89 protein-coding genes and 8 pseudogenes (1 of these 97 running past the window's edge) are annotated in these 115,343 nt (G+C 61.3%); 27 read left to right on the top strand and 70 right to left on the bottom strand.

The features are described 5' to 3' along the window. Together AC629_RS13840 and AC629_RS13835 are read left to right on the top strand one after the other, a co-directional pair. A protein-coding gene (locus AC629_RS13840; protein WP_143199116.1) for a hypothetical protein crosses the window boundary here: on the top strand, positions 1–933 show its 3' portion. Its footprint begins 297 nt before the window's first position; 933 of the gene's 1,230 nt are visible here — the last part of the coding sequence; the start codon falls outside the window, past its left edge; its stop codon occupies positions 931–933. A 287-nt stretch (positions 934–1,220) separates the two neighbouring features. Next, positions 1,221–2,119: pseudogene (locus AC629_RS13835) on the top strand (transposase). A 142-nt stretch (positions 2,120–2,261) separates the two neighbouring features. Here AC629_RS13835 and AC629_RS46755 read toward each other — a convergent pair. The 14 genes and pseudogenes from AC629_RS46755 to AC629_RS13775 form a co-directional block, all read right to left on the bottom strand. Beyond that, positions 2,262–2,735 (bottom strand): hypothetical protein, encoded by a 474-nt coding sequence (locus tag AC629_RS46755; protein WP_168195475.1) that lies wholly within the window; start codon positions 2,733–2,735, stop codon positions 2,262–2,264. Continuing rightward, positions 2,708–3,370, bottom strand: coding sequence for a hypothetical protein (locus AC629_RS13820; RefSeq protein WP_084805291.1), 663 nt, complete (start codon positions 3,368–3,370; stop codon positions 2,708–2,710). The genes AC629_RS46755 and AC629_RS13820 overlap by 28 nt, the downstream gene beginning before the upstream one ends. Before the next feature lie 330 nt (positions 3,371–3,700). After that, entirely contained in the window at positions 3,701–4,609 is a 909-nt protein-coding gene (locus AC629_RS13815; protein ID WP_143199115.1) for a DUF2971 domain-containing protein, read from the bottom strand. A gap of 85 nt (positions 4,610–4,694) precedes the next feature. Next, complete coding sequence (locus AC629_RS13810; RefSeq protein WP_168195474.1) at positions 4,695–8,129, bottom strand: ATP-binding protein; 3,435 nt, start codon at positions 8,127–8,129, stop codon at positions 4,695–4,697. After that, complete coding sequence (locus AC629_RS13805; RefSeq protein ID WP_210419038.1) at positions 8,129–9,148, bottom strand: metallophosphoesterase family protein; 1,020 nt, start codon at positions 9,146–9,148, stop codon at positions 8,129–8,131. The genes AC629_RS13810 and AC629_RS13805 overlap by 1 nt, the downstream gene beginning before the upstream one ends. Continuing rightward, on the bottom strand, positions 9,076–9,381 hold the full coding sequence (locus tag AC629_RS47685) for a metallophosphoesterase family protein (RefSeq protein WP_210419037.1): 306 nt from the start codon (positions 9,379–9,381) through the stop codon (positions 9,076–9,078). Before AC629_RS47685 ends, AC629_RS13805 begins: the two co-directional genes overlap by 73 nt. A gap of 81 nt (positions 9,382–9,462) precedes the next feature. Next, the gene (locus AC629_RS13800) at positions 9,463–9,903 is read right to left on the bottom strand and encodes a ubiquitination-like system serine protease family protein (protein ID WP_084805288.1); all 441 of its coding nucleotides are present in this window, start codon (positions 9,901–9,903) and stop codon (positions 9,463–9,465) included. Beyond that, complete coding sequence (locus AC629_RS13795; RefSeq protein WP_084805287.1) at positions 9,900–11,081, bottom strand: ThiF family adenylyltransferase; 1,182 nt, start codon at positions 11,079–11,081, stop codon at positions 9,900–9,902. The genes AC629_RS13800 and AC629_RS13795 overlap by 4 nt, the downstream gene beginning before the upstream one ends. Beyond that, positions 11,056–11,811 carry a multiubiquitin domain-containing protein gene (locus AC629_RS13790; RefSeq protein WP_084805286.1) on the bottom strand — a complete coding sequence of 252 codons (756 nt, stop codon included), beginning with the start codon at positions 11,809–11,811 and terminating at the stop codon, positions 11,056–11,058. Before AC629_RS13790 ends, AC629_RS13795 begins: the two co-directional genes overlap by 26 nt. Positions 11,812–11,892: 81 nt before the next feature. Next, positions 11,893–12,507, bottom strand: a complete 615-nt coding sequence (locus tag AC629_RS50570; protein ID WP_502693012.1) for a PD-(D/E)XK nuclease family protein — start codon at positions 12,505–12,507, stop codon at positions 11,893–11,895. A 322-nt stretch (positions 12,508–12,829) separates the two neighbouring features. Then, positions 12,830–14,617, bottom strand: a pseudogene (locus AC629_RS50565) (ATP-dependent helicase); the annotation flags it as partial. Beyond that, the gene (locus AC629_RS50560; protein WP_502693011.1) at positions 14,617–15,291 is read right to left on the bottom strand and encodes an ImmA/IrrE family metallo-endopeptidase; all 675 of its coding nucleotides are present in this window, start codon (positions 15,289–15,291) and stop codon (positions 14,617–14,619) included. The pseudogene AC629_RS50565 and the gene AC629_RS50560, both read right to left, overlap by 1 nt. A gap of 1 nt (position 15,292) precedes the next feature. Next, positions 15,293–15,871, bottom strand: a complete 579-nt coding sequence (locus tag AC629_RS13780; protein WP_084805285.1) for a hypothetical protein — start codon at positions 15,869–15,871, stop codon at positions 15,293–15,295. Then, positions 15,868–16,725, bottom strand: a complete 858-nt coding sequence (locus tag AC629_RS13775) for an RNA polymerase sigma factor sigma-70 region 4 domain-containing protein (RefSeq protein ID WP_084805284.1) — start codon at positions 16,723–16,725, stop codon at positions 15,868–15,870. Before AC629_RS13775 ends, AC629_RS13780 begins: the two co-directional genes overlap by 4 nt. Before the next feature lie 434 nt (positions 16,726–17,159). Between AC629_RS13775 and AC629_RS13770 the strand changes: the two genes are divergently transcribed. The 4 genes from AC629_RS13770 to AC629_RS13755 all read left to right on the top strand — a co-directional run bounded on the left by AC629_RS13770 (position 17,160) and on the right by AC629_RS13755 (position 27,266). Then, the gene (locus AC629_RS13770) at positions 17,160–18,989 is read left to right on the top strand and encodes an AAA family ATPase (protein WP_084805283.1); all 1,830 of its coding nucleotides are present in this window, start codon (positions 17,160–17,162) and stop codon (positions 18,987–18,989) included. Next, entirely contained in the window at positions 18,986–19,654 is a 669-nt protein-coding gene (locus AC629_RS13765; protein WP_143199114.1) for a 4Fe-4S single cluster domain-containing protein, read from the top strand. The genes AC629_RS13770 and AC629_RS13765 overlap by 4 nt, the downstream gene beginning before the upstream one ends. Positions 19,655–19,953: 299 nt before the next feature. After that, positions 19,954–25,923 carry an AAA domain-containing protein gene (locus tag AC629_RS13760; protein WP_245331852.1) on the top strand — a complete coding sequence of 1,990 codons (5,970 nt, stop codon included), beginning with the start codon at positions 19,954–19,956 and terminating at the stop codon, positions 25,921–25,923. After that, positions 25,920–27,266 (top strand): hypothetical protein, encoded by a 1,347-nt coding sequence (locus AC629_RS13755; protein ID WP_084805281.1) that lies wholly within the window; start codon positions 25,920–25,922, stop codon positions 27,264–27,266. The genes AC629_RS13760 and AC629_RS13755 overlap by 4 nt, the downstream gene beginning before the upstream one ends. A gap of 164 nt (positions 27,267–27,430) precedes the next feature. On the opposite strand, the gene AC629_RS45255 is transcribed toward AC629_RS13755, so the two are convergent. Both AC629_RS45255 and AC629_RS13745 read right to left on the bottom strand, forming a co-directional pair. Beyond that, positions 27,431–28,123 (bottom strand): hypothetical protein, encoded by a 693-nt coding sequence (locus AC629_RS45255; protein ID WP_143199113.1) that lies wholly within the window; start codon positions 28,121–28,123, stop codon positions 27,431–27,433. Between the two features lie 198 nt (positions 28,124–28,321). After that, positions 28,322–28,546 (bottom strand): helix-turn-helix domain-containing protein, encoded by a 225-nt coding sequence (locus tag AC629_RS13745; RefSeq protein WP_210419036.1) that lies wholly within the window; start codon positions 28,544–28,546, stop codon positions 28,322–28,324. Between the two features lie 83 nt (positions 28,547–28,629). Here AC629_RS13745 and AC629_RS13740 point away from each other — a divergent pair, with 83 nt between their 5' ends. After that, positions 28,630–29,028, top strand: a complete 399-nt coding sequence (locus tag AC629_RS13740; protein ID WP_143199112.1) for a hypothetical protein — start codon at positions 28,630–28,632, stop codon at positions 29,026–29,028. A 10-nt stretch (positions 29,029–29,038) separates the two neighbouring features. Here AC629_RS13740 and AC629_RS13735 read toward each other — a convergent pair whose 3' ends face one another. The 12 genes and pseudogenes from AC629_RS13735 to AC629_RS13680 form a co-directional block, all read right to left on the bottom strand. Further along, a complete protein-coding gene (locus AC629_RS13735; protein ID WP_084805278.1) occupies positions 29,039–29,266 on the bottom strand; it encodes a DUF2274 domain-containing protein in 228 nt (75 codons plus the stop codon). Positions 29,267–29,270: 4 nt separating this feature from the next. After that, a complete protein-coding gene (locus tag AC629_RS48635) occupies positions 29,271–30,461 on the bottom strand; it encodes a TraB/TrbI/VirB10 family type IV secretion system protein (RefSeq protein WP_245331851.1) in 1,191 nt (396 codons plus the stop codon). Positions 30,462–30,541: 80 nt separating this feature from the next. Then, positions 30,542–31,567, bottom strand: a complete 1,026-nt coding sequence (trbG, locus tag AC629_RS13725; RefSeq protein WP_084805276.1) for a P-type conjugative transfer protein TrbG — start codon at positions 31,565–31,567, stop codon at positions 30,542–30,544. Then, positions 31,564–32,268: a conjugal transfer protein TrbF gene (gene trbF, locus AC629_RS13720; protein WP_084805275.1), complete on the bottom strand. Its 705-nt coding sequence runs from the start codon at positions 32,266–32,268 to the stop codon at positions 31,564–31,566. Before trbF ends, trbG begins: the two co-directional genes overlap by 4 nt. Before the next feature lie 3 nt (positions 32,269–32,271). Further along, positions 32,272–33,435: a P-type conjugative transfer protein TrbL gene (trbL, locus tag AC629_RS13715; RefSeq protein WP_084805274.1), complete on the bottom strand. Its 1,164-nt coding sequence runs from the start codon at positions 33,433–33,435 to the stop codon at positions 32,272–32,274. A gap of 11 nt (positions 33,436–33,446) precedes the next feature. After that, positions 33,447–34,199, bottom strand: coding sequence for a P-type conjugative transfer protein TrbJ (gene trbJ / locus AC629_RS13710; protein ID WP_084805273.1), 753 nt, complete (start codon positions 34,197–34,199; stop codon positions 33,447–33,449). A gap of 27 nt (positions 34,200–34,226) precedes the next feature. Further along, a pseudogene (gene trbE, locus AC629_RS13705) lies at positions 34,227–36,816 on the bottom strand (conjugal transfer protein TrbE). Beyond that, the gene (locus AC629_RS13700; RefSeq protein WP_084805272.1) at positions 36,810–37,067 is read right to left on the bottom strand and encodes a VirB3 family type IV secretion system protein; all 258 of its coding nucleotides are present in this window, start codon (positions 37,065–37,067) and stop codon (positions 36,810–36,812) included. Before AC629_RS13700 ends, trbE begins: the two are co-directional and overlap by 7 nt. Next, entirely contained in the window at positions 37,067–37,363 is a 297-nt protein-coding gene (locus AC629_RS13695) for a TrbC/VirB2 family type IV secretion system protein (protein WP_084805271.1), read from the bottom strand. The genes AC629_RS13700 and AC629_RS13695 overlap by 1 nt, the downstream gene beginning before the upstream one ends. A gap of 90 nt (positions 37,364–37,453) precedes the next feature. Then, a complete protein-coding gene (gene trbB, locus AC629_RS13690) occupies positions 37,454–38,437 on the bottom strand; it encodes a P-type conjugative transfer ATPase TrbB (RefSeq protein WP_084805270.1) in 984 nt (327 codons plus the stop codon). Next, positions 38,430–38,981: a hypothetical protein gene (locus tag AC629_RS13685; RefSeq protein WP_084805269.1), complete on the bottom strand. Its 552-nt coding sequence runs from the start codon at positions 38,979–38,981 to the stop codon at positions 38,430–38,432. The genes trbB and AC629_RS13685 overlap by 8 nt, the downstream gene beginning before the upstream one ends. Positions 38,982–38,994: 13 nt before the next feature. Continuing rightward, positions 38,995–41,022, bottom strand: a complete 2,028-nt coding sequence (locus tag AC629_RS13680) for a conjugal transfer protein TraG (RefSeq protein ID WP_084805268.1) — start codon at positions 41,020–41,022, stop codon at positions 38,995–38,997. 629 nt (positions 41,023–41,651) lie between these two features. On the opposite strand from AC629_RS13680, the gene AC629_RS13675 reads away from it, so the two are divergent. Then, the gene (locus AC629_RS13675; RefSeq protein ID WP_084805267.1) at positions 41,652–42,758 is read left to right on the top strand and encodes a Fic family protein; all 1,107 of its coding nucleotides are present in this window, start codon (positions 41,652–41,654) and stop codon (positions 42,756–42,758) included. Positions 42,759–42,939: 181 nt separating this feature from the next. On the opposite strand, the gene AC629_RS13670 is transcribed toward AC629_RS13675, so the two are convergent. Both AC629_RS13670 and AC629_RS13665 read right to left on the bottom strand, forming a co-directional pair. After that, positions 42,940–43,758 (bottom strand): IS3 family transposase, encoded by an 819-nt coding sequence (locus tag AC629_RS13670; protein ID WP_245331854.1) that lies wholly within the window; start codon positions 43,756–43,758, stop codon positions 42,940–42,942. Then, positions 43,737–44,087 (bottom strand): transposase, encoded by a 351-nt coding sequence (locus AC629_RS13665; RefSeq protein WP_084805265.1) that lies wholly within the window; start codon positions 44,085–44,087, stop codon positions 43,737–43,739. The genes AC629_RS13670 and AC629_RS13665 overlap by 22 nt, the downstream gene beginning before the upstream one ends. A 208-nt stretch (positions 44,088–44,295) precedes the next feature. Between AC629_RS13665 and AC629_RS13660 the strand changes: the two genes are divergently transcribed. Beyond that, positions 44,296–46,527, top strand: coding sequence for an adenylate/guanylate cyclase domain-containing protein (locus tag AC629_RS13660; RefSeq protein ID WP_084805264.1), 2,232 nt, complete (start codon positions 44,296–44,298; stop codon positions 46,525–46,527). Further along, positions 46,524–47,678 carry a hypothetical protein gene (locus tag AC629_RS13655; RefSeq protein ID WP_168195473.1) on the top strand — a complete coding sequence of 385 codons (1,155 nt, stop codon included), beginning with the start codon at positions 46,524–46,526 and terminating at the stop codon, positions 47,676–47,678. Before AC629_RS13660 ends, AC629_RS13655 begins: the two co-directional genes overlap by 4 nt. A gap of 171 nt (positions 47,679–47,849) precedes the next feature. Here AC629_RS13655 and rlxS read toward each other — a convergent pair whose 3' ends face one another. The 5 genes from rlxS to AC629_RS13630 all read right to left on the bottom strand — a co-directional run bounded on the left by rlxS (position 47,850) and on the right by AC629_RS13630 (position 52,653). Beyond that, positions 47,850–49,820: a relaxase/mobilization nuclease RlxS gene (rlxS, locus tag AC629_RS13650; RefSeq protein ID WP_084805262.1), complete on the bottom strand. Its 1,971-nt coding sequence runs from the start codon at positions 49,818–49,820 to the stop codon at positions 47,850–47,852. Positions 49,821–50,515: 695 nt separating this feature from the next. After that, complete coding sequence (locus tag AC629_RS13645) at positions 50,516–51,055, bottom strand: S26 family signal peptidase (protein WP_210419035.1); 540 nt, start codon at positions 51,053–51,055, stop codon at positions 50,516–50,518. Beyond that, positions 51,045–51,266, bottom strand: a complete 222-nt coding sequence (locus AC629_RS13640) for a helix-turn-helix domain-containing protein (RefSeq protein ID WP_084805261.1) — start codon at positions 51,264–51,266, stop codon at positions 51,045–51,047. The genes AC629_RS13645 and AC629_RS13640 overlap by 11 nt, the downstream gene beginning before the upstream one ends. A 150-nt stretch (positions 51,267–51,416) precedes the next feature. Further along, complete coding sequence (locus tag AC629_RS13635) at positions 51,417–52,178, bottom strand: DNA -binding domain-containing protein (RefSeq protein ID WP_143199110.1); 762 nt, start codon at positions 52,176–52,178, stop codon at positions 51,417–51,419. A 151-nt stretch (positions 52,179–52,329) separates the two neighbouring features. Next, positions 52,330–52,653, bottom strand: a complete 324-nt coding sequence (locus tag AC629_RS13630; protein ID WP_084805259.1) for a DUF736 domain-containing protein — start codon at positions 52,651–52,653, stop codon at positions 52,330–52,332. Positions 52,654–53,249: 596 nt separating this feature from the next. Between AC629_RS13630 and AC629_RS45250 the strand changes: the two genes are divergently transcribed. Continuing rightward, on the top strand, positions 53,250–53,549 hold the full coding sequence (locus tag AC629_RS45250; RefSeq protein WP_143199109.1) for a hypothetical protein: 300 nt from the start codon (positions 53,250–53,252) through the stop codon (positions 53,547–53,549). Between the two features lie 100 nt (positions 53,550–53,649). Then, a complete protein-coding gene (locus tag AC629_RS13625) occupies positions 53,650–53,865 on the top strand; it encodes a hypothetical protein (protein WP_084805258.1) in 216 nt (71 codons plus the stop codon). A gap of 236 nt (positions 53,866–54,101) precedes the next feature. Here the strand turns inward: AC629_RS13625 and AC629_RS13620 are convergent, their stop codons facing one another. The 12 genes from AC629_RS13620 to AC629_RS13565 all read right to left on the bottom strand — a co-directional run bounded on the left by AC629_RS13620 (position 54,102) and on the right by AC629_RS13565 (position 71,147). Further along, positions 54,102–55,853 (bottom strand): ParB/RepB/Spo0J family partition protein, encoded by a 1,752-nt coding sequence (locus tag AC629_RS13620; RefSeq protein ID WP_084805257.1) that lies wholly within the window; start codon positions 55,851–55,853, stop codon positions 54,102–54,104. Between the two features lie 171 nt (positions 55,854–56,024). After that, on the bottom strand, positions 56,025–57,035 hold the full coding sequence (locus AC629_RS13615; protein ID WP_084805256.1) for an ArdC family protein: 1,011 nt from the start codon (positions 57,033–57,035) through the stop codon (positions 56,025–56,027). A gap of 447 nt (positions 57,036–57,482) precedes the next feature. Next, positions 57,483–58,016, bottom strand: a complete 534-nt coding sequence (locus AC629_RS13610) for a cysteine hydrolase family protein (protein ID WP_084805255.1) — start codon at positions 58,014–58,016, stop codon at positions 57,483–57,485. Positions 58,017–58,049: 33 nt separating this feature from the next. Next, entirely contained in the window at positions 58,050–58,688 is a 639-nt protein-coding gene (locus tag AC629_RS13605; protein WP_210419034.1) for an acyl-homoserine-lactone synthase, read from the bottom strand. Between the two features lie 196 nt (positions 58,689–58,884). Continuing rightward, a complete protein-coding gene (locus AC629_RS13600) occupies positions 58,885–59,616 on the bottom strand; it encodes an autoinducer binding domain-containing protein (RefSeq protein ID WP_084805253.1) in 732 nt (243 codons plus the stop codon). Positions 59,617–60,038: 422 nt separating this feature from the next. Beyond that, complete coding sequence (locus tag AC629_RS13595) at positions 60,039–63,428, bottom strand: carboxyl transferase domain-containing protein (protein WP_084805252.1); 3,390 nt, start codon at positions 63,426–63,428, stop codon at positions 60,039–60,041. Between the two features lie 35 nt (positions 63,429–63,463). Further along, positions 63,464–65,767 carry a CaiB/BaiF CoA-transferase family protein gene (locus tag AC629_RS13590; protein ID WP_084805251.1) on the bottom strand — a complete coding sequence of 768 codons (2,304 nt, stop codon included), beginning with the start codon at positions 65,765–65,767 and terminating at the stop codon, positions 63,464–63,466. 20 nt (positions 65,768–65,787) lie between these two features. Next, positions 65,788–66,765, bottom strand: coding sequence for an ABC transporter ATP-binding protein (locus tag AC629_RS13585; RefSeq protein ID WP_084805250.1), 978 nt, complete (start codon positions 66,763–66,765; stop codon positions 65,788–65,790). Beyond that, on the bottom strand, positions 66,762–67,748 hold the full coding sequence (locus AC629_RS13580; RefSeq protein WP_245331850.1) for an ABC transporter ATP-binding protein: 987 nt from the start codon (positions 67,746–67,748) through the stop codon (positions 66,762–66,764). The genes AC629_RS13585 and AC629_RS13580 overlap by 4 nt, the downstream gene beginning before the upstream one ends. Continuing rightward, complete coding sequence (locus AC629_RS13575) at positions 67,745–68,641, bottom strand: ABC transporter permease (protein ID WP_084805248.1); 897 nt, start codon at positions 68,639–68,641, stop codon at positions 67,745–67,747. The genes AC629_RS13580 and AC629_RS13575 overlap by 4 nt, the downstream gene beginning before the upstream one ends. Next, entirely contained in the window at positions 68,638–69,552 is a 915-nt protein-coding gene (locus tag AC629_RS13570) for an ABC transporter permease (protein WP_084805247.1), read from the bottom strand. Before AC629_RS13570 ends, AC629_RS13575 begins: the two co-directional genes overlap by 4 nt. Positions 69,553–69,581: 29 nt before the next feature. Next, complete coding sequence (locus tag AC629_RS13565) at positions 69,582–71,147, bottom strand: ABC transporter substrate-binding protein (RefSeq protein ID WP_084805301.1); 1,566 nt, start codon at positions 71,145–71,147, stop codon at positions 69,582–69,584. 132 nt (positions 71,148–71,279) lie between these two features. Between AC629_RS13565 and AC629_RS13560 the strand changes: the two genes are divergently transcribed. Beyond that, positions 71,280–72,053, top strand: a complete 774-nt coding sequence (locus AC629_RS13560; protein WP_084805246.1) for a GntR family transcriptional regulator — start codon at positions 71,280–71,282, stop codon at positions 72,051–72,053. Positions 72,054–72,317: 264 nt separating this feature from the next. Here AC629_RS13560 and AC629_RS50555 read toward each other — a convergent pair whose 3' ends face one another. Beyond that, positions 72,318–72,638: a GMC oxidoreductase gene (locus AC629_RS50555; protein ID WP_084805245.1), complete on the bottom strand. Its 321-nt coding sequence runs from the start codon at positions 72,636–72,638 to the stop codon at positions 72,318–72,320. Between the two features lie 680 nt (positions 72,639–73,318). Further along, on the bottom strand, positions 73,319–74,857 hold the full coding sequence (locus AC629_RS13550) for a porin (protein ID WP_084805300.1): 1,539 nt from the start codon (positions 74,855–74,857) through the stop codon (positions 73,319–73,321). Positions 74,858–75,445: 588 nt separating this feature from the next. On the opposite strand from AC629_RS13550, the gene AC629_RS13545 reads away from it, so the two are divergent. Beyond that, entirely contained in the window at positions 75,446–75,817 is a 372-nt protein-coding gene (locus AC629_RS13545; RefSeq protein WP_168195472.1) for a MarR family transcriptional regulator, read from the top strand. 498 nt (positions 75,818–76,315) lie between these two features. On the opposite strand, the gene AC629_RS13540 is transcribed toward AC629_RS13545, so the two are convergent. The 3 genes from AC629_RS13540 to AC629_RS13530 form a co-directional block, all read right to left on the bottom strand. Then, positions 76,316–77,452: an alpha/beta hydrolase family protein gene (locus AC629_RS13540; RefSeq protein WP_245331848.1), complete on the bottom strand. Its 1,137-nt coding sequence runs from the start codon at positions 77,450–77,452 to the stop codon at positions 76,316–76,318. A 45-nt stretch (positions 77,453–77,497) separates the two neighbouring features. Then, positions 77,498–78,274, bottom strand: coding sequence for a cyclase family protein (locus tag AC629_RS13535; RefSeq protein ID WP_084805243.1), 777 nt, complete (start codon positions 78,272–78,274; stop codon positions 77,498–77,500). Between the two features lie 142 nt (positions 78,275–78,416). Continuing rightward, the gene (locus tag AC629_RS13530; protein ID WP_084805242.1) at positions 78,417–79,406 is read right to left on the bottom strand and encodes a fumarylacetoacetate hydrolase family protein; all 990 of its coding nucleotides are present in this window, start codon (positions 79,404–79,406) and stop codon (positions 78,417–78,419) included. A 96-nt stretch (positions 79,407–79,502) separates the two neighbouring features. Here AC629_RS13530 and AC629_RS13525 point away from each other — a divergent pair, with 96 nt between their 5' ends. From AC629_RS13525 to AC629_RS13505, 5 genes are all read left to right on the top strand, one after another. Then, the gene (locus AC629_RS13525; protein WP_084805241.1) at positions 79,503–80,429 is read left to right on the top strand and encodes an ABC transporter substrate-binding protein; all 927 of its coding nucleotides are present in this window, start codon (positions 79,503–79,505) and stop codon (positions 80,427–80,429) included. A gap of 10 nt (positions 80,430–80,439) precedes the next feature. Continuing rightward, positions 80,440–81,138 carry a GntR family transcriptional regulator gene (locus tag AC629_RS13520; RefSeq protein ID WP_084805240.1) on the top strand — a complete coding sequence of 233 codons (699 nt, stop codon included), beginning with the start codon at positions 80,440–80,442 and terminating at the stop codon, positions 81,136–81,138. A gap of 8 nt (positions 81,139–81,146) precedes the next feature. Beyond that, positions 81,147–81,944: an ABC transporter ATP-binding protein gene (locus AC629_RS13515; protein WP_084805239.1), complete on the top strand. Its 798-nt coding sequence runs from the start codon at positions 81,147–81,149 to the stop codon at positions 81,942–81,944. Positions 81,945–82,093: 149 nt separating this feature from the next. After that, positions 82,094–82,705: an ABC transporter permease gene (locus AC629_RS13510; RefSeq protein ID WP_245331847.1), complete on the top strand. Its 612-nt coding sequence runs from the start codon at positions 82,094–82,096 to the stop codon at positions 82,703–82,705. Then, positions 82,702–83,469, top strand: coding sequence for an ABC transporter permease (locus AC629_RS13505; RefSeq protein WP_084805237.1), 768 nt, complete (start codon positions 82,702–82,704; stop codon positions 83,467–83,469). Before AC629_RS13510 ends, AC629_RS13505 begins: the two co-directional genes overlap by 4 nt. A 59-nt stretch (positions 83,470–83,528) precedes the next feature. On the opposite strand, the gene AC629_RS13500 is transcribed toward AC629_RS13505, so the two are convergent. After that, positions 83,529–84,176: a hypothetical protein gene (locus AC629_RS13500; protein WP_084805236.1), complete on the bottom strand. Its 648-nt coding sequence runs from the start codon at positions 84,174–84,176 to the stop codon at positions 83,529–83,531. A gap of 172 nt (positions 84,177–84,348) precedes the next feature. On the opposite strand from AC629_RS13500, the gene AC629_RS46745 reads away from it, so the two are divergent. After that, positions 84,349–84,504: a hypothetical protein gene (locus AC629_RS46745; RefSeq protein ID WP_168195471.1), complete on the top strand. Its 156-nt coding sequence runs from the start codon at positions 84,349–84,351 to the stop codon at positions 84,502–84,504. 94 nt (positions 84,505–84,598) lie between these two features. On the opposite strand, the gene AC629_RS48625 is transcribed toward AC629_RS46745, so the two are convergent. The 13 genes and pseudogenes from AC629_RS48625 to AC629_RS13440 all read right to left on the bottom strand — a co-directional run bounded on the left by AC629_RS48625 (position 84,599) and on the right by AC629_RS13440 (position 97,217). Further along, entirely contained in the window at positions 84,599–85,129 is a 531-nt protein-coding gene (locus AC629_RS48625) for an SDR family NAD(P)-dependent oxidoreductase (protein WP_245331846.1), read from the bottom strand. Positions 85,130–85,175: 46 nt separating this feature from the next. Next, positions 85,176–85,406: pseudogene (locus AC629_RS50550) on the bottom strand (SDR family NAD(P)-dependent oxidoreductase); the annotation flags it as partial. Positions 85,407–85,508: 102 nt separating this feature from the next. Then, positions 85,509–86,393 (bottom strand): alpha/beta hydrolase, encoded by an 885-nt coding sequence (locus tag AC629_RS13490; RefSeq protein WP_084805234.1) that lies wholly within the window; start codon positions 86,391–86,393, stop codon positions 85,509–85,511. A gap of 99 nt (positions 86,394–86,492) precedes the next feature. After that, positions 86,493–87,794 carry a 3-hydroxyacyl-CoA dehydrogenase gene (locus tag AC629_RS13485; RefSeq protein WP_084805233.1) on the bottom strand — a complete coding sequence of 434 codons (1,302 nt, stop codon included), beginning with the start codon at positions 87,792–87,794 and terminating at the stop codon, positions 86,493–86,495. Positions 87,795–87,880: 86 nt separating this feature from the next. After that, the gene (locus AC629_RS13480) at positions 87,881–89,083 is read right to left on the bottom strand and encodes an acetyl-CoA C-acyltransferase (RefSeq protein ID WP_084805232.1); all 1,203 of its coding nucleotides are present in this window, start codon (positions 89,081–89,083) and stop codon (positions 87,881–87,883) included. 147 nt (positions 89,084–89,230) lie between these two features. After that, positions 89,231–89,374: pseudogene (locus AC629_RS13475) on the bottom strand (3-oxoacyl-ACP reductase); the annotation flags it as partial. Positions 89,375–89,471: 97 nt separating this feature from the next. Further along, on the bottom strand, positions 89,472–89,918 hold the full coding sequence (locus tag AC629_RS13470) for a PaaI family thioesterase (protein WP_084805230.1): 447 nt from the start codon (positions 89,916–89,918) through the stop codon (positions 89,472–89,474). An 11-nt stretch (positions 89,919–89,929) separates the two neighbouring features. Beyond that, positions 89,930–91,504, bottom strand: a complete 1,575-nt coding sequence (locus AC629_RS13465) for a class I adenylate-forming enzyme family protein (protein WP_084805229.1) — start codon at positions 91,502–91,504, stop codon at positions 89,930–89,932. Continuing rightward, positions 91,501–92,613: an ABC transporter ATP-binding protein gene (locus tag AC629_RS13460; RefSeq protein ID WP_084805228.1), complete on the bottom strand. Its 1,113-nt coding sequence runs from the start codon at positions 92,611–92,613 to the stop codon at positions 91,501–91,503. Before AC629_RS13460 ends, AC629_RS13465 begins: the two co-directional genes overlap by 4 nt. Continuing rightward, positions 92,606–93,634, bottom strand: coding sequence for an ABC transporter ATP-binding protein (locus AC629_RS13455; RefSeq protein WP_084805227.1), 1,029 nt, complete (start codon positions 93,632–93,634; stop codon positions 92,606–92,608). Before AC629_RS13455 ends, AC629_RS13460 begins: the two co-directional genes overlap by 8 nt. Next, complete coding sequence (locus AC629_RS13450; RefSeq protein WP_084805226.1) at positions 93,631–94,524, bottom strand: ABC transporter permease; 894 nt, start codon at positions 94,522–94,524, stop codon at positions 93,631–93,633. Before AC629_RS13450 ends, AC629_RS13455 begins: the two co-directional genes overlap by 4 nt. A 13-nt stretch (positions 94,525–94,537) precedes the next feature. Further along, on the bottom strand, positions 94,538–95,491 hold the full coding sequence (locus AC629_RS13445; RefSeq protein WP_084805225.1) for an ABC transporter permease: 954 nt from the start codon (positions 95,489–95,491) through the stop codon (positions 94,538–94,540). Positions 95,492–95,555: 64 nt separating this feature from the next. Beyond that, positions 95,556–97,217: an ABC transporter substrate-binding protein gene (locus AC629_RS13440; protein WP_168195469.1), complete on the bottom strand. Its 1,662-nt coding sequence runs from the start codon at positions 97,215–97,217 to the stop codon at positions 95,556–95,558. Positions 97,218–97,618: 401 nt separating this feature from the next. On the opposite strand from AC629_RS13440, the gene AC629_RS13435 reads away from it, so the two are divergent. Together AC629_RS13435 and AC629_RS45245 are read left to right on the top strand one after the other, a co-directional pair. Next, complete coding sequence (locus AC629_RS13435; RefSeq protein WP_168195468.1) at positions 97,619–98,851, top strand: TetR/AcrR family transcriptional regulator; 1,233 nt, start codon at positions 97,619–97,621, stop codon at positions 98,849–98,851. Between the two features lie 61 nt (positions 98,852–98,912). Then, positions 98,913–99,164: a hypothetical protein gene (locus AC629_RS45245; protein WP_143198538.1), complete on the top strand. Its 252-nt coding sequence runs from the start codon at positions 98,913–98,915 to the stop codon at positions 99,162–99,164. A gap of 326 nt (positions 99,165–99,490) precedes the next feature. Here AC629_RS45245 and istB read toward each other — a convergent pair whose 3' ends face one another. Then, positions 99,491–100,234, bottom strand: coding sequence for an IS21-like element helper ATPase IstB (istB, locus tag AC629_RS13430; RefSeq protein ID WP_084805222.1), 744 nt, complete (start codon positions 100,232–100,234; stop codon positions 99,491–99,493). Positions 100,235–100,245: 11 nt separating this feature from the next. Beyond that, positions 100,246–101,561: pseudogene (istA, locus tag AC629_RS13425) on the bottom strand (IS21 family transposase); the annotation flags it as partial. Here istA and tnpC point away from each other — a divergent pair. After that, a pseudogene (gene tnpC, locus AC629_RS13420) lies at positions 101,541–102,440 on the top strand (IS66 family transposase); the annotation flags it as partial. The pseudogenes istA and tnpC overlap by 21 nt on opposite strands. Before the next feature lie 417 nt (positions 102,441–102,857). On the opposite strand, the pseudogene AC629_RS13415 reads toward tnpC, so the two are convergent. Further along, positions 102,858–108,411, bottom strand: a pseudogene (locus AC629_RS13415) (AAA family ATPase). A 371-nt stretch (positions 108,412–108,782) separates the two neighbouring features. On the opposite strand from AC629_RS13415, the gene AC629_RS13410 reads away from it, so the two are divergent. The 4 genes from AC629_RS13410 to nolL all read left to right on the top strand — a co-directional run bounded on the left by AC629_RS13410 (position 108,783) and on the right by nolL (position 114,415). Next, positions 108,783–109,871: an IS630 family transposase gene (locus tag AC629_RS13410; protein ID WP_074122894.1), complete on the top strand. Its 1,089-nt coding sequence runs from the start codon at positions 108,783–108,785 to the stop codon at positions 109,869–109,871. 1,591 nt (positions 109,872–111,462) lie between these two features. Next, the gene (locus AC629_RS13405; RefSeq protein ID WP_245330608.1) at positions 111,463–112,101 is read left to right on the top strand and encodes a response regulator transcription factor; all 639 of its coding nucleotides are present in this window, start codon (positions 111,463–111,465) and stop codon (positions 112,099–112,101) included. A gap of 138 nt (positions 112,102–112,239) precedes the next feature. Next, a complete protein-coding gene (locus AC629_RS48620; protein ID WP_245330607.1) occupies positions 112,240–112,482 on the top strand; it encodes a response regulator in 243 nt (80 codons plus the stop codon). Between the two features lie 808 nt (positions 112,483–113,290). Further along, positions 113,291–114,415 (top strand): nodulation factor fucose acetyltransferase NolL, encoded by a 1,125-nt coding sequence (gene nolL, locus AC629_RS13395; protein WP_208867084.1) that lies wholly within the window; start codon positions 113,291–113,293, stop codon positions 114,413–114,415. Between the two features lie 509 nt (positions 114,416–114,924). On the opposite strand, the gene AC629_RS13390 is transcribed toward nolL, so the two are convergent. After that, a partial coding sequence (locus AC629_RS13390) for an integrase core domain-containing protein (protein WP_143199108.1) occupies positions 114,925–115,343 on the bottom strand: 419 nt, incomplete at its 5' end.

Here is a 115,343-nt window from a genome sequence, read left to right as displayed (position 1 = left end):
AGGCGCCTCTCCGAAGGCACGCAGACGAATTACGAAGTGCATATGCGCCGCTTCGAAGACCGAGAAGGATGGGGGCTGCTCGCCGTGCGAGGCCTCGAACCGATCGCCGTACAAACGCTGCGCGACGCCATGAAAGAGACGCCGGTGATGGCAAACCAGATGCTGTCGGTCGGCAGTACCATATGGGACTGGGCGATTCCGTTGAACTTCGCCAAACTCAATCCCTTCGAGAAGATCAAGAACCTCGAGATCCTCGACCGCGGTCATGTGCCGTGGCCGGCATGGGTGATCGAGTACGTTCGCCTGCACGCCTCGCCAGACCTCGTTCGCATGAGCCGCCTCGGCGTCATGACCTGCCAGCGCGGCAGCGACATGATCCAGATGGGACCGGAGCACCGCGACGGCCACGGCCTCTGGTGCCGACCGAAGAAGACCAAGAAACGCCGGCGCGCGTTCCTGATCCCGCTCGCGACCGCCGACGCACTCGAATTGGACCGCTGGGCTGAGACGCCTGTGACCTTTACCAACTCTCGCTGGAAGAAGCCGATCGCGCATCACCGCGACGACCTGTATCTCTATTCGCCGAAGGGAGCTCAATATACCCCGGACGGGCTACGGGCACGCTTCAATCGCTGGCTCGAAGACACGCCGGAAGGCAAGCAACTCTGCAAGCGCTGGAAGGAATGGGTCGCCGGCCATGTCAAGAAATACTTCTGGGACATCGATCCGGAGGACGCTGTCCATCCGACCATTCACGGGCTCCGCGGCACCGGCATCCTGGCGCGCGCCGAGCTCGGTTACACGGTCGACCAGATCGGCAACGATATCGGCATGACCCGGCAGAACGTCGAACACTACATGCGCTTCAAGGATCAGATGAAGGTCGCCGCCGATGGCCAGAAACGACTGCGGCTGGTGAGCGAAAAGGACTAGACGCAGCCCTCCTGCAGTCTTGCAAATGCGCAGGAAGTGGCCGGAAAAGGCCGGATCAAAAACTAGGGTGTTTGCGAGACCGGGATAGGAAAATCAAACAGATAGCCGAGAATTAGATAGTCGCCCGTGAACAAGGCTCTAAGCGATTGAGGGGGAGTCTGTTTTTCGGATTTGAGAGGGTTTGAGATTGCAGGGTTTGGGAGGTCGAGGCCGCCAAACCCTGCAAATTCGTTTGTGGATTCCCTTTTGCGGCGGCCCATGATTCGGTTGCGCATCGGAGGGGGACGATGCGGCCGAAGAAGCACAAGACGACGGGATCGAATGACCTGTTCCGAGCGCGACTGGACCAGATCATCAACATGAAGCACGAGCTGGTTCTGCTGGCCGGCAAGATCGATTGGGACTGGATCGACGGCGAGATCGCTCCGCTTTACAGCGAGAACGGCCGGCCGGGGATCGAGACCCGCTTCATGATCGGGCTGCTGCTGCTCAAGCACATTTATGGGCTGTCCGATGAGGGGGTGTGCGAGCGCTGGGTCCACGACCCATATTTCCAGTTCTTCACCGGTGAAGAGTTCTTCCAGCACGCTTTCCCGCACGAGCGTTCTGACCTGAGCCATTGGCGCAAGCGGCTCGGCGACAAGCTGGAACTGCTGCTGGCCGAGAGCCTGCGGGTGGCGCACGAGGCCGGCGCATTGCGCAGCCATGACCATCGTCACCAACAATCGCCGGGCTCCTGGCGGCCTGTTCGTGCTGCACTCCAGCGCGATGCCCGACAATCCGTACGATGGCCACACCCTGCGGGACGTCATCGATCGCACCGAGACACTCACCGACTGTCCGATCGAGCGGGCCTATGTCGACAAGGGATACCGCGGCCATGACGCGCAAAATCCGCGTCGGGTCTTCATCTCCGGCCAGAAGCGCGGCGTCTTCGGTGTCATCAAGCGCGAGCTGCGCCGCCGCTCCGCCATCGAGCCCATCATCGGCCACATGAAGGCCGAAGGCCACCTCGGCCGCTGCTACCTCAAAGGCCGCGCAGGTGATGCCGCCAACGTCGTCCTCTCAGCCGTCGGCCACAACTTCCGCCGCATCCTCGCCTGGCTCAGAGAACTCTTGTGCCTGTTCCTGGAGACTGCCATGGCGATCGCTCGCAAGTTCGGCCCAGCTCAATCCGACTTCTTAACGGACGACTGCACACGTTTGTACCCGTTTTGACCTCTCGGTGCACACGTAGCGCACACGAATTGGGGAGTGCACACGGCCATGGCCAGCTTCACTCAGTTGCCCTCCGGGAACTGGCGCGTCCAGGTCCGTCGCAAGAACCGCTATGTGTCAGAGACCTTCCGCCGTCGCAAGGACGGTGAAGATTGGGCGCTCGACATGGAGCGCAACATCGACCGCCGTGGATCATCGACAAGAAACTCGGCAGCGCCGCTCTCGTAACATTTCTCGACCTCGATATATGCCTTGCCGAGATCATTGATCCAGACATGCAGTCGCGAACGAAGCACGCCCACCCTGCCGGGCAGAATCTCGTGCTGGTCGGTGTAGCTGAAATCGAGCCACGGCCACTTGTCCTGGAAGAATTCGCCAATCTCGGTTGCGACAGTGGAGACCGAGAACAGCAGGTCAGGCTCCCCCTTGAAGTCATTGAAGAAGACATCGACCGTCCAGGGCAGGGCTTCGTTCTGGGTGTCCTTGTCGATCTGGAAACAGGCGGCCTTGTTTTGCAGCGCCTTGATTAACAGTTCAGCCTTTCGTAGCTCTGAAGCTACAGCTTCGTCATCAATTCTGGCCAAGCCCGCCAGGCTTCGCTCTGCAGAATCTGCAAGTTTTCCCGCTGAAACGAGGCCTCGTATTTTATAGTCGCAACGGTCGCGAACTCCTCCTGTCCGAGAACCAGTGGACCGAGCTTGCTCCCATCGTAGGAAGCCTCATTGTTCGGATGCACATGGGCGATCAAGCCATCCAAGTAGATCCGGAAGAACGGCACGAAATGCTCTTCCACGTCTTCGATCGGCGGAATCCGCTTCGTTTGTGCAATCGGAGTAAGATTGTGAGCCTCGCCCATAGTCGAAAGCTGATTCAAGTGAATCGAGAAATAGTTCGGAGGACCGGGATCCCTGTCGACGAGCTTCGATCCAAGCTCGTCTAGCTCTTCTGCCGAAAGACTTATCTCTGCGAATCCAGGATGCTCTGAGGCGGCAGCTCGCCACAACAGGCTCAAAAAGAATAATCGCAATTTCTTGAAGTCGATATCTTTCAGTCTCCGAAGGCCCCACCCCGTGTCACCGATTTCGCTATGGTCCACGCTGGGAGGTAGCACGCGAAACGGTCCCCATCCGCTCCAAACTAGCTTTTGCCGTCGTAGCTCGGGTATGGGCCAATTGTCGAACTCGGCAAGGATCGCTTCACCCTCTGCCGTGACGAGCATGTTGTCATACCAGCTGCTCCAAGCCCGCTTCGGACGTCGTCCCCGGGATGATGTCTCCACGAAGGGAGCACCACGGACCTCCGGTCTTGTTAGAGCTTTGGGGATGAGGTGAGCTTGGACAAATTTGCCTGATTGTTTCGTCAGCTTGCAAACGCCGTACGCGCCCTTTCCGGGCGATGATTGAGCTGTCTTTGCCATTCAGAGCCCCGGAAACTTAACCGCCTTAATCATCTCGCCCCCTGGCCAAAGTGCCTTGCGGCAGCCACCAGCATGCCGGTCGTCGTTTCGTTTGTATGCAGCAAGTAGGCCAAGTCCTACGAACCTTGCGATTCACGCTGAGAAGGGATTTGCCCAATCGATCTCTATTGCGTAATCCGAGTCGGCCAACCTCGCCCTATAAATGCGTAGCCTTCTTGATCTCTTTGCTATGATTGCCTTTAGCCTAGCAAAATGATCGTCTGAAAAGTGCGGTCCCACTATGATTGCTGCCAGCTCATGGGGTTCGAAGCGCGCCTCACTATCCTTAAGCAGGAGCCGCTCCTCCTCTTCATATGCCCACTCGATTGATTTGGTGAGATAGGCCTTTCTCTCGAAAGAGGCTCGAAGTTGATATAGGGTGCCTGGGGTCTCTTTTCCGACCTGATGCAGTATATCCAAGATTTCGCTGACGAGGATAATCGGACGCTGTCGCTCGTATTTGACGGGCCGAACGAGAGTGGTCAGCGAACTCTCGGGCGATCCGGAAGTTACAAAATGATAGGCAAGTCCCCGATAGCTGTTCGCGTAGTGAGCCCAAAGAAGCTGAGATGATATACGTCTGCAAAACGAGGCGACTCTTGGCGAGTTCATTCGGACAAACGACTCGCTGAGAAGGTCAACCACGCGCTTCTCTAGATCCGCATTCGAAATTGGTTGACCTGCTTCGTCCACGACCTTCCCGCTCATTGATAAAATCGGACTGTTGAATGGTAGCCCGTCCAGCGCTTTTCCGATCTCTTCAAAACTAATATCGCTGACCACGACGGGGTTACTATCGAACGGATCGTTAAAGCTGACAGATGTTGTCAGCGGTATCTTGTGCTGAAGGACGGTGTATTCGAGGAACTCCCAAGCACGAGCATCCCGCATGCCGACGTACCGGAACAGCGACGTATTCGGCTCTGAAAACGCACCTGTTCGCGTCGCAGAAAGGACTGCCAGCTCTTTCACGGGATCGAAATTGCTGTCGTGATGTGTCACCGCGCAAATACCTTAATACCGACCGATGTCATGCGATATTGGCCTCACGGCGAGACCACTCCCCCAACAGAACTGCTACGGCCGATCATGCAAGGGCACACTCTGAGTGCAGCTCGGCTCCGACCACCTCTCTCGCAATGTCAGCGAGGTGCCGATGATGGGTGAAGAACAGGATCTGTGTCGTGGCGGCGATTTCGGCCAGCACCTCGAACCCGGCGCGGGCCCGGTCGTCATCGAAGTTAATGAAGAGGTCGTCGGCGAGGAACGGCAGCCGTACGCCCGCTGCCACGGACTGCTCGGCAGCGGCTAATCTTAAGGCCAGGAATAGCTGGTCGGCGGTGCCGTCGCTCATCGCCTCTACATCGATCGCTTGCCGGCCACCGTCGCGGACGCCGAGCAGGCGCGGCGACGTACCATCGTAGTCGATCCTTAGCTCGGCATATCGGCCGAGCGTCAGCCGACGGAACAACTCCGCGGCTCGGGCGAGGAGCGGATCCTGTCGTTCCTGGCGGTAACGCTCGATTGCCCATCTTAATGCAATGGCTTGGGCGCGTCTGAGCATGTAGGCCTCGGCCTGCGCGGCCATTTCTGCGCGAGCTTCCTCGGCCTGAGACGCGGCGTTGGCGGCATCGGCACCGGGGACGTCCAGCGCAGCGAACGTGCGTCTGGCTTCCCCAACGGCATCAGCCGTGGCCGTCACCTGCCTGTTCGCTTCAGCAATGAGCGCCACGAGCGCGTCGGCGCGCAAGGCCACAGCGTCCGGGTCCGCCGCGCGCCACTGTTCTTCTAATGCCACGAGCGGGAAACCTTCGCCGCCACGCACCACCTCGTTCTCCGCCATCGTGAGCGCTTCACGGTATCCCCGGGACCGACGAGAGGCCTGCACCGCCGCATCGAGTTCCTCGGTTGCGATTCCGGTCTCCTCAACGAGCGGCGCAATGCTCTCCATCGCCGCGGCGTGAGCGGCGAAAGCAGCTTCGATCTCGTCGGCACGCCGCTTCCGCTCGCTCTCGAGCTGGGCCAGAGCAGTCGCGTTCACTCGGGCGGTTGTCAGCCGATCCCGGAGCCGGTCGAGGCTGGCCTCGCCCTGCCCGGCTAGTCTACTCCAGAGCGCCGATAGATCCGCCTCAAACCTGGCCCGATCGAGCTCGATCCCGCGCAGCCGAGCGCTGAGGGTCTTGACCTCGTCGATCGTGGTGCGCAGCTCGTCAACCAGGGAGAGGTGAGCATCTCCCTCGTCGATGACCAGCGCAAGCCCGAGCTGCACCTGCAGTTCCTGCCACTCCTGCGCAGCGCGAGCTCTGTCATCGGCGCGATGTTTTGCCTGCCTATCCTGACTTTCCAAGGTCTCGTTGAGTTGTCGATATTCGGCCTGATCGGCACGATATTCCGCTTCCTGCTCTTCGCGAGCGGCGCGCCTGCGCTCCGCCTCGCGAAGCGCAGGAAGCAGCTGATCGCCTTCCGCGAGGACGTCGGGCATAAGCGCGAGGAGCGCTGCACGCGCTTCCTGTCGGCGCCGCGTCACAGAGATCGCCTGCTCGTCAAGCCGTGTCAGCAGAGCATTCGCTTCCAGCGCGGCGGTCCGGTCGATCAGCCAAGCCCGCAGTCGCGCTGGCTCGAGTGGCGGAAAGCCAGCGACCTCCAGACGGGAGGTCCACCGGGAGAGGGCCAACTCGACCTCAGACTTAGTCGAGGCCCGCCGTGCCTCTGCCTGGTTGCGTGAGAGATCGAGCCCCGCGGCCTGCTGATCGAGGAGCCCAAGCCGTCCCGAGTCCTCGGCGAACGCGAAACGACGGTCCGCGAGCTCGTCGGTCCTCTCTACGGCCTGCTCGTAAGCGTTCCCTGCACCTGCCGGATCGACGGGGGACGCAAGACCGCACAGGGCGTCCCGCAGGTCGCGCCATTGTTCGTCGCGGACTCGGCGTGCATCGGCCAGCTCTGCTTCCGATACCGCGTGTCCGCTGCCTGCGAGCGCCGCACGGTCGAGCGCCAGACGGGCACTCTCGTCAGCGAGGCGCCGCGCTTCTTCCGCTTCTGACCGTTCGCGGTCACGGAGCCGGGCGAGTTCTGCGTCTACCGCGGCTATCTCCTCTCCCGTCACTCCGGGAAGGCGCGCCAGCGATTCAGCATCACCAGTCCAGGGCTGTAGGCGCGAAAGCGCGAGTTTCACGGCCGTGCGGCCCTTGTCGACGTCCGAAAAGGCCGCATGACAACGGGCGTCCAGCTCATCGCCGAGGCGGTGCGCGGCATCGACGGCGGCGGCAAGTTCGGTCAGCCCTTCGGCCGGTTTGGCATCAGCGAGGCGGCGTTCAAGTGGCGCAATTCTGGCGCGCGTCTCTTCCTGCGCCTCGGCGATCGAATGAAGCGTGGCGGAAGCCTCGCCGTATGCTCGCACAAGCGCGCGCAGTCTGGCGACCGCGGGCCTGGACGGCAGTTCTTGCTCCGTCATGCCCAAGTCACGCCGCAGTTCCGCGATGCGGGCCTCCTTGAGACGACGCTCGATCAAGAGGCGATCGGCGTCGAGCTGCGCCTTCGCCATCGCTCCGCGGCGCTCCACCAGTCCTTCGACATCTTCGCTGGCAGCAAGGACGGCCGGATCGGCCGCGGTCGCGACGATGTGCTCGTCGATCTCACCAAGAAGCATCGCCGCGGTGCTCCGCTCGCGTTCGGCCCTGGCTGCGGCATCCAAAGCCCCAAGAATGCGCTCTTCCCGTGCGGGGGCGAGCACGACAACGCCTTGATCAGCCGCGAGCAGCTTGAGAAGCTCCGCCCTGCGCTGCATGGCCGGACCGATGCGGCGAAGCCGCTCGAGCTGACGCTGCTCCGCAAGCAGGGCATCTCTTTCTCGCTCCGCGCGAGCGCGTTCCGCCTCGGCTTCGGCGAGTGCGCCCTGTGCGTCCGTCCAGGCCTTCGGCCTGACCTGCCTGTCGCGAGCCAGCGCGCGATTTTCGTTATAGGCGCGTTCGGCCTGCGTGAACGAGCGGTTCTGTGCCCTGCGCGGACCCCAGATCGCATCGGCCTCCTCCTCGATCTTCTTGAGCACGGTCGTGACGCCGGTCATGCCGGAGCCGGCGGCGAACAGGGCCTGCCCGACATCATTCTTGGCCTGGACGATGGCGTGCCCACCCTCTCTCAGCCGCAAGTGGTCAAGGCTGAACGCAAGCCGGAAGCTTTCGCGGGTCTGGCCGTGCAGCATCGCGACAAGCGGGCCGTCATCGACCTGCTTGTCTCCCGCGTCCACTAGCGAGCCCATATTCGCCTTGCGCCGCCGGATCACAAGAGTGCGCCCGTCTTCCTCCAACACTGCCCCAATCCGGAGCAGCGGATACTCAAAAAGGAAATTGTACCGGGAGCGCGGCTCGAATCCGAACAGCAGCTCCGAGACCGCCGCCATGCAGGTCGTCTTGCCCGCCTCGTTGGCGCCGTAGACGATGTGGAGGTCGGGTGCCCCGTTCCTGAATTCGAGCTCGCACCCCTCAAAACGGCCAAAGCGCTCGAGCGAAAGCTGATGGAAGCGCATTAGCCGAGTGTCCCAAGTCGTGCGCGCAGGCTCGCGGCCGCGGCAGCAGCCACCTGCGCCCATTCACCGGTTCCGGCGGCATATCGGAGTTCATCCGCTTCGGGTGGGGATGCCCCGGCGCTCGCGATCAGGAAGGTGCTGAGCTCGGCTGCGAGCGCGCTGGCCAGACCAGCGTCCTGCTCCGCCCCCGCGAGCATTGCCACGATGTCTCCGGAAAGTGCACCCGGCAGATTGAACTGCGGGCGGCGGGTGTGGACCGAGATCTTTTCAAGCCACAGCTCGGACGAGGTGGCCGCGGCAATCGCGCGGGCCTCGTCGCGCAGACTGGCGCTGCGGTCAGCGAGCAGGTCGGCTAGCGCGGTCTCGCCTTGCATCACGACGCGCGCAATCAGACCATGATCCGAAGCGGCTTCGGTACGTGCCTTCGCCAGTGCTTCGCGGACGCGCTCATGAACAGCCTCGACTGTTTCGCAACCACCGCAATCGACACTGACGCGAGCCCAACGCAGCACATCCAGTTCAACACGCTCTACTCGGGTGACGGCCCGGTCATGCACCTCAACCATCACCGCGCCCTTGGCTCCGGCCTCGCGGATGTTGCGGCCCTGGAGGTTACCAGGGAAGATGACCGGTGGATCTTCGCACGCCTTCTGAAAATCGTGGACGTGGCCGAGGGCCCAATAGTCATAGCCGCGCGCACGCAGGTCGGCGAGTTCACAGGGCGCATAGGGATCATGTCTCGGATGCCCGGATAGGGACGTGTGGAGCACCCCAATGTTGAAGGCGTGCGGCACGGCATCGGGATAGTGTTGCGCGAGGTTCTCAGGTGCGGATTGTTGGGCGAAGCTCCAGCCGTGAAGCGCGACGCCGAGCTTCTCGATTCGGAAGGTCTGGGGTCCTCGCGTGCCGAAGCGATGCACGTTGGCCGGCCACGGCAGGCTCTTCGTCAATACCGACGCGGCGTCGTGGTTGCCCTGGAGAACATAGACCGGGATCCCGGCCTTCTCGAGCTTCCCCATCGCCGGGCGAAGTAGAGGCCGGTGCCCATGTCGCGCCAATCGCCGTCGAAGAGGTCGCCGGCGATCACGACGAAATCGACAGCCTCTTGGCATGCGAGATGGATCAGACTGTCGAAGGCGGCGCGGGTCGCTCCCCGTACCTCCTCGGCAGGCAGGCCCTCGTAACGTGAGAGCCCGGTCAGCGGGCTGTCGAGATGGATGTCGGCTGCATGCAGGAATCGGAAGCGGGTCATGGTTCCAGTTATCTCGTATTGGTTGCAGACAGCAACTCTGAAGCTCGAACACCCGGCGGTATGCGGCCACCGGGCTTGTCGTTACGATCTGCCAGACACCAAGTGCCAGACACGACGCCAGAAGCCTGGTGTGGCCTGGGGCGGAGTGAATTGAACAGGAGGTTCGGACTTTGGCGACTGCCCGTAGAAACGAGCTTTGGCGGTGCGATCACGGCGACGCTCGGCTTCGACTTGCTCATCGCTCCAGGGGCCGGCCTCGATCACCTTGCCGCAGTCGATCACATAATGTGACCGGCACGTCAGCGTCCAATTGCCGATCGACGGACGAAGCGAAATGGTCTCACCGTCGAACGTCATCTTCCAGTCCGTCGGCGTGAAGGGCGCGACAACCTCCTCGCCGCAACCGCAGCAGCAGCTGTGTGCCGATGTCGCATATTCCATCGAGATATAGAGAACGCCTGCCTCAAGGCGCTCGGGAATGTGTTCGACGAAACGATGCGCAAGTCGCTTGTGCCGTATCACGCGAGATCCCCGTTGATCACGATGTTGCCGTCGGTGGTGTAGGTGCAGTGATGCTCGCGCTCGAGATCGCGGTAAAAGCCGCGAATCTTCTTCCACTTCACGACCGCAAGGACAGCATTCAGGGCGTTGAGGTCCGCGACCTGGATGTTGGACGCGTAGATGTCCTTGGCGCCGCCGCCGACGAAGGAAATGCGCTGCGGTGCGTGATCACGCTTCTCAGGAGTGCTGGCGGTGACCCGCAGGATGCCGCCGAGCGAGCCCTCGTCGAGCTCAAGCCCCATGCCGACATCGACGAACGCGGCGCCGATCGCCTCGAGCTTCTCCACGATGAGTCGCTTCGCATCACCGGCGTCGAGAGACAGGAACGCAAAGGTGACCGCGTCAAGCAGGTGGATGTTGTCGGCACCGAGCGCCACATCGTGCGTCACAATGTTCCGGTGCATCCGGCTGTAGATGCGCTTGAGGTATTCGACCTTCTTCGGCGCTTCTCGCAGTTCCTCCAGGCTCGGGGCGCCTGGGGCGCGAAACGCGTTATGGGTCAGGAACTCGTCGCTGTCGAAGAGCCGGATTTCGCGGACCGGCGTCTTGGCGACGAAATCCAGGATGTAGCTGCCGGTGCCGCCGACGCCGATGATGGCGACCCGCTCGTTGACGAGTCGCTCGGTCAGGACGCCGATGCCGACACGGTCGGAGGCGGTCTCGACATAGTTGAAGACGCTGTCTTCCTCCTCTTCCGGCTCGCGGAAGGTGCGAGGCGTCGCGCCGGACTTCAGCACTGCGGCCGGACCCGCGATGATGTTCGCGTAGCTCGTCATCTTGTGGTGGTAGTCGGTGTAACCCCCGTCCGGCTTGCTGGAGAAGCTGTGCGTCGCCTTCAAGCCGTGGCCGAGGTCGAAGGCGCCGGCCGCGTGCGAGATGCCCTGGATGGGCGTCCCATCGGCGCGGCACGGGAAGTCGCCATTCCAATGGACTACATGGGCGCCCGGGGCGTTGGGCGGGCGAGTCCGATCACCGGCCAGCAAGAGGCTGGAGATGAGCGTGCCGATGCGCACCTCCCGGCGCGCATCGACATAGGGCACCTCGCGCATGACGAGATACCCGCCCTGCTGCTGGACGAAGTAGCCTTCGTCCCGCAGCCGCTTGAGGTCCGGATTACGACTGAACAGTGCGGGTGACATTGAACACCGTGCCCTTCTTCTTGACGTCGACAGAGCCGCCAGCCCCGAGCTCACCCGCGTGCGGCGTCGACGCCGCGTGCCGATAGGTCATGGAGAAGACGACGTTGGGTTCGTGCTGGCCCGGGAAGGCGAGCTGGACGATCTGCTCGAACGTGACCGTGCGGGCGTTCACTGTGCGCGGCCGCGAATTGACGATGATCTCGAACGTCAGCGGCCGCTTCGGCGCAGTGATGAAGCGCTCGATGCCGGGCTCGGTCAGATCGATCAGATCGCCAGGCTCGATCAGGCGATCTTCGCCGCCGGGGACTTCGAGGAAAACCCCCTCGCCGTCAGCCGGCTTGGCGAGGCCGTAGAGGATCGTGCCGTTGATGACCGGCTTGCCCCAGAGGAGCTCGTGGTCGTTAAGGGTCAGCTTGAAGTCGCGGTCGGTCTGGAAGGCGATGAACCGCTCGGCGCCGCGCTCACGCAGGTCGAACGGCTCGTTGAGCCTCACGTCCTCGAAATCGCCCGAGGGCAGGATCGCGACGAGGCTGTAGCCGTCCCGCGGGTCGAGTGCCGCGGTCTCGAGCAACTGGCGGCCGAGCGGCACAGGATCGCTCACCAGGCGGGATTGGAAGTTGAGGTCGCCCTGCGCGAGGAGAAAGCGATACCCCCGCGCCGGACGCAACGCCCGGCCTTCGCGCAGGGCGTCGCCGAGATCGTCGTAATCAAGAAGTTCTTCGTTGTTCATAAGATTGGGTCCTTAGGTTCGGCCGAGGCAGTGCCGCGGCTCTAAGGGTCCAATCGGAGCGAGGGAGGCCGACCGGTAAGGTCAGGCGAACTTTTTTTGCAAGGGGCCGTCGGGGGTCTGCCCGCAGATGAAGAAGGCCGGGCAGTTCGGGCAGGTGCGCGACGAGACCTCGGCCGGAAACCGTCCGCCCCGGATGTCGGCAAGGAATTTTGCAAGCTTGTCCTTGCGCCCCTTCAACTCGCGGTCCGACAAGGAAAGTTCGTGAGCATCGCCGTCGGAGAGATGAACGAGCTCGGCGACGGCGCCGGGAAAGGCCTGCCTGACCGCCAGCATCAGTGCCGCCGCGCCGACATCCCTGCTCTCGGCCGACCGCATATGGCCCGTGCGAATGCGGCGGACGGACCGGATGCCGTCCGGCCGCATCAGCACCTCGTCCGGCCGAACGATGATCTCTTCCCCGCCGAAATTGAGGCTCAGTGCGACCGGGGCCTCGGCGACCGCATCGGCGCGGTTCGCCAGGAAGAAGCGCAGCATCACCAGTGCCAGATCTCGGAACTCGGCGCGGTAGCCATGGTCGGCGAGCCCCTCTCCGGCGAGCGCCGCATCGGTGCGATCTTGCAGCGCCTGCTCGGACACGGGTCCATCTGACGTGATCACCGCCTCGACCACCGAACGAACCGCCTCGTGCAAGTGCATGAAGGCGGTCGCGGTCCGCCGCCCCCCCAACCTGCAGGACATGGGTGTAAAAGAAGCGACGCGGGCAGGATTCATAAAGAGCGATCTGGGGGGCGCCGAAGCTAAGCCGCCCGTCGACGACCAAGTCGACCCTCCGCGCTTCAGCAGCGACGGGAAGCGGCCGCGCGGGCACGAGCGAACGGCGTGTCAAGGTGGCCCCGAGACGGTCGAGGAATGGCGAAAGCGGCCGGTTGTGGCCGTTGCTCTTCTCCGTCGGCGCATAAAGGATCAGGCGATCGCGGGCGCGCGACTGCGCCACGTAGAAGAGGCACTCCTGCTCCTCGGCCTGGCCAGCGCGGAATGTCTCGATCGCGCTGCCTTCGGCGCCGGCGATCATGCCATCGGGTGCCGGACAGGGCGGCGTCGGCGGCGTGCGCGGCATCGTGTCGCTGTTGAGCCCCGGGATATGGACGCCGCCGAACTCCAGGCCCTTGGCGCCGTGGATGGTCATCAGACGAACCGCGTCGAGATGTTGCGCGGCGGCCGGCAACTGGCGCAGGTCGCGATCGTCGCCGAGGCGGACAAGCCTGCGCACGCGATCGAGCAGGCGCGTGATGGGCAGCCCTCGCCCGGCCGGCTGCACCCGCACAAAGTTGAGGAACTGCCAGATCGCGATGCCCTGCGTGCGATCGGCGAGGTCCGGCGACGTCCCAAGACGTGCGGCGATGCGTGTGCGATCAAGCAGCAGCGCAGCGAGCACGGTCCAGGGCGAGGCCGTCTGATCGAATCCGTCGAGCGCAGCCGCGAGCTTGGCAAGGGCCTCTCGACCGGCGTCGCTCAAACCGGGGATCGCCTCACCATGCCGCAGCCAGCTGGCCGGCGCATGCTCGGCCGCCCGCAGATGGTCGAAGACCGCGACCACATCCGCGAACGAGGTGGCGAAGTCCGGCCAGCAGGCAATACGCACCAGGCCCATGGCACGCCGGTCGACGAGGATCGAGAGGAGAGCCAGGAGATCCTTGACCTCGCCCCGCTCGAACAAACTGCCCAGGAAGAGGACCGGCACGCCGAGTCGTTCAAGGTCCTGCCCGATCGTCGACAGCTTTTCATTGGCGGTGCACAGGACCGCCTGGTCACGATAGGCGTAGCCGTCACGTCGGAGCTCCTCGATCGCGTCGGCGAGGGCGACCTGCTGCTGCTCGGCGCGCTGGACCGTGCGCAACTCGGGCCGATGTCCGTTGGCGTCGCGGTCCGCCTCAAGGCCACTGTCTGAATCGCCTGCGCGCATCGAAATCGCGAAGCTGGAGAAGCTGGCGACAATCTCCGGCACCGAACGATAGTTGCGCTTCAATCGACCGCGCTTGCCGCCGGCGAAGTCCTCCTTGCCGAACCGGGTCATGTTGAAGGACGAGGCACCGCGAAACCGGTAGATCGACTGCTTGGCGTCGCCGACCATCCAGAGATTGCGGCCATCGGGCCGCAGCGCGCTCAGCAACCGCACGCTGCTGCGGTTCACGTCCTGATACTCATCCACCAGGACATGATCATATTGCGCCTGCAGCGCCGCGCCGATGGCTGCGTCCTTTTCGAGCAGTTGCACCGGCAAAGCGACAAGGTCGCCGAAGTCGATGCAATGCGCGTTGCGCTTGAGCTGTTCATAGGCCGCGTAGACGCGGGCCACCTCGCCGGCGCGTTCTGCCGCCTCGCGCGCATCAGGATCCTGGACTTTCGCCAGCATGGCGCCGGCGAGCGCGGCGTAGGTTTCGGCATCGACCACCTCATCCTTCGCCCGCGAGACGGCGGCCAACATGTCGGCGATGATCTGGGTCGGATCGTAAAGATTGCGGTAGTGTGCGAACCTGAGCCGCGGGAACTCCTCCTCGAGGAGCTCGACCGCCTCGGTCCGATCCATCATCCGCGGGTCCTTCGGCAGGCCGAGCTCCGCATGGAAACGACGGATGATATCGAGGCCGAAGGCGTGGAACGTGCCGATCCACATCGCGGCGGCAGCCTCGGGCTGCTTGCGCGCGATCCGTTCTGCCATCTCGCCCGCCGCCTTGTTCGAGAAGGTCAGCAGCAAGATACGCCTCGGATCGACGTCCTCCTCCAGAAGGCCTTCGACGCGCGCGATCAGCGTCTGTGTTTTGCCGGTGCCAGGCCCCGCCTCAAGCAGATAGCTTCGCCACGATGCGCCGCGGCCGCGGCTTGCAGCGGATTGAGCGGTCGTTCGACATGCGCCGCGGTCGCGGCGGGAGGTACCGGCGGCAGCAGCAAAGCATCGAACAACTGCTGCGCGACGACCTCGAACGGCGCGCCGAGCTTCGCGGCGATGACGGACGCGGCGAGCCCTTGGTCGACATGGAGCGCCCGCGCGACGGTGCGGGGAAGCAGCAGCTCACGCGCGAACAGATCCATCTGGACCTCGCGGCGTTGCCTCCGTCCATAATCGACAACCCGATCCATTCCGACCGGCGAGGATTCGGCCGCGCGGGCCGGATCGATCGGCGCCGCTTCGCCACTAGGATCGTCGCCCAGCTCGACATGGCCGATCTCGTGCGCCACGAGGAAGGCTTGCTCAAACCGAGATCCGATATTCTCGTGGAGAATCAGATCGTCGGCGGCGACGAAGGTCGCGCGGCCGCCGTTGAGCACAGCTGCCCCCGCCGCCGTCGGCTCGACGTCAATCCCCCGCCGTCTGGCCTCGGCGACAGCAAAGTCATAGGGCGACCAGAGATCAGCGCCGGATGCGACGAGGCGAGCGTGAAGTTCGGCAGCAACTTGCCTGGCGAGCTCCACACTGTCCATGTCAGTCCGCCTCTGCCAACAGCCGCGCGCGCCTCTCGGCCGGGACGCCGGCATCGATCAGCACTTGCTCGAAGGTGACCTGCTCGCCGGCCACCGGCTTGCTGTCGGCCTTATAGCTGCGCGCCCCCGCCAACTGGGCCGAGCCCCAGGACGACTCCAACTGCGCGACAGAGCTGCGCATCGCCTCAGCCAACATCGCCAGGAAGCGTCGCGGGATACTCATGAGAGAGACCCGCCGTTCGCGCAGCGCGGTCACGACCTGCCGGGGCACGTCTAGACGCTGGGCGACGGAGCGCCAGTCATCGACCGTCAGCGCCGCGAAAGGGTCGGCTGCCGCCGTCGGCACGGCCTTCGCGTGTTGCAACCAGGCAGCATCGATCAGCGCCTGATCGGCAGCAGAGAGGGGTGCGGCATCTTCGCACGCCTCGCGGCTGAGTTCGCGCGAGAGGTCGATGAGCTCCCCGGCATATTCCGGGTAAAGCCGCAGATAGCGTTCCAAGGTCGACCGGCCAGGCTCGCTCTCGACCACGAACGCGTCGAGCACGGCCTCGCGGGATGGACGTTCGCCGGCGGGGCTCACCGCTTGTCTCCGTCGGCCATGGCAGCTCGGAGCGCGGCGAAGGCCTTGTCGCGGTAGGTTCGGACGGTCTTTTCGGATCGGCCTAAGGCTTTGGCGATGGTCATGACGTCCGGCTCCTTGGAGTCAATGGGGAAGCCCTCTCTCAACATGTGAATGATCCTGCTTTGTTCCGTCGGTAGAGCCTCAATCGCGGCATCCAGGCGCGACCGGTAAGCTGGATCGTCGAAATCCGACACCGCGAAGGGATCGTGGGTCCCTGCCGCCGCCTCGACCTCCGGTGACAGCTCACCACTCTCCTCGTCATATTCGAGGGGCTTGGAACGGTTTTCGTCGCGCCAGGCCTTTTCCTGCGCGTCGCGCCGCAGGCTCGCCAGCGCGCCGTCGAAGCGCACCTCGAAATAGTCGACCTTTTCGGCATAGGCGGCGCGGTCCGCCGAAAGGAGCTCCACGAACCGGCCGAACACCTTGTCGCGCACGACCCCGCGCGTCAGCGATTCCGTCTTGCCATCAGGGCTTTCCGCCTTGGGCAAACTGCGCAGCACCCGTTCGGTCAAGATCCGATAGAGGCGCTCGAACCACACCTCGTTGTTGTCGCGACGGCTCGCGCGAATGAAGTACACGAGACATTCGCTGGGGACGTAGCCCGGGTCCGAACGCTTCGTGATCTCCGCCTTGGCAATCAATTCGTGACGCGGCAGGACCGCCAATTCGGAGATGAGCGCTTCTACCTTCGGGTCGCGCTCGTACAGTTCGCCGCTGAGGCGTCGTTTGCGCAGCGGGGTTACGACCGCCTCGCCCGCGCGGTGCGCGCCTGTCGGTTGCCCCGCGTCGACAGCTTCCTCCAACTTGTTCATCGCGCCGCCCCGCCTTCCCTATCGCCCTTTTCGTTCAGACGCCTCTCGAGCGAGGCGATGCTGTCGAGCACGTGTAGTGCTGTCATATCGAAGGCGCTCAAGATCGCGCGGCGCGTCGGCATGGATGCGCTCGAGCACGGCGATCTTTAGATGGGGCGAGTCACTGATCACGTCCGAAAAGTGTAGCTTCTTTCGGACAAAAGGGAACCGGTCGTCCGAAGTACAACTACAAATTTCGAGCGAGCCACTATCCCATCGCCGGATCGAGGGCAAGTGGAGCGGATCGCACCATGAATTCCACCCTGCTCCAGCCATTCCAGAGGAGCCGAAGCCCCTTTCTAGGCCCAATTTCCAAGGCAACGGCCTTGGGAAACACTCGAAAGTTGCGAGCAACCTAGCCTATAGTCGCCCGGAACGAGTACGAGGGGGCAGTCGTGGTGCAGGATGGGTCGGCCGAGAAGGCCAGGTGGCTGCGCGACCTGTCGCGTTTCCTGCCGCTTCGCAGCCAGTTCGTCCTCTCAGGCAACACCCGGGATCTTCACATTCTCGAAGTGGCACCCGGACAGGTCACGGCTGCCCCCCTCTCAAAGGTGCTGCCCGACGCTCTCAGGGACGCCGGCTACGCCCGCATCGCAAGCTTTGACCTTCTGAACGGTTTTCGAGCAGTCGAGCCGTCCGACGAGAGCTACCTCACCCAGCTTGGCCTGACTGCACCAAACGGGGCTGCGGCAGGCGGTATCGATTTACTTTCCGCAGCGATTGAGCGTCACGTCGGGTCGGAAGGAGCGCCTGCAGCACTCATCGTCGATTTCGCGTCGCGATTGATCGTCCGAAACGAGGCCCTGTCACCAGCAGAACATCAACTCTTTTCGCGAGCATCGATCCTGTCGCACAGCGCGCGGGCCAGACCCGCCGGCGAACGACGACAGCCCTTCTACAACGCCATCGTATGGATCGTGGACAAGGAAGGCGATCTGCCCGACTGGTTTCTCGTCGGCAACCCAAGAGTCCGGCACATCCCGATCGGGCGCCCCGACCATATCGCGAGGCGCGCGATGATCCGCTCGCTGGTGCGCAGCCTTCCTGGTGCCCAGGATGCGAGCCAATCCGAACTGGACAAGTGCATTCAGGGCTTCGTGGACGAAACTGAGGGGCTGCTGCTGCTCGATGTCAGTGCCGTAGCGCAACTCGCGCGAAGCGAGGCCGTCACCCTCGACCGGATCTCGGATGCGGTCCGGCGTTTCAAGATTGGCGTCACAGAAGATCCCTGGCGCAAGATAAGCCGCGACAAGATCCGCTCGGCGGAAGAATTCGTGAGACGGAGAGTCAAAGGCCAGAGCCACGCCGTCACACACATGCTGGACATTGTTAAGCGCGCCGTCACCGGTATCGGACAATCCCCGAGGGGCGGTCGGCCAAGGGGCGTCGCGTTCCTGGCCGGTCCCACGGGCGTCGGCAAGACCGAGCTTGCCAAGACGATCACGAGCCTGCTGTTCGGAGACGACTCTGCCTATATCCGGTTCGATATGTCCGAGTTCAGCGCCGAGCATTCCGATCAGCGACTGATCGGAGCTCCGCCTGGCTATGTCGGATATGACGTGGGAGGCGAACTGACCAACGCGATCCGCGAAAAACCGTTCAGCGTCGTTCTCTTCGACGAGATCGAAAAAGCCCACCCGAGAATTCTCGACAAGTTCCTGCAGGTCCTTGATGACGGCGTTCTCACCTCGGGACGAGGCGATCGCGTCTACTTCTCCGAGGCGTTCATTGTCTTCACATCCAACCTGGGGATCTACGTGAGGGATTCCTCGGGCGCGCGGACTCCCAATGTGACCCCGGAAGAGTCGTTCGAGAGCGTCAAGAAGAAGGTCAGGAGCGAGATCGAGAAGCATTTCAAACAGGTTCTCAATCGCCCGGAGATCCTCAATCGAATCGGCGAAAACGTGATCGTTTTCGATTTCATCCGGTCAGAGGTAGCGAACGAGATCTTCGATCAGATGGTGGACGCCCTCCTGACGGACGTCCGGTCGCTCGGGTATGACGTCAGCCTGTCAAAGTCCGCAAACGACACGCTGCGCGGTCTATGTCTTGCAGACCTATCCAACGGCGGTCGCGGGATACGCAATCAGGTGGAGACGCATCTCACAAATCCATTGTCGCGCGCCTTGTTCGACGGCGGTGCGCAGACGGGCTGTCTCCTGATTACGGAGATCAGTGCCGGTTCGTCAACCAGCCTCCACATCGAGAGCGAGCCCTCGACGTGAGCACCAGCATTGATCTCTCGCGCATCCATTTTCCGGTCACCACCCTCGGTCCGGGCCGCCGGATCGGAATCTGGTTTCAGGGCTGCTCCATACGTTGTCCGGGATGCATCTCCATGGACACGTGGGCGCACGGACGCGGGACGACCACCGTCGATGAAGTGATCGAATCGATTTCCGCATGGAGTGCGATCGCAGACGGCATCACCATTTCCGGTGGCGAGCCCTTCGATCAGCCAGAGGCGCTCTTCGAGCTCACCGCAAGAATTAGAGGCTTTTTGGAAACGGACATACTCGTCTTCACGGGATACGAGTGGACTGCGGTTTCCGACCAAGTTGCCGGCTCGCCCGGGCTGATCGACGCGCTCGTGAGCGGCCCTTTTGCCAGGGAGGAGACGCTGACGCTTGCGCTCCGCGGCAGCGACAATCAGGAGCTTCACCTCCTCACTCCCTTGGGTAAGGCACGCTTCGCAAGCTTCGATCGCAGGCTGAAGGCCACAGACCGGACCCTCGACATCATGTTCGACGAGAATGGTGATGTCTGGTTTGCGGGGATTCCCAGGCGAGACGACTTCGGCCGGCTCCAACATTACCTTGAGAGTATTGGGGCGACCCTTGATACCTCCGAAGATAAACGCATCGCACCGCTGACGACATATATGAAATGATCCGACATTGCCCGAACTGCGACACTGAGCGTCCCCTCACCGAGCTTTTCTGTGAAGGCGTCATTGACGGTCACAATTGTGGGTGGGATCTCTCCACCATCGACATCACGGAACGTGGTGCGCCCAGGTCCCCTACACCTGCGCCGGCGCCGACACCCCAGACCCTGACGTGCCGAAACGGCCATCCCGTCTTCCCAGGAGACATCATATGTGGGGTATGTGGTGAGCCGATCGACACTGCCGCTGCCCCTGACGGGGAAGTCCAGCCACCCGTCTCTACCGAACCGCAACCGGCGCCGGTGCCTGAAACGATAGTCGAAGGTTGGCGGCTCTTCGACAGGATGCCATCTTCGAGTCTCGTCCGGGAGCGTTTCGCGGCTATCCGCGAGGCCGACGATCAACGTGGGGTGCTTACGCTATACGCTCCCGGGTCCGAGCCCGATCAAGCCGTATACGACGTCCTGCAAGGGCTTCCCCGCGACCACCTTCCTGAAATCTTCGTCCATGGCCGCTGGTGTGACCGGGCCTACGAGGTCTGCGAAGAGTTCGCCGACGGTTCTCTGGCCGACCTTGCAGTCGATCCGGCTGATCAGAGCTCGATCAGAACCATGATCCGGGAGTTGGCCGATTCCCTTCGCGCGCTGGCAGAAGCTGGACTACGTCATCGTGATTTGCGGCCGTCCGTCGTCTTCGTTCGATCACGCGATCCACTGGACCTTGTGATCGGCGGCTTCGGCTCGGCACGGCTGTCCGAATTCGACCTCGACATCGCCTCTCCCCTGGAAACGACACGTTACATGGCTCCCGAAGCGATTGCAGGCGGGGTTGCGCCGGCTTCCGATTGGTGGAGCCTGGGGATGATCGTGATTGAGAAGATCACGAAGGGAGCGTGCTTCGAGGGGATTAACGAACACGCCTTTTTGATCCATGTCTTGACGAGCGGCGTGCCGCTGCCCGAGGATCTAGACCCCTCGCTGAATCTGCTGCTGCGCGGTCTACTCGCACGCGATCGCCGCCGCCGATGGCAATGGAAGGAAGTCCAGGCCTGGCTTGCAGGCGAGCCGGTTTCGGCTCCCGACATGGAGGCGACCGGCGATACCGACGGCCGCGCCTCGATAACGCTGGGTGGTCGGCAGTACCGCGCTCCTCGTGCGTTTGCCTTTGCGGCGGCCGAGGCAAAAAACTGGGATGAGGCCCGAAATCTGGCCGCTCGAGGCGCAATTGCGACCTGGGCAAGCGATGCGGGGTTCGACGCCAAGATTGCGGCTGCGCTGCGTCAGCTCCTGAAGACAGAGGATCTCTCCGACGACCTGAAACTCTCCGTTTCCCTGAAGACGTTGAATCCGGCGATGCCGCTGATCGTCCGCGGCAACATCGTGACGCCTGGTTGGCTCCTTGACCATCCAGCGGATGGATACGCGCTCATTACCGGTCCGGTGCCCGATCTCCTTCATCGAATAGATCCTGAGGATTCGCTCTGGCGTTTGAAAGCACGCGCCGAGACCGTTCGCAAACGCCTCGATCAACTTGAAATCGCGGTCGACGAGGAAACGCTTCGGGTCCACCTCCTCTCGGCCTCAACCGCGCGCATGGCCGCACTTTGGGAGGAAAAGCGCAAGCTGCTTCCCGATACGGATCATGCGGGTTTAGCCTCCCTGATCGAACGAAGGCAGACGGCGGAGGAAGACCTGCTTATTCTCCTCGCCGCCTCCTCCAGCCAGTTCCGGTCGGCGGAGGAGATCATCGAAGAAGCTGCCAAGGAATCCTCCGGCGCCGGAGTACGATTCTCCCCCAAGGACGCCAAGGCCTACCTAGAGCGGCCACGCCGGGACATCTACCAAACGATTGACGAGCGCATCCAAAATTTCGCCAGGTGCGGAATACCGGTCGTGGACGAATGGGCCGATCAGTTCCGGCTGGACCGACGAATACCGCTCGGTCGTGCGTTGGCGATTCTGTCGGTGCCCGCCCAGCTTTGGCAACCGCTTCCGAAGCAGAGCTACGTCTCCACGATTCTCGAATTTTTCGCCAAGCGCATTTCCGGAGGCGTGCTACGGGGGCCGCTAACGCGGATGCTGATCGGCAAGTCGGCGCGTATCGACCTGATGGAGTTGAATACGCAGCGTCTGCCGGCGGCGGAAATTCTTGATGATCTGCTGGCGCGGACCGGCCGCATTGTGAACATTGATCCGGCAGCGTTCTCGGAGAACGATGGCCTCGAAAGAAGGCTACGCTCGCTCCATTCTCATGCCCTGCTCTACAAACGCGATACGGGCATTGACGGGCTCTACATGGGATTTCCGTTTGTTCTCATGCGCGATAGCAGGCCGAACGCCAAGCCACGGATCGCGCCAGTGCTGCTTTGGCCCGTGCGTGTTATTCCCGAAGTCGGCAATCGCGGACATATTATGCTTGGATATGGACGCGAGAGAAGCTCGGAGGCCGACGTCGAGCGCGTCATCCCCAATCCGGCGCTCGATGGCATCGTGGGAATTGAGGAGGCCAAGCGCTGGAAGGAAGCCGCAGAAGATCTGCTGACGCGCGCGACCCTATCGGTCCAGGACGTTATGGACGCGTTCAGCCCGCTTGCGACGCCTGCCAGCGACGAACTCGCCGCGTTGCCTGGAAAGGATGTCAAGGTCGCAGGGCACGAGCGGCGCCTCGTTCCTTCGGCGGTTGTCTTCCACCTCGCCTTCATGGGCCAGGCCGTCATGACGGACCTCGACTTCCTGCGCAAGCTGCCGCCGAAGGGGACGGCATTGGAAGCAGCGCTACGCCTCAATGAGCATGACGCGACCGCCAGCACCACCGCTCCGCAGCCGGTGCGCGAATTGGACCGATACTTTACGGCGGACAGTGACCCCTCCCAGGAGGACGCGGTCATCGAGGCCCGCCAAGCTCCGGGGCTGGTCGTTGAAGGTCCTCCCGGAACCGGGAAAAGTCAGACGATCGTCAACATGGTCGCAGATGCCATCGGAACCGGAAAATCGCTTCTGGTCATTTGCCAGAAGCAGGCCGCTCTCGAAGTCGTCCGGAAGCGATTGGACAAGGAGCGTCTGACGGACCGCTTTGTCATGATCACGGACGTCAATCGCGATCGCGAGACGATCATCAACTCAATCCGCTCTCAAGTGGAGACACTGCATATTCGCCTCGCGGGTGCCGTCCCGACGTGGAAACGCGATCGCGAGCGGCTGGCGGCGCGAATCGAGGCGCTCGAATCCGAGCTTGATCATCGGCAGACGGCGCTGCACGCCGTGGATGCGCGGACGGGCCTATCATATCGCGCCCTGCTCGCCGAGCTGCTTGCGATCGAGGCTAAGCACCCGAAGCCGATTGAGGCCCCTTCACTGCGGCCGCTGTTAGCGGAACTACATCCAGCCGACGTCGCCAGCATTGAGGAAAATTGCGGGCCTCTTGCCAAGCACTGGCTGCCTTCCCAGTTCGAGGGCAGCCCGCTTTCCGTCCTCAAGCCGTTCAATCCGGATAGGGGCACCATCGAAGCCCTCACTGACTCGCTGCGGGCTTTCGCCGAGACGGATGCACGACGCGAGCAGAGCGATGCCGAGACCCTGGACTGCCTGAACGGTTCGGACCCGGTCGCTCTTCGCACTTGGTCGCTGGACGCCGGGAAACTCCGTTCGGTCGGGACTCTCGCCACCTACCTGGGATACTGGCTGCCGCTGTTTCGGCCTTCCGCAGGGGAGACCTCCAAAGGAACGAGGATCTTGCACGAGCTCAAGGAGGTCGAAAACGAGCTCGCATCTCTGGATACGACGGCGTACGTCAAGGACTTCTCATCCCGACTGATCGCGGTCGACGAAAGCGAACTGCCGGCGATGATCGCGCTGGGAGAGAGGTTCTCAAGACAACCGACACTTATCGACCGGATAAATCCGTTGCGGTGGTCAGGGAGAAGGCGGCTGATGAAGATCCTGTCATCCTTGCAGCTCCCGCAAAAGGACGACGCGATCACCGCGCTTTACCGGACCGCGATGCTGGAGCTCGCTCTGCGCGCGCCGCGGGCGCGGCTTGGGGAGCACTTCACGACTCTGTTCGCCCGGCCGCCTGACGCCAACCTTTCCCCGGTAAAGCTCGCGGAGCTGGCCGCTCATCTGCATTCGTTGCTCAACAAGGTATACGAGCTTGTTTTGATCATTGATGCTTGTCCCGACCGAGCCGCCCTTGATCGGGCTGTGGTGACCCAGAAGAGCGAAGAACTGGACAAGTTCTTCGTCAGGACCGATTTGACACTGCGCAGGCATGACGGCCGGGAGCAAAGCCGTGCCGCGCTCGCTCGGCTCAACTCCTATTTCGATGAGCCCTGGCTTGGATCGAGACGCTCCGCAATTGAGAACGGGCGCTCAAATGCATCGGCCATCGCGCAGGTCGCCGACGCGCTGCCCATGCTCTCGAGCTATCAGGAGTACCGGTTGAGGTCGGCGCGCCTGGGTGAGACCGAGCGCGCAATCTTCGCGCTCTTGCGCTCGAAGGAGACCGACCTGCTAAAGCGCGATCTTGCCGATCTGGATGGGACGGTCCGTGGCACCATCGGCCGCGAAGCCCGTCTGGCGTGGAAGACTGCGCAGGAATCGGCAACCCCCGACATCTTGTTCGACGGCGAGGAAGTCCAGGCCAAGGTAAACGCTCTCGCTGAAGCGGATACGCAAATCCGAAGCTGCAACCGAGAGCTCCTCGTTCAAGGTATTGAAACTGCGAGGGTCGGCACTGCGACGAAATGGAGCGAGATCACGCGCCTGCGCGGTCCGCGAGCCCTGAGGCTCCGCGAATTCATTGAGCGCGGCGTTCCGCTCGGTCTCTTCGCCATCCGGCCTGTGTGGTTGATGACCCCGGATGTGGCAAGCCGGGTGCTTCAGCCGCGCGCCGGATTTTTCGATACCGTCATCTTCGACGAAGCTTCGCAAATGCCGGTCGAATATGCCCTCCCCTCGCTCTTCCGCAGCAAGCTCGTGATCGTGAGCGGCGACGAGAAGCAGATGCCTCCGACGTCTTTCTTCGCCAGCAAGGTAGAGAACGACGAAGCTGCGATCTTCGACGGCGAAGAGCCTGAGGAAGGAGCCACCGAAGAGGAGCGCGAGGTGTTCGCTGAAACGTGGAACCGGCGCGAGATCAAGGATTGCCCCGATCTCCTTCAGTTGGCCCGCGCCGTTCTGCCGAAGCGCACGCTCCAAGTGCATTACCGGTCGAAATATCGCGAGCTCATCTCGTTCTCGAACGCCTCGTTCTACGCGAACGGCCTCAGCGTTCCGGTCCGTCACCCCGAAGAGACGATCCGAAAGGTCAAGCCAATCGAAGTTATCCGGTCAGATGGTGTCTACAAGACGCAGACCAACGAGAAAGAAGCTGCGGATGTGGTCGAATATCTCTCCGAGATCTGGCAGAGCAAATCAACACCGTCCGTCGGCGTGGTCACATTCAACCGCAAGCAAGCCGACGCAATCGAGGATGCGCTCGAAGAGAAGGCGGAGACCGATCGGGCGTTCCGCGACGCACTGTTACGCGAACGAGAGCGCATCGAGGACGGGGAGGACATGAGCTTCTTCGTCAAGAACGTGGAAAACGTACAGGGCGACGAGCGCGACGTGATCGTTTTCTCCACCACGTTCGGGCGCAACGAGCACGGGACCTTTCGTAAGAATTTCGGCGCACTCGGCCATGTGGGAGGCGAACGGCGGCTGAACGTCGCCGTGACGCGCGCCAGAGAAAAGGTTGTCATCGTCACCTCGATTCCCGTATCGGAGATATCGGATCTGTTGACGCGACGCAGCGGGCCGCGAGTTCCGCGCGACTATCTGCAAGGCTATCTCGAATACGCCAGAATGGTGTCCGACGGGCTCGAAGAACCGGGCAGGACGCTGCTCCAACGTCTCATGACCGAGAAGCACGCAGGCGCTGACTACGCCAACTATGAAGAGGACGGCTTTACGAGATCCGTCGAGGAGTTTCTGGAGACTCAGGGATGGAAGCCAACAAGGGCCCAGGATAGCGGCGCGTTCAGCCTCGACTTCGCCATCAAGGACCCGCGCACGGGTCTATATGCCATAGGCGTGGAGTGCGATGCGCCACGGCACCGCCTGCTCGCAAAAGCACGAGCTCGCGAGATCTGGCGCCCGAGAGTGCTGTCGAAGGTTATCCCCTACGTCCACAGGGTCTCTTCATATACATGGGCTCATTCGGGAGAAGCTGAGCGGACCCGCCTCAGAACGGCCGTCGAAAATGCGCTTCGTGATGGAGGAAGATTTCAATGAGCGGCCCAAAAGCCTTCAGAATAGTCACCCGCGCTGAAGTCATTGCGATCTGCCGGCGCGATCTCGCGCGACTGGAAGCCACAATCGAGAACTGGTCGTTGGCTTGCAAGCGCAACGGAACCATCGAACAGCAGGACATCGATAAGGTGATGGCTCGGAGGGACGAGCTTCGCCGCCTGCTTGACGCCGACCGCTTTGTGGACCTGCAAAAGCAGGTCGCCGGCGAGATCTCTTATTTGAACACCGATATCGAACATCGTGCTGAGAGAGCCGCGCAAGCCGAGGCTCGATCGCGACAGGATCTGCGGCGAACCAAAGCAGCGGCTGTTGCGGTGATCGCAAGGTTGGAAGCCTCGGGCATACAGGTTCCCGACGGTCTCCAGATAGAGCTAAGATCAGCTTCGCGTGACCGGCTTGATGCAGCGGTCTCGAAGGCACTCCTGCTACTACAGCCCGCCAATCCGCCGGAAGGTGTCAAGGCAGGACAGCGCGAGCTTGCCCAACGCCTGGGCGCCGGCGAAGGTCGCGTTACTCTCGAGGACTGGATGTCCCGGCACGCGCGGGACAATGCTGATCCCGTCCTGTCGCGGGTCGATTACCTCCTTGGTGAGTTGAAGAGTCTAGGCGTCGATCCGAGTCCGTTCTCCGCTCGTATCACCGCTTTGGAATCCGAAGCCCCATCGCGGCAGACGCTTGTAGCTGACAGCTTGCTCCTTGACCTGACTGCGACAGTGAAGACGGCCCGCGAGCGCCAGCGGCTCGTCGCGGACCTCCGTGAGCGGCAGGCTGAGCTTTCGCACATGAAATCACCCGATGCAGTGGCCCTGTTAGCCGACATAGCAGGGGCGCTTGGTGCAGAGTCCGGCAGAGAGGCAGACCTTGTCAAGCGTGCCGATATGCTGATCGACGCGGAGGTGCGCGCCATCGCCGCTGAGGAACGGCGACGGACGGTGCTCGAAGGACTTACCAGCCTGGGCTATGAGGTGTCCGAGGGAATGGCGACCGCTTGGGTGAAAGACGGACGGGTCGTTCTGCGAAAAGCTGCCAATCCGGGCTACGGGGTCGAACTTTCGGGCGGTGCGCAGTCCGACCTTCTTCAAGTCAGGGCGATCGGGATCGGAGACCCTGCGGTCGCCCGCGATCGCCTCCGCGACCGGGATATGGAAACGATATGGTGCGGCGAATTCGAACGCTTGCAGGCCTTGGTTGCCAAGGGCGGAGGCAGCCTGTCGATCCAAACTGCCCACCCCGTCGGCCAGTATCCGCTGAAGATCATACCTGGCCCAAGCCCTGCCGCTGAAGCAGACGTCTCTGAAGGTCTTCTTCGGTCTCTACCGCGCTGACGATGGTCCACTGACAGCCGCCTGCTATCTAACGAAGCACGGTCGCGGGGAAGCTAGGTGCCCGAAGCTTTGCAACATACGCGCAAGATCGCTTGATGATCTTCGCAAGATTGATCGGCGCGGACGGCGCTGGCTCGCGCATGGCGTTTCCACGTTGCCAGGCTCTATACGGACTTTGATCGTTTGTTTACTCTGCGTTGCTGGATTTCGTCCAAGAAGGATCGCAAGTCATCTTTGGGGAGAGGCAATATGAACGCGCATTTGTTGCCGAGACCGTTAAACGATGTACCGACGGCATACGCGCGGTCGTGGTTGGCAATCCAGACGCGGTCGTGGATATCATTTGTGACGTAAGTTCGCACACGAATGCCTCGGCGCTTGACCATATCGTTCATCTCGAGCGCCACGTCTTGCTGTCTCTGCTTTTCTGCTCGGAAGATCTCGATTTCGGCGAGCGTGGACGGCAACACGGATTCGATGGAGGCAACGTAGTCTCTGGCCGATGGTCCACGGCGAGGCGCAAGCAAAAGATACGGATCACAAATGGTCAGGTGACGGGCTCCCTGCAAGCATCCGCTCAAATGATGCAAAGCCCGCGCTCGCGCCGTAGCGCCGATACCAGTGATAAATTCTACGACGGTCTCATCGCTTGTGTCGGCCAACCGACAGCGGCTAAGTTCTCGGCGCTCAAGAAGCCGGTCGAGCTTTTCGTCGATCTCCAGCAGAAACGAAAGGGGCGCGACAGGTATGAAGTGATCCAAATCCTCCGAGACAAGTCCAGGTTCTGTCGCTGCATTCTCGAGCCGATTCGCAAGTGTACGAAGAGCCCCAATCAACGCCTGCCTTGAGTGCTGCACAGCACATCCCTCCCCTCATTCCAGCAACCATCTACTGCTGTGCATCATTCACACCGACTTCGTGCGGGCGCAAGGACGGTTTGGGCCGGTATATTCGCGGGAGGCATCCAACCGAGCCGAGCGAATTTCACTCTCCACATCATACAAGCCCAGATCAATTCTTGTTGTGGTCTCGGCGTCACCCAGGCATTTGCTGAACTACTCGCCAAGTAATTTGGTCAAATGTACGGAGAGCGCTTCGGCTATTCGCGCCAAAACAAGCAAGCTTGGATTGCGCTTCCCACGCTCAATGCCTCCGACATACGTGAGGTCTATCTCGGCTTCGAAGGCAAGTTTCTCCTGGGTCATTCCTCGTTCTTGGCGAATCCTCCGCACATTTTTGCCGACGATTTTGCGCCAATCCTGCATTGCAGGATCGAACATGGTGGGGCATATAGTCTCTAGGGATTATAGTCCCTATCGATGAGATTCCATGATAAAGGCGACACCGCCTTAGAAGAAATGTCATGTGGCCTGATCACAAGCTGCGTCTAGCCCCCTTCGCCGAATGTGGAAAAGCCACTTCGACGGTTGGATATCGAGATGTTTCAAGTGGGATGGTGGTGGCTTCGGTTGACCTTCCTGCTGAGCTGATCGAACGAACAGTTATCGATAATGTCTCGATTGAAATAAGCTTGTCTGCGGCTGGAGAGATAACTTCTACCGCGAGCGGCATGGCGTCTAACTTCTGCTCTACAAACAGGACTATTTCACTTGACCATCTCGTCGATATGCTCCTGGAGCGCGACAATCTCCACATGGAAGAAACGACGGAGATTGAACTGGGAATATTGCTCGAAAGGCTTCAGAAGTCGATCTCCGCGGTCCAGCGCGCGATAGCTATCATCAATCCGGCCACGAGCTAGCAGGCTCATATTAAGAGGATGCGCTGTCCGCGGCCGCTATCCTCTTGGCCCTTCGAAAATCTGCATCACCCTCGAGAAATGCCTCGAGTATAAACGGTATCAGCTCCGCGACTTCCTCCCGACTGCCGTAAGTCTCGGCATAAAAGTCAGCATACTCGCGCAGCCGCTTTGCAAGGCTCGGCGCCAGTACAACATTCATCTTCACCGGCGTCCGATCGGGCAGTTTCGCAAGCTTCATATCGTCATCTGCCCTTAGCTGCCGATTGACCGTCCTGGTATGGCTTCAGCACCAGATCCTTCGAAACAATCACCCGCAGCGGCCAACCTGGCCGCACCGTGATCGTCGGCTGAACGTCGAGTTCGCGCTCGACTAGGCGCTGCCCCGCACGATTGGTCGTCTGCTGCGTGCTTTCCCGCAGGGCCTTCACAAGATCGCTTTCGTCGTTGCCGATCGATAGCTGAGTCCCCACCCCGATCAAGGTCGCCAGGGCCACGCCTTTAAGCAATTGCCAGGTATGAAAGTCCACTTGGTCCTCGAGCCCGGCGTAGCCCGCAACGTCTGTAGCCGGAAGATTCTCGATCACGATCGAATTGCCGTTAGGCAGGATGAGCCGTGTCCAGACGACCAGCGCCCGCTTCTGGCCAAAGGCGACGACGCTATCGTATTTGCCTACGAGCCGCGTTCCTTGGGGGATCAAGAGATGCTCACCCGTTACCGTGTCGTAGACGTTCTCGGTGACCTGACCGATGGTAGCCCCGGGCAAGTCCGAGTTCAGTCCCGTGACGAGGCTCGCCGGGATGATCGATCCCGCCATCACCGCATAGATGGATGGTGCTGGTTTGAGCGCATGGGGATTGGTGGTTTCCGTGTCGGCTTTCGCTCCCACAAAGGCCAGCTTTCGCGCCTGCGATGAGGGAATGATCTCGCTGGAGCGGTCGACCATCGCCCGCGCTGTCTTTGCGAGTTCCGCAGCGGACGGCCCTGTATCGGGCGTTGAAGGCCGGAATGCGGATGGGGAAGCAGCCGGCGCTTCGGTTGTGCTTGCCTGCTTGCGCTTGTCCTGTTTCTCCGACAGGCGGACGAACAAGCCCGACTCCTTTGCCTGCTGAGCGACCCGCGTCTGCCGGATCCGCTCAGCCCGTTCGGCATCCTCCTCCGGATTCGTCCGGAAGCCCGCGTCCGACGCGACACCCGCCTTCTTCTCGTTCTCGGCAAAGGCGCGGCCGATATCCCCAGGCGACGGCGGTCCAAGCCGCGGCGTCGATGGCGGCAATTCCTCATAGGACTTTGGCAGTTTGCTCAAGCCCTCAGCTGTCTGCTTGCGGTCGGTATTGTAGAGCTCTGTCCGCTCCGACTGCTTGAAAGAGTGCGGCCGGAGCGCAATGAGTATCGCCCCACCGACGAATAGTGCCGCGACGGCGCAGCCGATCATGAGAGCACGCCTGTTGAGCCGCCGAACTGGCCGCGGTCGCGCCCGCAGCTCAAGCGGCTCCGGATCCTGATCCAAGCTCGTCATGAGGCGCTCCCGGTGCTGAAGCTCTGCGACACCGGCCGCGCATCGATACGGATGATCCGGACAATACGCTGCGGATTTTCGCCGAGACGAAGCTCGGCGGCGCCGAACATCCGATCGACGATGTAGTAGGATCCGCGGACGCGGTAGTTGACGAGGTTCGGCCGGCCATCGGCTCCGGCAACAAATAACGGCGGCGCCTCGCCTTGCGACAGGCCGGACGGCATCTGGATATAGACCTTGCGGCCGTCGTCGAAGGCGCGCACGGGCCGCCAGGGCGGATCGTCTCCTTCAATCCGATAGCGGAAATTCAGACTGTCGAGCCGTACGCCGCGATCGGCGGTCCGCTCCTCGCTTTCTTGGGCTGCGACATTCTGCTTGTGGAGGGCGACGAGCGTATCGGTCGGATAGGTCCATGAGATGGACGCCATGTACGTCTGCTTGGTCGAGACGAGCTCGAGGTGATAAGCCCGCCGATCGGTCAGGACCACGAGGTTCGTCTGAATATCCGGCAACGTCGGCTTGACCAGTATGTGCACACGCCGGGAAGTACCCTGCCCACTCAAGGTATCGCCGACCACCCAGCGAACCGTATCGCCCGTGGATACGTCGATCAGCTCCTCGCCCGGTTGAAGCGCGATGGTCGAGACCTTCTCGGGGCTCGCATAGAGCCGGTAGAGCGCGCCTTCGGTCCAGGGATAGACCTGGATGGCGTTGATGTATCCGGCGCGCGTCGGCTCCATCCGAGCCGCCTTGTTCGCCTTGGCGATCGCCTGCTCCGGCGGTAGTTTTTCCTCCTTGGCGCCCTTTGCCGGAAGCGGCTTCAGTTGGCCCGGCAACGGCAGGATCTTGGGCGTCTCGACGACTTGCACCGGCCCCGGCGGATCGGCTTCTGGAAACCCCTTCTCAAAAACCATTTCGTCATAAGGCGCTTCGAGGTTGAGCTTGGTGGCGCATCCGGCAAGGCCAAGTGACAAGGCAAACACGCTGGCCGACGCGAGCTTCGTGAGGGTCTTGGAATTCATTTGGCGTCTCCAATGAGGTCGCGCGACCAGTTGAGGGAATGGACGTAGAGACCGAGAGGGTTCTTCCGCAGCGTTTCGGCATCTGCGGGCGGCTTGAGAACGGTGGTGACGAGACCGGTGAAGCGCTCGGTCTTTGCGATCGCACCGTTCTCGTAGGCGTTTTCCTTCCAGCGGATCTCGAAGCTGTCGCTTGACGCACGCACGACGGACGTGACTTCGGCGGTCACGGTCTTGGAGCCGATCTTCGTGAACGGGTCGGCTTCCCGCGCGTAGTCGTTCAAAGCCTGCGCGCCACGATCGGTGACGAAGTCGTAGGCACGCAGCCAGTTCGCCCGGACGATGACCGGATCGATGGACAGAGACCGAACGTTCTCGATGAACCGCGCAAGGAAGTGTGCAATTTGCGCATCCGACGGCTGGTAGGCTTCGAGCGCCGGCCCGACTGCGCGGACTTCACCGAGCCGATCGACCTCGACCACGTAAGGGACGACCCCGGAGCGGGCGATCTGGGTAAAGATCGTCAGTCCGAGAACGCCGGACAGACCGATGGCTGTTAGTGCCGCCAGCCGCCAGTTGCTCGCTTGTACGCGCGCGGAGCCCAGCCGCTCGTCCCAAACCTGAGCGGCCTTTTGATAGGGGGTTACCGGCTCTGGCGTCTCGCCATAGCGAACAGACACGCGCTGAAAGGGATGGCCTGCCATATCCTACTCCTCCCCCAGCTTCGGGCCCGAAGAATGCCCGCCCTTGTCCCCCTCCTTCAGGGTGTGAGCAGCGACCTGAGCTGCTTCCCTTGCGTGTCCCCGTGCTGACGAGATCGCGGCACGACCTGCGCTGGAAGCAGCCGCTCCGTTCGTTGCACCGCCTGTGCTCGAGCTTGAGAGCTGATCCACGGTTGAAGCCCGGGCTGCCGTGCCCGCAGCCGAAGACGCTCCGGTGAGCGACGCTGCGGACCGAACCGCAGCCATTGAACCGCCAGCCGCAATACGCAGCCCACCAGCGGCTACCGCTCCGCCGCCGATCGCGATAGCAGCAGCCCCCGCCACCGTTCCCGCGGCGGCACCGGCGCCAAGCTGAGGTGCACCTGAGACCAATCCCGCCGCGATTCCTGGGCCGAAGATCCCAAGGCCGAACAGCGAAAGGGCCGCAAGCAACAAGCTCATGGCCGACACGATATCGACCGGCCGCGACAACGTGCTCGCGAGCTGACCGAAGATGGTCGAGCCGATGCCGATGATGATCGCGAGAACCATCACCTTGACCCCTGAGGCGACCACGTTGCCGAGCGTCTTTTCTGCCAGGAACGCGGTCTTTCCCCACAGCGCAAACGGCACGAGAATGAAGCTTGCGAGCGTCGTCAGCTTGAATTCGATCAGCGTGACGAAGAGCTGCACCGACAGGACGAAGAACGCGAGCACGATCAAGATCCAGCAGAACAGCAGGATCAGGATCGTCGGCAGATTGGTCAGCACGTCAAAGCCTGAGAATTGGCCGGTCTCCTCCAGAAGTGGATGAGCCGCCGTAAACCCGGCCGAGGCGACAAAGCCCGGCCGCGCCAAGTCGGCCGCACTTAAGCTCCCGCCCGATGCCTTCAGTCCAATGCTGGAGAACGACGCGAAGACAATATCGGCAAGGCTCTTGAAGTTGCCGATGATGAACGCGAAGGCACCGACATAGAGCACCTTCTTGGCGAGCGTGACGAGGATGTGGTCGTCGGCACGCATGCTCCAGGCAAGTCCGGCAAGCGTCAGGTCGATGCCGATCAACGTGGAACTCAGGAATGAGACATCGCTGGACAGAAGACCGAAGCCGGAGTCGATATAGCGCGAGAATGTCTCGGTGAAGCGGTCAATGACAGAGAGATCAGCCATGGCGCCCTCACCTACTTGCCGCCGGCGTAGGCATGGCCGTCACCGATGAAGCGGTTAAACCGCTCCTTCGCAGCGGCTGATGATGCCTGTTGTTCGGCCGCACGCAACGTGTCCGCGCGCGCCTGGGTCGCAAGCAGCGCCTGGGTCTGCAATGACTGCTTGATCTGAAGGCCGAGCAGCTCGTTGCCGGACTGTTGAGCCTGCAGCGAGCCGACTGCAGCTGAAGAATTGGCCATTAGCGTTCGAAGCGTCTGCCCATCCTGGTCCAGAGAGCTGACGATCGCCGACTGAATGGTGAGGGACTGCTTCAGCCCGTCGTAGCTGTTGTCCCAGCGCGATGTCGCGTCCTGAACCATCTTGTCGGACGAAACGGCCGCCGCATATTGGCGGGGGTAAAGGCGTTCGAAATCCTGCTGGCTCTTCTGAACATCGAATGAGAGGTTTTTCGCCTGAGCGATCAGGCTGTTCATCTGAGTGATTGTCGAAGTAAGCTGACCGACCACGCTTGTGGGAAGGCTCGTGAGGTTCTTGGCCTGATTGAGCAGCGACTGCGCCTGGTTTTCGAGGCTCCTGATCTGATTGTTGATCTGCTCAAGCGCACGCGCGGCGGTCAGAAGATTCTGGCTGTAGTTCGTAGGATCAAAGACGATATCGAACGCTCCGAGCCGTCGGGACCCGTTCACGGCGATGACAAATGATAGTATTGTCGTTATGATAATCCTTGAGGTTGTACCCAAGAACGTGCGGCCGATACTTTCGAGCATGGAATACTCCAGGGATTGAGGTTGAGGTCAGATCTCGTGGGCTTGTTCGAAGGTGCTGATCAGGTTTGCAGCCCAGTGCATGTCTCGTTCGGCGAGATAGCGCTTGGCAAAGTGATGGGGGCCGGAGCGGGACAGGACAGCGTCGATCGCTCGTTGATCCTCGGGCGAGGATGCCGCGACCAGGGTGAGCGCCACCGGTCCGAGGCCAAGTTCGAACAGGCGGTTGCCGGCACGTGACTGCAGATAGTAGTCGCGCTTGGGGAATGCCTCCGCGATCAGGCGAATCTGCGTGTCGTTCAGACCGAACCGGCGATAGGTCTCTGTCTGGGTCGGCTCCAGCGCACGAGGATTCGGGAGGAAGATCCGGCTGGGACAGGATTCGATGATCGCGGGCGCAATCTGGCTGTCGGCGATATCGGCCAGCGACTGGGTCGCAAAAATAACCGAGACGTTCTTCTTGCGCAGCGTCTTCAACCATTCGCGAATGCGGCTCGCGAACAGCGGGTCGTCCAGGAACACCCAGGCTTCATCCAGCACCAGCAGCGTGGGCCGGCCGTCGAAGCGATCTTCGAGGGTGTGGAAGAGATAGGTCAGGACGGGCGCCACCAAGCCTGGCAAAGCCATCAGCTCTTCCATCTCGAAGGTCAGCACGTCCGCGCCGGAAAGACGGTCGGCATCTGCATCGAGGAAGCGGCCGTAAGGCCCTTCAAGCGTGTAGGGCTGAAGCGCCTGACGTAGCGCGTCGCGGGCAAGCAGCGCCACGAGTCCGGTCATCGTCCGCTGCGGGACCGGCGCGGAGCCAAGGCTCCTCAGCGCCGACCAGAGCGTCTCCTTGACTTCGGGCGTCACGGTCACGCGCTCATGGGCGAGCACGCCGCAAAGCCAGTCCAGCGCCCAGAGTCTCGCCCCCCTCCTCGGCGACATCCTTGAGCGGCTGAAACGCGATCCCGCCCTTGGCGCCTAGCTCGTACCAAGCCCCCGACAAAGCCAGCGTGGTGGCCCGTGCCGACCGGCCCTTGTCAAAGGTGATCAGTTGAGCGTGTGGGTAGCGACGGAATTGAAGCGCGAGCATCGAAAGCAGGACCGACTTGCCCGCCCCTGTGGGGCCGACAATGATCGTATGCCCTACATCGCCGGCGTGGAGCGACAATCGAAACGGGGTCGCGCCCTTGGTCTTGGCGATCAGAAGCGGCGGGCCGTCAAGGTGCTCACACCGCTCAGGTCCGGCCCATACCGCCGACAATGGGCACATATGGGCGAGGTTTAGCGTGTGAACGATCGGCTGGCGGATGTTGGCATAGGCTTGCCCCGGCAGACCTCCGAGCCAGGCTTCAACCGCATTGACGCTTTCGCGGATCGCCGTGAACCCGCGGCTATTGATCACCCGCTCGACCGCGCGGATCTTCTCCTCCGCTTGATGCGAGTCCTCGTCGCTGACGGTGACGGTCGTCGTGATGTAGCCGAAGGCAACCAGATCGTCGCCAAGCTCGGAGAGAGCTGCGTCGGCGTCGAGAGCCTTGTTGCTGGCGTCGGTGTCGAGCAGCGCCGCCTGCTCGTTGAACATGACCTCTTTGAGGATCGCGGCAAGCGACTTCCGCTTGGCAAACCATTGCCGCCGGTAACGTGACAGTGTCGCGTTCGCCTGGGTGCGATCGAGCGGAATGAACCGGGTTGCCCAGCGATAGGCAACGCCGAGCCGGTTCAATTCATCGAGCAGGCCCGGAAAGGTGACGTGCGGAAATCCGAGGACGGTGAGAACGCGAAGATGGCTCCGCCCGATTGCCGGCGACAATCCGCCGGTCAGCGGCTCGTCGCTCAGGAAACAATCCAGATAGGCCGGAATTCTGGGAACGTTGACCGGGTGGCGCTTGGTCGAGACGCAGCTATGAAGATAAGTCAGCGTCTCCGCATCGTTCAGAGGCCAGATCTCGGGCAAGACCGACGAGAGCAGGTCGATCGCCCGGTCGGTTTCCTGGATGAACCTTCGAAGATGATCGCGATAGCCCGGCTCCTCGCTGTCAAATCTTCGCTGGCTCTCAGTCTCGCCCTCATGAATGTCGTGCTGAGCGGGATCTTTGCCTCGGCCGACGTCAATAGCGGACTGGCCGCGCCGAAAGCGCTGTCCTTCTCCCTGCGCCCGCCCCCTTTCCTTCGGGCGCTCAAGGAACAGGCCCTCAAGGCGCGAGATCCGCTCGGCGGGCGGCAAGTACGTCAAGGTCAGATGCCACACACTCTCGAAGTGCTGCCCGCCAGGACGTGACGGATCCTCCCACGCCACCCCAGCGGCGCCTTCAAAAGCCGCCCGCCGCTCTTCATCCACCAGCCAGGACACCGCATCGGGAAATTCCGACCTCGGATATGCGGACGCCGGAATGCGCGTGGCATCAAAGAACAGAGCCCAACCTGAGCCAAAACGCTTCAGCACGTTGTTGACGCGTGAGGCGACGCTCATCAGCTCAGCCTCGGTCGCGCTGTCGAGGTCCGGTCCGCGGTAGCGTATCGTCCGTTGGAAGCTGCCATCCTTGTTGAGGATGACGCCCGGTGCGACCAAGCACGCCCATGGCAGCCAATCAGCCAGCCGATACGCATGGCTACGGAATTCTCTCAGGTTCAACATGCGAGCCGCCCTTTATGCTTGGTGTGACGGATGGCGACTTCAACGAAGGCCGGGTCCCGCTTTGCGAGCCAAACGGCCGCACCGTGGCCCATGACCCAGAGCACGAGGCCTGCCAGCCAAAGCCGCAAGCCGAGCGCCAGCACGGCCGACAAGGTCCCGATCAGGATGGCGGCCGCACGCGGCGCGCCGCCGATCAGAATCGGCTCGGTCAGTGACCGGTGGAGCACGAGTTCAAAGCCATCGGGGCGCATCAGATCAGTGCTCCGCCACCGAACGAGAAAAACGAAAGGAAGAAGGAGCTCGCCGCAAAAGCGATCGAGAGGCCGAACACGACCTGGACCATCTTGCGAAACCCGCCGGAGGTGTCGCCGAAGGCCAGCGATATGCCGGTCACGGTAATGATGATGACCGCGACGATTTTGGCGACAGGCCCCTGCACAGATTCCAGGACGCGCTGAAGAGGAGCTTCCCACGGCATGCCCGAGCCGGCGGCGTGCGCCGCCGAGACACTGAGCAGCATGCAGGCCGAGGCAGCGCCGAACTCCATCAAGGGAAGCCCGGTCAAGGAGCAGAAGCCGCGAAGACGCGAACGCACGTAAAGACGCAGTCGAATTGACATTATGCAGTCTCCTTCAGGTCAGGGGCGGTGGGAGGTGTTTGGAAGTCCGAGCGGGGTCTCGAGCAGGTAGTCGCCCGACGGATCGAGGCCTTTGAGCTCTGCGACGGCCTCGATGCGCCGTGCGGGACCCCGTCCCTTGATGAACACAACAAGGTCGATCGCCTCGGCAATGAGCCGGCGCGGCACCGTTGCGACCGCTTCCTGGATGAGCTGTTCGATCCGGTAAAGCGCAGCTCGTGCCGAATTGGCATGGACCGTGGCAATTCCGCCGGGGTGGCCCGTATTCCAGGCCTTCAGCATGTCGAGAGCTTCGGCCCCCCTCACCTCGCCGACGATGATGCGGTCGGGCCGCAAGCGCAGCGTGGAGCGCACGAGATCGGCAAGGCTCGCCACGCCCGGCTTGGTCCGGAGCGTCACGGCGTCCTTGGCTTCGCAGCGCAGCTCGCGGGTGTCTTCGATAATGACGACCCGCTCTTCGAGGCCGGCGATCTCCGCAAGAAGCGCATTGGCAAGTGTCGTCTTGCCCGATCCAGTGCCGCCGGCGATCAAGATGCTGCGCGCCTCAGTGACCGCGGCGGTCAACACCTTCGCCATTAGCGGCGAGGCAATCTGCGCCTTGACGTAGTCAGACAAGCGAAACGTGGTCGTTGCGGGCTTTCGGATGGCAAAGCACGGCGCGAGCGAAACCGGCGGCAAGACGCCTTCAAAGCGTTCGCCGGTTTCGGGAAGCTCCGCCGAGATGATTGGCGACGAACCGCTCGCTTCCGCCCGCACGTGGCTCGCGACCAGCCGGATGATCCGCTCGGACTCGTGCGGCGTCAGAGCGACGCCGGTATCAGTGCGGCCCGTGCCATGCCGGTCAAGCCACAGCTTCCCGTCTGGATTGACCATGACCTCGACGACATCAGGTTCCTCCAAGGCGAGCGCGATAGCTGGTCCCATCGCGGTCCGCAGCATGCCGCGGCGGCGTTCGCGGGTCTCTGGCGAGAGGAGGTCAGACATTGCCGACCTCCTCTCGCCCTGCCGGAGAATGCTCCGGCGGCTCACCCGTCGCGCTTTGCGCGCGGGATCCAGTATCGCTGGCTTGGACAGCGCCCAGAGGGGCGCCCTCCTCGAGGTTGCGCATGAAGAGATCGGGCTTGGAGGCGCTGACACGGTCCATGACGTCGGCGACAAGCCGGCCACCGGAGGCGACGCGTTTGCCGACCTGAGCGACAAACATCTCGAACCGCTCGCGGCCCAGTGCACGTGCTGCGTCCTGATCTTGCGACGGCAGCGGCGGGGTGATGGTCAGGTAGTAGCGGATGAAGAGCGCGATGGTCTCCGCCAGGACGCCGAGGTCTCGGTCGGCCCGTTCCACTTGCCGGCTGATCCGGTCCAGCCTTCGGATAAGCGCCGCATCGCCGCTCGTGTCCCGCTCAGGGTTGAGGAAGCGATCCAGCGCCGCATCGACAATGGCTGACTTGTTGGCTCCGGGACGCTTGGCTGCGAGCTCGAGGCGTTGCGCCACGCTATCGCTGACATAGGCCGACAGTTTCGGTTTCATCGGGGGATGCTCTTCAGAAAGAGGGAAGAAGGTCGTCGTCGTCGCGGGTGACGGCGTGGGCTCGGCGTACGGCGCTGGATGCGTTTGCGGCCTGCTGCATCTGGCTGCGGTCAGCTGCGACGTCGGACTCATCATCAAGCAGCCGCTCCTCGAAGACGCGAGCCTCGCTCACAGCAGGTGCGGCTTCGTCGAACAACGCCAGTTGCTGCTTGAGACCGCCCTCCTCGCCTCCAGCCTGCATGAGCTCGCGATAAGGCAGCGTCGCCAGGCGAAGGTCGGTGGTGCGCACCTCGCCGCGCCAATCGTCAGTGCGGGCCGGCGGCCGGTCGGCATATTCGTCATCCGCCAAGGATGGCGGCTTGCGCAGGCGGTTGACGAAGTTTGCGTCCTCATAATGCCGGAGCTTGATCGCCCGGACCGGTGCAAGGCCCGAAACCAAAACGATGGCCTGGTCGGGCGGCAGCTGCATCACTTCGCCTGGCGTCAGCAAAGGACGCGCGGTCTCCTGGCGGCTGACCATGACATGGCCGAGCCAGGGAGCCAGCCGATGACCGGCATAGTTGCGCTGTGCACGTAGTTCGGTTGCGGTCCCAAGGGCGTCCGAAATGCGTTTGGCGGTGCGCTCGTCGTTGGCGGCAAAGGCAATACGGACGTGACAATTGTCCAGGATCGCGTTGTTTTCGCCGTAGGCCTTTGCGATCTGGTTGAGCGATTGCGCAATCAGATAGGCGCGGATGCCATAGCCGGCCATGAACGCGAGAGCGCTTTCGAAGAAGTCGAGCCGGCCAAGTGCCGGAAACTCATCCAGCATCATCAGGAGCTGGCGGTGCGTGGGGCCACCGGCCTTGGTATTCAGCGTCTCGGTCAGTCGGCGGCCGATCTGATTGAGGATCAGCCTGATTAGCGGTTTGGTGCGGCTGATGTCCGAAGGCGGAACGACCAGATAAAGCGTGACCGGCTTGTCGGCACTCACGAGATCCGCGATGCGCCAGTCGCAATTCTCCGTGTTTCGGCTGACGACGGGATCGCGATATAGTCCGAGAAAGCTCACGGCGGTCGAGAGAACGCCGGAGCGCTCGTTCTCGGACTTGTTCAGAAGCTCTCGTGCGGTCGCGGCGACGACGGGGTGTACTTTCGGCTCCGCCTCGGTGCCGAGGTGATTGGTTGCCAGCATGATCCTGAGCGTCTTTTCGAAGGACTGCGCGGGGTCGGCCAGGATCTCGGTGACGCGGGTGAGCGTCTTCGTCTCTTCTGCATAAAGGACGTGCAGAATGACGCCGACCAGCAGCGAATGACTGGTCTTTTCCCAATGGGTACGGCGTTCGAGCGCGCCTTCAGGGTCGACCAGGATGTCAGCGATGTTCTGGACGTCGCGGACTTCGGCCGCTCCTTTGCGCACCTCAAGCAGCGGATTGTAGCGGGCGCTCCGCGAATCCGTGGGATTGAACAACAGGCAATGCGAGAACGTCGATCGCCAGCCGGAGGTCAGTTCCCAGTTTTCGCCCTTGATGTCGTGCACCACCGCCGACGACGTCCACGAGAGCAATGTGGGCAAGACCAGTCCGACGCCCTTGCCCGACCGCGTTGGCGCAAAGCACATGACGTGCTCCGGGCCGTCGTGGCGCAGATAGTTGTTTTCAAGACGGCCTAAGAAAACGCCCTTCGACGCGAACAAGCCGGCCGCCTTGATCTCCTTCGCCATCGCCCACCGAGCCGAACCGTAAGTCGTCACCATCTGGCTTTGGCGCGCGCGCCACACCGAATTGACGATCGCAAACAGCGCGCCCGCGATGCCACCGGTGGCGGCGATGGCTCCGCCCTCCTCGAATATCTCGGGCGCATAGGCCTCGTAGGCGAACCACCACTCGAACAATCGCCAAGGCAGATAGACGCGATAGCCGACGATCAGGAACCAGGGCTCGCCCAGCCGCTGCTGATAGCCGAGAGCTGCAGCGGTCCATTGCGTCGCGCCCCACGTCGACACCACAACGATGCTGAACACGACGGCGATCTGACCGACATAGATTTTTGCTGGAAACATCTTCCGCCCCACTCACTCGCTACTTGCGAGCGCGATGAAAAGCGGGAGCAGCCCGAGCATTCAACCGGAATAAAAATCGCGGTCGGCAACGAGATCCGTGTCGGTCAAACTCATCAATGCGAGATCGACGATGCGCCAGTTTCAGCGTGGTCGAGGAAGCGGCTCAATAGAAGGTGAACGGCCTGACTAAACTGGATCAATCCTCCGGCTCGAATGATTGCTCAGCTCACCGACATCGCGAGCAAGGAAGCGATGCGAATCGAATGATCTCGTTAGCGCGTCTATTTTCGATTTTGCGGCATCAACCGAGAATCCGAAGACGGGCCGGTTATACTCATTCCGCGAAACGAGTATAATTTCGCGCGAGAGATCGGCCCTTCAGCTATCTCGTCGTCGCGCCATGCCGTCTCATTGACGCACCTTGGCAAAGCAATCGTCGCAAAGGACGTTCACGCGCAGCGGATTTGCGAGGCCGAACGTGTCGGGGCGGGTCGTTAACGAAATCGCAACCATGCCCGGGGCGCCAACGAGATGCGGGGAATAGCCCCTCTATTCTCCGCAGAAAATGCGGCAAATCCCCTTGCGGATGCGGGGAATAGCCGCCATATTCTCCGCAAGGAGTGCGGAGAATGACAACCTACATCCACCAATTGCCCAATTGGCCCCACTTTTCCTGGGATTCCGACGCTTTGGCGAAGCAGCTCGCAGCCGTCCGGCTCAAGCAGGGCCAGCTCATCGGCCGGATGCAGACCCTTGGGTTCCCCCAGCAGGAAGAGGCTGTCCTGACCACGCTGACCGAAGAGGTCCTCAAGTCCAGCGAGATCGAGGGAGAGAAACTCGACAAGGAGGCGGTGCGCTCGTCGCTGGCGCGTCGGCTTGGCATGGACGCGGGCAGCTTGCCCTCGGCAGACCGCAATGTCGAAGGCGTTGTCGAGATGATGCTCGACGCCACTCAGAAATTCAAAGCCGAGCTCACCGCGGAGAGGCTGTTCGGGTGGCAAGCCTCACTCTTCCCAACGGGCCGCAGCAACCTGAAGAAGATCACGGTGGGAGCCTGGCGGGATGCATCGGCGGGGCCGATGCAGGTCGTCTCGGGCGATTATGGTCGTGAGCGCGTCCACTACGAGGCCCCGACCGCCGAAAAGCTCGATGTTGAAATGACCGCGTTTCTGAAGTGGTACAACACCGAGGAGAAGATCGATCCGATCATCAAGGCCGCGATCGCGCATCTGTGGTTCGTGACCATCCATCCCTTCGAGGATGGCAATGGACGCATCGCGCGCGCCATCGCCGACATGTCCCTTGCCCGCTCTGAAGGAATTCCGCAGCGCTTCTACAGCATGTCCGCCCAGATACGCAGCGAGCGGAAGACCTACTACGACATGCTGGAGAGCACCCAGAAGGACGACCTCGACGTCACACTGTGGCTTGAGTGGTTTCTGGGCTGCCTCGATCGCGCCTTCAGCGGAGCTGAGACCATTCTGGCGGCCGTGCTTGAAAAGGCGGATTTCTGGAAGCGGCATGCCACTGCGCAGATTAACGATCGGCAACGAGATATGCTGAACCGACTACTTGATGGTTTCGAGGGCAAGCTGACATCAAGCAAATGGGCCACGATTGAGAAATGCTCGCCCGACACCGCCTTGCGTGACATTCAGGGTCTCGTCAACCAAGGCATACTCACCAGGGACGAGGGTGGTGGGAGAAGCACAAGTTACTCCCTCGCATCGCTCTGAAGATCTGCACCAAGTTCTGTAAGGCGATCGGGCTCAATCTACCACTGCCTCAAGCGGACATTGCCGCGTCTGAGCTCGAAGTCCGCAAGCGGCCCTTCTGAGACGCGCGGTGCTGGCGGATGGTCCGCTTTGCGCCAACAGCTGCCCTCCCCGTGGAGTGGGCCCCTGGGGCCGGACAGGGTCAGGCGGCTGATTTGACCCTCTGCCGGGCGTGCTGATCCTCAAATTGTTGCGGGCTGAGATAGCCGAGAGCGGAGTGCAATCGGCGTCTATTGTAAACCTCGTCGATGAAGCGGGGAAGGTTCTCGATGACCTCCTCGAACGTTTCGTACGCCATCGGATAGACCGCCTCGACCTTCATGGTTTTCATGAAGCTCTCCGCCTTGGCGTTGTCGTACGGATTGCCGCGCCGCCCCATCGAGCCGACGAGCGCGTGCGCCGCCAGTGCGTCGCGATAGCGCGCGGAGGCGTATTGCGAGCCCCGATCCGAATGATGCACGCATCCAGCCGGCGGCCGTCGTCGCTCGACCGCGGCCGTGAGGGCGGCAATCGTCAGCCGCGCGTCGATCGAGCGGCTGATCGCATAGCCGACCACCCGGCGCGACCACGCGTCGAGAATGACAGCGACATAGACGAAGCCGACGGCGATCGCGACGTAGGTGATGTCGGCGACCCACAGTTGGTCGGGCCCGTCAACGGTCATGTCCTTCGCTCGATTGGGAAAGATCGGCTGGTCGTGATCGCTGTCGGTCGTCGCGACATGGTGGCGGCGGGTCCTCGGCTGTAGACCGTGCTCGCGCATGAGGCGCTTGATTCTTTTGTGGTTGACGATCATCCCCCGCTGCCGCAGCGCCGCGCGCACGCGCCGCCAGCCGTAGCATTCGAACTCGTCGCAAATCGCGGCGATCGCTTGGACGATCGCGGTGTCATCGGTCGTCGTCGGCGTGGCCTCGTAATAGGTCGAGCGGGCAATCCCCATCAGCCGGCATCCTTCCGCGATGGAGAGCCCGGCGGGCCGGCAATCACGGATGTAGGCGCGCTTTTCGGCCGCGGTGCGCTGTTCAGAGCCCCCTTTAGAAGCTCCAGCTCCAGCGCCTGCTTGCCGACCAGTCGTTCGAGGGCAGCTATCCGCGCCTCGTACTGCCCGACCAGGTCGGCTGCGACGGCGTCCTCATCGAGGGCGCCGGCCTCGAACTTCTGGACCCAAATGCGGACCAGAGTGCGCGACAGATCGTAGCGCTTCGCCAGACCGTGCAGGGTCTCGCCGGCGAGAAACTCTTGTGCGACCTGGCGCTTGAACTCGATGCTGTGAATGCGGTGCTTGGCCATGGGCTTTCGTCCTTCGAAAGCCCGGCATAGTGGTCAAATCTTAAATTCAACCCTGTCCGGCCCCAGGGGCCCACTCCACCGTGAAGTCGCAGTTTGCCCCTGAACCGACATGCAGCTGCGCCGGGGCGGCTACAATAAGCTGGCGCATGGTGGTAAACTTTGTCCTGCCGGTCCGGAACAGATAGCGCAAAATCCGTAGGGGGCCGCTATGCAGCAAATTGCAGACTGGCTCGAAAAGCTCGGCATGTCCGAGTACGCCCAGCGTTTTGCTGAAAATCGGATTGATTTCTCAATCCTGTGCGAACTGACCGATCAGGACCTGAAAGAACTCGGTGTCGTCCTCGGTGATCGCCGAAAAATGTTACGCGCGATCGCCGATATCAACGCTGTCGAGAAGAACGCACCAGCCGCGCCCGCTGAGGCAACTGCAGCGTTGCGTCGCACACCCGTCACGTCAGAGGCAATCCCAACCGCAACACTACCGCCGGCCTGGGCCGCGGCCCAGATCGGCGGCGAGCGCCGCTACCTTACGGTGATGTTCTGCGATCTCGTAGGTTCGACGGGCATTTCAGCGCAGCTCGACGCTGAAGAATGGCGCGACCTGGTCGGAGCGTATCTCGATGCCGCCTGCGCAGCCGTGACCGAGATGGGCGGCCATGTCGCCAAGAAGTTAGGCGACGGGCTCATGGTGCTGTTCGGCTATCCGGTGGCGCAGGAGAACGACGCCGAACGCGCGGCGCGGGCCGCACTCTCGATCCAACGGGCGCTCGCCGAGGTGAACCGCAAGAATGCTGATGCTGGCAAGCCAGCGCTTAACGCGCGCGTCGGGATAGAAACCGGACCGGTCGTGGTCGATGCGGCGGGCGAGATTTACGGTGACGTGCCAAACATCGCCGCGCGGGTGCAGGCGCTCGCAGAGCCGGGCACGGTTGCGATGACGGCGCGGGTGCAGCATCAGGTCGCCGGTCTGTTCGTCGTCGAGGAACGCGGCAGCCATGAACTTAAGGGCGTGCCAGAGCCAGTGACGCTATACCGTCTTATACGGGCGAGCGGTGGCGGGCGCCGCGGGGGACAACGCCATCTCACGCCGCTGGTGGGCCGCGAGGAAGAGATCGCGATGTTGATGCGGCGCTGGGAACGGGCGCAGCAAGGCAACGGGCAGTTGGTGATGATTGTGGGCGAGCCGGGATTAGGAAAATCGCGGCTGATCGAGGAATTCCATCCCCGGCTGCGCGAGGTGCCGCACACTTGGGTCGAATGGAGTTGCTCGCAGCTTCTGCAAAATTCGCCGCTGCACCCGATCGCCGATTGGGGCCGCCAGCGCTTCGGCGGTGCCGACATACCTGCCGAGCAGCGTCTCGCAGATCTGGAGAATACGCTGGCACTGGTCAAGCTCGACCCGGCGGCGAATGCTCCCTTACTCGCGCCACTATTGGACATTCCCTTACCGCAGGACCGTGCAGCGACTTTAGACCCCGAAGTGTTGCGGCGCCGACAGCTGACAGCGCTCACCAATTGGGTAATGGCCGGCGCGCGAACTCAGCCGGCGGTGCTGGCGCTTGAGGATTTACATTGGGCCGATCCGACCACGCTCGATTTGCTTCGCGGCATTGCCGAACGCGGCGCGCTGGCGCCTTTGTTCGTACTCATCACTGCCCGGCCGGAATTCCGGCCGCCTTGGGGCGTCCGCTCGCATCACAGCGCAATCTCCCTGGCTCCGCTGGATCGCTCGCAGGTGTGCCAGATGGTCGGCGAGCTTGCCGCTCGCTACGCCTTGCCTAAGGAAGTGGTTGACGGCGTGACCGAGCGAACCGGCGGCGTACCGCTCTTTGTTGAGGAAGTGACGCGGCTTTTGCTGGAGCGCGGCGCGCATGGTGGCATGGAGGCAATCCCGCCGACGTTGCAGCAATCGCTCATGGCGCGGCTCGACCGGCTCGGCCGGGCGCGCGAGGTTGCACAGATGGGCGCCGTGATCGGGCGCGGATTCTCCTACGGCCTATTGCGTGATGTGACAGGGACGGAAGATGCGCCGCTGCAGGCGGCGCTCGAAAAGCTCGCCGAAGCCGACATCGTATTGGTCCAGGGAATACCACCGGACTCCGACTACCGCTTCAAGCACGCCCTCATTCAGGACGCGGCCCACGAGAATCTTTTGAAGAGCCGGCGCCAGGCGCTGCACCAGCGCGTAGCGGAAATCTTGCGCGACCGCTTCGCCGACACGGCGGCGGCCGAGCCAAGGTCATCGCGCATCATTTCACTGAGGCCGGCCTCGACGACCTCGCGATCGAATGGTGGGGAAAGGCGGGCGACCGGGCGCTTCGTCGTTCGGCTTTCCAGGAGGCGATCGCCCATCTCGGCAAGGCGATTGAAATGGCGGACAGCGCGACCGAGGCGCAAGCTGGGAAAGCCAAGACCGAATCCGCACAGCGGCCGCGAATGACGCAGCTGCGCGTGGCCTATGGCAACGCGCTCATCGCGGCGCGCGGCTATGGAGCGCGGGAAACGACGGAGACCTTCGCAAGGATCCGCGAGTCAGAATCCGGCGAAGGATATACGCCCGCGCGCCTGGCGGCCGACTACGGCCTCTGGGTCGGCAGCTACGTGCGCGGCGAACTGCCCGCGATGAAAGCGCACGCGGCGGCCTTCCTCCGCGACGTCGCGGCAAGACCCGATTCGCCTGAGGCTGGCGTCGCGCATCGCGTCGTCGGGAACACCCACTGGTTCGCTGGGGAGTATGTCGAAGCGCGCGATCATCTAGAACGCGCGCTCGCGTTGTTCCGGCCCGGGCGAGACGACGATCTGGCCTTTCGCTTTGGACACGACGTGGGCGTCGCGGACATGCTCTTCCTCGCGATTGCATTGTGGCCGCTGGGCGAAATCGAACGCGCGGTTTCCCTCGTTGGCAGCGCGCAGGTGCGGATCGGGGGCCTCGCACATGTCCAGACGCGCGCGCTTGGGAGAGTGCTCGCAGCCATGTTCGATCTGATTCGCGGCGACCTTTCGAAGCTCGCCTCGAACGCCTCTGAGCTTGCGCGCGTCGCGCGCGAGTATGATCTCGACTTTTGGCGCCCGTTCGGCGTGTTTCTTGAGGGTTTGGCGACCGCTGCGAGCGGCGAGATTGGCAGTGGACTCGACGGCATGCGTCGCGGCGTCGACATGTTGCGCGAACAGAATGTTCTGTTCTTCGACGGACTCTTCAAAATCGCGCTGGCTGAGGCCGAGTTTCGCGCAGGCGATCTCGACCGTGCTGTCGCGATCCTCGACGAAGCGTTGGCGACCTGCGACCGCAGCGGGTATCGCGCGTTCGAAGCGGATCTGCATCGCGCGCGCGGCGAAATGCTGCTAAGACGCGACCCCGCCAACCGAGCACCCGCCGAGGAAGCGTTTGTCCTCGCCATCGCCATCGCGAGGGAGCAGAAAGCGCGAAGCTTCGAGCTGCGTGCCGCTCTGGCGCTGGCAAAGCTTTACGGGTCGGCCGGACGTCCTGCCGACGCCGACGCCGTGCTCGCCCCGGCGCTCGAAGGCCTCGTGCCGACGTCGGAGTTTCCCGAGATTGCGGAAGCGCAAACGCTTCTCGCCGCGCTCGCCTAGTAAACCGCGCAACCTGGCGACTTCCGAGTTTGGCCCTTCTGAGACATGCGGTTCTGGCGGAAAGTCCGCTTTGCGCCAGAAGCTGCCTTCCCCGCGAAGTCAGCTTATCGCCCTGAGAGGTTTCCCCACCCTAGATCGACGTCCGCTTTTTGGCTGCGATTCCGGCATTCCCTAGCGTCCAATCCCGCGTTTGACGCCGATCGACCATGATATGCCCTCCCCGCCAACGCGGCCCGCGACCATCTGTCCACGCGCTCGTTCGAGAACTGGCCGCCAAGGCACCAGTGCGAAGTCATGGGACCGCTCGATCAGGGCGAAGCGGCCACTGTTCAAGGTCAGCATGCGCCGATAGACGCCCGTGAGACTGTCGCCGGCTTTGACGTCGAGGTGCTCAAGTCCCGTTCGCGCCGAAATCTCCGCAGCCGCCCGGCTCAGTTCACGAGCCTCAAGCGTTCGCACCAAGTCCCGTGCAAAACGCACCTGACCATCCTGCTCGCGCGCCAGCCCCTGCTCGATCAACCATTGCCGTCTCGCTCGCATTGCCGTCTCGACATCGGCCCCCATTCCGCTTGGCCCAAGCACCTCGGGCGTCTTGGCGACAAGCTGACGATCAAGCCAGGTCGCGCCCATAGCCTGCGGGAGATCCTCGAGCCTCTGCCACGACAGCACTGCAATCCGGACTGGATTGCGCAAGCGCTGGCGGCTCTCATACTGAAGCGCACGATCAAGATGATCCTCGCCGACCGACCAGCTCCCGTCGCTGAGCCTATTCACCATGCCCTCCTGGCGCATCGCTTCCAGGCGCCGCACATGGCTTGCGACATACTCGTTTGATGCTTGCGGGTCGAATTGGCGATGAAGGTGGTCGCTGTAGCGACCGTCGTAGGTGGCGGCGATCTTGGCGATGGTTCGATCGATCTGGCGCGGTTCCGCCGCGCGAGAGCTAAGCTCAATAATCGTGTTCCGGACCGGCGGCTCATCCTGGCCCGAGAGGCTGCCGATCTCGGCGTAGTACGTCCGCCCGTCGATGCCATCCACGACGACATAGCGGCGTTCTCTCAATTCATCCGAAAACCCCTCACCGACGACACGACCGACCAGCCGCTGGCTGCTCTGATCCGGATCGAAGATCGTGTAGGTGCCAGCGGCTCGCGACAGGCCGGCCGCAGTAATCTCTCGGTGCATGGTCTTGATGATGTCGCCCCGCTCGCCCATGCGCCTGAGCTTTGCCTCCAGCCCAGCATCGATCCGCCAATGGCCGGGATCGGCTTCTTCCGCGAGCCCCATCTGCTCGAGGGTTCGCAGCCGTCCCATTCGTGCGGAGTGCCAGACCGGATCTCTTGCCGGCGTCGCGCTCAGTTCCAGAACGCCATTCGGCGCGTCGCGCAGGATGGCCCGGTCGAGGCGAGTGAACCGCTCGGCCGTGACCTCCTGCTGAAGCTTGCGCGAGACCTCGATCTCGGTCTCCGGACCGAGCTCCCGGGTGATCAGCTCCGCGGCCCTCGCCCGCAAGCCGTGGGCGATATAGTCGCGGGCAATCACGAGGTCATGTCCCTTGTCATCCTTTCCACGCAGAACGACGTGGGTGTGAGGATGGCCGGTGTTGAAATGATCAGCGGCGACCCAGTCGAGCCTGGTGCCGAGATCGCTTTCCATCTGCCGCATCAGATCGCGGATGAACGGCTTAAGGTCGGAGAGCTCCGCGCTGTCCTCCGGCGCCACGATGAAGCGGAATTGGCGGCGATCGCCGGCGCTCCGTTCCGTGAAGGTTTTGCCGTCCGCACGATCGCTGCTTGCGTCGTAGAGTTCGCCGCGCTCGCCCTCCCGTGTAACGCCGTCGCGCTGGACGTAGCGCAGATGCGCCTGGATGGCGCCCGGATCGCCGGCCTTGATGCGCACGATGCGAGCCTTGATCACGACACGGCGCTGGCCCTTGCCTCGCCCTCGTCCGGCCAGCACCGCGCCTTGCGCGTGCCCGCGGCCGATCCGGCCACCGGAGAAGCTCGATGCGCGACGCGCACCGGTGCCGACCTTCTCTGCCGCCTGGCGTACGCGCCGAAGATAGCTCCGCACTCGCCTGGCTTTGCGATTACCGATCCGCCCAAGCCTGACCTCGAATTCGTCATCGTCGATGCCGGGCATGACGCAAATCCCCGTTGCAAGACGGCGGATATGTGAACCCAGCGCTCGGCTGCCAAGCCGCAGACGCAATCAATGAGCGCGATCGTTGCCTTAGAACTCACTTGGCGCCATCGCCGCCAGCGCTGTCGCCAACACTTGGATGTGCAGACAATGTGTTAGGCGCTCCGTAGCGCCGGTGCTTTTATCTTGCCCTCCCCACTCGCCCACTCGCCCTCTCGCCCTCCCCCCCTACACGACTCCCGCCAGTCCCGCCGCCTGAGCACAATCCGGCCCCTCTTGAAACGCCCAAGATTGGACAAGCAGCAGCGGCAACAGTGGTCTATTGTATCGATATGGCTCGGTCCGCAATTGCGATGCGATGGAGATAAAGAGGTGACGCAGTCTTCCCGAAACGGAGCGGATGCCGAGCTGCTCGCCGAAGCCTTGGCCGTGCTTGGTGAGTTGGTCTCACGCGCGCAAGTCCCCCCACTCAAGAGAAAAGCGTCTTTTAAAGGGCCAGCCCCTGCGCGAGCTGTTGCGAGCTCAAATGTTCTGATCACCAATGTCGCGATTCGGCGGGGGCGTCGTGGAGGCTCTCATCAGTCCTGTCATGGAAGACTTGCCTGCCAGCGTTACCCGCACTGCTGCCGATCAAGGCTCGACCCGATCGCAAATACGACGGGCGCGCGCCATGCGTGCCCGTCGTCGTCAATCGTTCACATATCCGGATTCCAGGTCCAAAGAGGCCGCGCCACGCCCAGAATATCGCAGCGAAGAACCGGCCCGAAATACCGGGAATCGAACGAATCTGGATGCGGCTGCAGCAGGAAATATTCTCCCTCGACGAGCCTCATGCAGCCTTCCCAGGACGGCAGCGGCGCCCCTCTTCTGTCTTTCTCCAGCACCTCGGCCACAACCTTGCCGTTGATGGCGATGGCGCCGATCGGCTCCTTGGCGCGGCAGACTTCGTCGCCGCCGACGGCTTCGACCCGCTTCAGAAGCGGCACTGGAGCCGGCAGGATTCCGTGCGCGACAATCAAAAGCTCGACCGCGGCGGTCGGCCTGTAGACGGCGAGTTCGCCGCGCCCCGGCAGCCGCTGATCCAGGTAGTAGAAGCCGAGCCGCACGCTGCCCGATGCATTGTAGATCAGGAGCGGTACTGCGGGCGCAGACGACATCAGAAGCGTGATGATGCCGGCGCACATGGCCGAAAGCGTGGTGGCCTGGCGCCACAGTCTTGCTTGATCAATCCTCATCGGACGTCGACCTCCGCTTGTTGGCCTTCGACCATTCCACGAGGTCTTCGATGTGGTAGCGGACGTAGCGCCCGTGCTTGCGGTATTCAGGGCCTCGTCCGTGGACCCTCATTTTCTCGAGCGTGTTCTTGGTGAGCCTGAGCCAGGCGGCGGCCTCCACCGTGTTGAGGAACGGCTTATCCGGTTCCTTGTCGTCGCTTTTCGTCGTCATCCAACTTTCCTTCCCGCACTTCGTACAACCGAAAGATGCAAGAAGAAGCGTCGTCAGATTGGAGGGGTTTGAGGAGTGGCGAAGATGACGGCTGTTGTTTCGCCATGCGGCGGGAGCCAAGTTCGTCAAGCAAGCGAACGGGGAAACTGATCAGCCGAGCAGCTCGCAATAGCCGCCTTTCATCAACTCGGTTCCCTTGGCGACCAGCCGTCGCGTGCGATCCTTCAAGAATTGACTAGGACCCTGCCATTCCTCGGCAACTTTTTTCTCTCCGAAGATGGTGATTGCGATCTGGCGATAGGTCTTTCCGCTCAGGCTCTCCTCGAGCGCGATCAGCGCGTGATGGAGGCGCTCCTCGTACGCCGTCTTTTGAATCTCTCTAATGTCCGGCTCGGTGAAGCGCTGCAAGCGTTTCAGGAGCTCGGTTTGTGCGCCAAGAGCGGAGAGATCGTTCAGCTCAAAGCCAGGTGCAAAGGGCGCGGTCAGCACCTGAAGGCCGTGGATTTCGACAGCGACCTGAGTGCCCCTGCCCTTCATCAGCACCCGCGCGATGCCATCGACGCCGATGACCGCCCGCCGATCGGCCTTGAAGTCGGTGAGCCGGTACACGCGTTCGTCTTCATCTCCGCTCGGCCTTTTTGCGTTCACCCGCACGGCGCGTTTCAGCGCATTTGCATGCCAGAACACCGGCGCCTGGTCGGGACGGAGCGCAGGGTCGGCGAAGGCATGAAGCCCCCATTTTTCGGCATGAGGAAAACGCCGTGGCAAACGCAAAAGCTGAGTCCCATCGTTCAAGCGAATGCATGGCAAATGCCTCGGCAGGGACCGCCGCCAGTCGGCGACGTAGTCTTTGTTCAGACGCAAGAACTCCCATGCCCAGTCGCCGCCATCGTATCCGGCGACGTCGCGCAAGACGGCGCGATCGTCGGAGCCGCGACACGACGCTGTGACTGGATGATTCAAGAGGTGCCCCGCCTCGACGTTTTGCTGGTTCGGATCGTTTCGACCAAAATGGAGCAAGAGAGCGGCCCCCGCAAGCGGCGCTTGCGAGGGCCGAACGGCATCAATCCGCCGGATTCCAGATCAGGGCGAACACGCTGTCGTCGTCCTGGCCGGCGGCGCGGCCGAGATTGGCGTAGAGCTTGCGCGGGCCGAACTCGGGCGCTGCGAGCGACAGGCTCACATAGTCCTTGCCGCTGTTCTCGCCGCGGCGGATCCAGCCTGCGCCGATCTCGACGCTCTGGGTGAAGACACGGAAGTCGGGATGAGTCTCGGCGCTCTTGTCGCGGTTCGGGATGATATCGATGTCCGCCCGGATCGAGACGGTCTTGAGCTGGCCCTTGTAGCTACCGTTGTCGTTCTTGGTGACGTATCCGATCGCAGTCATGGTCTTGTCCTCTTTGGTTGTTCGCGAGGAGCCGATCCCCTCGCGATGGCGAGACCGTGATGGGAAGCGAAACGCCTTCGAACCCGCGGGTCTTCCGCGGGGCGGAGCGAATGCGGAGCACCTGAGCCGACGGCTTTTTTTGAAAGCGTCAGCGGCCGCGAGGAGCCGGACCTTTTCGTCCGGCGGGGAAAAAAGCTGGCGGCGAGGGTTTTGGCAGGCGGAGCGCTTCCCATAGGTCTCTTCGCCACGCGCAGGGAGATCGGACCCGCCAACGAACAAAGAGGAAAAGACCCGGCCGATCGGCCGGCAGAAGATGCGACGGCAGCTACAAGGGCCAGCTTAAGACCATATCGAGCCGGCCCAGAGATTGCCGGATCGATTGAGACGAGAACACCGGAATCCATCCCGTCTCGCAGCTTCACTCAGGGCGTCGAGATCGGCGCAGGCTGGATTTATTGCGGCGAGAGCGGCGGCAAGGACGATGTGAGCCTGTCGCTTGGCAAGCGCCCACGTTCGAGCCTCGCAAGCTCTATGCCCTTCTCGGTTTGACGCAGGCATTGTGACGCCTTTGCGAGTGTGCCCGCCCAGGAAGCCAGTTGAACGGTGCCGATCGGCCTCTCGCGAGCACCGCTTGCGGGGGCGTTCTCGTGCGCGAGTTGCTACGTACGAGCCGCGCGAGAAACGACTCGAACGCTCGAGCCGAGAGCGAGCTGAACGCCTCGAATGTCAATCTTGCAATTCGGTGTTACACTTTGTCGATTTCTCAAGGTCCGCGTTTTGATTGGTTCATCTTTCCAAGGATTGACGGAGGTCTCATGGCCAAGAAGGCGAAGAAAGCAAAGAAGGCGACCAAGGCGAAAAAGACCGCCACGAAGAAAGCCAAGAAAAAGAAGTAGGTTTTCTCGCTGACCGGTCTCGCTCCCGCCTGAACCGCGATGCTGCAGCAGGCTTCGCGTGAAGTCGAGCAGGTCGCGCTGGTGAGAGTGGAGAATCTAGATGGTTAAGCCGGACTGCGGGCGCGCTGGCGCCATGTGGTCCGGCTTTTCATTTTATGGCTGGTCGGATGTAGGAGCGCTGCAGATGCAAGCTTGCCGCGAGCCTGATCGACTGATCGCGCCGATCCGTCAGTTAAGCCCGCTCACGACGGCAGGCAGGAGCCTCGACAGCAGCACTGCGGTGGACGTCAGCGCCGACAGACAGACGGCAGCTTGAGCGAGACAAATGCGTCGTAGCTTCACCGAATGCGGTTCGGGAAATCCCCTGAACGGGTTTACCATCGTTGGCTCCATGATGCGGGGCGGCATTGGCCTGGAGCCGAGCTATAGGATGAGTCGCGGCCGCGCCGGCCGGCTAAATTTGCGGCCCCCCAGATTGACTCGGGGGCGACTCGGCACGCGCAAAATTCGGGCGCGAAGGCAGCCTTCGCGCCCGAATCGAGCCGCCTAAGCTCAGGTAAACAAAGCGTTAACGGCCTCCGCCGTGCGGGCAATTTCGAAGGCCTTGTTGGGGTCGTAATGCCCTGGCGGAAAAGCCATGTAGCGCGGCACGAAGCCCTCCACGCGCTCCCTTCCCTCGCCGTTCAGGCAGTCTCGGATGATCTTCTTCTGCACCTTGCCTGTTTCGGCAACATTGCCGTCGGCCGTCGATTGCCCTGCGAGTTCGGCGAGGAGCGCATTGATCGCGGCGCGGTCCTTCAAGAGGTCAAGGAAGGTGTCGTCCAGTTTCCACCACCGCGCGACGTTGGGCTTGATCACGATGCCCACCGCCTCGGTCAGCGTAGATCCTGCGGCAAGCGTTTCGGCCATCGCGAGCGCAACGACCCTGAGCACGGCCTCGTCGGAAAGCGCAAGCAGCCGGGCGAACAGGCTTGCGCCCGTATGCGCATCGCCGTTGCCCCGAGTGAGCGTGCCGTAATAGCTCTTCTCCATCTGGAGCAAGTCGAGCACCGCGCCACGCTCGGCCGCCAGCACCGCCTGCGCGGAACTGGCCGCAAGGCTTTCCGCGGTCGTTTCCTTGTCGGCGCGCTGCGGATCGGGCTTGACGCTCCAGAGCGTCGAGCCAGCGATCATGTGGGCCGCTGCTAGACGCAGCGCGATGCCCGGATGGGCGAGCAGCTCGGCTCGGACGATGGCATGCCGGTGCAGGGCAAGATGGTTCTCAGCCGCCTTGGTCAGTTCGGCTCTTGCGGCAGGCGCCCCGCGCTCTCCGTCGCCTTCCCGACCGTATTCATTCGAGACGTGCCCATTCTCATAGGCCCGGTAGCCTTGGTGGACTTCGATCTCGCCATTGGTTCGGACCTCGATGAAGGCTTCGCCCCCTTCCTCCAACTCGGCCTCGTCATATTGCCATGCCGGGAAGCGCGTTCCCCTGTCGAGCACGATGACCGTCCACCCTTGTCCCGCCAGTTCGTCCCGCAAGCTCGCAATGGCGGCGTTCTGCAAGGCCCAGAAGGCATCCACATCGGCAAAGTAGCTGACGTCGCCAAAGAGGTCGGCGATGATGTCGCCCTTGTAGGCATCGACCGAAAACCGCGCCACGCTGGTTGCGATCTGATCGGTTCCGAACAACCATTGCCGGAGGTCACGGCCTCTTGGCGCGCCCTCGTCGCTTATCGGGTCTTTACTTGCCGGGTTGTTCTCGGCCTGAAAGGCTGCGACCCATTCCTTTTGCTGGCGTCGCGTGGCGGTCGCGAGCAATTGCATATCCTCCGCCTCGATGTCGCCGTTGCGATAGGCATCCTTGATGGCGCTCTGGAGCGAGGCGAGCGCAAGGCGCTGTTTGACGTAGCGTTCGGTCTGCCCAAAGGTGCTTGCAATGTCGGCGACGTTGCGCCCCTGTTTCAGGAGCTTGGCGAATGCCTCGTACTCCTCTAGCTCGTCCATCGGAGCGCGCGCCACATTCTCGATCAGGGATGCTTCCATGGCATCCGCGTCGCTGTCGCCTGCCGCTACGGCACAGGGCAGCAACACTTCGCTGGTCGGCACGCCCTGCTCTTCGGCGACCCGGCTTGCGGCAAAGTAGCGCCGACGGCCCGCGACGATCTCGAAGGTCTCGCCGTGAGGCCGGACGAGCAACGGTTGCAGGACGCCTCGCGCGCGGATCGACGGCAGGATATCGGAGATGTCGGGGGCTTTGCGGCTGTGCCGGACGTTGACGGTTGCGATCTTGAGGTCGCTGAGGGCTATGTTGCGCAGTTCCATTTTGGCTTTCCTTTCACTTGCAAAGACGGGCTCGACTGGTTGCGTGCGGCCTCATCGAGAGCCCGATGTCGAGAGGCGGTGGGATGTTGGGAGGGGCGGCTGTGAGCGGCGACGCAATGGGTGGCCTTGGCCACCCTGCGACGGGACGAGGCGCGGCGGGCGTGGGCGCTGTTAACCTGCGGCCGTCACCTCGCCGGCGGACATTGCCGTCTGCCGGTCACTGAGCCGTTGCGGCCCGGCCTCCGATCCGGCGGCGGTGTCGCCGCCGAACGCAAGCAGGAAGTCGGCGGCCTTGCTGGCCTTGCTCGCGGCGCGGAAGATGGCGCGGCTATCCTCGCGAAGCACGTTCAGCCAAGATCCCAGATAGTCGGCGTGCCGGACTGTTGGTTTGATGGACAGGGCAGCGCAAACAAAGGCCGCTGACAGCTCGGCGACCAATTCTTCATTGGCGTAAAGCTTCGAGCCGAACGAACCTGACTGGTCGCGGTTCAAGCGGCGCGGATGGCCGGTCCAGTGCCCAAGCTCATGAAACAGCGTCCGATAATAGTTGATCTGCTCGAAGAAAGCCGGTTGCGGCGGGACGTGGACGGTATCGTCCGATGGGTTGTAGAAGGCCTCGATTCCACCGATACGGATATCGGCGAGCGTCGCGGTTGCGAGCGCTTCGGCTTGCGGCGCGATCTCGCGCTCGGGCAGCGGCGGGCGTGCCGCGATGCAGTGGTCTGGCAGGTTGTCGCATTGATCGACGTTGAAAACGGTATAGCGGCGGAGAAAGGGGACGGATGCCTCTTCCTTCGCTGGCCGGTCTTGACTGGCGCTGCTTGCAGCCGCTGGCTCGCGCTTGGGAATGAAGCGATCGGCATAGCAGACGGTGATGCCCTGTTCGCCCTTGCGCACGGTGCCGCCAAGGCTCGAGGCTTGACGGAAGGTAACCCACCGCTGGGAGGTGAAGCCGCATTCGAACAACCGGCCCCAAAGGATCAGGACGTTGATCCCGGAATAGGACTTGCCTGTTGCCGCGTTCCGCGGCAGCGCGAAGGCCTGATTGCCGCCCCCGCTCCCCCATGGCCGGGCCCATGGAAAGACGCCAGCCTCAAGCTCAGCGATGATCTGGGCTGTAATCTCCTCATAGAGACTTGCCTTCGGCTTGGTCGCAATGTTGTTCGTTGAACGTTTGGCCATGACGATCTCCGTTCGCTCCTCTTCCGCGCCCTGCCCCGGAAGGCGGGGTGGGCGGCGAAGAGCGACCGGACAGCCCCGAACGTCAGAGGCGGGACGCACCGGAACGGCCGGAGCGACAGCGGAGGACCGCGCTGCGCCAACAATCGTCATGGAAGTCTTTGAGAAAGCGCGGTTGCGGCCCGCCGGTTCGGGGCTATACGGGAGCGCCGCCCACCGCGCCTGCCGGGGGCAATAAAATGCGTCGGCCGCATGCGGCCGGCTCAATAAGAGGCTGCTTTTGGCGTCTTGGTATGCTCGTCGCCCTGGTCGAGTTCGCGGCCGTGGCCGCCAACACCAATTCAAGAGCACAGTGGTTCCGCCAGGGATCGAAGCCGAAGGCCGAGACCGTGAAGCGGGCTCGGTTCACGAGAGCCCGGCCCGTAAGCTCGGTCGCTTGCGGGGGTGCCACTACGAAAGCAAGTCTTGAACCCTGCGGCTGAGAGCCGGATCGCCGAGAGACACGGACCATTCCAGTAAGGCCTGCCGGATCGTGGTTGCGAGGATGCCGTAATGGGCGAGCCGGGTGAGAGCGAGAGGACGATCGGCTTCCCGACGTCCAAATGATAGATCCGAAAGCAACCGGATCTCGTAGCCGTGCGCTGCTCCTGCCAATGCGGCAATCAGCACCTCTTCCTCGAGAAATGCTCCGCCCAGGAAGATGATGCCAGTGTTAAGCTCCGTAAGCCGCGCAGCAAGCCGCGGATCTCGCCACGAGGACAAGGCGTCGACATCAAGATGTTCGATGCAGGCCGCAACTTGATTGGGAAGAAGGTCATGCTGATATTCGCCAACAGCGATTTGGCGGACGCCAAACAGCTCCCGACAAGCCGGCAGCAGAGCGACGGCTCCATCGTGGTCGGAGGCGGACGCCTGAGCGTCCACCTTGCCGCCCCGCGTCACGTTCAGGAGGATGACGCAGCTCTGGTGCGGATTAGCCAGCATGATACGACACTGCCCAGCAGAGGCGCGAGGAGATCAAGCAGCCTTGCCTTCCGAACCGGTCGCGACCAGAACTGGCCCGTCGACCTCGGCCTGTCGATACATGGCTCCAAGTGCCTGATCCGAGTCGTGAAGAAATCCCGCGAGCGCCTTGGTCTGCCCAATGGGCTGTGGCTCGGATAGTCGTTCCAAGGGCCAGCCAGCACGCCTCAGAATACGCTCCATTCGCGTGTCGGTAACGGTCACGATGGATCGCGCTCCCCTCGCGCGCATCGCCTCGAGCATCGCGGCAAACAGCACGAAAGTTGCGCGATTGAACCCGCTTCGACCAGATTCGGCAGCGCGCTCGGTGTCGACGCAAAATCGTGAGCTTTCCAGGATGCGCTCGTCTCTCGGCGCAGTGCGGCTACCCAGCAAATCCGCAAAGGTATCGGCAAGCATCGTCGGACCAAGCGTTGGTAAGAGCCTGACACAACCCAGAACCTCCTCCGCGTTTGAGACCGCGAGAAGATAGGTCGGGCTCAGGGCATCATAGATATCGATTTCCAGGTCGCCTGAGACCGATACGCTCCAGTCCAGCCGATCCTTGAAGACGCGACGGCGGAGGCGATACATCGATGTTAGAAAATCCAAATGGTGACCGAGTTGGGACGTTTGAAGTGCAATGGCGTGCATGCCGGCCTCCTCCAGGTTTCAGGAGGTCTTGAGAGCAGAAAACGATCCAGTGATCGCCTGTCAGATTTTTCAGGTGCAGCCTCTCCGGCTGGACCACATTGGATTACCTTGGCAGGCCAATGGCCATTCGCCTCGCCGGGCCCCCACCAGCGCATCCGCACATCAATTTCTTTTGGTCGTGGGGTAACGAAATCGACTAGCTCAGGAGGCCGCGGCGCAAGGCCACGGCAACACATTGCGCAATCGACGATGCGCCCAGTTTGCGGCGAGCGTTCTCGAGATGAAAAACAACTGTACGAGGCGCGATCGCGACAAGCACCGCAATGTCGGCAACCGTTTTTCCTTGCGCCGTCCAGGCAAGGCACTGGTGCTCCCGCTGGGTCAGTTCGCTTGCCGTAAACGGCTGTGCGGCCAACGCTGCATCGAGCCTGGCAACGACGTGAACATGGAAATATAGACCTACCTGGTGGACAACATCTTTCCACTCACTAACAAGGCGATCCGGATCACTCTCGCGCTCGCTGGTCGCCAAAGTGAAGGCGGCCACTCGCCCAAAGCCGCCCCTGATCGGCACCGTGATTCCTGATCGAATGCCGAATGTGCTCGCTTCATCGAAAAATTGACGCTGCTCCCGATTCCCTGCCGGCGCGCGAGCGACCCCTCCCCAACAGAAGGGGTCACGTTCGATCTTGGCACGAAGAATGACTGGGTCGAGCTGCTGATAACCGAGATCGAAGTAACGGCTGGTCCAGGATTTCGGATAGGAGGAGATTAGCAGGGAAGTGTCGCTTGCAAGGCGCAGATAAGCAAACCGCTGGAACCCAAGCTTCTGCGCTAAGCGCGCAGCAAGCCGTTCAAATGCGTTTGCATCGCCTGCCGTCTGGATTGCGTCGATAAACTCCTGGAATGTATTTTCGACTGGTATCATTCGCTTTCGACCGCCTTAGACGACCCCCTTCGCTATTCATCCAATCGTCTGCACCACCAATTCATTAGATTTCTCTACATGCACTCCTTGGTTGCAGATCCGAAGCGCGACCCGGCCCGCCCATTCATCTACGCGACGGCGCCCTCACCATTGACGGCGTTGCGATATCGGCACGCCGCAGCAACGTGCTGAGAATGCTGCGGTGGTCCCGAGCTCGTCCCAACTCGATGCGCGATGCCCAAGTGGCACCCATCGCACTCTTTTCGGGGGGCAGCGAGCCTTCTGAGTCCGCTCGCTAGCGCCGCTTTGATGTTGGCTTGAACAGCACTGCCGGTGTCGACGCCGAGCGCTGGGAGCCGAAATGTCAAAGAGAAAGCTCGCATCAGTAGCCAGTGACTAGGCTACCTTGGACGCCATCGCACTTACCACCCATCCACGAAGGGACGTTTCTTGCCGGTCCGCGGCGGAGGCGGCGGCACGGAATTGAGCCCTGCGATCACCCAGTTTCTCGTCTCGGCAGGATCAATCACGTTGTCGAGCTCAAACAGTGACGCGGTGTTGAGCGCCTTACCGCGCTCATACATCTGCGCAACGTAAGTCTCATACGTCCGGAGGCGCTCATCCGGATCCTCGATCGCGGCCAGCTCCTTGCGTCGACCCAACTTCACCTGCCCCTCGAGGCCCATGCCGCCGAACTCACCGGTCGGCCAGGAGATCGCGAAGACCGAGGCATGGAAGCTGCCGCCGGCCATGCCGAGCGCCCCAAGTCCGTAGGCCTTTCGGATCACCACGGTGAAGGTCGGCACCGAGACGTTGGCTCCGACAAGGTAGGATCGGCAGCAGTGGCGCACGAGCGCAGTCTTTTCATGCTCCGGGCCGACCATGTTGCCCGGCGTATCGCAAAGGAACAGCAACGGGATGTCGTGCGCGTCGCAGAGCTGCATGAAGCGCGCGCCCTTGTCGGCAGCCGAACTGTCGATGGCCCCGGCAAGATGTGCCGGATTGTTGGCGACAACGCCGATCGGTCGCCCCTCCACGCGAATGAGCGCGGTGATCATGCCGTGGCCAAAACCCTTGCGGAGCTCCAGGAACGAACCGTCGTCAGCAAGCGTCTCGATCAGGTTTCGCATGTCGTAGGCGCGCAGCCGGTTCGGCGGCACGACGTGGCGGAGCTTTCGCTGGTCGGCGCAGGTCCATTCCTTCAGAGGTCCCTGGAAGTAAGAAAGATATTTCTTTGCAACGTCGACCGCCTCGATTTCGTCCTCGACCGCAATATCGACGACGCCGTTCGGCACCTGCACGCTTATCGGACCGACTTCCTCGGGCCGGTAGACGCCGAGGCCGCCACCTTCGATCATCGCCGGTCCACCCATACCAATGGTCGAGTTCGCCGTGGCGATCACAACGTCGCAACAGCCGAGGAGGACGGCGTTGCCAGCGAAGCAACGGCCGGAAGCGATGCCGACCAACGGCACCAGGCCGCTGAGGCGGGCGAAACGATGAAAGGTGTCGAGCTGCAGGGCACCCACGCCGAACGCATCGGTATCGCTGCCGCGTCCCCCGCCGCCTTCGGCAAACATCACGGTCGGCATCCGCCACTGCTCGGCCAGCCTGAACATGCGGTCCTTCTTTTCGTGTCCCTTCTTGCCCTGGGTGCCGGCAAGGACCGTGTAGTCATAGGCGAGCACCGCGACGCGAGCCTTGTCGGGCGGAAAGAGCGTTCCGTTGACCTGCGCGGTCCCGGCAATCAGGCCGTCGGCCTGCGTGGTATGGATGAGTTCGTCCATATCGACGGTACGGCGACGAGCGGCAAGGACGAGCCCGCCGTACTCGGCGAACGTTCCGGGGTCCACGAGCTGGGCGATGTTCTCCCGCGTCGTTCGCTGGTTAGTCCGGCGCCTCCGCGCGACGGCATCGGGCCGATGCTCGTCGGTCAATACGGTCTGGCGCGCGAGCACTTCCGCGAGATCAGGCCTGATCTCGTCGAGGTCGGCCTCGCTCTCTGCAACGAGCAACCCTCCGGAATCCTCACCCGGCTCGATGAACAGCAGAGGATGACCTTCATAGACGGTATCGCCCGGCACGACGTTGATCATGCGGACAACGCCGCCTGTTGTCGCCTTTATGACGTGCTGCATCTTCATCGCTTCCATCACCAGCATCTGCTGGCCGAGGCTGACGACGTCACCTTCCTCGATGTCCAGTGACACGATCGTGCCGAGCATCGGTGCGGGCAGCGTGACGGTGCCTTCCGGTCCACTCCCCTCGAAAGCGGGTATCGGCGGAGGAGTGTCATTCGCTCGCTCGTTGGACGGCTCCGCCGCGGTTCGTCCGTGGTTCAGAACTGCGAGTGGATCGCGGCTGTCGACCTTCGCGCCGGCCAGCTTCGTCGAGGATGCTGCCGGTTGAGGCGCGAAGAAGCGGGCGGGATGTTTGGCCGATTGAACCAGTGCCTCGATCCGCTCCTCGACGAAAAGCGTATCGAACGCGCCGGACCGGAATTCGGCGTTCTGCAGGATCGCCTGCAGAAAGGACGTGTTGGTCGGCAGCCCGACGATGCGGAACTCGGACAGGGCGCGATAGGCACGGTTCGCGACGTCGCCAAGATCGCCCTGCACCGCGTGGACGACCACCTTGGCCAGCAACGAATCGAAGCGCGGATTGGTCTGGTAGCCGGAATAGCCGAAAGCGTCGACGCGGATGCCGGGCCCAATCGGCGGATCGAACGCCGTCAGCGTCCCGCCCGCGGGCCGCACGCTGCCATCCTCCTTCATCGTCTCCATGTTGATGCGGAGCTGCATGGCGATGCCGCGCGGCGGCGAGATCGCGCCTTGCTCCAGGCCGAAGTCGGCAAGCTTCTTGCCGCCGGCGATCGCGAGTTGCGCGGTTACGAGATCGATGCCGGTCACCTGCTCGGTGACGGTATGCTCGACCTGCAAGCGGGCGTTCGCCTCGATGAAGGCGAAACGCTTGCCGGCCGTTGCCTCCACCAAAAACTCGAACGTGCCGAGATTGCGGTAATTGGCCGCCTTCGCGAGCTTGAGCGACGCCTCGTACAGATCGCGCCTGGTCTGCCCGGACAGGACCGGCGCCGGGGCGATTTCGATGATCTTCTGGCGCTGCCGCTGAATGCTGCATTCACGTTCGTACAAATGGCTGACGTGCCCCTGACCATCGCCGACGATCTGCACCTCGATGTGGCGGGCGCGGGGAAACAGCTCCTCGACATAGAGGTCGCCATTGCCGAAGGCTTGCCTGGCCTCGGTCTGGCAGAGCTGAAAAGCGCGTTCGAGTTCCGCTTTGTCGCGGACTGGCCGCATGCCACGGCCCCCGCCCCCGGCGATCGCCTTGATCATGATGCCGTCGCGGGCTTCGTCGAAAAACGCAGTGGCCTCGTCGAGGCTGGTGCCTTTCGACGTGCCCCGCAGGATGGGCACCCCGCATTTTTGCGCCAGGGCACGGGCGCTGGCCTTGTTGCCGAACAGGTCGAGGGTTTCGGGGGTGGGTCCGACGAAGGTCAGTCCGGCGCTTTCGCACGCCCGTGCAAATTCTGCGTTCTCACTTAGGAAACCGTAGCCAGGGTGAACCGCGTCGCATTCGCTCTCCTTCGCTACAGCAACGATCTGCGTGATGTCCAGATAGGCAGCGGGGCCAATGCCCTTTAACGATCTGGCCTCGTCACTGCGGCGTGTGTGCAGCGAGGCCGCGTCGTCTTCGGAGAAGATGCCCACGGTGGCGATGCCCAGATCTGCCGCGGCATTGGCGATCCTGATTGCGATTTCGCCACGATTTGCGATCAACAGTCGTTTCATCAAAAAAAGCCCCAGTTTCTTGTTATTCGACGGTCTTAGGATTCGACAGATTTGGCGACCGCGCGCGTGCCGATCACGCCTGACGCCTCAAGTTGCGCGATGTCGGCCTGCGAGAGGCCGAGATCGTCGTGCAAAACCACCGCGTTGTGCTCCCCAAGCGTGGGCGCAGCGCTGCGCAACGGCGGCCGTTGGCCGTCGAGCGTATAAGGCGCATGCGGCGCCACGTGAGAGCCAATGAAGCGGCGGTCCGTGCGCCGCCAGAATCCGGATCGCGTGAGCTGGGGATCACTAAGAAGGTCGAGTGCGGTGTAGACCGGGCCCGCGCTCACGCCGGCACGCTGCAGCAGCGATGTCGCCTCCGCCGCGGTGCGCTGTCGGCCCCACGCCTGAACAGCCTCCTCCATGGCGCGCTCCTTCGACTTGAGCGAGGTGAGGTCCATCGTCTCGACCATGAGTTCCGGTCGCCCGATCGTGCTCGCCAGCGCGTTCCACTGCGAAGGTGTCTCGGCCGTCACAGCAAACCAGTGCTCGTCAGCATTGCTGGCTGCCACCATCCGAACGGCGGCGAGCGGATGCCTGTTACCGTCCCGCTGCAGCGGATCGCGCTGTTGGGACTGCGCGATGACCGCATCGGCACCGAGTTGAAAGAGGCACTCAACCTGTCCGAGATCGATGACCGCACCGGCTCCGGTCCTATTGCGATTGTACAGCGCGATGAGCGCCGCGGCCGCACCGTAGATGCCGGCGACCGGATCGCCATAAGCAACGTGCTGCATGGTTGGCGGATCGTTGGCCTCCCCGTTCGCAAAAGGGAGACCTGAAGCTTGCTCGACCGTCGAGCCATATGCGCGAAAACCGCGCCACGGGCCTTTCGCCCCGAACGCGCCCATTCCGACGTAGATCAAATCTTGCTTGGAGGCGACAAGCTCGCTGCTGCCAATACCGAGCTTGTCGAGCACCCCGGGGGCAAAGTTCTCGATGAGAACGTCCGATTTTGCTGCGAGTTTTCGGACCAAATCCTTCCCAACCTCGCTCTTGAGATCGAGGGTGATCCCGCGCTTGTTGCGATTGACCATAAGAAACGTCGGCCGTGTCTCATAGGGTGGCGGATCGCCATCGAGCGGGCCGTCGAACGCGCGCCACCAGTCGAAGTGAGCGCAGGATTCAACCTTGACCACTTCAGCGCCGAGATCAGCGAAGTGGCGCGCAGCGAGCGGCCCGGCCCACCCCATCGACAGATCGAGGAGGCGGATACCCGCCAAAGGCAGACCCGCCGCAGCGTTCTTATACTTCTCGGGGGCGTCTCGCTGCGGCAGCTGCTGGATGTGGAAAGGCATGGTGGGACCGACGGCACCTGTCGTCTCCGGAATGGGCGCAAAACTGCTGCGCTGCTGCCAGTGCGGCGTCTCCACCAGCTCGGTCAGGCTCGGGACTGGCGCGAGCGGAATTCGGCGCTTCTGTCCCTCTTCCAGCCATTCACGCGCGCTCCGCGTCTTGAAGGCCGGCTCCAGCACGCGGTCCAGCTCGTCCGCGCGCTCCATGCGCTGGAGCGTCACCCACAGGTCCTTGTCCGTCCCAAGATCCGGCCGGCCGATCAGTTCGCACAGCGCGAGCCATTGCGGGACCGTGAGCGCGGTGACGCCAATCCAGCCGTCGGCGGCCGGGTAGATTCCGCCCGGGAACGTCGAGAAGCGATTGATGCCACGGCGGACGCTCCGATCTCCCGTGAGCGCAACAGCCGCCGCACCGCTTTCGGTGAAGCAGAGGTTGGCATCAAAAATATTAAGATCGATGCGCCGTCCCCGCCAGCCGACGCTGCGGCCGATCACTCCAGCAAGCCCCGCGACGAATGCGGTGGCGCCCGCAACTATCTGAGGCGCATGACCGCGCGGAAGCATGGGCGCGCGGTCCTTGGCACCTGTCGCATAGGCAACCGCGCTCATGGCCTGGATGACTGCATCACTCCCGACCCAATCGGCATACGGTCCGTCAGTCGCGAACCAGGTCAAGCCGACGCGGACAGCCGCTTCGCCCGGGCTCTGCCGGATCGCTGCGTCGGCCGCCTCGATCGCCGATCGGTCTTGTCCTGCAATGATCAGATCGACCTTGTCGCTACAATGGCGGAACGCAGCTGACCCGCTGTCGACCGTCATCTTGCCGTGATCGAGCCAACGGGCGTAGGCGTCGCTAGCGGCTCCCCCGTATCCTGTTCCGGTTAGGTCAGGCGTGCCGGCCTGTACGACCGTTGCACCGTGCGCGGCGAATAGCCGGCCGCAATAGCGCGTCGCCACTCCTCCTGAAAATTCTATCACTTTCAGACCCTCGAGCGGTGATGTCATTCTTGTTCTCTCTGTTCTTGTTACGACGCGCCGTTTGCGAGGCCCTTCGTCAGCAAGTGGCAGGCAGCGCGGCGTCCATCAGGGAGATCGGTCGGTGCGGGATCGACGTTCCTGCAGATCGGCATCACGTAGGGACAGCGCGGGTGAAATTTGCAGCCACTCGGCGGCTCAAGTGCGCTGCCGGCATCCTCGGCGGCCTCGGCGGCGGTCGGAACGAAATCCGGGTCGGGACGCGGTACGGCGTTGAGCAAGGTCCGGGTATAAGGATGCATCGGCGAGCCGAAGACTTCCGCGCTGGGGCCGCTCTCGACGATACTGCCGAGATAGATCACCGCGACATTGGTCGAGACGTGCTCGACGAGCGCTAGGTCATGCGCAATCAGCAGGTAAGTCAGGCCGAACTGCTTCTGGATATCCATCAGCAGGTTGAGGATTTGCGCCCTGATCGACACATCGAGCGCGGAAATTGGCTCGTCAAGGACGATGATCTTGGGGCGCAACGCGATCGCACGCGCAATCGCAATGCGCTGGCGTTGACCGCCCGAAAATTCGTGCGGATAGAGGTCCGCCGCGATCGCTGCCAGGCCGACAATGTCGAGGACTTCCAGGATCCGCTTCCGCAGCGAAGCGCGATCGGAGCGCTCATGCGCCAGGATCGGCTCGCTGATGATGCTGCGGACGCGCAAGCGCGGATTGAGCGACGCATAAGGATCCTGAAAGACCGCCTGTACACTGCGCCGATAGCGCTTGATCTCGCGCCTGTTCATGCAGGACAGGCTCTTGCCCTCGAACAGGACTGCGCCGCTCGACGGCTGCTCGAGCATCAAAGCGAGCTTTGCAATCGTCGTCTTGCCGCAGCCGGATTCGCCGACAAGGGCCACGGTCTGCCCTTCGGGAACGACCAGATTGACGTCGTTGACGGCACGCACGATTCCGCGCCCGCGGCCCGTGCGCACGTCGAAATGCTTGGTGAGTCCGCGAAGCTCAAGAGCGGTCATCGCTGGTCCGCTTTCAGCCAGCAATGCACGACGTGACCGTCGCCGACCTCGAAGCCCGGCGGATAGTCGTCGCAGACGCTCATGCGCTTCGGGCAGCGGGCCGCGAAGCGACAACCCTTGGGTGGATCGAGCAGGCTGGGCGGCTGCCCGGGAATTGCCGTGAGCTGCTCGCGCTTCTCGCCGAGATGCGGGATTGCCTCGAGCAGCGCTTGCGTATAGGGATGGCCAGGAGTCCGATAAATGTCACGAACCTTGCCGGTCTCGATGATCCGCCCGGCATACATGACGGCGACGCGGTGACATAGACCAGCTACGATCGACAGATCGTGGGTGATCAGGATGATGCCGACGCCGGTGTCGCGCTGGATGTTCTTGAGCAGCGACATGATCTGGACCTGGACGGTGACATCGAGCGCGGTCGTCGGTTCGTCGGCAATCAGCAGACGCGGTGAGCAGGCGAGCGCCATCGCAGTCGCCACACGCTGCCGCATTCCGCCGGAAAACTGGTGCGGGTAATTCGTCAGCCGCTGTTCTGGTGAGTGGATGCGCACGTTGCGAAGACCGTCCGCCGCCCGCTTCCAGGCCTCGCGTACCGAGCGAACCAGCTTGTGATAGAGGAACGGACCGGAGAGCTGGTCGCCGACTGAGAACACGGGATTGAGCGACGTCATCGGATCCTGCGAGATCATCGCGACCTTCTGGCCGCGGACATTCCGCGCCATCTCGTTTTCGCTCATACTCAGTAGTTCGGTGCCATCGAGCTTGATGCTGCCGTCGAGTTTGCCGCCGCCGTGCCGCGGCAACAGCTGCAGGATCGAGAGGCAGGTCATCGTCTTCCCGGAGCCAGATTCGCCGACGAGACCCAGCGTTTCCCCCTCGTGCACCTCAAAGCTGACGCCGTCGACCGCACGGACGACACCGCGTCGCAAATGAAGGTGCGTCGTGAGATTTTTTACGCTGAGAAGCGGGGCCTGTTCTGTCACAGCTGCCTCCGCTGAGGATCGAGCAGATCGCGCAGCCAATCGCCGACCAGATTTGCCGAGAGGCAGGTGAGCAGAATCGCGATTCCAGGCATGGTGATGCCCCACCATGCGTAGGTGATGTACTGCCGGGCGTCAGCCAACATCAGGCCCCAGGAGACGTCGGGTGACTGGATTCCCAGGCCCAGAAACGAAAGCGAAGCCTCGAAGATGATGACCTGGCCGATCTGCAATGTCGCGAGCACCAGAAGTGTGTTGAAGATGTTGGGGAGCAGGTGTCGCACGAAGATCGTCGGAGCGCTGCAGCCCGCCACCTTGGCGAATGCAACGTAGTCGCGTTCTTTCAACGACAGGATTTCGCTACGGATGATGCGCGCGTACCAGGTCCAATAGGTGAAGACGATAACGATGACGACTGTCGTGAGGCCGGGATCGAGGCTCACCGACAGGATCAAGGCCAGAGCCAGCGACGGAATTGACATCTTGATCTCGGCAATCCGCACGATTGTTGCGTCGACCCAACCGCCAAAATAGCCGGCAACGATTCCGAGCAGCGTGCCCAACGTGCCGGACAGGATGATGGCATAGAAGGACACGATCACCGAGACGCGGGCGCCGGCGATGATCCTGCTGAAGACGTCGCGACCAAGGTTGTCGGTGCCAAGCAGATGCTCAGTGCTGCCGCCGGCTCGCCAGAATGGTGGATGAAACGCGGCTCCAAGATCCAATCCGCTCGGGTCCCGCGGGGACAGCGAGTCGCCGCCGATTGCGGCGACGAGCACCAGGGCCAGGACCGTGAGCGGAATCCAGGGCGCGCCTAAAAGCAGCCGGCGCGGGCCGCTTGGTCGCGCGTCGGCCGAATTCGATTGCGCCGTTACGGTTGGCACGACGCTCATAGCCTGATCCTCGGATCGATCAGACTATAGGACAGGTCGACAAGCAGGTTCGACAAGATGAACACGATCGACGTGACGAGGACGCCCGCCTGCACGACCGGATAGTCCCGCGCGAACACCGCCTCCACCACGGTGCGGCCGAGACCTGGCCAGGCAAACACAGTCTCGACGACGAATGCTCCGCTGAGCATACCGGCAAAGTAGACACCCATGATGGTGACCAGTGGCAACAGCGCGTTACGGAAGGCATATTTCCAGATCAGCAGCCGCTCCGGCGTGCCCACCGCGCGCCCCATACGGATGTAGTCGCTATCGAGAACCTCCAGCATTCCAGATCGGATGATGCGGGTCTGCGCAGCGACCGGATACCAGCCAAGCGAGATCGCCGGGAGAATGACATGCACGGGCGTTTCGGCGCCGAACGCTGGAAGCCAGTTGAGGTTGACGGCGAAGATCAAGATCAACACGAGCCCGACCCAGAACGACGGCATGGCCTGTCCTGTCATGGCAACGACGCGCCCGATTTGGTCGATCCATGAACCGCGATAGACGGCCGACATCACGCCGAGCGGGACCGACAACAGGACGCTGAAGGCAAAGGCCGCGATCGCAAGCCCGATCGTCGCAGGCAGCCGCTCGAGCACCAGCTGGAGAGCCGGCATCTGCCAACGATAGGAGTTGCCGAAGTCGCCCTGCACGGCGTGGGACAGGAACAGGACATATTGCCGCCAGATCGGAAGATCCAATCCCAGATTCCGGCGCAATTCGTCGATCGCCGACTTCGGCGCGTCGATCGGCAGCATCAGCGAGACCGGATCGCCTGACAGGCGTGAGATCACGAAGATGATAAGGCTCGCACCGAGAATGCTGATGATCGCATTCCCGAGCCCTTTGACGACAACCCGCTGCATCCCGAAGCGCCCCTATCGCTGAGAGACCATTACTTCGTCAGGCCAATTTGCTGGAAGTTGCGCCAATTGGCGGCGGGCCACGGCTTGAAATCGATCTTGTCCCGCCAGGCGATGGTAATGACCGGGCGATAGGTCGTGACACCGCCGAGCACGTGATCATGCGCGTACTGGGCTGCCTCCTTGATGAGACCGACGCGCTGCTCGGGATCCATGGTCGCCTTGAGCTTCTCGACGAGCTCATCGGCCTTGGGATCGTCCGTGTAGGAATAGCTGCCCCACCCCTTTGCGGCCACGAAGCTGTGAAGATGTCCGGCCCACGGCGTCGCCGGATCGCCAGGCAGACCCTGGCTCCACATCCACATCAGGATGCCATCCATGTCCGGCGGCCCGTTGCGACCGCGCCGCCCGAGATTGATCCACGCGGCGTATTCGAGGCCCTGAACCTTGCAGCGGATTCCGATCGCGCTGAGATAGGCGAATACGGCTTCGCCGTACTCCTTGATGTTTGGCTCGCGCGGCGTCGTCAGATTGTAGCAGGGCGTGTCGAAGCCCCGCGGATAGCCGGCCTCGGCGAGCAGCTTCTTCGCGGTCTTGGGGTCATACGGGTAGGGCTTGAGCGCGGCGACGTATCCGGTCGATCCGTTGCCAACCTTCTCGTAACGTTCGCCCTGGCCGAACAGCACGGTCTTGATGATCGCATCGACGTCGATCCCTTGCGCGACGGCCCTGCGGACCCTCTCGTCGTGGAATGGCGAGTTCGGCTGATAGCTGGGAAAATCGATGTACAGGTTGTTGCCCGATACGGCCGTGAAGGTTTTCACGCCCGACATTTTCTTGATCTCGTCGACCGCCGAGAGCGGCACGGCGTCGATCCAGTCGACATTGCCGGCCTTGAAGGCAGCGATGCGCGTCAGATCCTCCGGAATGATCTTGATGACGAGGTTCTTGGCCGTGGGACGCGCGTCCTTGTTCCAGTAGCCGTCGAAGGCCTCGAGCTTGAGGTCCTCCTTGATCGAACGCGAGACGAACTTCCAGGGTCCGGTCCCGACCGGCGCCTTGGCGAATCCTTCCTCACCGACCTGCTCGAAATACTTCTTCGGGATGGCCCAGAGCTGAAGGTTGCCGACGACATACTCGCCGTCGGGCGCGCTGAAGTGCAGCCGGAAGTGCAGATCGTCGACGATCTCAAAGCGCTCCACATTGGCCTGCAGATGCGTCCACCGCGAGACCTTCGGATCCTTCAACCGGTTGAAGGAGAATTCGAAGTCGGCCGACGTCATCGGGTCGCCATTGTGGAACTTGACGCCGGGCCGCAGGTGGACGTCGATGATCGGCTTCTCGGGCGTTCCTTGAATCGACCAAGACTCGGCGAGCCAGTTGACCGGCTTGAGGTCGGGCCCGAAGCGCACCAACTGCTCGAACATCTGGCTGATGAAATACTGGTCGACCCCGGCTGAATACCGCGCCGGATCCATCGTGGTGCTTTCGGCGGCAAAGGCGACGGTGACCGTGTCTCCGCCCGACGACTGTGCGCGGGCATTTGCGCCGTACACAAGCAGCACCAGCGCTGCGAACATGACCGCAGATTTGCGCATCAAGTTTTCTCCCTCCCGTTTTTCGTTGTTGGGGCGATTTGCGCAGGGTCTCCCCTCTTTGTCAATTGTCGATTATTAATAATTTGCAAAAGGGCATTGCAGTGAGATAAGCAGTTCCGTAGGAAGGAAAGAATGAAGCAGGCTCAGCAGCGCAAGGTTGCGGACTTGATCGACGAGCCCGGCGCGCGGCGTGTCGCCGAGCGGCCGCTCACCATCGTCGAGCAGATCGTCGACCGTGTCGGCATCGCCATCGTGAAGGGCGAATATTCGGGCGGCCAGCACATTCCGGAGCAGGAGATCGCCGCACAGTTTGGCGTCAGCCACGGGCCCGTACGCGAGGCGCTGCGTGCGCTGGAGGGACGAGGGCTTGTCGAGGTGCTGCCCCGGCGCGGCGCATTTGCTGTCGAGATCTCGCTGGACACGATCGCGGACATCTTCAACATTCGGGCCGCGCTACTGGGACTCGCAGGTCATCATCTCGCGCTTCGCAAGGACGTTGCGATCGCAAGCGCTGATTTGATGGTACGTGTCGGCGAACTCCGCGACCTGGCAGCCAGCCGCAGCGTTGACCCGTTGGCCTTTGCCCACGCGACGGGTCGCGCAGGCGCGGCGGTGTATCGCAACTGCGGGAACGCTCTGTTGATCAAGACGCTTCGCGACCAAAATCGCGGCTCCTTATGGGGATTGATCTGGCGTGAGCATACGCTCGACTTCCTGACCTCTGAACGACGTCGTGTCGCAGCCGCCGACTGGACCGCCGCCGCCAAAGCGATCGCCGCAGGGAACGGAGCGAAAGCCGAAACAATCGTGCGCAAGGCGCTGTTCGACTCGCGGGATAGCGCAATGGCGACGCTGCGGCGGTCGCGAGGCGGCGACGTCAACGCCGCGAAGTTCGTCCGGGATTGAAGCGCCAGCAGTCTATGGCGGAATCAACATGGCCAGACTGCGCGCGTCATTGAGAAGCCGCGTCCGCGTGGAATAACATTCAAGCGAGCTATCCTTCAACCAGAGCCGACGCGCTGTCCGCATGGATCGGCCGCTTCCCCCACGGGAATAGTCAGGCGCTCGGCAGACAATGCCTTAGACAATCAGGCAATTGCGCTCTGCCGCGCGATTGGAGAACGTCCGCTCGCGATCCATCTACCAAAGCAGCCTCAACGGTCGGCGCATTTACTGTAGCATCGAATCGGCTCCCTTCTCGCCGATCCTGATCGCAGCAGCGTTGGTATTGCCGGAGATGAGCGTTGGCACGATCGAGCGGTCGACAACCCTCAATCCGCCATTCCCATGCACTCGTAGCTCGTCATCCTCGACTGCGTCCGGCCCCGTGCCCATCTTACATGTGCCCACAGGATGGAAGATCGAAGATGCGCTCTCGCGCACGTAGCGGAGGATACCGTCGACCGAGGTCAACGAAGGTCCCGGCCGCCATTCCGCCTCGACCTCCGCCACTAGAGCCGGCGCCCAGCGATCCGACGAACCACGTACCATCGCCGCCCGGTCTTCCGGCGCGCTCAGATAGTTGGCCTTGATACTCGGTCACCTCGGCTCCAAGCGCGCGCTCGTTCAAGGCAGATTCTATTCGGAACCGATTATCAGCCTTTTGATCCGGCAAATTGAAGATAACTTTCAACTCAAGCTGTTCGACCGGACGACGCGCATTCTTATCTAACAGCGGGATGACGAAGAGGAGCAGCAGCACCACGAGGGAGGTGCCGGAGCCCAGTGTCATGGCCCGCCTTGGAACGGCCTCGACCGCCTAATCTTCCTGGGCAAATTGTTAAATAGTGCTCATGATCAAACTCGCGTCACGACACTGACGCCGTCAGTGTCGGCTCTTTGCATCTGGATACACCTAGCACTACTTTTGCAAGTCTGTTCGCCGCCTTGCATCTCGCCGATTTGTTAAACGTCTTCAAATACCGAAAAGCCTCCGGCGGGCACACCGGAGGCTTTGGGAGGTATTAATGAAGTTGTAGTGAAGATGTAGACTCGTTCTCCTTCGGTTGTGGTCGATTAGAATTCTCGCTGAGCCCAACGTTCAGGCTGACAACGTCCTGTTCCTTGAACTCGTAGCGAGTGCCTTGAGCCAAACCAAGCTTCGGAGCTGCGGGAGTAAAACTCTCTGCGGTTCCCCGCCGGGGGCTCTGTTGGAATCAAATGATCTCGACTTAGAAGTTCCGCTGAGCGCGAGCGAGAAACGTCCAGGTGCTCTGATCCTTGAGCTCGTACACCGCCGCCGGCTTCGCGAGGCCCCCGATCGCCGGAAGCGTAACTGCGCCCGTGTACTTCTGGTCGAGCATGCTGTAGACGACTTCGCCCGAGAACGTGAGATTCTTGACCGGGGTCCAGCGTGTCGTCGTACCAATCTGCGCCACGCTGAAGTCGGGGTTGCAGGTAAACCCTGTACCGGCGACCGCCACCGCTGCAACGTTCGCGCACATCAAAGCCTTAGCCGTGTCATTATGGTGGACGGTAGCCCACGCACCGAAGATCGTGCTGTTCCAGTACGGGTCCCAGTTGTGGGTGTAACCCCCGCGGAAGCCCCAGGTCTGCGTCAACTGAAGGCCCGTGCCAGTCGCCGACGAAGTTCCGCTGAACACACCGTCAGACACGGAAGCAAAGCCGAGGCTCTGGTACGCGCCCTCCAAGCCGGTGCCGCCAAACATTGCCAGGGTGACCGGCGCCAAGCTCTGGAAATTGTACCGGCTGGCACCGTCAGTATAGACAGCCTGCAAGTTGATCGTGTCGCCGGGACCTGTCGGGATGTTCTTGAGCGATAAGGCGCCCTGGATAGCCCAGCCCCACTTGTCGCTGGGATGACCCGAGGATTCGTTCGCCGCGGTATAGTAGTTGGTGTGATTGTCGTGCGCTGCGAGCGACAACTTCGCGAAACCCCAAGCCTGGTCAACTGAGATCGTAGCGATGAGGTCAGGAGCTGCGGCGCCGCCAAGGCTCTGCACGCCGTAAGGGGTGGCGGCTGCCAACGCACTACCAACCACGGCGGCCACGTTAGCAGCAGTCACACCCGGGAACGACGTGTTGAAGAGGATGGTCGTGGAGTAAGCGACCTGATCCTGCGCCGAGATTGCGGCCGTAACACCATTACCGAACTGGCCGGTGTAGGTGAACTGGTTCACACCAGTGACCGTGCCACTGCCGCCGACGAGGCCGTCGAACGAATTAGCCGGATAGTTGGTCCAAGGCGCATCGAACTGGGAGTACGTCTTACCCATAGTAAATCCAGCAAATTGGATGAACGCGTGATACAAGCCAACCGTATCGCCGCCCGCGATGCCGGCGTTGCCGAAGGTGCCCGCGAGGGTAGGATTTGGAGTCGTCCAGACGAACCCTCCTTCCCAGAAGGTGCGGACTACGCCGTACTCGGTCGCAGTACGCGTATCGATGCTGAGGTTCTCGCGGGAACGAGCGGTGTAGTAGTTCCGCAAGCGGTTTTGCGCACCTGCGACGCCGCTATAAGCGCCATTGAAGACGCTGTTGCTGTTAAGCGCGGTTTCAACTCGCAGATAGCCACCCAGCTTGATGCAGGTATCGGTGCCCGGGATATAGTAGAAACCGGCGCCATACAGGGAGCAGATCTTCACGTACTCGACCGCCTTGGCCTTGACGGGAAGATCAGCTGCCTGCGCTCCACTCATGGCGACAAGTCCCGCCGCTGAGCCGAGGATAAGGCTCTTAATCGACATCATGTAAACCTCCAAGTTTGTTCTGGGCGAAAGATCCGGGATCCGTCTCTGAGTGCACAGCATCAGAGGGTCCCCTCTTGAGCCCCTCCCAAAGAAAGTGTTCAGCCGGAGCTTCCGTGAACTGAACTAGAATTAAATTATCGAATCTTCTTCGATATGTAAATTCTCGAATTTACTTCAATGTTCGGTTGCTGGGCGTCAGTTGCTTTCGAGCAACACTGCCAATCAGAAGAAAATCTGCCTGGGACTATTGGGGTAAGCTGGGCCGCTGGTGAACCAACCGGAAACTGAGCCCTTCCCGGCGTTACGGCGGTATTCTCCGCTCAGGAGGCCATCGAGAGGTGCATATAAGCCTCCCATAGATGTTATTTGTCACCTCGACCCGAATAAGGTTACATAATCAAGTTACACTTTAGGAGTCGCCGAATGACCGCTGGTAGGAAAGTAGCGGGAGCGCGCCCGGTCGGCCGAACGCCTACGCGTCCAGTTAGAGATCGGGCCGACAAGGATATTCACGATTTTACGTGGGACATGGTCGCTATTAACAATAGCCTTGAGGATATCCGTAGGGCTTGGGCGGAGGCCCTAGGCGTGAGCGGACCGCAATGGCTCATCCTAATGGCAATAAGCGAATCAGATGATGATCAAGGGATTTCGGTTGGAGAAGTGTCCGAAAAACTTCAGGTCAATCCCACGTTTGTAACTGCTCAATCAAAGAGTTTGGAGAGTGCCGGCTTGTTGAATCGGTCTCCATCTCCGACTGACGCTAGAATCGTATTAATGTCGCTCACCGACAGAGCTCGCAAAGAGATTGAAAAGCTCTCCGTTCGGCGCAAAATACTGAATGATTCCGTCTTCGCGGATATGAGCGAGCGAACTCTGAAAGAGACCAAAGAGGCAATCGCAAGTGTTAGGCGCCGCGTAGAAGAGGCTGCGCTTCAGCTGCGCCTGGTTCGCAGATAGCTTCCTTCAGCGAGCCTTGTGCAGTTCTTCTCCGGCGCGGCAGCGGATTGCTCCGCGCCCATCATCGAACAGCGTATGGACGTTGACAAACTACGCTGACAGACCTCGGTTCGTTCTGATCGAGCGGCGCGGTGTGCAACTCAACAAGGCATAGGCTGCCAAACGGATTCCATATCGTATCTTGTTACCGATATCTGTTCGAGCGAGCCTTCCGGAAATCGATTTCGATCGTTTATCGAGCTTGGCGGGATAGCGCAAATTCCGGGCGCGCGGAATGGCATGGCCGCGCTAATTTAGTCTAGAGGCACGCGCCGCCGATTCGTGGCTCTCTATCTTTCGGGAGCGGCGATGACCGCATCGATGCACGGATCTGGGATTATTACGGTTGACGAAGTATCCCTCTTCGTTCGCCAGGTAGCGAAGGCCTTCCGCGGCAAGCGGCGAGCCGATCGTGATGCTGGCTTCGTGTTATGCCCTTACCGCGGCATTGGCCGATCGTTATTGCGACGTGAGCCGCGCTTTTATCCAATCGAATATGAACTCCTTGCCGAGCGTCGGATTGTCCATCTGACAAAAGGACGCTCCCGTTTCGTCAGCCGAGAAAATCTTCAGGTCAATTTTAGCACCTGCCTCTCGGTGGTACTCATACAGTTCAATCGCATTGCTGACGTCGACAAAGTCGTGCTCTCCCACCGTGACAAGGTAGGGGCATTTGATCTTGCCGGCCATCCAATGCGGTGGTGATTTCATGTTATGGCCAAACTCGGCATCGCCGCCGACGGAAAGCCATTTCGTCAAAAACGACCGTTCGTTCTGGTCCCAAAGGCCACCATCACACACCACTGCCGCAAAGCGACCGTCTGCGCCAGCCGCGCGCGATGCATACGATCCACCAAAATTGTCGCCAAACAAGGCAATCCGCTTCACGTCGACATCTCCACGACCTAATAGATAATCCAGGCAGTAACTTAGAGGCACCTCTTGATCATGGCGTCCGCGAATCTTGTTTCGGAACGCCGACGCTCCTTGTCCGGGAAGATCGACAAGGAGCAGAGACAAGCCCCTGCTAAGCGCATGACGCGGCATCTTGTATAGAAGCTCTTCTTTCGGTTCGGATAACCCGCCGACGCATATGACTACCGGCGTGTTTTCCGCGGCGCTTACTGCGCGCAGAAAGTAGCCGCATAGGGAGTTGTTGTCTTCGTACGGAATTTTGACTATCTCGCCTGCGGGCGACATGCATTTCAGGTATGAGTGAGAGCAGCGTTCCATCTTTTCGAAGACGGACACTCGTCTACTGTCTTCAGGTTTTAGAAAGCACTCTGCCGTCCGATAATAGTTTGAGGCGCGGAGCCAGTTGCTCATCGCAGACTGAAAGTGGCCCGCCTCCCAGGCCAAGTCAGCACGTCCCCTGCTGGCATCGGCAATCTTACTCCATTCTCTGTACCAACTCTCGTCGTCTCCGGCGGTGATGCGACTAGCCGTCAAAAAGCATTCCGAGATTGTGCTTGCGCCTTCTTGCGCTACACCAAGGGTTCGCAGGAATTGAAAGCAGTAATCTTGGTAGTCCGGCCAATGCATCCACCCCAGCGGTTCATAACTTGGTCGCGCTGTCTCGCGCAAATCGTTGAGCATGTCGCGGTTTCCTCCAGACGACAAACACTAGACACGAAGTTTGCATCACTCGTCGATAATCGCGACCGCGCGAGTCCAGCCCGCGGATGCCCGTTCGATCTTGACCGGGAAGCACGACACCGAAAAGCCGGTCGAGGGCAACAGCTCGAGATTGTGCAGCTTTTCGATGTGACAGTAGCCGATGTGGCGTCCGGCCTTGTGGCCCTCCCAGATCAGGCTGGCGTCCCTGGTCTCGGCATATTTCTTCGCGGTGTAGACGAAGGGCGCGTCCCAGCTCCAGCCATCGATGCCGGTTAGCCGGACGCCGCGCTCGAGCAGATACATCGTCGCCTCATAGCCCATGCCGCAGCCCGAGCTGACATAATCGGGTCTGCCGTATTTGGCGCCGGCGCTGGTGTTCACCACGACGATCTCCAGCGGCGACAGCGTGTGGCCGATGCGCTTCAGTTCGTTCGCCACGTCCCTGGCGGTCGCGACATAGCCGTCCGGAAAGTGCCGGAAGTCGAGCTTCACGCCCGGCTGCAGGCACCATTCCAGCGGCACCTCGTCGATGGTCCATGACCGTTCGCCGCGGTTCATGGTGGGATGAAAATGCCAGGGCGCATCCAGATGGGTGCCGTTATGGGTTGAGAGCTGCACCTGTTCGACTGCCCAGCCCTGCCCATCCGGCAAGTCTTGCGCGTTCAGCCCCTCGAAGAACTGCAGCATGCGCGGCAGGCCCTGCTGGTGATCGATGTACTGGATGGCGGGATGGCTGCCCGGCGGATCGGCAGGCACATCGTTTTGCAGCGGCACAGAAATATCGATCAGCTTGCGCGCCATGGCGCTTCCTCCGTTTGTTTTTTCTCTTGGTTTTCGTTTCGGCGCTACGCCGCAAAAATCGAACAGTTTTGCCGCGGTACGGCCGAAGATGTCGAGTGCGGCAGGCATCACTGGAGAATAGCGCAAGACCTGCCGCGGGACGTCAGGAGTCTTGCCGCTCGACCCTGTTTTTCAAGACGCCGATTTTCTCGACATCGAGCTCGATGGTGTCGCCATGCTCGAGATACCAGCCAAGTTCCAGCCCGCAACCGTTGCCGACCGTGCCCGAGCCTATGAATTCGCCTGGCATCAGGGTTTCGTCCTTGGTGACGTAGGCGATGATCTCCTCGAACGAGAACAGCATGCCGGAGGTCTCGCCCTGCGAACGCATCTTGCCGTTGACGCGCGCCTCCATCTTCAGCCGGTAGGGATCGCCGATCTCGTCTGCTGTCACGATCCACGGCCCCATCACATTGCCGCCATCAAAACTCTTGCCTTTAGTCGGGCCGAGCCGACCTTCCATCTCGAACCGCTGGGCATCGCGCGCGGAAAAATCATTGAAGATGGTGTAGCCGAAAATGTGGTCCTTGGCCTTCGCCGCCGGGATATTGGCGCCTTTGTTTTTGGTGATGATGCCGAACTCAAGTTCGTAGTCCATCACTTCGCTGTAGCGCGGCCATTTCACGATGGTGTTGGTGCCGCGCACGCTGAATCGGTTGGTGATGTAGTAAATCGGCCGCTTGCGATAAATCTCCGGCAATTCGCCGAGCGGCTCGGCATCGATGCGCGCTAGTTCGGCCATGTCATTCTTTGCGCGCGCCGCGAGTTTGAGTTGGCCGCGCGGCGCTTGCAGGATGTGCAGCGGAAAGGACATGCCGTCCCGCATCTGCCGCGGCTCTGGAACAGGTGCGAGAATTTCGACGGTGGCAACGGACACCGAAAGTGAGGGATCGGTGCCGTACCGGTCGAATGTCGCGCGGGCCGCCTCCAGCGCTGCTTCGCCGCCATCGATCAGGGCAAGCATCGAAGTGAAGTTTAGGTTTGGCTTTCCCGAACGCGCCGCCGCCGCCGCGAGATCGAAGATCTGGCCGTCATTCGCGTAGACAACGCCGACGCGCTCCGTGCCGTCGGCACGATATGTCGCAAGCTTCACTGTGTTCCCCCAGTCTTGTACTTTGCTAAAATATATGATTTAAGAAAATATCGATAAATCGAACACGTCAAGAAAAATCTTTCGGGAGAGCGCGCAATGAATCGGTGTCTTGCAGGTCTGGCAGCAATCGCCGTGGTTCTATTAAGTGGCGGGGCGCAAGCGCAGAAAATTCAGATCGGCTGCACCCCGACCAGCGATTGCGTCTCGGCGATGGCCGCGATCGATGAGGGCATCTTCAAAAAGCATGGCCTCGACGCGGAAATGGTCCTGATCGGCATCAACTCGAACATTCCTGCCGCCATCCTCTCGAACTCGATCCAAATCGGTGGACCGACATCGACGGTTTTTCTGCAGGCGGTGGACGGCGGCCTTGATCTGGTCGCCATCGCCGGCGCCTCGAAAATGAGTCCGACATCGAACGCCGCGATTTCGGCGTTCGTCCGCAAAGGCGTTACCATCAACGAGCCAAAGGATTTCGTCGGCAAGAAGGTTGGCGCCCCCGGCCTTGGGGCGTTTCTTCATGTGCTGTTCGTGAAATGGTTGGTTGAAAAAGGCGTCGATCCCAAAAGCGTCAATTTCGTCGAGGTGACGTTTCCAACCATGACCGACATCATCAAGTCGGGCGGAGTTGACGTCGTGCTCACCAGTGAGCCGACCGTTACCCGGATGCTCGATGCCGGATTGGGAACGGTCGCGACCCGCTATGCCGCGGATCTCGGGCGTACCGAACCGATCATCTTCTACGCGGCATCGCGTGACTGGGCCGAGAAGAATCCCGAAATCATCAAGAAGTTCCGCCTTGCGATCGCTGAAGGCGCCGCCGTGGTCAATGCCGACCGGGAAAAAGCATCGGTATCGATTTCGAAATTCGCCAAGCAGCCGATCGAACTTGTCCGGGCCACCACGCCAAACCAGTCCGATCCTGTGCTGAAATCGGAGCAACTCGCCTGGTGGATCGACATCATGTCCTCGCAGAAAATGCTGCAGAGCAAGCTCGATCTAGACAAGCTGATTCTGAAATGAGGGAGCTTCCATGGCAACATCGGCGCAAAGCGACGTAATTGAAGTGTCCGGTGCCGACACGCTCAGCGAGCGCGCGGCCATCCTGGTCGAGCAGGACATTATCGCGGGCAACCTTCCGCCCGGCGCGCGGCTGGGGATCGTCGATCTCGCCCGCCGCTATGGGATCGGCGCCACGCCGCTACGCGAGGGCCTGTCCCGTTTGGTTTCCCGCGGGCTGATCATCGGCATCGGCCAGCGCGGGTTTCGGGTGGCCGACGTCAGCCGCGAGGACTTGTCGGACATCACGCGGATGCGGACCGTAGTGGAGATGGAAGCGTTGCGGCTAGCGATCCGGCATGGCGACGATGCCTGGGAAGCCGGAATTCTGGGCGCGCTGCATCAGATGCGGCGCCATATCGAGCGGACCGGCAACGAATTCCGCGAAGGCGCGCCGGACTTCGACCGGTTGCACAAAGCCTTTCACACCGCACTGCTCGCCACATGTGGGTCTAAGCGGTTGCTGGCGGCGCATTCGGATCTCTACGATCAGGCTTATCGCTATCGCCGTGTCATGATGCGTGGCTTCGACAGCGGCAAGAAATTCGTCGCGGATCATCAGCTGCTCGCCGACAGGGTTCTCGCCCGCAATGTCGAGCCGGCCCGAGCCATGCTCAAGGCGCATTTGCGTTCGACGCTTTATCTTGTCTACCCCACAGGCAAAAGGAAATAACATTGGTTATGCCGTTGCGCGACCGGACGAATTGCCGATCTCCCGAGCCAGCTCAGATAGAGTTCTCACAAGTCACGCTCGAACTGGGCGGCAAGCGAATCATCGAAAGCCTCAACCTCGCGGTAAAGCCCGGAGAATTCCTCTGTATCATTGGGGCATCGGGCTGCGGCAAGACCACGGCGTTGCGCCTTGCCGCCGGATTGTACCGGCCGACCACAGGCGACGTGACCTTCGAAGGTCAGCCGATGCGAATGCCCCGGCGCGACATCGCCATCGTGTTCCAGGACTATGGCAAGGCGCTGCTGCCGTGGCGTACGGCCGCGGGCAATGTTTCGCTGGCACTGGAAGCGAATGGCGTCTCATCAGCGCAGCGTGGGGAGCAGATCGATGAATTGCTCAACAAGGTCGGACTGCCCGGTCACGCTGGGAAATATCCAGCCGAAATGTCCGGCGGGATGCAACAACGTCTGCAGATTGCACGCTGCCTCGCACAGAAACCCAAGGCGCTGCTGATGGACGAGCCTTTCGGCGCGCTTGATGCGATGACGCGGCAGGGACTGCAGGATGAAGTTCTCTCGCTGGCGCAGGCAAGCCATGCTACGGTGATATTCGTCACCCACGATCTGGAAGAAGCGATTTACCTCGGCGATCGCGTCATCGGCCTGTTGCCGCATCCAGGCAGAGTCGGCATCGAACTCATGATCGACCTGCCACGGCCGCGCGACCAGTTGACGACCCGCGAACATCCGGAATTCCTGCGGCTGCGGCGCGAGCTGTTCGATTTCATCAAGGCCTCCGAAGCATGATGCCGGAGCGTGCCAAGGCGTTGGCGCTGCCTATTGCGCTTCTTCTTGTGGCGGAAATCTGGACTCGCGCTTTGCATGTGCAAAGCGATTCGCTGGCGCCGCCAAGCGCAGTTGCGGCGGCGCTCATCGAAGCCCTGAGCGATGGCTCGATGTTGGTAGCAACGCGCGACACGCTGGCTTCGGCGTTTGCTGGATTGCTGGCCAGCAGCGCCATCGGCCTTGCGCTTGGCATCACGCTTGGGATGTTCCAGATCATTGACCGCCTGATGGAAGTGACAATCGAGACCATCCGGCCGATTCCGTCGATTGCGCTGCTGCCGATCGCCTTGATCGCACTCGGCTTTGGCTATCGCATGGAGATCGCAATCGTGACGTTCGCCTGCGTCTGGCCGATCCTGATCCTGAGTCGCGCGGCGGTCAGGGGCATAGAACCAAGGCTACTGGAAGTCTCGCGCGCGCTTCGGCTTTCGCTGGGCGATCAGGTGCGCAAGATCATCATTCCGGCTTCACTCCCCCGGATCTTCGTGGCATTCCGGCTGTCCGCCGGCATTGCGCTGATCGTGGCGGTCTCGGTCGAGATCGCGATCAATCCGATCGGGCTCGGCGCCGCCATCATGACCGCGCAACAGGCGCTGCGGCCTGACCTGATGCTGGCCTATCTCTTGTGGATCGGCGTGATCGGATACGCATTGAACCGTGGCCTGGTCATCGCGCAACAACGCCTGTTCGGCCGCGCTGCTTTAGTGGGAGAGGCTTCGTGAAGCGTCAGATTCTGTACTGGCGCGCCGCCAGCCTTGTCGTCGCCGCCGGTTTCATCGTGTTGTGGCAAATGATCGCCAATCTGCGGCTGGTGTCGCCGGTATTTCTGCCGGGGCCGGATCGCGCTTGGGCTGCGCTGGTGCGGGGATTCGCTAGCGGTGAGCTCTGGACCAAGCTGCTGGGCACCTTGGAACACATGGCCTATGGCTGGTTTGCGGCGTCAATCGCAGGCATTGCGCTCGGTGCGATGATTGGATCATCACGAACGATGCGCAGTTATGTCGCACCGTCGCTCGAATTCCTCCGACCACTACCGGTATCAGCCATCGTTCCGGTGGCGATCGCGATGTTCGGACTGACGCAGGGCATGGCACTGTTCGTCATTGCGTTCGGGGCGATCTGGCCGATGCTGCTGGCGACCGTTCACGGGTTCGCCGCGGTCGAGCCTCGCCTCTACGAAGTAGCAAGGTCGCTGCAGATGTCGCGGCTGGCGGTCATTTTCAAGATTGCGCTGCCCTCGGCAAGTCCCGACATCCTGTCCGGCATGCGTCTCAGCCTGACGGTGGCGTTGATCCTGGCTGTAGTGTGCGAAATTCTGGCCGGCCTCGATGGCCTGGGGCACTGGGTGTTGTTGTCAGCACGCGCGTTCCGTTCGGCAGATTTGTTCGCGGGTGTAATTCTGCTCGGTGGGATCGGCTATGGTACCGCGCTCGCGATGTCGACGGTCGAGAAGCAGCTATTGAAATGGCGACCGAGCGGCCATTGAGCCTCGAAATGTTTCGGCTATTCGGATTACGGTGTGGGCTCGCAGGCGAGCTGACGTAATTACGAACTGACTTGCTTCAGCCAGCCGGTCCCGACGGGCCGGGCGAGAAGCCCGGGTCGCCGGCTCCGGCCGAGCTGTTGCACCGCCAGACCGCCCCTGGAAGGGCGGCATCCGGGATCCGGAGGCATCTCCGGATGCGGACGGCGGTAGCCAATCGTCTTCGCCGCTTTGAGACCCCGGTGGACATCCGCCCTGCTACCGGCTTCAGCGGGCAGCGGCACATCCTTCCGCAGGTGTGCGCGCCACCCTTCATCGAAGACCGGCAGGACATCCTTTATCTCGGCGCGCGCCGCGATGCCACGGCGCGCGATCTCCGCAGCCGACGCGCAGGCGTCAGGCAGGTCGAACCGTAAATTTCCGATGGTGGTGGAGTAGCCACCCCAGACCTCGAGCACGGCAATCCCCGCGAGGCCCGCCTTGCGGCGAAGCATCGCCACGAACACGGTGCGGCCACGGTAGTTCAGGAGCTGGTTCAGCTTGCGGTTCTTGCCACCAGAGCGCAGCTTGCCCAGGCCTTTCTCCACGGTGATCACGCCGCCGCCGTATTGGCGCGCCAGCGCGATCGCGCCGTCGCAGGCCACGGCCAGTACCTCGCGGACCACCTCCGTCGGCGCGCTCGGATCAACCTCGCTTCCGCGTTCGGCCACGCCAATGCGTAAAGCACGCTGAAATGCTATTATGACCTGTGAGTATGTCTGCGGGCTGTTAAACCAGATGAAGGCGCACGGCTACGGGCAGTGCACGCCGCGTCGACCTTAACGCCGCCGAGGTGCCATGGATCGATTTCTCTTCGGGTTATGAGCAGCGCGCGCTCGACAAGTGTCCGAATCAGGGCTCGCGCAAGCCGTGCGCCTGTACCAGAACTGCACGCTCGATATGGGTAGCCTGAAGCTGGACTCGATCAAAGATGGCGAGATAGATCTCGCCCGACGGCCGCCGTCGAAAGTCGAGGAAGGTGCGCTCGGCTATCTCTGATCGGCGGCGGAAACGTTGGCCGCAGGGCTGTGGCGGGTGCCAAAACGAAGATCACGAGGCAACCCGGCAGATGCGCTCAGGTCGCAACCGATCGTCAATTTTTGGCCGCGGCCCGCAGGTCTGGTCCCCAAGTGATCACGGGCGGATTCTCGGCTTTCACGATTGGAGTCAGCACCCGATCCAGATAGGCCCCGACGCCATCGCTTCGGAAAACGTAGAACCGATTTTCCCGGATCGCGTTGATCGTCGCTTCGGCGATGTATTCGGGCCTGATGCCGGCACCTTGAGCCGCGTCAGAGTTCGCTCGGAATCCTACGTCGTTCCACTCGCGGTCGCTCCACGGCCTGTCGCTCGCTGGGCGGTTGCGCCAGGAACGATGGATGTCGGTGGCGACCATGCCCGGACAGACCACTGAGACGCCGACCCGCGTGTTTGCGGCGACCAGCTCGGAATAGAGCGATTGACTGATCGAAAGGCATGCGGCCTTCGATGCGCAGTAGGGAGAATGCTGGCCGATGCCGACGTAAGAGGCGAGCGACGCCGTGTTGACGATGTGTGCGGGCTCGCCCTGGTCGATCAGGATCTGGGTGAACGCCTTTACGCCGTGCACGACGCCCCCCGACATTCACGTCGAGCACCCAGCGCCAATCGTCGAGCGACATCTTCCAGGTCGGGCCGGTGATGGACACGCCCGCGTTATTGACGACAATGTGAACCTTTCCGAACGCTTTCAACGTCGCCTGAGCCAGGGCTTCTACGTCCGCATATTTGGTGACGTCGGTTCGCACTCCGATTGCTTCGAAGCCCTTCGCCTCGAGTTCCCTCACAGCCCGCTCAAGTGCGTCCGCCTGGATATCGGCGATCACGATCTTCACGCCCTCACGGCCGAAACGATCGGCCATGGCAAAGCCGATGCCGCTGGCTCCGCCGGTAACGACAGCCACTTTGCCTTTCAAGTCACGCATGGAATTGTGCTCCGTATCAACGTTATCCGATATACTTGTTCAGAGGTGCTCAGCGAACCAGTCGACCGCGAGTTTCAGCGACGGCTCATAGAATTTGTCGTAGACTTCGTAGTGCGTGCACGGGAAGGTGTGCCGCTCGGCCTTCGCATGACGACGTACGATGTCATAAGCCGCTCCGCCTTGAAGCGCGGGCTCGCCGTACTCCTCGTTCTCCGCATCTATGAAGAGAGTTGGAACGCGGATGCGTGCGGCCGCCTCCAGCGGAGAATGGCCACACTGGCGAGCCACATCGGGTGTGCCCTTCAGCCCGGCCGCAGTGTCCACACCTTGCGGGATCGGAGGGTTGAGCACGGCACGCGCCTTATCAGCCATGCGGCGACGGGCAAGATCGGTGTACCAGGCTTCACGTGGGTGGCCGTAACCGCCAATCTGCGCCACGACCGTCTTGACGCGGGCGTCCGTGCCCGCGGTAAACACCACGTGCCCACCGCCGTAGCTCGAGCCCCATAGCCCCACGCGGCCTTGGTCAACTCCATCTTCCGATAGAAGGTAAGCCAAGGCCGCACGGATGTCGGCGATCTGGTCCAAAGGATCGACCACCTCCCGCACCACGTGCACGCGAACATCGCGCTCGCCAGCTTCCGTCAGCATGGGAGTGTTCTTCACCGGAATCATCCGCCCATCAGACCCACCCCAGCCGCGATAATCAAAGACCAAGCAAACGTACCCCGCGCGAGCGAAAGGCGCGGCGTAGCGTTCCGCCAAATGCTCCTTCAGCCCGCCCCAGCCATGACAAAGCAGAATCGCGGGGCGCAGGCCGAATGCCCCGACGGGCCGCAGCAATTCCGCCGCAAGTCGTGAGCCCTCGCTCCAGAGCGTGACAGGGCGGCGGTCGACGTCATAGTTCGTTGCATTCACACTCATTAACTCCCCATCTGCTCTGCTGTTGCCTTCGCAGAAGTTGCGCGCGTCGACTCTTTCGACGCGCCGTCCAGGAGATCCTCCCGGCTTCGCAACATCGTCTCAGGCCGAAAGCTGTGAAAACTTCCGCCCGGTCTCGGACAACCGCTTCACCAAGGTTGTTGGCGTTAGGGCGGACAGTCCTGTGCGTCCGGCAAATTGCTCCAGAGAAGAAGCGATTTGCCCCACACCCACCTGATCTGCCCAGAACATCGGTCCGCCCGTGGCGGTCGGCCAGCGATATCCGTGCACCCAAACCACGTCGATGTCCGTGGGACGAATGGCCTTTCCTTCATCGAGAATGGCAGCAGCCTCGTTAATCATCGGGTAAAGCAATCGCTCAAGGATTTCCTGATCCGAGATCGGACGAGGAGTGACGCCTTTCCGTGCGGTAAATTCACGAATGATGCGCTCCACGAAGGGAGACGGCCGCGCGGTGCGGTCTGCATCGTAGTCGTAGTACCCGGCTCCAGTTTTCTGCCCACGTCGATCCTGTTCGCACAGCAGGTCACGAAGCGTTTCCCCACGGGAAGTCTCTTGGTTCCAGCCGATATCAAGTCCGGCCAGGTCGCTCATCTCGAACTGCCCCATCCTGAATCCGAATTCGCGAAGCACCCGGTCAACGTCCCAGGGCATGGCGCCTTCCATGATCAGTTGGTGCGCTTGACTTGCGCGCTGAAACAGCATCCGATTGCCGACGAAACCGGGACCGACACCGACCACTACGCCAATTTTTCCGATGGCACGGGCCACCGACAGGGCGGAGGCGACGACCGACTTTGACGTCTTCTCGCCGCGCACGATCTCAAGGAGGCGCATGACGTTAGCCGGCGAGAAGAAATGCATCCCCACGACGGACTCTGCCCGCTTGGTTGCGGCGGCGATCTGATCGACATCTAGATACGAGGTGTTGGTCGCGAGTATGGCGCCTGGCTTCGCCACTGCATCCAGCTTCTCGAAAATCGATTTCTTCAGCGCCATATCCTCGAACACGGCCTCGATAATTAGATCGCAATCCTTTAGATCTTCGATTGAAAGACTTCCCGTGAGGCGCGCGAAGCGGGCTTGAACCTCTTCGGCAGAGAACCGCCCACGGCTTGCCGAATTGTCATAGTTGCGGCGAACGACTGCCAATCCACGATCGAGAGCCGCCTGGGCCGTCTCGACAATAGTAACTGGCAGACCTGCGTTCGCGAAATTCATCGCGATGCCGCCTCCCATCGTTCCCGCCCCGATGACTCCAATCTTCCGGAACGGCATGATCGGGACGTCAGAAGAAATATCTGGAACGATCCAGCAATCGTGCTCGGCCTTCGCCAAATGCGCTGCGGAGGAGTCTGAGTCAGATCGGAAAGTAATCGTCATTGTATCTACCTTTCAATTGGCTTGATCGTCGCTTTGACGTTCTCGCGCCTCGGGTCTTGATGGCGGGCGCAAGCACGTCGTCGGCATCAGAAAATTTCGAACAATCCGGCAGCGCCCATGCCGCCGCCCACGCACATGGTCACGATGCCGTGTTTTGCCCCTCGCCGCTTGCCTTCCAGCAGGACATGCCCGACGCACCGTGCGCCCGTCATGCCATAGGGATGGCCGATTGAGATGGCGCCGCCGGACACATTCAGCCGATCTTCGGGGATCCCCAGCTTGTCGCGGCAGTAGATCACTTGACTCGCGAAGGCTTCGTTCAGTTCCCAGATATCTATGTCGCCCATGTCGAGTCCCGCCGTCTTCAGCAGTTTCGGAACTGCGAAGACAGGGCCAATGCCCATTTCCTCTGGCGCACAGCCAGCGACGGCCATCCCGCGGTATGCGCCGAGAGGCTTGAGGCTACGCCGTTCAGCCTCTTTCGCTTCCATCAGAACCAGTGCTGCTGCTCCGTCAGAAAGCTGCGAAGCATTGCCCGCCGTCACATACTTGCCCTGCTTGACGAAAGATCCGCCCTTCCAGACCGGTTCAAGTTTCTGGAGATCCGCGAGTGTGGTTTGCGGGCGGTTGCCTTCGTCCATTGAGATCGTCACCTCGCGGACGATCTTCTCGTTGGTGTTTCGATCGATCGCCAACATTGTTGTGGTCATCGGGGCGATCTCCTCACTGAATCTTCCCTGCGCCTGCGCCTCGGCCGTCCGTTGCTGCGAGCGCAAAGCGTATTCGTCTTGCGCATCGCGGCTGACGTTGTTGCGTTGAGCAACAAGCTCCGCAGTCTCAACCATGGGAATGTAGAGACCCGGCGTGAGCTTCAGGAGTTCGGGATCACGGGCGCGATAATGGTTTGCGTGTTCGTTCTGAACCAGGGAGATTGACTCGACTCCGCCGGCGACAGTCACCGTCATGCCATCGGAAATGATTTGCTTTGCGGCCGTCGCAACAGCCATCAACCCTGAAGAGCATTGCCGATCGATGGTCTGCGCGGCGACGCTTTGTGGTAATCCCGCACGAAGTGCAGCCTGACGTGCGGTGTTGAACCCGGTTGACCCTTGCGGCATTGCGCAGCCCATGACGACGTCGTCCACCTCCGATGGGTCGACGCCGGCGCGGCGCACCGCTTCTCTTATGGCGTGTCCTCCGAGCGCTTGGGCCTGGGTATTGTTGAAAGAACCCCGGTAAGCTTTTCCGATGGGAGTCCGGGCCACCGCAACAATGACGGCTTCACGCATGTAGTCGCTCCTGCTTTGCTAGTATTCCGTGTTGTCTATTCACGTGGGAAATTCAAAGTCGCCTTCGTAACGAGCAGCGACGATCCGAAGTCACGAAATCACGGACGACGTCCGGCTCTCCGACCACAGCATCGGCGAGCCCGACAAGCCGTCACTACCGTTGTGCGCGCCGCCAAAATCGTTCGCCATAACCCGGGCGCCTCGGACCGCAAGACCGAGCGCGCGGGCACGTTCCAGACCATTGCGCGCACCGGTTACGGTTGCAACGCGCCCGTCGAATCTGATTGTCATGGATCACTGTCCTTCCGTACTAAAACGCAGATCATCGAGAGATCAGGTCTCTTCGCGATGGGATCGAAGAATATGCGGCGTTTTCTCCATCTTGCCTCTATGACATCGTGACGAGTGTTTGGCTCTCCATCGGAGTCGGCAGAGCCGTTGCACTCATGCGCGCGAGAAGCCGATAGCCTGCATCAAGGAGATCGGCCTCAAGAGCGGCTCTGCGGCTGCCAAATTTCAGTACCCGTCCCTCGGCGTAGAGAACTCCAGGGCGGGCGGGCGCCAGAAACGTGACCTTGAACTCAAGGGTTGGCAACCCGATCTTCTTTTGCGCGTGGGCGACTGCAGCGATTGAGGCGGCCTCATCAAGCATTGCGGCGACGAAACCGCCTTGAACATTGCCCATGGGATTACAAAACTCCTGCTTCGCCTCGAACGCGATGCGCACATAACCATGCTGGCTATCCAGATGAACCAACCGCGCACCGAGCAGACGGCACACCGGCGACATGCGTTCGTTCATCCGGACAAGAAGTTGTTCATCGGCTAATGGCATGGGATCGCCGCCTAAGCAGTCGCATCAGGGCGGGCCGAATAGCTGTCGCGCAACTCACGCTTCAGAATCTTGCCGATATGACTGCGGGGCAGCTCCGGGATCAGTCGTGCGTCCGCCAACCTTTGGGTTTTGCCGACGCGCTCGTTGACGAAGTTCCTGATTTCCTCGGCCGAAGCTCCCTTGGAAACGACGAAGGCAACTGGCGTCTCTCCCCATTGTTCTGAAGGAACGCCAACCACAGCTACGTCCTGTACCGCGGGATGTTGACGCGCGACCGTCTCGAGATCCGAAGGATAGATATTGAACCCACCGGAAATGATCATGTCCTTCTTGCGGTCCATGATCGTCAAAAATCCGTCCTCGTCGAACCGACCGATGTCGCCGGTTCTGATGAAGCGCCGGCCATCAGGCGCGAACCATTCCGCTTCCGACGTTTTGTCCGGGCGATTGTGATAGCCCGTCATGATTGCTTCGGAGTGACCGACGATCTCGCCCACCTCTCCGCGAGGCAATTCTTTTCCGTCCTCGCCGATTATCCGTATGTCGTGACCCGGGATCGGCTGGCCGACGGTGTGAAGCTTGTCCGGGTGCTCGTGCGCCAGAAGCCAGCAGCTCCCGCCGCCTTCCGTCATCCCGAAATACTCGGTCAAACCTCCTGGCCACCGATCAAGCACTTCGCGCTTGAGCTTTGCCGAGAATGGCGCGGAAGTGCAGAACTTCATCGCGTAGGACGACAGATCGAAGCGATCGAATTCCGGATACGCCAGCAGCCGCTGATACTGCACCGGAACCAGCATCGCATGCGTGACACGATACCGCTCAGAGAGAACGAGGAACTCGCGCACATCGAACTTGTCCATCAACACGAGCGTTCCGCCGCCCGCCAGCGTCGGGACCACCGACGTCAGGGTGGTGTTGGAGTAGAGCCCGGTTGAAACCAGGGTGATGGCGTGCGGGCTGTACCCCGGCGGGTCCTGTGGATTCATCTGCCGCCACCGCAACGAATGCGGCTGCACAATCCCCTTCGGAGTGCCGGTGGTCCCCGATGAATAGATGATGTTGAAACCCCAATTCGGCGCGATCTCCGCTGCATCAGGCATACTGCCTTCAGACAGCAACCAACGGCTAAACGGTTCGCCCGCATCCGAACCGTCAAGTGCGACACGCGGGATCGGCACAGGATTAGACAGGCTAGAGAGAAGAGCCGACACTGCCGCGTCCAGAAACAGGATCCTTGCGGCGCTATCGCGCATCATCAGGTCCAGGCTGGCAGCAGTGGCCGTCGGAGCAAGCGGCGTCACCACAATGCCGGCCCGCAACGCACCAAGGAACATCACGACGTATTCAATGGAGTTGGTAGCGCAGACCGCAATCACCTCCTGCGCTTTGACACCCCGCGCCTGCAGCGTCGCTGCGGCACGATCCACCAATGCATCAAAGGCGCGCCATTCGATCCGCCGATCGCCCTGGATCAGCACCGGATGATCGGGCCTCAACGCGGCCTGCATTCGGACGAATGCCGGCAATGTACCAAAGGGCTTGGCGATTGCAGCGGCAAGCGTAGATGCTGCAAGGCTGGTAGTCATCGATATTCTCCCGAACGTTCGATCATCTGACCTGGATTCGTTGACATTACCTGCGAACCACCGCCGTGCGGCGTCTGTCCCTCGCGGCGGGCACTGTCTTCCGCATGGTCAGGTTCGGCCGATCGCTGTTGTGGCTCGTAAAGGTGACAGGCCACGAAGTGACCGGTCGCGACCTCCCGCAGCGGCGGCTGCTTCAATGCGCATGGCGCGAAAGCATGCGGACAGCGCGGATGGAAATGACACCCGCTGGGCGGATTGAGTGGGCTCGGCACTTCGCCTTGCATCACCTTTCGGGCGCTGCGTTTTTGGCTAGTGCGGGTCGGCACCGGGACTGCCAACAGAAGTGCCTGGGTGTAAGGATGGAGCGGTTCGTCATAGACCCGCTCTTTCGGCGCAATTTCAACGATGCGACCGAGATACATGATAGCGACGCGGTCGCTGATGTGACGGACCACAGCCAAGTCGTGCGACACGAACAAAAAGGTCAGCCCCATTTTCTCGCGCAGGTCGTGGAGCAGATTGACAATCTGCGCCTGAATTGAGACGTCGAGTGCCGAGACCGGCTCGTCGCATGCGATGAATTCCGGACGCACCGCAAGGGCACGGGCGATACCGATGCGCTGCCGCTGCCCTCCCGAAAACTCGTGCGGAAAACGACCCGCCATCGCTGGATCGAGGCCGACCAACTTCAGCAAATCGGCCACCAATGGCGCGGCGTCGGACTTGGTGGCATGGCCGTGTATGAACATCGCCTCCGCGATGGTCTCGCCGATCCGCATCCGCGGATTGAGTGAACTGTATGGATCCTGGAAAACGATCTGCATACGGCGCCGGTAAGGCCGCATCTGACGTTCCGGGAGGTTGCCGATGCTGTCGCCGCCGAAGCGGACCACGCCGCCGCTTGGCTCGATCAGACCGAGCAGGGTGCGTGCCAGGGTGGACTTGCCGCAACCGCTTTCGCCGACCAGGCCGAGGATCTCGCCGCGGTGAATCTTCAAGTCAATGCGATCGACCGCGGCAATACCGGGCCGCGTCGCACTGCGATGACGCGGAAAATGAACGGAGAGACTTTCGGCTTCAACCAGCGCGCCCGAATTCGTGTCAGCCATGAGCGTCTACCCAGCAGGCACGCTTGTGTGTCTGACTGACCGCCTCGAGAGGAGGCATCTCGACCCGACAGCGATCAATCGCTCGCGGACAGCGCGGCTGAAACGGACATCCCGGCGGCAGCTTCAACGGATCAGGCGGCTGTCCCGCGATTTCAGCCAGGCGTTCGGTCGCGCGTTGATCGAGCCGCGGAACTGAGCTCAACAGCCCCATGGTGTAAGGATGCCGCGGATCGGAATAGAGCTCATGCGCCATCGCCGATTCGACGATACGGCCGGCGTACATGACGAACACGCGATCCGCGTACTGCGCGACGACGCCCAGATTGTGCGTGATGATCAGCATGCTCGAATGGTTGTTGTCGACCTGCTGGCACAGCAACTCCAGCACTTGGGCCTGGATGGTGACGTCGAGCGCAGTCGTAGGCTCATCCGCGATGATCAGATCGGGCTTGCATCCCATGCCCATCGCGATGGTGACGCGCTGCCGCATACCGCCGGAGAACTGGTGCGGATAATTGCGTATCCGTATTTCAGGCTCGGAAATGTTGACGCCGCCGAGCAATTCCGCGGCCCTGGCAAGCGCGTCATCGGCACTCGCGCCGCGATGCACACGCAGCGGCTCGCCGACCTGGCGGCCTATGGTGTGTACCGGATTGAGACTGGTCATAGGCTCCTGGAATATCATGGCGATGCGGTCCCCGCGGATCGCCTGGATCTCTGCAGTCGACATCTTGTAGAGGTCGTCACCTTCAAACAGAATCTGGCCAGTCACGCGGCCGGGCAGCTCCGGAATCAATCGCAGCAGCGACAGCGCGGTCGCGCTCTTTCCGCAGCCGCTCTCGCCGACAATCGCGACAATCTCGCCGCGCCGCACGTCGAACGAAACGCCGTTGACCGCGTTGACGTCACCCTGTCGGGTCGAAAAAGTGATCCTCAGATCGCGCACGTCGAGCAGCAGGCCACCGGGACGGTCATTCGGTGGTCCTTTGTCGATTGCAGTGGTGGCGTCGACAGTGCTCATCGGTCGAACCCATTCAAGCGCGGATCGAGCGCGTCGCGCAGCCCATCGCCGAGAAAATTGAAGCCGAGTACAGCCAGCGAAATCATCAGCCCGGGCGCCAGCGAAAACAGCGGTACTACTTCGAGATAGGTGAAACCAACCCGAAGCTCCTTGCCCCAACTCGCGGTCGGCGGCTGCACGCCGAGACCGAGGAATGAGATTCCGCTCTCGACCAGAATCGCGCCGCCGACCGTAATCGAGATGGCGACAATGATCGGAGCCAGCGTATTCGGAAAGACGTGCCGCCACATGATGCGGAATCTCGACACGCCGGTGGCGCGCGCCGCTTCGATGAATGGCAGTTCGCGCACCAGCAGCGCCTGGCCGCGTACGATGCGCGCAAAACCGGTCCAGCCGAACAGCGCAAAGGAGAGAATGACGTTACTTAGCCCCGGTCCGAGCGCTGCCGACATTGCCAAGATGAAGATCAGTGGCGGAAAGCACAGGAAAGCGTCGGTCACCCGCATCAAGATGGCGTCCATCGCGCCACCGGTATAGCCAGCCAGAAGCCCGATCGGAACCCCGATCGCCGCGGCGAGGAATGTGCAGAGCAGGCCCGTCATTAGCGACACTCGGGCGCCGTAGAGAATGCGCGACAGCAAATCCCGGCCGAGATTGTCGGTGCCGAGCCAGTGCTGCGCGCTCGGCGGTGACAGCACGGCATAGAGATCCTGATGGTAGGGATCGAAGGGTGCAATCAGCGGCGCCAGCAGCGCCAACAAGCACAGCACCACGATGACAATCAGTCCGACGCTGGCGAGGCGATGGCGCCGAATGCTCGACGCGAGCGCGGCGAATGTCCCTCCCGAGGGCGGCACGAGTAATTTTTCAGCGACGTCGGTAATGGCCATCGTTAGGACCTCCTCACCCGATCCGAACGCGAGGATCGAGCGCCCCGTAGAGCAGGTCGACCAGGAGATTGACCAGCAGGATATTGAGCGACACCACGATCAGCGTCGCCTGGATAACCGGAAAATCCTTCTGGAAAATGGCGTCGACGCTCATGCGGCCGAGACCCGGTATCGCAAAAATGATCTCGATAAAAAATGCCCCTGCCAGCATGCTGCCCCAAGATAGACCGAACACGGTCACGACGGAAATAAGCGCAGGCTTTAGCGCGTGAATCACGATTACGGCGCGTTCCGACAGGCCCTTGGCGCGAGCGGTGCGAATGAAATCCTGGCCGATAATTTCGAGCAGGCTGGAGCGGACGTAGCGCGCCAGCAGTCCGGCGGAATGGGTGCCAAGCACAAAGCTCGGCAGGATCATCGCCAGGATGTTCTGCCAAGGGTCTTCCGAGAACGGCACGTAGCCTGAGGGCGGAAAGATCGGCAGAGCGATCGCCAGCAGATAAATCAGCACAATTGCTTCCCAGAACGACGGGATCGACACGCCGAGGATTGTGCCGGTCATCAAAACAAAGTCGAGCTTGCTTTGCCGCCACAGCGCGCTGAGCAGTCCCACCGGGATGCCGACGCCGACCGCCCATATTGTAGCAAACAGAAACAGCTCCAGCGTGACCGGCAATCGGCGCCAAAACATGTCCAGCACCCGCTCGCCGGTGCCGATCGAGATACCCCAGTCGCCGCGAACAAATTTGTACAGCCACTGTAGGAACTGAACATGAATCGGATCATTAAGGCCATATTCGGCGCGGACATGTTCCACCACGGCGGGGTTTGACATGTCGACGCTACCCGACATCGCCGCCAGCACGCCGTCACCCGGTATCAGCCGGGCGATGACGAACACAAGCACTGTGAGAATCACTACGATGATCGAGGCATGAAACAGGCGGATTGAGATGTAACGTGCCATTGGCGTTCACTTTGCTTGATCGTGTGCGGCGGCTTTGCCGGGACTAATCCCGCATAACTGACCGTCATTGTTTGCCGTCCTTGAACCAGAGCGGGTGCGACCAAGTGTACGACTCCTTGCTCTTCTTCCACTCCTCGTTGTCCCAGCCCATTACGTTCTTGCGCATCGCGAGCACGCCCTCCTCCCACCACAACCAGGCATCCTCGTTTGCTTCGGTCAGGACCCTTTCGAGTTCCCAATAGATTTTCTGCCGCTTGTCGATATCGGTCTCACGGCGGCCAGCTTCGATAAGTTCGATGGCCTGAGGGTTATTGCTACGACCGAAATTGAATCCGCCGGCGGGATGATATAGCCCGGTCGCAGGGAGATCCGGATCGTAGATGTAGGGCCAACCTCCCTGCGCCATGTCGTAATCGGCGTCCTTCATCTTCGCAGCCAACGCTACCGGCGCCAGCAGTTCGACCTGCCAATTGATGCCGACTTGGCCGAGCATGCTCTTGACGGCTTCGGCGATCGCTTGGCCGCCGGTGGTGTTGTCCCAGTACCCCTTGATCGACAGGCCATTCGCGTAGCCGGCATCAGCGAGCAGCTTTTTCGACTCGACGGGATCGTAAGCCGCCGGGTTCAGGGCTGGATTATGCGCCCAATGATCCTCGGGATACATCCCGCTGGCAACGCGGCCGAGGCCGAACTGGGTGCCCGCGATCAGCGCCTTGCGATCGATCGCGTGATTGATCGCCTGACGCAGCCGGATGTCCTTCAAGACGCCCTTTTGGGTGTTGAAGCGGATACCGACAACATGGTTCAGCGACTGCCGAAAGACCTTGAGTTGCGGATCGTTCCTGACGATCGCGTATTGAGATTTGTCGACCCCCAATATGTCGAGCTTGCCGGCGCGCAGATTCGCCAACCGCACCGCGGGATCAGGAATAACACTCACGAGCACGCCGTCGAAATACGGCATGTCCGGGTTACCCGAAGCCTTTGCGAACCACCAGTCCGGATTGCGTTTGAGCTTGAGGAAATTGCCGGGGCTCGCTTCTTCGACGATATAGGCGCCGGTCCCTTTTGGCGCCGAAGCTTCGTATTTCTCCGCGTCCTCGGTCAGGGCCTTCTGCGACATCATGTAGCCCGGCACATTGGCTATCACGCCCTGGAAGCCCGCCCACGGCTCCTTAGTCTTCCAGCGAACTGTGAGCTCGTCGATCACCTCAACCGTATCCAGCGGTCCCAGCCATGCGGCGGTCCATGCTGTGTTCTTGGGCTCGCGGATCCAGTCAATCTGCGACTTGATCGTGTTCGCGGTTAGCTTGGTGCCGTCCTGGAAGGTGATGTCCGGCCGCAACTTGGTGACGAAGCTGGTCTCGCTCTCCTTGTGGACCTCTTCCAGCAGCCAGGGCGTGGTCGGCTTGAAGGAGCCGTCGGTGATGACAAGCTTTTCGTGGAAAAGGTTCATCGAAAGCCAGTCGAGCACCGGCCAATGGTTCGGGTTGAGCTTGCCGATGTACTGCGAACTCGCCGTTCGCAGGATGCCGCCGCGCACCGGCTTATCTTTGCTGTAATCCCATTTCGCCCAAGGCTGATCGTGCAAATGCTCATCCGCCGCCCGTAAGGATCCCGCGAAAGCCATCAGCGCGACCGTCGCGACGCCGCTCTTCAATACCGCGCGTCGACTTGACGCAGAACTCGTGCCGAGCGGAGCAGCTGCACGCGCATGCTTGACCATTCGATCCTCCCGTTTGTTGGCCTGTTCGTGCCAGGCCGCCTTGTTAAAGATGGCCATACCGGATATTTGAAAAATATACAAGAGCAGATCAGGCCAACAGCCTTTTGCCGCATTTTTCGGGCACTTGCGTGGAATTCTGGACGATCAGTGAACGAGGTCCAAAGCGACCTCCCCTGGTTTCTCCATACCTGTTTTTCGGAAATAGGCTTGCAAAGCACCGCTGTTCCGTTAGCCTGCGGCACGACATGCGCGATCTGGTGGCCATCGCGCGATGGTTACGGGAAGGCGCATATGCAACGGTCGCAGGTTATCCGGGGAACGAAGGATGCCGGCCGCTTACTCATGCTCGGTGGCGCTGCAGCCGAACAAACGTCCTGATAACGAAGTCGGAACGATCGCAGATGAACCGTCGTTTGACGCCGAACAATAACCCTATTGCGTCGCAGACATCGCGCTACGACGAAAAGCAGAAGCTCATTCTTACCGCCGCAACGCGCGAATTCAACGAGAGGGGCGTCCGGGGCGCGAACTTGGCCGATATCGCCGCTGCAGTCGGCCTGACCACCGCGAGCATCACCTACTATTACAAGAGAAAAGAAGAACTTGCTGCTGCATGCTTTCTCGAGGGCATCGCGACCTATGCCGACATTAATCAGGCAGCGATTGCGCGGGCTGAGAGGGGGCAGCGCATCACTGCGCTGGTTGATGCGCATTTTGCGCTGTGGAGCGACATCGCCCGTCAAACGCGGCGACGCCCGATCCTGTTCGACGATATCCGGACGCTGGGTGAACGAGTCTCGCCTCCGGTGTTCGCCGCCTACACCGGGATGTTCAAGCAGCTCAGGACCCAGCTTTTTAGCGGCGAGCCGTCGCCGCTATCGCGTGGCGATCAAAACGCCCGCACCCACCTGGTACTGGGAAGCTTGCTGTGGCTGCCGGCCTGGCTGCCGTGTGAAGAGCTTGAAGACTATCCATTCAATGCGGCGGGAATCGCCGACCTTTTGCTTCGCGGCTTCGCGGCCAAAACCTGGCAGCCGGACAACGCCACGATCATGATCCCGATGCCCAAGCCGGGCCCGCGCGAGGCATTTCTTCAAGCCGCGACCAAACTCATCAACGAGCACGGTTATCACGGCGCATCGGTAGAGAAAATTTCGGCGAGCCTCAACGTCTCGAAAGGATCATTCTATCATCACAACCAGAACAAGGACGAGTTGGTCCTGGATTGCTTCGAGTTCACCTTCTCCGTAATTCGCCATGCGCAGAATGCTGGGCGAGCATTGCCGTATACTGGCCTCGACCGTCTCCGCGCTACCTGCGCAGCGCTGGTCGAATACCAAATGTCTTCGCGTGGTCCGCTGCTGCGAAGCACTGCGCTGGCAGTACTGCCCGAGTCGGCCCGGCGGGAAATGATAGCGCGGATGAACCGACTGTCGGGCCGCTTTGCCAGCATGGTCGCCGATGGAATCGTCGATGGATCGATTCGGCCTGTTGATCCGCATCTGGCTGGCCAGTTGATCAATCCGATGATCAACGGTGCGGCCGAGTTACCGCGCTGGTGTCCTCAAGCAAGCGCCGAAAATATTACGGACCTTTACGTCGATCCATTGATTAAGGGACTATTTTGCGTATGACCGGACTTGCCGCTCCCTGCCAGCAGCGCGCGCCGATTTGGCCACGAAGGACCGGTTTTTCATGGTACCCAGCGTTATTGAACTGGCCTTTGCCGCAAAGCTCGATGCGCTGGATGAACTCATACCCCCAGGATCGGGCAGCGATCAACAATGGCGGGGCACGCAAGCTGTTCGCGCGTCGTCTGTGAAGAATGCAGATCTGCCTGAGAGACGGGCAGAAGTTGGCTCGATAAGGTATTCGATTTTGCAGGCAAGCCTTGTGTTGGGGCGCGCTTTCTTGCGTTTTGGGATTTTGCTTTCGAGCGATTCGTGATTCCCTGACGGCGTGTCGCCGACATTGAGGGATGCGATGAGCAAACCGCGGGATGATCGACAGAATGCGGATTCCGATGATGTCGCCCAGGTGTACCGATTTGAAGTCGCCCGGGGATTCCGAGACGATGTCGCCCACCTTTCCGATCTGATCTCGCCCGGGAGCGAGGCGTTCTGGCCAGTTTGTTCTGTGGCATTGGGCGAGCCGCGCGGTCAATCTGGAATCGCGGCCTGAAGCTCTCCTTTTTCAGTTGCGGTTTGCTGTGGGCATGTGGGCAACGCGATCGCGTTGTCCAAGCGCAGCGGCATGTCCACAGCGCCACGGGCTCAGGTCTTTTGGGCGGATGACGGGGTTCGGCGCAGGCTCTCGCCGGTGAGGTCGAGCCGATGGGCGTTGTGGACGAGGCGATCGAGCACGGCGTCGGCGTAAGTCGGATCTCCAATCAGCACGTGCCATGTGTCCACGGGGAGTTGGCTGGTGACGAGAGTGGAACGTCGGCCGTAGCGATCCTCCAGAATCTCCAGGAGATCGTGGCGGGCGCCGGCATCGAGCGGGGCGAGGCCCCAGTCATCGAGGATCAGCAGATCGACGCGGCCAAGGGCGCGCAGCAGGCGCGGATGACGGCCGTCGCCGCGTGCGAGCGCCGAGTCATCGAACAGGCGCGGGACGCGCTGGTAGAGCACGGAGCGATTGTCGCGGCAGGCTTTGTGGCCGAGCGCCGAGGCGAGCCAGCTCTTGCCGACGCCGGCCGGGCCGCAGATCAGGAGATTGACGTGGTCGTCGATCCAGCGGCCCTCGGCAAGCTTGGCGAACAGAGGGCGGTCAAGACTGCGCGGGGTGCGGTAGTCGACGTCCTCGACGCACGCCTGCTGGCGCAGCTTGGCGTAGCGCAGGCGGGTGGCGAGCCGCTTGTCATGCCGCAGCGAGGCTTCGCGTTCGAGCAGCAGCGCGAGCCATTCGGCATGGCCGAGGCTGGCAGCCTCGCCGGTGGTTTCGATATCGGCGAAGGCCTTGGCCATGCCATGGAGGCCGAGGGCGTTGAGGCGATCGAGGGTCGGATGGGTGAGCAAGGGATGGTCTCCTAATTGTAGTAGCGCGGTCCGCGGATGTTGGCATGCAGGATCGGCGCGTCGTCCGCGGAGCGCTGATGAACGGGACGCCGATCGAGATTGTTGGCGAGGATCGACTTGACCGAGCCATAGGTGCGCGCGCCGATGTCGATCGCCCGCGCAGCCGCAGCGTCCAGCCGTCCGCGCCCGTAGGAGGCGGCGAGCGTGAGGATGCCGAGGCAGGCGCGGAAGCCTTGCTTAGGGTGCGAGCGCTCGTCGAGAATGAGGTCGCACAACGCGCTGGTTGCCGGCCCGAACGCGGCGGCATCCTGGCGGATGCGTGCGACGGTCCAGCCGGCGTAGCGCCGATGGCTGGAGGCCATGTGCTCCGGCACGGTGGTGTGCTTGTGATTGCCGCTCATGCGCTGATGCGCAGCGATCCGCTCGCCCTTGAGGAAGATCTCGACGGTGCGGGCCGTGAACCGCACCTCGACCTCGGCGCGGGCGAAGCGATGGGGGACGCTGTAGTAATGCTTCTCCACCTCGACGTGGTAATCGAGACTGACACGGCGGATCCGCCACTCGGCGAGCACGTAGGAACTCGCCGGCAATGGCTTGAGTGCCGGCCGGTCGACCTCCTCGAGCAGCCGGCGGCGTGTCACGCCGAGCCGCCGGATCGGCTGCTCTTCGTTGAGTCTTGTGAGCAGTTCGCCGATCGCCGCATTGACCTCGGCCAGGCTGTAGAAGGTGCGATGACGCAGGCGGCCGAGCAGCCAGCGCTCGACGATGAGGACGGCCTGCTCGACCTTGGCCTTGTCGCGCGGCTTGCGCGGCCGTGCCGGCAAGATGGCCGTGCCGTAATGCACCGCCAGCTCCGCATAGGTAACTGCGGTTCGTACAGGCTCGCCTTGATGACCGCGACCTTGGTGTTGTCGGGCACCAGCAGCGCCGGGACGCCGCCGATCGCCGCGAAGACGCCAACATGGGCGCTGATCCAGTCGGCGAGCCCCTGCGTCCACGTCGCCTGCGCGTAGGTGAAGCTCGATGCGCCGAGTACGGCGACGAAGATCTGCGCCATTCTGCGCTCGCCGGTGAGGCGGTCGACCACCACCGGAACGCCATCGCCGGCATAGTCGACGAACAGCTTGTCGCCGGCGGCATGGGCCTGGCGTATCGTCACCGACAGACGGCCCTCCCAGGCGCGGTAGAGCTCACAGAAGCGCGAGTACCGGTATCCGCCGGGCTCGGCGGCGATGTACTCCTCCCACAGGATCGACAGCGTCACGTGCTTGCGTTTGAGCTCGCGGTGCACGGCCGCCCAGTCGGGCTCGGCGATGCGGCGGCAACCCTGATGCCGCTGGTAGATGCGATCCGGAGCCACGTCTTCGCGGCAGAGCGCATCCACGCGGACGACACCACGGTGCCGGTACTGGCTAAGGGCAAGACCCGGACCGGCCGGCTCTGGACCTACGTCCGCGACGACCGTCCGTTTGCCGGCCCAGATCCGCCGGCGGCCGTGTTCTTCTACTCGCCCGATCGTGGCGGTGCGCATCCCGAGCAGCATCTGGCGGGCTATGCCGGACTGATGCAGGCCGACGCCTACGCCGGCTTTGGCAGGCTCTATGAGGCCAATCGCAAGGGCGGCCCGATCATCGAGGTCGCATGCTGGGCGCACGGCAGGCGCAAGTTCTTTGATCTCGCGCAGCTCAGCAAGGCGCCGATCGCGGCCGAGGCGGTCAAGCGCGTCGATGTTCTGTTCGCCATTGAGCGCGAGATCAACGGTCTCACTGTGCAGGAGCGTTTGCATGTGCGCCAGGAGCGTAGCCGCCCCCTGATGGTCGAGCTGGAGGCATGGTTGCGCGAGCAGCGCGGCAAGCTCTCCAGGAACAACGACACGACCAAAGCGATCAACTACTGCCTCAGCCGCTGGGATGCATTTTGCCGCTTCCTTGATGACAGACGGCTTTGCATGTCGAACAATGCTGCTGAGCGTGAGCTACGGGCGGTCGCCGTGGGACGAAGAAATTGGACCTTCGCCGGGTCCGATGAGGGCGGCCGGCGTGCGGCTGCCATCTACAGCCTCATCGCCACCGCCAAGCTCAATGACATCGACCCGCAGGCTTGGCTTGCCGACGTCTTGGCGCGCCTACCGGATCACCCCGCCAGGCGCATCCACGAACTGCTGCCCTGGAATTGGCAGCCTCAAAGCGTCGCTCACGCCGCTTAAGGGCTGATCAGCCTTCCGCCAAAAAACGGCCTAGCCGGGGCCTTCGCCGGATGCGTACAGCGAAGTAGCGTACCCTCGTGGAGGTCCGCTCAGTGAGGCATGGCGGACAAGATTCGCTCAGGTTGAATTCCTCGCATTTTGACCCATCTCGGACATCTCTCACGAGACCTCTTCCCACCCGAGTCGCGTTGGAAGATTTGCAAAGGGCGCCCAAGCTTCCGGAGTCTGACATTGCGGTCAATTGCAGATTGTCGACAGTTCGCGAAAGTCTGCGGTCGGGCCAACACTCCCCGATGGCAGCAAGGAACGCGAATGTCTCAAGCTCTGCAGGTCACGCAGCTCGCTTCTGTCACAAGATCGACGCTCCCCGAGCACTCCTGCTCAACGTTGAACTCGAGCGCGAGGCCTTCAAGAGGCCTATTGCGACCGATCCACGCCCTCCTGCGCAATCGGTATGCTGAACTGAAAGACGGCCCCGCGAGGATGGTTGGCGCCCGCCCACATCCGGCCGCCGTGCGCCTCAATAATCGAATGGCAAATGGCAAGCCCCATGCCCATGCCATCGGATTTAGTGGTGTAAAAAGCCTCGAATACGCGGTCTGCGCTGTTTGGATCGAGTCCTGGGCCCGTATCCCGGAAAGTGATCAACACATAATTCGAGTCATCTGTCCGCGCACTGATCAGTAATTCGCGATCACCTTCGTTGATCTCACTCATTGCCTCGATGGCGTTCGTGATCAAATTGAGGATCACCTGACGGACCTGAACGCGATCTGCTCGAACAAGCGGCAACGCCTCGGGCAGTCGAGTTTGCACCCACACATCGTGTTTCGCAAGTTCCACGCGAACTAGGGCCAGCACCTCTAAGATCACTTCGTCGATTGCAAGAAGCTCTGTTTGCATCGGAGCCTTATTCATAAGTGCGCGAATCCGACGAATCACGTTCCCCGCGCGCATACTGTCGCGGATAATCAAACCGAACGTCTGCCCTACTTCTTCGAGATTCGGCGGTTGAGCACCCAGCCAATGTAGCCCTGCCCCGGCATTGCTGCTGATCGCGGCAATCGGCTGGTTAACCTCATGGGCGATCGAGGCGGCCAACTGTCCCATCGTCGTGATCCGATTGGCGTGTGCAAGGCCTATCAGAGTCTCGCGATACCGTCGTTCGCTTTCACGAGCTTCCGCTTCCGCCCTCCTCCGCTCTGTCAGGTCCAGGACGAAGCCAACACCTTGGTCGTGCCGCTCATCGAATACGGCGAGCCCAATTAGCACGGGCACGCGGCTGCCATCCTTGCGGATATATTCCTTCTCGAATTGCTGAACTGCTCCGGTCCTTTTTGCTTCTGTTCGAGCATCCAACGTGCTCTCCAGCCATTCTGGCGGTGTCAGGTCGAGACTGTTCACGCGCCCCGCGAGGAGATCCTCTCGGTCATATCCGACCATCCCGAGGAAGGCTTGATTCGCCTCAATGATTTCGCCGGTTCCGCGACTGATAAAGATTCCGATGAGATTAGCGTCGAGTAGGCGCCGTATCTTTGCCTCCCGTTGCTGCACTTCGCCGTACAATCGGCTGTTCTCTAGGGCTGTTGCAGCTTGAGAGGCAAGCATTTTCAGCACGGAGCTTCTGCCAGCTGAAAATGTGCCTGGTGCGAGATTATTCTCCAGATAAAGTACGCCGATCAGCTTGCCCTGCGTGATCAGTGGCAGGCAAAGAATAGAACGTGCCTTGCGCTCCAGGATATACGGATCTTTCGCAAATGAAGGCTCGGCGGCTGCATCTTCGAGAATGACGTTTTCGCGGACACGTAGGACGAAATGCAGCACGGACTCGGGAAGCGCGATCGGAGTTACGGGCTGCTCATTCACCTTTACAAGCAGCGCATCCGTTACCGTTGTGGCCTCCGCCTCGATCCGAGGCTCGCCTGCATGCAGCAGAATCAACAAACCCCGTTCGGCGCCAGCCTGCTCAATGGCAGTCCGCATAAGCGTGTCGATTAGTTTTCGCAGAACAATCTCGCCGGAAATCGCCTGTGACACTTTTGTTACCGTCGCGAGATCAAGACGCTCGACCGGAGCTCCGATCCTCATGCCATTCACGGCAGGAGTGGTTTCCTCATGGCTGAGATGAGGATTCAGCTCGTCCAGCTGACGCACTTTGCCATCTGCTCCCCAACGAAGGTAGCCGCGCCGCGCGTCCTGCAAGTAAACCCGGGAGATTCTGTCAAAACCGCGCGCAGCATAAAAAACGCGCTGCAAGTTCGCAAGCGATTGCCTCGTGGTGGGCGAAACCGTTACGTGCAGCGGTCTGGATTGCGTGTTCATACAGTCGCATTGCGTCTGCATCACGGTATTCGCGCCTTGCAATTTCAGCGCCGACCAAGGAAGCCCGATTCTCGAACGTTTCGGGGCAATTCGTCGCCCATATCTGCAGCTGCCTGTAATGGGCGTCAATGATATCCCGATGTTGCTGTTGTTCGCTTTCGCCTGGCCTGTCGCCATAACATGAGTGAGACAGCGCTCCATAAAAGTGAAACTCCGCGATCAAGGGCTCTGTCGGCATGGTCCATAATTTTGGCTCCGCCTTGGCGCGAGCATCAACAGCCGCACCATAGTCTCCGGCTAAAAATCGCGCCTGAAGTTTGCGGATCCAGTAGACCGTTTCGCTAGGTGACAGCTCCGGACTCCGCGCGAACGATCGCTCGACGTCTAGCTCGTCAAATTGTTGGTCATCGAAGCAACCGAATGAGCGCGTGAGGCCGCGCATGCTTCTAATGATTGCGAGCTGAGCGGCTGCGGCATCAGCAGCAAACTGAACCTTTCTATTCCGTGTCGTAGCCACACTTTTCTCTACCTCGTTCTGTACCTCCTTCAGGGACTCTCCGGCCATCAACATATTTGAAGTTAGATGAAGCAAGCTGTACGCCTCATAGATGACATCGCCGCTGCTCACCGCCGCTTCGTGCGCTCGCCTGATAAGAACTCGGCCATCTCTTAGAGGCTTCGTCCATGGGATCACGTTGCATCCGACGGCCAAATAGACTGCAGCCCGAAAACGGGAGAACTCACCGCGATCAACGAGATCGCAAGCAAGACGACCAAATTTATCAGCCGCTTGATAGTCACCAAAGCGTCCGGCCGAGATTCGGCCTAGCCATGCGTAATGGGTGCAGGAAGCGTCAGCGTTGCCGCATTCGAGGCTCATGCTGACGGCTCTGCAGATGACCAGAGCGGACAAATTGGCGTCCATGAAACCTGCGGGCGGAAGAATCCGCGTCAAGACGGCAAGCGTGGCAAGCGCCGTTTGGTCTGTCATTCTAGGCAGATTCGCAAGCTCCTCAATTGCGGCGGGCAGCTGTGACCACATCCGCTGATATTCGGCTGATGTTTCCTGGTCCGTCGGATGCTGCGACCACTCGATCCCAACGTCGTGAAGATATTCGAGGCCTATGAGCACCGCTCGCCTGTGCTGGCCAAGAGTCAGGTAAAGATCGACCCGCAAACATGCGACCGTTGCTCGTTGCGGCGCGTTCAAGGCTCGCTTCGAAAGTGAGGACAGGAGGCTCTCTGCAATCTCCCGCCGGCCCACTAAGAATTCGCATTCGGCCCGGCTTGTCTCCAGGGCGAACGCGAGTTCGTCGCACGTTTGCCACGAGTGCTCCGCGAGCAGAGCAGCACCGACGGTGAAGTATGTGAGTGCCGAGACGTAGGCAGCCGACGCCCTAGCACGCTGCCCTGCGACCAAGTTCAGCTCCGCGAGCTGCTCACGCTCGTGACCGGAGACGATTAGCACGATACCTCGATTGAGTTGACTGACAATTTCGAAGATAGCCTCTTCGCGCTTGTGCGCAGGAATGTGCGCCGCGAGCATCCGACCGATCCGCAGATGGGCAGGAGCGCGCGAGGATTCCGGCACCAGCAAGTAGGCCGCCTCTTGAACGCGATCGTGGAGGAAGCGATAGTCTATTCCGTGGCGAGCGATCAGTTCCTGCCGGATCGCCGGCCACAGGGTCGCATGCACCTGCTCCTGCGAAATTTCGAGCACGATCGCAAGCTCAGCCGTTCCGGCGATGTTGCCGAAACAGGCCAGCTGTCTCAGCGCGTTCTGCGTTTCCTCGGGCAGGCGGATGAGCTTGCCGAGCATCAGATCCACGACGTTCTCGGTGTACGCTTTTGCGTGGATACGCTCAAGATCCCATCGCCAGCGTGCAGTCTCGTGATCGAACATCAACAATTGCTCTTCGGCCAGTTCGGAAAGGAATTGAATGGCGAAGAACGGATTACCCATCGTCTTCTGATGCACCAACCTTGCAAGCGGGGCAGCGCGTTTTGATGCGCAGCGAAGGGTATCGGCGACCAACTGCTCGACATCGTCTGCAGTGAGCGGCGAGAGCGTGATCTCCTCGAAATTTACGTCGGCTCTCCTGATGGAGTCGAGCTTGCGCTTGAGTGGATGGCCTGCATCAACTTCGTTGCTGCGGTAAGCTCCAATCAGCAGCAGGTGCAGATCCGACTGGGTCAGGAGATCCTCGATCAAGTCGAGCGTTGCGGCATCATGCCATTGCAAATCGTCGAGGAAGAGCACCAATGGATGGGTTCGCCGGGCGAACACGCCAATAAAACGGCGAAGCACCCGCTGGAAACGAATTTGCGCTTGCCGGGCTGGAAGCTCAGCAACCGCGGGCTGCTCGCCAATGATCAGGCTCAGATCGGGGATCAATTTGACCATCAGTCGTCCATTCGCGCCGAGCGCCTCCCGGAGCGCTTGCCGCCAGGTGTCGAGTTCGCGCTCACTTTTGCTGAGAAGAGCACGGACAAGACTCTGAAACGTCCGCGCTAGCGTCGCATAGGGAACCTCGCGCCTTAGTTGGTCGAATTTGCCTAACACCAACTGCCCGCGCGAGGGCACCAGTACTTTGTGTAGCTCCTGGACAAGCGAAGACTTACCGACACCGGAGTAACCGGCGACGAGCACCAACCTTGGCGCGCCGCTCTTCACCACGCGATCGAAAGAGGCAAGCAAAGTCTCGAGCTGACGGGCTCTGCCATAGAGCTTCTCGGGGATGAGCAACCGATCAGGTGTGTCGTCTGCGCCGAGCTCAAATGGGTCAATGCGACCGTGGTTGGCCCATGCTGCGAGACAGCGTTGCAGATCGCGCTCAATGCCAGCGGCAGTCTGGTAGCGTTCCTCGGCGTTTTTGGCGAGGAGTTTCATCACAATCTGAGACACTGACTCTGGGATGTTGTGCGCTTTCTCCACAGGAGGGATCGCTTTTCTTGCAATATGACAATGGATCCACTCCAAAGGGTCTGAGGCCGTGAACGGCAGGCTGCCGGTCAGCATCTGATAAAATGTCACGCCAAGCGAATATAGATCACTGCGACAATCGACCGAGCGGTTCATTCGTCCGGTCTGTTCGGGGGCCATGTAGGGCAGCGTGCCCGCGATGAACTCGGCAGGTTCAGGCGGGACGCGCTCGCGGGAAAGCCGGGAAGCCAGACCAAAGCCGGTGAGGCGCACCTGTTCGTCAGGGCAATCGACCAGAATGTGAGCGGGTTTCAGGTCCCTGTGAATCAAGCCGCGCCGGTGAAGCTTGCCCACAGCCATGGTGATACCAATAGCGAGGCGCAGGAAGCGCTGGGGCTCCATTCGGACGCGAACCAAGTTTAGCAGCGGCTCGCCGCATGGATCGTCCAGGACCAGCATGGTCCGACCAGTTTCCCGGATGAGTTCCAAAGGCCGCACGGCCCACCCCTCATCTAGCTCGTCCCTCAGCTCACACTCGTGGGCCAGGCGCTCAAGTGTCCCTGGGTGTTCCCCGATTGGCCGCACTAGAAGCACGGCAGCCCTGCTGCCATGGATTTCCCGACGCCACGCGCGGCAGAACGCCCGATCATCGTCTTCCCACAGGGGCGTGATGTCTTGGTCGAGATTTGAGCCAAACAGGGTTCGGCTGAGAGGGGCCTGCGGCATTTGCCTGCCTAGACTAAGATGACGCGAGCCAAACCTGACACATAACGGGCGTCATTGTGAAGAAACTTCGAAACAAATGCGGGGGGCCGGGCAAGGCTGCAAAGAATAGACTGCAGCAAGCAAAAACTATGAGGTGCGGGCGCGCAAGCATCCTTTGTGATAGAGCGGCTCGTGGCCGTTACCAGACCACCAGCGTCCCACTGCCGACGTGCAGCCGGGCTGCGGATTGCCGCTACCGCTCAATCAGACAATGGCATGTGAAAGCTGATCGCTTTGCCCATGATCGGCGCAACACGCTAGTGTTCTGTCCCGTAAGTTCGCAGCATAATAATTGCATGGGTTTCGGGTATCCTGAGCGAAGGAGATACCCGATGCGCACCGGACGCCCGAAGGCGATGCTGACGATTTCCAGCGACGAACGCACACAGCTCACGGCCATAACACGGTCGCGCTCGCTCCCTGCGGCGCTGACGGTGCGAGCCAAGATCGTGCTGGCCTGCGAACGTGAGCCGAGCAACGCCGTCGTGGCGACGCGGCTTGGCGTCGGCCCCCATACGATCGGCAAATGGCGCAATCGCTTCATCGCAAATCGGATCGAGGGGCTCTACGACGAGATGCGTACCGGCAGGCCCCGCACGGTTGAGGATGAGGCTGTGGCCGAGCTGATCACCAAGACACTCGCTCGCAAGCCCAAAGCCGCAACCCATTGGAGCGTGCGCGCCATCGCCAAAGAGACGGGGATCGCCAAAAGCACCGTTCATCGCCTGTTCCAACTCTTCGGGCTGCAGCCTCACCGCACCCGCAGCTTCAAACTCTCGACCGATCCCTTCTTTGTCGAGAAGCTGCGCGACGTGGTCGGGCTCTATCTCAATCCGCCTGACAAGGCCGTGGTGCTTTGCGTCGATGAGAAGAGCCAAATTCAGGCCCTCGAACGAACCCAGCCCATGCTTCCTATGGGGTTCGGCTACATCGAGGGCGTCACACACGACTACGAGCGTCATGGCACGACCACTCTGTTCGCCGCCCTCAACGTGCTCGACGGCGCAATCATCGCTCAATGCAAACCCCGCCATCGTCACCAGGAGTTCCTCGCCTTCCTGCGTCACATCGAAGCTAATGTGCCGGCCCAACTGGACATCCATCTCGTCGTCGACAACTACGCCACCCACAAGCATCCCAAGGTTAGGGCCTGGCTCGCCCGCCGTCCGCGTTGGCACATTCACTTCACGCCAACCTACGCCTCCTGGCTTAACCAGGTCGAACGCTTCTTCGCACTCATCACCCAACGCGCCATCCGGCGGGGATCATTCGATTCCACCGCCGACCTCGTCAAAAAAATCGACCGCTTTATCCGCACCTACAATGCAGATTCACGCCCCTTCATGTGGACCGCTACCGCCGACTCCATCCTCCAGAAACTCGCGCGACTTTGTCGGCGAATTTCCGGGACAGAACACTAGAAATCCCGCCGACAGGCGCGGTAAATCGGTAAATCGGTAAATCGGCGCTCGTTCCTAGCAAGTTGTTGCTAGGCATCAACTCTGAGCCGCGCACCCAAGCAACAGATCTGCGAGGCACTTTGGGGGAACCGAGCCGGTGAAAAGAGTTGCGTGAAGGTGAAGAACAGCGGAACGCGTTCCCCTCGCCTGGCGAACCATGACAACATATGTCGCAATCCTTGCTGATTCCGAACTTCACCTCGTCGGACTTTGGCAACCCGATCCTACCGGAGAACTGCCGGTGACCACCGCAAAGCCGCCCGCCCGCTACGGCGCTATTGGAGGCGCGCGTCCGGGCAGCTTTGCTCTACCGAGCTACACCATCACTGGGGACACGACCACCGATCCCCGATAGATCTAGACGAGATCGGACAACGCGGCCTGACGGTACGATTCAAGCCCCCGCGCGCCGTGTGAAGTAGCAGGCGCTCACCATCTATTCTGGCGGCCCCGCGAGCCTCAGATTTGCAAGGCCGGGTCGCTTCATTGGACCGGCATTACCACGATGTATGGCGATCTGGGCGGACCCGGCGCATTTTTTCTCGAACAGAGTGCGCCGGGCCGCTTTCATGAGCTGCGCGGGAAGTTGGATGAGCTATCGGCAGGTTGGCGACTGCTTCCCGGCCGTTTTCTGTCCTATGTTGCGGGGTTGAGTACGTAAGCTTCGAAACCAGCCTCGCTCGGCGCGGATCCTATGATGCCCACCTGTACCGGAAGGAGAATCATACGAGGTAGCAGGTCAATTGCAGTTGGGCTTGCCGCCGGGCACGAATGCAGTGGGCCTCTCCATTCATACCACCTCATCTTAAAATGTGAGCTTCGGCAGGAAGCCGCGAGACGAGGACACCTGGGCGCTCCTTCAGACGACTATATTTCCTACAAGTACGAGCGAAAGGACTTGAATCGCACCTTGCGTCAGGTTGTACGAGACCGATGCCGAGGTGCTTTCCCAAGTTCGCGACAAACGCAACTCACAGGCGCTCTGACGACACAAAAAAGAGTTCATGTGCTGATGCCGCTGCTACTCGTTCTGACGTCCATTTTTCTTATTATAAGTGCGATAGTCTACGCCGCATGCCGATCTCAACGCCGGCGGGATCGGGGCATAAACAGGCACAATCGCGCCAAGCCGCTCAGCTCGCGTCCCCGCGGGCGTTCTGATCTAGCCGCATGATGTGTGTCCGCCAACTCACGCAGCCTCAACTCGCGAGGCCAGGCGGCGCGCGCGCGTACGCTAGAGCGAGCGCCTCAACTTCTGATTTCAGCTTCTCAAAGTTGCTGATCGAGTTGAACAATGTCACAAGGCCAATCCACTGGGACGCGGCACGAAATGCCGTCCTCGACCACTCGTGCGCTTTTTGTTAGACTTACGTGGCCAGTTCGTCACGCGGCGCAAATCGCGGACCGGCGATATACTTGCAAAATCTCAAAATAGTTGCACGGCGTCAATCGCAGATGGTGACAACATACTAGTTCGACCTTCAGTCGCACAAGTGAGGCTCTTATTGTGACCAAGCGCTCTGAACCGCGGAAGCAAGCCACAACTTCCGAAGTGCCGGAGGTCAGACCCAGCGTCTTCGTGGTCGACGATGACCTCTCAATGCGCGAATCGCTGGTCAACCTATTTCGTTCGATCGGTCTAGATGTCGTTGCTTACGGATCTGCCCAGGAACTGCTCCAGAGCGAGCTTCCTGATGTTCCTAGCTGCCTTGTGCTTGACATCAGGCTGCAGGGATTGAGCGGGCTTGAGCTCCAGAGTGAGTTAGCCAAACTGAAGATTCACATTCCCATCATTTTCATCACAGCTCACGGCGATATTCCGATGACCGTCAAGGCCATGAAGGGTGGAGCAATCGATTTTCTCAGTAAGCCATTTCGCGATCAGGAACTGCTCGATGGCGTAGTCGCAGCTATCGAGCAGGATCGCAAGAGACGAGGTGTAGACAAGCTGGTCGCGAGACTGCAGTCCTTGTTTGAGGCCCTAAGTCCACGAGAGCAGGATGTAATGAAACTGGTCACAGCCGGCCTCTTGAACAAACAGGTAGCCGCCGAACTCGGGCTCGCCGAGATTACAGTTAGAATCTATCGGGGGCACGTGATGAAGAAGATGGGCGCTCGGTCGCTAGCCGATTTGATCAAGATGGCTGAGAGGCTGGGAATTGGGACCAACCGCTTCAGGGTACAAACCTAAGTATGATTTTACAATTTCCTCATACAAGCGCACCTTCGGCCAGCGCCTTGGCCCCATGGAACGGCTCGTTTTGTCTCGCTACCCAACTGTTTCCGTGTTGACGACGACGCTTCGATTCGTGCCGCACAGAACAACCTTTTGAAATCGAAGGGCCACATCGTTTATACGTTTGCGTCGGCTGAGGCATTCTTGCAGTCGTCTCAATTGAACGACACCTCCTGTGTCATTGCGGACGTACAGATGCCGATGATGAGCGGCCTTGAACTTTTGGAACAGTTGCGGGCCCCGGGCCACGTGGTGCCACTCATCTTGATTGCCGCTTTCGCGGACAATCGCACCCTTGCCCGCAGGTTGCGGCGCCGGCGTAACCGGCTTCTTTAGCAAGCCCTTTGCCGGTCCGACTTGGTCACCTGCCTCGATGAAGCGCTTCGCGAGGGTTGTTGTGAAAGGCACGCGTGAAGGATGGGAAAGCCAAGCCGCACCGCGGCGCTTACGATATCGATCAATGCGCGTTGGCCGAGCTCAGCCCCGGGCGGTGGCGACAATCGCCTTTCCACATTTCCGCATTCGCTGTAATTGCGTTTTCGGCATTTGGTTGAAGGCCTTGCAAGGTGGGGCTCCTGACAAAGACGCCTCAGGTATGGTCGCGCAATCAGACGAGGCGAGGCTCTCCTACTCAGCGAGGAGCGGCCCTACCTTCAGTGCCACGATCATTCTGAGCTTATCGGAAAGTGCCACGGCAGCGGCTTCCGCCAAGACCTCGTTAGAAGAGAGAGCTCACTTAAGTTGGCGACCGCTCCACGTAGGACGCCGGAGTACTGTGGGAGAAAGCTGATGGGCCAAATGTCGAATATACTGAGCCAACTGAAGAAGCCCGACGCGTCTGCCGGCTCTGAGAGCCGTCGGACGAAGACTGGAAGACTGAGCGCGACAGCCTTCCTCCCTCAGCCGCATCCGCAACTAGTGCGCCGCGCCCGCGCTCTTAGACCGGTGCTTCACATAGACATCTGGTCTCCGCGTTAAAGTTGGCCGATGTGTCCAGAGAGGCTTGGCCCACAGCTACTTCTTGAAGACCTGACAAGCCGAGCTTAATCTCCTTCTAAAACCCACGCTATCACCTTTCGCCTGGATCAAAAATGAGGCAGAAGAGCGAACAACGGGCCGCCGGCTCATCAACAACCGAATCTAGATGTTAGATAAATTGTTACCCGGGACTGGGGCAATCGCCCCCGGCTCAAGCAGAACAGAGTCAACCGATCGAGATCTAAGCTTAGATTTCGCGAAAGGTGCGCTCATTGTTCTGGTGATCCTTGGGCACCTTATCCAGTATGTCGTCTACCGAGACGACGGTTTTTGGTATTCGCCGTACTACAAATCGATCTATATGTTTCACATGCCACTCTTTATGGCGATAAGCGGATATCTTTCTTCTCGATCGCTGTTGCAAAAGTCGTTTACTCGAGCCGCCAAGGATCGTGCGAAGCAGCTCTTGCTGCCGATGCTGTTTTGGTGGGCGTTCATGGAGACAGCTAAGCTAGCGGCATTCTGGCGCGCCACCAGCCTGACGAGGGGACTTTTGGAATTTGCAGACGATCTCGCTGGCACATACTGGTTTATTTGGGCCACCTTTGTTTCCTACGTTCTCGTCAAGAGTCTTACCAGGCTCAATCATCAATGGTGGGTCATTTCTGGTTCGGCCATATTGGTCGCGCTCGCGCCTCTGACATTCTCCATTTTACCCCTGATTAGATTCACTTACCCGTTCTTCTGCTTAGGATTCCTGCTTGCTCAATCGCGAGAACGATGGATCAGTACATTGCAAGGTCACAAGCCGCTCCTGATTTTGTTTCTCTCGATAGTGACTTGCGTATCCATTCTAGCTTGGAGCAAGGACACTTATGTCTACAATAATTTGGGGGCCATTCGCGACCTTCGATCGAGTAAAAACGTTCTTCTGATGTTTGTTGGCTCTGCAGCTGCCTCGGCAATCGCTATCGAACTCCTGCTGCAATTCTGGAGCTTTGGTCATTCAAATCGAATGGTTCGCTTTGTCGCTGTGGAGTTGGGCCCGGCTACGTTGCTGCTCTACTTCGTCCAGGGCACTGTGTTCCGCCTGATGGATTTCATACAATTCGGAGAACTCTGGGACCTCACGACCCGGTTGACCGTCGCGGGTATGCTCGGGGTCGCCGTTGTCGCGATCGCGCTAATAGTCCGCTCGGGTGTCCGCGGCGTTCCGTATCTGTCTCAGCTCGTCCTTGGTGCGCCCCCACGCACACGTCTCCCGCAAGCCGCACCTACGATGAAATCATAGCAGCATCGACCTGTGGCGTCGCTTCCGGAAGCGGGTTCGAACTAGACGCTACCTGCGAACGGGTGCGCGACCGTTGAGCCGGCATCGCGCATAAAAGCCCGCCCGAACCGGATGAAAGCTCCACTATCCGCCTGGTTCTTGTCTCATCCCACCGCGCAGATGCGCACCACCAATTCGAATCAGGCAAAGGTGGGTATTGCCGCATATAGCGATGTGCGATGTTCAGCCTGATGGCCGCGCCGCACCCGCTCATGAGCGCGAGGCCCTCCTTCTGTTTAAGAGAGACACCGCTAGAGCGACTGTCAGATAGCGCGCTCGAGTCTAGCGGCTTCGAGTGCGTTCGAACTTTGGGCTCTGCCTTTGTTGCGGTGTGCTCGTTCTGGAGGACGGCATACAAGGCACGTCGCAAAAACGGGGCGATGGGTATCTGTCGAGTGTTCGTCGTCAGATGATTTGAGACTGATTAGGCGGGCTGCGAAGGGAGGCTCTGGCTCATCAGGGGTTAGAGTTTAAGCGGTCTGCAGTCGATGCTGCAAGCGACGATTTGCGATGGTGTCGTGCTTGATGCGCTGACGTTCGGCCAGGATTGTCTCGGCTCTGCCAAAGTAGACGTCGGCGGGCGTGAGGTTGTCGATGCTCTCATGGAAGCTGGCGTGATTGTAGTGCTCGACAAAGGCGCCGATCTGCCGTTCGGGGTCGCCGGGTAGATAATAGTTGTCGAGCATGATGCGGTTCTTCAGCGTCTGATGCCAGCGCTCGATCTTGCCTTGGGTCTGGGGATGATACGGAGCCCCGCGCCCATGTTGCATGTCTTTGCCCTTGAGCCACGTGGCCAGATCATCCGCGACGTAACTCGATCCGTTGTCGCTCAGAAGCCGCGGGCGCTGCGCGACGGTGATGTGGTCGAGGCCGGAAGCTGCGAGCGCCT

Source organism: Bradyrhizobium sp. NAS80.1 (assembly GCF_001908205.1).
Classification (GTDB): domain Bacteria; phylum Pseudomonadota; class Alphaproteobacteria; order Rhizobiales; family Xanthobacteraceae; genus Bradyrhizobium.
The sequence above is the reverse complement of the archived record's forward strand: the minus strand, read 5'-3'. Positions and strand labels throughout refer to the sequence as shown.

Excerpts from the sequence above, each read along its gene's own strand:
- AC629_RS13590 (WP_084805251.1), bottom strand. The coding sequence starts at position 65,767 with ATGACATCACCGCTCGAGGGTCTGAAAGTGATAGAATTTTCAGGAGGA.
- AC629_RS45245 (WP_143198538.1), top strand. The coding sequence starts at position 98,913 with ATGGTACCCAGCGTTATTGAACTGGCCTTTGCCGCAAAGCTCGATGCG.
- AC629_RS13540 (WP_245331848.1), bottom strand. The coding sequence starts at position 77,452 with ATGCTCAACGATTTGCGCGAGACAGCGCGACCAAGTTATGAACCGCTG.
- trbJ (WP_084805273.1), bottom strand. The coding sequence starts at position 34,199 with ATGCTCGAAAGTATCGGCCGCACGTTCTTGGGTACAACCTCAAGGATT.
- AC629_RS13535 (WP_084805243.1), bottom strand. The coding sequence starts at position 78,274 with ATGGCGCGCAAGCTGATCGATATTTCTGTGCCGCTGCAAAACGATGTG.
- AC629_RS13805 (WP_210419038.1), bottom strand. The coding sequence starts at position 9,148 with ATGGGGAAGCTCGAGAAGGCCGGGATCCCGGTCTATGTTCTCCAGGGC.
- AC629_RS13745 (WP_210419036.1), bottom strand. The coding sequence starts at position 28,546 with ATGTTCGATCCTGCAATGCAGGATTGGCGCAAAATCGTCGGCAAAAAT.
- AC629_RS13610 (WP_084805255.1), bottom strand. The coding sequence starts at position 58,016 with ATGCTGGCTAATCCGCACCAGAGCTGCGTCATCCTCCTGAACGTGACG.
- AC629_RS13560 (WP_084805246.1), top strand. The coding sequence starts at position 71,280 with ATGAAGCAGGCTCAGCAGCGCAAGGTTGCGGACTTGATCGACGAGCCC.
- AC629_RS13685 (WP_084805269.1), bottom strand. The coding sequence starts at position 38,981 with ATGAAACCGAAACTGTCGGCCTATGTCAGCGATAGCGTGGCGCAACGC.
- AC629_RS13810 (WP_168195474.1), bottom strand. The coding sequence starts at position 8,129 with ATGCGCTTCCATCAGCTTTCGCTCGAGCGCTTTGGCCGTTTTGAGGGG.
- AC629_RS13490 (WP_084805234.1), bottom strand. The coding sequence starts at position 86,393 with ATGAGTGTGAATGCAACGAACTATGACGTCGACCGCCGCCCTGTCACG.
- AC629_RS13615 (WP_084805256.1), bottom strand. The coding sequence starts at position 57,035 with ATGGCCAAACGTTCAACGAACAACATTGCGACCAAGCCGAAGGCAAGT.
- trbG (WP_084805276.1), bottom strand. The coding sequence starts at position 31,567 with ATGAATTCCAAGACCCTCACGAAGCTCGCGTCGGCCAGCGTGTTTGCC.
- AC629_RS13525 (WP_084805241.1), top strand. The coding sequence starts at position 79,503 with ATGAATCGGTGTCTTGCAGGTCTGGCAGCAATCGCCGTGGTTCTATTA.
- AC629_RS13510 (WP_245331847.1), top strand. The coding sequence starts at position 82,094 with ATGTTGGTAGCAACGCGCGACACGCTGGCTTCGGCGTTTGCTGGATTG.
- AC629_RS13660 (WP_084805264.1), top strand. The coding sequence starts at position 44,296 with ATGCAGCAAATTGCAGACTGGCTCGAAAAGCTCGGCATGTCCGAGTAC.
- AC629_RS13595 (WP_084805252.1), bottom strand. The coding sequence starts at position 63,428 with ATGAAACGACTGTTGATCGCAAATCGTGGCGAAATCGCAATCAGGATC.
- AC629_RS13645 (WP_210419035.1), bottom strand. The coding sequence starts at position 51,055 with ATGAGGATTGATCAAGCAAGACTGTGGCGCCAGGCCACCACGCTTTCG.
- AC629_RS13790 (WP_084805286.1), bottom strand. The coding sequence starts at position 11,811 with ATGAACAACGAAGAACTTCTTGATTACGACGATCTCGGCGACGCCCTG.
- AC629_RS13575 (WP_084805248.1), bottom strand. The coding sequence starts at position 68,641 with ATGAGCGTCGTGCCAACCGTAACGGCGCAATCGAATTCGGCCGACGCG.
- trbL (WP_084805274.1), bottom strand. The coding sequence starts at position 33,435 with ATGGCTGATCTCTCTGTCATTGACCGCTTCACCGAGACATTCTCGCGC.
- trbB (WP_084805270.1), bottom strand. The coding sequence starts at position 38,437 with ATGTCTGACCTCCTCTCGCCAGAGACCCGCGAACGCCGCCGCGGCATG.
- AC629_RS13440 (WP_168195469.1), bottom strand. The coding sequence starts at position 97,217 with ATGGTCAAGCATGCGCGTGCAGCTGCTCCGCTCGGCACGAGTTCTGCG.
- AC629_RS13485 (WP_084805233.1), bottom strand. The coding sequence starts at position 87,794 with ATGACGATTACTTTCCGATCTGACTCAGACTCCTCCGCAGCGCATTTG.
- AC629_RS13410 (WP_074122894.1), top strand. The coding sequence starts at position 108,783 with ATGCGCACCGGACGCCCGAAGGCGATGCTGACGATTTCCAGCGACGAA.
- AC629_RS13625 (WP_084805258.1), top strand. The coding sequence starts at position 53,650 with ATGGTTAAGCCGGACTGCGGGCGCGCTGGCGCCATGTGGTCCGGCTTT.
- AC629_RS13735 (WP_084805278.1), bottom strand. The coding sequence starts at position 29,266 with ATGAAGCTTGCGAAACTGCCCGATCGGACGCCGGTGAAGATGAATGTT.
- AC629_RS13695 (WP_084805271.1), bottom strand. The coding sequence starts at position 37,363 with ATGGAGTTCGGCGCTGCCTCGGCCTGCATGCTGCTCAGTGTCTCGGCG.
- trbF (WP_084805275.1), bottom strand. The coding sequence starts at position 32,268 with ATGGCAGGCCATCCCTTTCAGCGCGTGTCTGTTCGCTATGGCGAGACG.
- AC629_RS13665 (WP_084805265.1), bottom strand. The coding sequence starts at position 44,087 with ATGGCCAAGCACCGCATTCACAGCATCGAGTTCAAGCGCCAGGTCGCA.
- AC629_RS13795 (WP_084805287.1), bottom strand. The coding sequence starts at position 11,081 with ATGTCACCCGCACTGTTCAGTCGTAATCCGGACCTCAAGCGGCTGCGG.
- AC629_RS13675 (WP_084805267.1), top strand. The coding sequence starts at position 41,652 with ATGACAACCTACATCCACCAATTGCCCAATTGGCCCCACTTTTCCTGG.
- AC629_RS13740 (WP_143199112.1), top strand. The coding sequence starts at position 28,630 with ATGTGGCCTGATCACAAGCTGCGTCTAGCCCCCTTCGCCGAATGTGGA.
- AC629_RS47685 (WP_210419037.1), bottom strand. The coding sequence starts at position 9,381 with ATGACCCGCTTCCGATTCCTGCATGCAGCCGACATCCATCTCGACAGC.
- AC629_RS13570 (WP_084805247.1), bottom strand. The coding sequence starts at position 69,552 with ATGCAGCGGGTTGTCGTCAAAGGGCTCGGGAATGCGATCATCAGCATT.
- AC629_RS13520 (WP_084805240.1), top strand. The coding sequence starts at position 80,440 with ATGGCAACATCGGCGCAAAGCGACGTAATTGAAGTGTCCGGTGCCGAC.
- AC629_RS13470 (WP_084805230.1), bottom strand. The coding sequence starts at position 89,918 with ATGCCATTAGCCGATGAACAACTTCTTGTCCGGATGAACGAACGCATG.
- AC629_RS13455 (WP_084805227.1), bottom strand. The coding sequence starts at position 93,634 with ATGAGCACTGTCGACGCCACCACTGCAATCGACAAAGGACCACCGAAT.
- AC629_RS13775 (WP_084805284.1), bottom strand. The coding sequence starts at position 16,725 with ATGAACAAGTTGGAGGAAGCTGTCGACGCGGGGCAACCGACAGGCGCG.
- AC629_RS13465 (WP_084805229.1), bottom strand. The coding sequence starts at position 91,504 with ATGACTACCAGCCTTGCAGCATCTACGCTTGCCGCTGCAATCGCCAAG.
- AC629_RS48635 (WP_245331851.1), bottom strand. The coding sequence starts at position 30,461 with ATGATCGGCTGCGCCGTCGCGGCACTATTCGTCGGTGGGGCGATACTC.
- AC629_RS13480 (WP_084805232.1), bottom strand. The coding sequence starts at position 89,083 with ATGCGTGAAGCCGTCATTGTTGCGGTGGCCCGGACTCCCATCGGAAAA.
- AC629_RS13565 (WP_084805301.1), bottom strand. The coding sequence starts at position 71,147 with ATGCGCAAATCTGCGGTCATGTTCGCAGCGCTGGTGCTGCTTGTGTAC.
- AC629_RS48625 (WP_245331846.1), bottom strand. The coding sequence starts at position 85,129 with ATGTCGGGGGGCGTCGTGCACGGCGTAAAGGCGTTCACCCAGATCCTG.
- AC629_RS13605 (WP_210419034.1), bottom strand. The coding sequence starts at position 58,688 with ATGCACGCCATTGCACTTCAAACGTCCCAACTCGGTCACCATTTGGAT.
- AC629_RS13680 (WP_084805268.1), bottom strand. The coding sequence starts at position 41,022 with ATGTTTCCAGCAAAAATCTATGTCGGTCAGATCGCCGTCGTGTTCAGC.
- AC629_RS13755 (WP_084805281.1), top strand. The coding sequence starts at position 25,920 with ATGAGCGGCCCAAAAGCCTTCAGAATAGTCACCCGCGCTGAAGTCATT.
- AC629_RS13460 (WP_084805228.1), bottom strand. The coding sequence starts at position 92,613 with ATGGCTGACACGAATTCGGGCGCGCTGGTTGAAGCCGAAAGTCTCTCC.
- AC629_RS13700 (WP_084805272.1), bottom strand. The coding sequence starts at position 37,067 with ATGCGCCCCGATGGCTTTGAACTCGTGCTCCACCGGTCACTGACCGAG.
- AC629_RS13515 (WP_084805239.1), top strand. The coding sequence starts at position 81,147 with ATGCCGTTGCGCGACCGGACGAATTGCCGATCTCCCGAGCCAGCTCAG.
- AC629_RS13655 (WP_168195473.1), top strand. The coding sequence starts at position 46,524 with ATGACGCAGCTGCGCGTGGCCTATGGCAACGCGCTCATCGCGGCGCGC.
- AC629_RS13820 (WP_084805291.1), bottom strand. The coding sequence starts at position 3,370 with ATGCTCGTCACGGCAGAGGGTGAAGCGATCCTTGCCGAGTTCGACAAT.
- AC629_RS13630 (WP_084805259.1), bottom strand. The coding sequence starts at position 52,653 with ATGACTGCGATCGGATACGTCACCAAGAACGACAACGGTAGCTACAAG.
- nolL (WP_208867084.1), top strand. The coding sequence starts at position 113,291 with ATGTTAGATAAATTGTTACCCGGGACTGGGGCAATCGCCCCCGGCTCA.
- rlxS (WP_084805262.1), bottom strand. The coding sequence starts at position 49,820 with ATGCCCGGCATCGACGATGACGAATTCGAGGTCAGGCTTGGGCGGATC.
- AC629_RS13600 (WP_084805253.1), bottom strand. The coding sequence starts at position 59,616 with ATGATACCAGTCGAAAATACATTCCAGGAGTTTATCGACGCAATCCAG.
- AC629_RS50570 (WP_502693012.1), bottom strand. The coding sequence starts at position 12,507 with ATGCACTTGCACGAGGCGGTTCGTTCGGTGGTCGAGGCGGTGATCACG.
- AC629_RS13585 (WP_084805250.1), bottom strand. The coding sequence starts at position 66,765 with ATGACCGCTCTTGAGCTTCGCGGACTCACCAAGCATTTCGACGTGCGC.
- AC629_RS13550 (WP_084805300.1), bottom strand. The coding sequence starts at position 74,857 with ATGATGTCGATTAAGAGCCTTATCCTCGGCTCAGCGGCGGGACTTGTC.
- AC629_RS50555 (WP_084805245.1), bottom strand. The coding sequence starts at position 72,638 with ATGGTACGTGGTTCGTCGGATCGCTGGGCGCCGGCTCTAGTGGCGGAG.
- AC629_RS13620 (WP_084805257.1), bottom strand. The coding sequence starts at position 55,853 with ATGGAACTGCGCAACATAGCCCTCAGCGACCTCAAGATCGCAACCGTC.
- AC629_RS13450 (WP_084805226.1), bottom strand. The coding sequence starts at position 94,524 with ATGGCCATTACCGACGTCGCTGAAAAATTACTCGTGCCGCCCTCGGGA.
- AC629_RS50560 (WP_502693011.1), bottom strand. The coding sequence starts at position 15,291 with ATGGACAGTGTGGAGCTCGCCAGGCAAGTTGCTGCCGAACTTCACGCT.
- AC629_RS13435 (WP_168195468.1), top strand. The coding sequence starts at position 97,619 with ATGAACCGTCGTTTGACGCCGAACAATAACCCTATTGCGTCGCAGACA.
- AC629_RS13445 (WP_084805225.1), bottom strand. The coding sequence starts at position 95,491 with ATGGCACGTTACATCTCAATCCGCCTGTTTCATGCCTCGATCATCGTA.
- AC629_RS13640 (WP_084805261.1), bottom strand. The coding sequence starts at position 51,266 with ATGACGACGAAAAGCGACGACAAGGAACCGGATAAGCCGTTCCTCAAC.